The sequence below is a fragment of the Ruegeria sp. F11 genome, assembly GCF_056533855.1.
The window spans coordinates 1-107035 of the sequence record NZ_JBQFOW010000012.1; the positions used below are offsets into that span (position 1 = coordinate 1).

Below are 107035 nucleotides of genomic sequence, written 5' to 3' on the forward strand. Positions count from 1 at the left end.
CTGCGGTCAGCGTCGTTTTACCATGGTCAACGTGGCCAATCGTGCCGATGTTGACGTGCGGTTTTGTACGCTCAAACTTTTCCTTTGCCATTCCTCAGGCGCCCTTTTGCGATTTGGGGGACCCTTGGTCCCGTGGTTACATCTGCGCGCGCGAGATATTTGGTTCGCAGGGGAAAATCAAGCACATCCTGCGGGAAAAGCGGTTTGTCATGCTGGATTTTGCGTGACCTCGACGGAATCGAGCGGTTGGATCAGGTCAGGACGTCCGTCGAACCATCCATTGTCCTTATGTTCCTCGGCCAGCCACTCCTCGACCCGGTCGGCGACTTTCAAGGCCAGACCGCTCATCTGCTCTTCCTTGGTGCGGGTATTGCCCGATCCGGTCAGAGCGCTTTCACCGGTCGTGTCTTCCAGCACCTGAAACTGTTTGCCCTTGGCCAGAAACTCTTTCTTGTTCACGTCATAGACGTTGACCAACACGATCGCAGTGCTTTTCGGATTGTAAATCACTGGAATGCCCGGAGGGGCCAGCATATACCCTTCGAGGCTGATGCCAATGTCATATTCCTGCGCGCCCTCATAGCGGCCCAGACGAATATCGACCGCGTTCTGGATCGCGTCGGTCCATTCGTCCGGCGTGGCATCGCGTGACACCGGCCCCTGAACGGCCTTGTCGGCGAAGGCATAGTTCACGCGCAGTTTGAATTCGCCCAGACTTTCGGGTTCTTCATAAACTTGCGTCTGGGTGCAGGCACCCATCAGGGCCAGCCCGGTGATCAGTGTCAGAATGCGCAGCATGTCTCTCGTCTCGATAGGCCTGTTTTTCTTTGATCTAGCGCACCGATACGGGGTGTGCCAAGCCGTATCGACAGAAATTCACTTGGGCGCGGCGCTGGATCACGAGAATTTATAGCTGCGCGGGAATCCATAGGGGGCCTTTTTGCCAACGCCTGCACGCTTTGCCAGCCATTGGGACATATCGGCCTCGTGCCGGGTTTTGTCGCCGCCCATCGACCATTTCAGGCCCTCTTCCCAGTTGAAAGTGGTCACATCGGACAACCCGCCATCCAGTTCCAGCGTCCCCTGCCGCCCCCTGGCCATATTGTATTTCTGCAAACGCACACCCTTGCCCCGCGTCATCTCGGGCAATTCTTCGGCCGGGAAGACGAGGAACTTGCCGTTCTGCGAGACAACGGCCACGTGATCGCCCTCGACGGGCTTACAGATCATCGCGGTTTCGTCGCCCTTGACGTTCAGCACCTGCTTGCCGTTGCGGGTCTGGGCCAGCACCTCATCTTCGGGCACCATGAAGCCGTTGCCCGCGTCCGAGGCCACAAGCAGCTTGCGCCCCGGCTTGTGGATCAGGATGTCGATGATCTGAGCCTCGTTCGGCAGGTCGACCATCAGACGCAGCGGCTCACCCATCCCACGCCCACCGGGCAGGTTGGCTGCGCTGACGGTGTAGAATCGACCATTCGAGGCGAAGACCAGCAGGCGATCCGTGGTTTCTGCATGGAAGATGAACCGCGGGCCGTCGCCGTCCTTGAACTTCAGCTCGCGCTTCAGGTCGATGTGACCGGTCATTGCGCGGATCCAGCCCATCTGAGAGCAGACGACCGTGATCGGTTCGCGGTCGATCATCGCCTCAAGCGGCACTTCTTCGACCTGCCCCGCCTCGGCGAACTGAGTCCGGCGCGCGCCGCCTTCGTAGTCTTTGCCGAAGGTCTTCTTGGTCTCTTTCAACTGCTCGGCGATCTTGGCCCATTGCAGAGCGGGATCGGCCAGAAGGTCTTCGAGGTTGGCGCGCTCCAGCATCAACTCGTCACGTTCGCGGACCAGTTCCATCTCTTCCAGACGACGCAGACTGCGCAAGCGCATGTTGAGGATGGCGTCGACCTGAACTTCGGACAGTTCGCCCTCGCCCGGTTTGGGCGAGACGTAGTCGGATTCGTCGGTCGCGCGGACATGGTCGATGCCCCAATCCTCGCGCGTTAGTGCGGCTTTGGGGTCATCGTCGTAGCGGATGATGTCGATCACACGGTCGAGATTGAGGAAGGCGACAATAAAGCCCTCCAACACCTCCAACCGGTGATCGATCTTGGCCATCCGGTGACGCGAGCGGCGGATCAGCACCTCTTGCCGGTGATCGAGGAAGGCGCGCAGCACTTCCTTCATCGAGCAGACCTTGGGCGTCACACCGTCGATCAGCACGTTCATGTTCAGGCTGAACCGCACCTCGAGGTCCGAGTTGCGATAGAGCATGCCCATCAGCACCTCGGGGTCGACGTTTTTGGAACGCGGCTCAAGGATCAGACGAATGTCATCAGCGGATTCGTCCCTTACATCACCGAGGATCGGGATTTTCTTGGTCTGGATCAGTTCCGCGATCTTTTCGATCAGCTTGGATTTCTGAACCTGATAGGGGATCTCGGTGACGACGATCTGCCACTGGCCGCGACCAAGATCCTCGACCTCGAACTTGCAGCGCAGACGGAAGGACCCGCGCCCGGTGCGATAGGCCTGCGCGATATTCTCGGGCGGCTCAACGATCACGCCGCCGGTCGGGAAATCCGGGCCGGGGACATAGTTCAGCAAAGTATCGTCGCGCGCATCCGGCGTCTTGATCAGATGCAGACAGGCATCGCAAAGCTCCGAGATATTGTGCGGCGGAATATTCGTCGCCATCCCAACTGCGATACCGCTGGCGCCATTCGCCAGCAGATTCGGGAATTGCGCGGGCAACACGACCGGCTCGGTCAGCGTGCCGTCGTAGTTGTCGCGGAAATCGACGGCGTCTTCGTTCAGACCTTCAAGCAGCGCCTCGGCCACGATGGTCATCCGCGCTTCGGTGTAACGCGAGGCCGCCGGGTTATCACCGTCGATATTGCCGAAATTCCCCTGCCCGTCGACCAGCGGGTAGCGCACGTTGAAATCCTGCGCCAGACGCGCCATCGCATCATAGATAGCGGCGTCGCCATGCGGGTGATAGTTGCCCATCACGTCGCCGGAAATCTTGGCGGACTTCCTGAAACCTCCGGTTGCACTGAGTCGCAGCTCTCTCATCGCATAGAGGATTCGCCGGTGCACCGGCTTCAACCCGTCCCGCGCATCGGGCAGCGCCCGGTGCATGATGGTGGACAGCGCATAGGTCAGGTAACGCTCACCTATGGCGCGGCGAAGCGGTTCGGCTACCTCGCCCCCGCCTTCGGGGGCCTCCATGTTGGGGTCGTCGATCGTATCGTTCATATATGATGTGGTACAACGCACGCGCGCCTTGGTAAAGCAACCGCGGCATATTTTGCTGGGGACAAGTCGCGCTTTTTGCAACAGGGGGAGGCAACCCCCGGATTTCCCCCATCTTTCGACTCGGCCCACAAATTATGCTAGGATTTCTTCAATTAAGTTGCTGCCTGTTTTTTGATGTTACGATTGCCGGGGGATGCGCCATGACGCGCCTGATACTAGTTACCTTTGCCGCACTTGGCTGGACCTTCTATGTAATGAGCGGGGGTCCCGATTTCGAGCCGCGCGGCATACGCGCCGAACAACCTGAACGCGTGGCCGTGGCTCCCAAACCTGCCCCAAAACCTGTGGTCGAGGCCCCGGTCGAACAACTCGTGACCCGCGTGGCTTTGCAACCCTCGGATATTGTTCCGCCCCAGACCCAAGTCGAACCTGTCCTTGGGGAAAAAGAAACCAAAGCCCTGCTGTCTCAGGTCGCCGCAGGGCTTAGGGCGAACCCGTCCCTGTTTGATGATCAAAGCGTGACCCTGACGCTGGCGTCGCTGGAACAAGGCGTTGCCGGGCTGCAGCAGGTCGTAACGGATGTGGAACCTGAACCGGCCGCGATTCCAGCCCAGCCGGAACCCGAGAAGGATATCCGCGAAATCTCGGGCACTCGCGTGAACATGCGCGATGGGCCCGGCACGATCTATCCGATCATCGGCAAGGCGGTGATCGGCCAGAAGGTCGAAATCCTCAGCGAATCCGGCACCGGCTGGTTGCGCCTGCGCGTGGTACCCACGCAACAGGTCGGTTGGATTTCGGCCTCACTCGTCCGGAAAACCAACAACTAGAACCTGCATGTCATTGCTCTGCCGCATTCCTGACCATAGCTATGGGCGCAGGACAAGGTCGGGGATGACATGCAGAAATCAATTCTCATTACAGGTTGTTCCTCGGGCATAGGTCTGGACGCCGCACACGGTATGCGTGCGCGCGGCTGGCGGGTTTTTGCCTCCTGCCGCCAGCAGCGAGACTGTGACCGGCTGCGGGCGCAAGGGTTCGAAAGCCCCCGAATCGACTATACCGACGCGGCGACCATCACGTCCGGCCTGGCCGAGTTGATCGAAGCCACAGGCGGCACTTTGGACGCGGTGTTCAACAACGGCGCGCACGGGCTGCCCGGCGCGGTCGAGGACCTACCCACCGACGGCCTGCGCCAGATTTTCGAGGCGAATTTCTTTGGCTGGCACGAACTGACCCGGCAGATCATCCCAATCATGCGGGCGCAGGGGCACGGGCGAATCGTCCAGAACTCTTCGGTGCTGGGGCTGGTGGCGATTCCGTGGCGCGGGGCCTATGTGGCCACAAAATACGCGGTCGAGGGGCTGACGGATACGCTGCGGATGGAGTTGCGGGACACGGATATCAAGGTCATCCTGATCGAACCCGGCCCGGTTACATCGAAAATCCGCGTGAACTCGATCCCCATGTTCGAACGGTTCATCGACTGGAAGAACTCGGCCCTTCGCGAGAAATACGAGGCCGGTTTGCTGAAACGGCTCTACGAATCGTCGGGGCCCGACCGGTTCGAACTGCCAGCCTCGGCGGTGACGGCAAAGCTGGCCCATGCGGTCGAATCCCGCAGACCCCGGGCGCGGTACTACGTGACGACCCCCACGTATATCGCCGGATATCTGCGCCGCGTCCTGTCCACCCGCGCGATTGATCGCATCCTGTCGGCGGACTGAGGCAAAAAACCTGTTCGCTTTTGGCGCGACAAAGGCTAGATCAGGCCAATCGCAAATAACACACAGACGGTGAGTTCATGGACCTTTTGATGGTCGTTTTGCTTCTGGCCATGGCGGCAGTGGTCGTTGTGCTGACCCTGGGCATCGCCAATTTCGGCAAGGGCGGCATGGAAGCTGCCAAGAAAAGCAACAAGATGATGCGGCTGCGTATCCTGTTTCAGTTCGTCGCCGTCGTGCTGATCGTTCTTTTCGTCTGGCTGCGCGGGCAAGGAGTGCAATAGATGGTCGTTCTGAACAAGATTTACACCCGCACCGGCGATGACGGCAAAACCGCCCTGGGCAATGGCGAGCGTGTCGCGAAATATTCGGGCCGTGTGGCGGCCTATGGCACGGTGGACGAGTTGAACTCCTTCGTCGGCGTTGCCCGAACCGAGGCCGATGGCGAGACCGACGCCGCCCTCGCCCGCATCCAGAACGACTTGTTCGATCTGGGCGCAGACTTCTGCCGCCCCGACATGGAAAAAGATGCCGAGGCCGACTATCCGCCCCTGCGCATCGCGCCCGCCCAGATCGACCGGCTCGAGGCCGAGATTGACGCGATGAACGCCGATCTGGAACCGCTGCGCAGTTTCATCCTGCCCGGCGGCTCGCGTCTGGCGGCCCATCTGCATGTCTGCAGAACGGTCTCGCGCCGGGCCGAGCGGCTGGCAGTTGAGCTGACCAATATGGAGCCGGTGAACACTGTGGCGGTGAAATACCTCAACCGTCTGAGCGACTGGTTCTTTGTTGCGGCACGCTGCGCCAACAACGGCGGCAAGGATGACGTTTTGTGGATTCCGGGCGCCAACCGCTAAGCGCCCGTTCCCCGCATCCCGACGCAGCACTTCCGCACGCTGAAAAAAGCACAAAACGCGACGTCCCAAGTGCATGACGTGACGATTTTGCCCTGTTGTCGTGCGACCTGAGACGCTATTCAGTCCCACGAGAGCATTGGTGGGCTTCGCGGCTTACCGTTTTTTGTGAGGAGCAAGCGCAATATGAAGGTACTCGTGCCTGTCAAACGCGTGATCGACTATAACGTGAAGGTCCGCGTCAAGGCGGACGGCAGCGGTGTCGATCTCGCCAATGTCAAAATGTCGATGAACCCCTTCGACGAAATCGCCGTGGAAGAGGCGATCCGCCTGAAAGAAGCGGGCAAGGCGGACGAAGTTGTTGCCGTTTCGATTGGCGTAAAGCAGGCGCAGGAAACCCTGCGGACCGCGCTGGCCATGGGTGCAGACCGTGCGATTCTGGTGGTTGCGGCTGATGACGTCCACACTGATATCGAACCGCTGGCCGTTGCCAAAATCCTCGCCAAAGTCGTTGAAGAGGAACAGCCGGGCATCGTTCTGGCTGGCAAACAGGCGATCGACAACGACATGAACGCCACCGGTCAGATGCTGTCGGCCCTGCTGGGCTGGTCCCAGGGTACCTTCGCGTCCGAACTGGACATCGAAGGCGACAGCGCCAAGATCACCCGTGAGGTGGATGGTGGTCTGCAGACCATCGGCGTCAAGATGCCGACCATCGTGACTGTTGACCTGCGCCTGAATGAGCCGCGCTATGCCTCGCTGCCCAACATCATGAAGGCGAAGAAAAAGCCGCTGGATGAGAAAACCGCCGCCGATTACGGCGTTGACGTCACCCCGCGCCTGGAGATTGTAAAAACCGACGAGCCGCCCGCGCGCGCTGCCGGTATCGTGGTGGGCTCGGTTGACGAGCTGGTCGAGAAACTCAAAGAAGCGGGGGCTGTGTAATGGCTGTTCTTCTTCTCGCTGAAGTCAACAATGGTGAGCTGTCGCTGGACGCCACCGCCAAGGCCGTCAACGCCGCAAAAGCTCTGGGTGACGTGACTGTTCTGGCCGCAGGCGGTTCCGCCGCCGCTGCTGGTGAGGCCGCCGCCAAGATCGATGGCGTTGCCAAGGTGCTGGTCGCCGAGGATGCCTCGCTGGGTCACCGCCTGGCGGAATCGACCGCAGCGCTGATCGAGTCGCTGGCCGACGGCTATGAGCACATCGTGGCCCCGGCAACCACCGACGCCAAGAACGTGATGCCGCGCGTCGCCGCGCTGCTGGACGTGATGGTGATCTCGGATGCGTCCGGCGTGGTTGACGGCTCGACATTCGAGCGTCCGATCTATGCGGGCAACGCGATCCAGACTGTGAAATCGAACGACGCCAAGAAGGTTGTCACCCTGCGGACGGCCAGCTTTGACGCGGCGGGCGAAGGTGGTTCGGCCCCGGTTGAAACCATCTCGGTTCCGGGTTCCGAAGGTCTGTCGGAATGGGTCGAGGACAAGGTGGCCGAAAGCGACCGTCCCGAACTGACCTCGGCTGGCGTTGTTGTTTCGGGCGGCCGTGGTGTCGGCTCGGAAGAGGACTTCAAACTGATCGAAACGCTGGCCGACAAGCTAGGCGCGGCGGTTGGTGCCTCGCGCGCCGCCGTTGACTCGGGCTATGCCCCGAACGACTGGCAGGTGGGTCAGACCGGTAAGGTTGTTGCCCCCGATCTGTATGTCGCAGTCGGTATCTCGGGCGCGATCCAGCACCTTGCGGGTATGAAGGACTCGAAGGTCATCGTTGCGATCAACAAGGACGAAGAAGCGCCGATTTTCCAGGTTGCCGATTTCGGACTGGTCGCAGACCTTTTCCAGGCGGTGCCGGAACTGACCGAGAAACTCGGCTGATCACAGCCTGAGATTTTTCGTCGGAAAATCTAGGAACGGCCCGCCAACAGGCGGGCTTTTTCAATTCAGATCACTGATCGCAGAATATAGCGCATCCGCGATCCGGCGATGCGAGGCTGGTCCGATCATGTGCTCAGCCATGGGCTGCTGCAGGGTTCCGAACAGTAAATCCTCGATCTCATCCGAGTCGCCGGACAACCGAACGCTCAGGTCAACGATCCCAGCGCAAAGCGGCCTCAAACCCTCGACCATATCGGCCCCGACAAAAACCGGATCACAGCCGAGCGGGCCGCCATATTCAGTCGCAATCTCACCATCCACGCGCAGCCAGAGCAGAATGACCGGCGGTTCGATCTGTTGTAGAAACCGCACCATCGTCCGCGTCCATTGCTGGCGCAATTCCTGTGCCACGACCTCATACCGTGCATCGGAACATGCGTGCAGCCGCCCCAGCAGGTGGCGGACAAAGTGCACATCTGTGAAGTCCAGATCCGGGTATAGGGCGACAAGATCTCCATTCGGAGCGAGGAAGCGGTCGTTGCGACGCGGGTGCACTTTGTAGAACCGATTCGACTGCCCCAGCGCGCCCGGCACCTGCAACACGCACAGTTCGGCCGCATTGGCCATGTCCCGCAGATCAGCATCCTGCGACAGAGCCTCCAACCCGCAGAAGAGGCTTCCGAAATTGACGCATTTGCGGTCCAGACGTTGTTCCAGATAGGCCGGAAACGGTTGGTCAACGAAACGTCCAAACGTCTCATCCCCGCCCAAACACGCCAGATAGGACCCACCCAGAGACCGCTTCGGTCCGCGAAACTGCAGCTTTGATGCCCCGTAGCGGCACACGTGGTCTTCGGGCAATCCCGCGCCCGTTTGATGATAGCTCATATCACTCACCCAATTGTCACCCGCTGCCATCCTGCCGCCTCAGGTCTTGAGAAAATGCTAATGTGCGCATTTGAAGCAAATCCAACCCAACCGAGTCCCTTGCCGCCCGCCCCGAACTGCCGGTAATGTCGCGGCAACCCAAGAACAAAGGCACTGAACATGGATGTAAAATCGGTCGGAGTGATTGGCGCGGGCCAGATGGGCAATGGCATCGCCCATGTATTGGCGCTGGCGGATTATGACGTTCTGCTGAACGATGTCAGCCAGGACGCGCTGGACAGCGCCGTGACCACGATTGAAGGCAATCTGGCGCGTCAGGTGTCGCGGGGGAAGATCTCGGAAGAGGCCATGCAGGGGGCGTTGAAGCGGATCAGCACGACGCTGGAACTGCCGCAACTGGGGCAGACCGATCTGGTAATCGAAGCGGCGACCGAGCGCGAGGCGATCAAACAGGCGATCTTTGAGGACCTGCAACCACATCTTTTGCCGCATACGATTTTGACCTCGAACACATCCTCAATCTCAATCACCCGTCTGGCCAGCCGGACGGACCGGCCCGAACGGTTCATGGGGTTCCACTTCATGAACCCCGTGCCAGTGATGCAATTGGTGGAACTGATTCGCGGTATCGCGACCGATGAACAGACATTCAGCACCTGCAAAGCCGTGGTGGACCGGCTGGGTAAGACCGCCGCCAGCGCCGAGGATTTTCCGGCTTTCATCGTGAACCGCATTCTGATGCCGATGATCAATGAGGCTGTCTATACCCTGTACGAGGGCGTGGGCAGCGTGCAGTCCATTGACCAGTCTATGAAGCTGGGGGCCAATCACCCCATGGGGCCGCTGGAATTGGCGGATTTCATCGGGTTGGACACCTGTCTGGCGATCATGAACGTTCTGCATGATGGGCTGGCGGATACCAAGTATAGGCCCTGCCCGCTGTTGACCAAATATGTCGAAGCCGGATGGCTGGGCCGTAAGACCGAACGCGGGTTTTATGATTATCGCGGTGAGGTTCCGGTTCCGACACGGTAAAGGGGGCCAGCCCCCTCGCCCGGATTTTATCCGGGCTCACCCCCGGGATATTTTTGGCCAGATGAAGTTCCGGATCAGGCGTTGGGTGTCTGGCCCAGCGCCATCGTGCGCTTTCTGAGCCAGGCCATGAAGCCGCGCGGGTCGCGTTCCAGCAATTGCATGTCCTCGTCCGAGACCGGCTGGCCGATCACCGGAGATTGCGGCTTGTTGCAGGAGCGGACGATCTCGTGCAGCAGCAGGCCCTGTCGCAGGATCGCGGACAGTTTGTTGGCGATCTGATAGGCACGCGAGTTGCGGCCCGGGAAGAAGATCGGCACCACCTGCGCGCCCGAACGGCGGATCATTTTGGCGGTGAAGACATTCCACTCGCGCTCGATGGCCGGGCCGAACCAGTCATCCGACGACATCACCACGCCGGATGGGAAAAGGGCCACGACGCCGCCGTTTTTCAGATGCTCCATCGCCTTGCCCCGCATCTCCAGCATTTTGGCCTGCGCCTCGGGGTCATGCGGGAAGGGAACGGGGATCATGAACGAGGTCGCGGCCTCGTCCAGCCCGGTCAGGACCGAGCGGGTCAGGATGCGGTAGTCGCTGCGGACCCGTCCGATCAGTTCGGCCAGGATCATGCCGTCGACCATGCCGTGCGGGTGGTTTGCAACCACGACAACCGGGCCTTTCTTGGGAATGCGGTCGATCTGATCCTGCGGGGTTGTCAGGTCGATCCCCATGACATCCAGCGCGCCACGCCAGAACCTTTGGCCCCGATAGTATTCGTTCTTTTTTTCGAACTTGTTGACCATTCGCAGAATGGTCAGCTTGCCGGTGCACCATTCGATGGCGCGGATGGCCGTCGAGGTCCAGGCGTCGTCGAACGAGTTCGCATAGGTCAGGGTTCTACGGTCGTAGATCTCGCCCTGATCCGCGGTCCCATCCACCATCGGGCCTGTCTTGGTTTCGTGCGTCGTTTCCGCCAATTCCTGGTCTTCCCGTTCTTGCTGTCCCGGCGGGGCGGTTCAGAACCCCTCTCCGAACTTGTCGTTCACAAGAGCTTCCAGGGCTTCTGCCAATGCCTCAGCATCCGGCCCGGACGTCTCGACGTCAATAGTGGTTCCGCGCGAGGCTGCCAACATCAAAAGGCCCATGATACTGTCCCCTGAGGCAGAAAGTCCGTCTTTGGACACTTCGGCGCGGGCGTCAAAGCCTTCGACCAGTTCAACCAGCTTGGCCGAGGCGCGGGCGTGCAGACCCTTTTCGTTAATGATTTTCAGGCTTCGGCTGGTCATTTCAATCAATCCGGTCTTAATCCAATGTCACATTTTGCGCATTGATGTACTTCCGTCCAGCCTCCATCGCCCGGCGCACCGCATCGGCAACCGGAAGGTGGCGGCTTTTGGCCAATTTGATCAGCATCGGAAGATTTGCGCCATAAAGGATGCGCCGATCCTGCGGCGCGCAGGCCCGCAGGCTGAGATTCGACGGGCTGCCGCCAAACAGGTCGGTCACGATAACAACGCCGTCGCCCACGTCGACCTCATCGGCGGCGCGGCAGATTTCGGCCTGTTTTTCGTCGCGGTTGTGGTCGGCCTCGATCGCGATGGCCTTCAGGCCGGGCTGCGGTCCGACCACATGCTGCATCGCGGACAGGTATTCCTGAGCCAACCCCCCATGCGCTACGATCACTATCCCGATCAATCCGGCCTCACATTCAACGCGCGTCGTTCCATTTCGCGATGCCTAATTGCCACCTGCTGCCCCCCCTCTGCAAGGGCTTTCGCAACCGCTTCGGCCATGGCGACGGATCGGTGCTGCCCGCCCGTGCAGCCGAATGCCACGGACAGGTGTGCTTTGCCTTCGGCGCGAAAGGCCGGCAGCAGAAGTGACAGCAACTCCACCACACGGTCGAAAAACGGTGCGTAGTTCGTATCGGACTGTACATAGTGCGCCACATCCGGGTTTCGACCATCCGCTGCCCGCAATTCGGGCCGCCAGTAGGGGTTGGCCAGAAACCGGCAGTCAAACACCATGTCCAGACCGCGCGGCAGGCCGCGTTTGTACGAGAAGGACTCCACCGACACCGCCAAATGCCGACCGTCCTTGGGAGCGAACCAGCGTTCGACCTCTTCGCGCAGCTGGTGCACGTTCAGAGCGCTGGTGTCGATCAAGGTATCGGCAATCTCGCGGATCGGGGCCAGCAGTTCCTTTTCCTGCCGCACGCCGGTTTCGGGGCTGGAATCGCGCGCCACCGGGTGCCGCCTGCGCGTTTCCGAGAATCGCCGCAGCAGCACGTCATCGCTGCAATCCAGATAGAGCACCGTCAGATCGACCTGCACCATGCGGCCCAGCTTGGCCGCCAGTTCAATGAACCCGATGGTCGAGAAATCCCGGTTGCGGGCGTCGATGCCAAGGGCCATCGGGCGGTCGCTTTCGGCCCCGTCCAGCAGTCGGGACAACAGGCCCATGGGCAGGTTGTCGATGGCCTCGAACCCCAGATCTTCTAGGACATGGATCGCCGTGGACCGGCCTGCGCCCGAGGGGCCCGTCACCAGAACGATGCGCCGTTGCGAAGTCATGTGCCGGGCCAATCCGTGGTCACGCGTCCCATCCTGAGCAGTTGGATCAAAGCTTCCGCCAAATTGGGCAGGTCGGCCCCGCGAAGCAAGGGAACAGATTGCCTCAGTACTTGTATCGTTACCGGTTCCGGAAGGCGGGCTGTTTCGGCTTGGTCCAGATCGACGACATAGGCCAGCGGTGAGGGGCTGCAAGGCGTGGCCCGCAGCAGACCGATACCACGCGCCTCGATCAGGCCCGAGATCTGCGGAACAGGCTCGGCGATGACCTGATCGGAGTCCATGTGCAGATTGACCCTGTCATCCGCGACCAGACCTGCCCCCAGCGCCATCATACGCAGACCAAGACCGGATTTGCCGGACCCCGAGGCCCCAACGATCAGAAGCCCCTGGCCATCGACGGCAACGCAAGTTGCATGAACACAGGCACTGTCCTGATTCAACGCATCTGACAGGGCCGCTATGGTCATGATGTCAGACTGGCAGCCCCACGACAAAACGCGCACCCAGCGGGTCTGATGTGATGTCGGCCTCGGTCGGGCGGATATTCTCGGCCCAGATCACGCCGCCGTGGGCTTCGACGATCTGTTTCGAAATGGCAAGACCCAGGCCCGAGTTATTCCCGAAATGCTCGGCAGGCCGCTGCGAATAGAAGCGTTTGAACACTTTGGTCAGCGATTCTTCTGGGATACCGGGGCCGGTGTCTTCGACCACCACCAGCACGCGGTTGTCTCGCTTGCGGACCCAGACCCGGATCGCATCGCTTTCCTCGCAGAAGGAAATCGCGTTGGTGATCAGGTTGACAAAGACCTGCGCCAGACGGGCCTCCAGCCCATTGACCACAATGGGATCGCTTGGCAGGTCGGTGATGTAGTCGATGCCTTTGGACCGGGCATCCTCACCCAGGAACTGGCCGATATTGCCCAGCAGGTTCAGCAGGTCGAAGGGCTGTTCTTCCTCTTTCACCAGTTCCGCATCCAGACGCGAGGCGTTCGAGATATCGCTGACCAGACGGTCCAGACGCTTCACGTCATGCTCGATCACGCCCAGCAGCTTTTCACGCTGATCGTCGCGCTTGACCATGCGCAGCGTGCCGACCGCCGATTGCAGGCTGGCCAGCGGGTTCTTGATCTCATGCGCCACGTCGGCGGCGAATTGTTCGTTTGCGTCGATCCGGTTGTAAAGCGCGGTCACCATCCCGCGCAGGGCCTGGCTGAGGCGTCCGATCTCATCCGGGCGCGCGCTCAGATCGGGGATGCGGATGCGGCCGGGATTGACCCCGGTGCCCCGGTCCTTGCCCATTTCGGCAGCGGCGGCCAGATCGGCCAACGGGTTGGCGATGGTCGAGGCCAACACGAGGCTGAGGCCGATGGACACCAGCAGCGCCACCACAAACATCTGCAGCACCCGTTCCTGTTCGCGCCGCGCCAAAGCGTCAATTTCACCGGCGGGCCCGGTAATGGCGACCGCTCCGGCGGGAATACCCTCGTACAGGATCGGCGCGGCGGCGACGATTACGGTATCGCCCGCTTCGTCCGACACTGCCTGCACTTGATGCTGGCCCTGCAACGCGGTCGGAACAATGGTCTGAACACGCTGTGCGAGGGTCGGTGCCTCAACCTCGGGTGACCAATTGATGATGCGGGATAGGCCGGTCCAGACGGCGTTCAAGGTATCGCTGATCACCGTGCTGCCGGTCTGGATATCCGCGTCCGAGCGCAGCAACACAGGCAGTTCCGATGGCGGAGACGCCCCGCGCGTCCAGCCGATCAGGGTGCCGCTGGAATCGTAGACGAACACCTCACCGCCTTTGGGCAGGCTAAGGCCCGCCAGGGTGTCCTTGACGTCCAGATCCGAGGCATCGCGCGGGTTCTGTGCGCTTCCCTGCCGCAACTGAGTCTCGAACACGTTGCTGACCAGTTGCGCATCACCCATCAGGTTGCGCGCCGTCTGCTGAACCTGTTCCTTGCGGGTGTCGTTCAGATAGAGCAACCCGGTCACAAGAATGACCAGGGCGATCAGGTTGAAGGTGATGATCTTGCGCGCCAGCGGCGAGCCGCGCAGCGAAAACAGGTTCCGTCGGGATCGCTTATGCTGCAGTTCTTCCGAATCGAGGTCCTGCGGGATAACCCAGTCATCCCCCAGAACGACGTCACCGTCGCGCAATTCATCGGTTCGTTCAGTGTCGCGCACGGAACCCCATTACCTCTTGTAGACGGCCAGGCCTATTCTTCGTTGTATCTGTACCCGATCCCGTAAAGGGTTTCGATGGCCGAAAACTCAGAGTCCGCTGCACGCATCTTCTTGCGCAGGCGTTTGATGTGGCTGTCGATCGTGCGGTCGTCCACGTAGACCTGATCGTCATAGGCCACATCCATCAGCTGATCGCGGCTTTTGACAAAGCCCGGACGCTGGGCCAGCGCCTGCAGCAACAGGAACTCGGTCACGGTCAGAGACACATCCGTCCCTTTCCAGCTGACCGCGTGGCGCAGCGGATCCATCCGCAATTCCCCACGTTCCATTACCTTGGTATCGCCGGTATTGGCAGCGGTCGCATCGCCGCTTGTGGCCTCTTGTCGGCGCAGCAACGCACGGATGCGCTCCACCAGCAAACGTTGGGAAAACGGCTTTTTTACATAGTCATCCGCACCCATGCGCAGGCCCAGAACCTCGTCGATCTCATCATCTTTCGAGGTCAGGAAAATTACCGGCATCTGCGTTTTCTGGCGCAGCCGCTGCAGCAAATCCATGCCGTCCATACGCGGCATCTTGATATCCAGCACGGCCATATCCGGAAGCTTCTTGTTGAACGCGTCCAGAGCGGCCTGCCCGTCATTATATGTTTCGACCTCGAAACCTTCGGCTTCAAGCGTCATGGACACGGACGTCAGAATGTTTCTGTCGTCGTCCACCAGTGCAATCTTCGACATCGGGTTCACCCCTATTCCTGCTCACTCGCGCAATAATACGCTTTTTTGTAAGACATTGTTGGCGTTTTTGATCTACCGAATCAATCCGTAACCACGAATCGTGCCATTCTTGCGGCAGGTATGCGGCAAAATTGCCTTGCCCCGCCCGAATTGTTGCCCTGAATTACGGCAGGCAATTCGTGGTGGCGCTAAACCTGTGCTTGGTTGCGCTAACTCGCCAAACCCACCTGTTCATGCCCCAAAATACCATGATAAGAGGCGCTTGACCGCCGGGCTTATCCCGGCATCTGCCCATGGCGCATCCGGCCCAAGGCCCGCGCCACCACAGGAGAAGACACACATGACATCTGGACGGGTTAACCCGCAATTCCGCCTCGAAGATCAGGGCATCGAGGGTCTGGGACATGTCTATTACAACTTTATGGAACCGGCGCTGATCGAAGAGGCGCTGAAGCGTGGCGAAGGCACCCTTGGCAATGGCGGTGCGTTTCTGGTCACCACCGGCAAGTTCACGGGCCGGTCCCCAAAGGACAAGCACGTCGTCAAAACCGACAGCGTCGCCGACAGCATCTGGTGGGAAAACAACGCCGCCATGAGCCCCGAAGGGTTCGATGCGCTTTACCAAGATATGCTGGCCCATATGAAGGGCCGCGACTATTTCGTGCAGGACCTCGTCGGCGGGGCCGATCCCAGCTATTCGATCAACGTGCGCATGGTCACGGAACTGGCCTGGCACAACCTGTTCATCCGCCACCTGCTGCGCCGCCCGGATCGCGAAGATCTGGACGATTTCACCGCAGATTTCACGGTCATCAACTGCCCCAGCTTCAAGGCCGACCCGGCCAAGCACGGCTGCCGGTCCGAAACGGTGATCGCGCTGAACTTTGACCGCAAGCTGATCCTGATCGGCGGCACCGAATATGCGGGCGAGAATAAGAAATCCGTCTTTACCCTGCTGAACTACATGCTGCCCGAGAAAGGCGTGATGCCGATGCACTGCTCGGCCAACCACGCCGTGGGCAACCCGGTCGACACTGCCGTGTTCTTCGGCCTGTCCGGCACCGGCAAGACCACCCTGTCCGCTGACCCCGCGCGGGTTCTGATCGGCGATGATGAACACGGCTGGTCGGATCGCGGCACCTTCAATTTTGAGGGCGGCTGCTATGCCAAGACGATCAACCTGAACGCCGAGGCCGAGCCGGAAATCTACGCCACGACCAGCAAGTTCGGCACCGTGATCGAGAACATGGTCTTCGACCCCGAGACCAAGGAGTTGGATTTCAACGACGACTCGCTGACCGCGAACATGCGCTGCGCTTATCCGCTGGAATACATCTCGAACGCGTCGAAATCGGCCTTGGGCGGGCATCCCAAGAACATCATCATGCTCACTTGCGATGCGTTCGGCGTGCTGCCTCCGATCGCGCGGCTGACGCCAGCGCAGGCGATGTATCACTTCCTGTCGGGCTTTACCTCGAAGGTCGCAGGCACCGAGCATGGCGTGACTGAACCGCAGCCCACCTTTTCAACCTGTTTCGGCGCGCCGTTCATGCCGCGCCGTCCCGAGGCCTATGGCAACCTGCTGCGCGACAAGATCGCCCAGCATGGCGCCACCTGCTGGCTGGTCAACACCGGCTGGACCGGTGGAGCCTATGGCGTGGGCAGCCGGATGCCGATCAAGGCCACGCGCGCCCTGCTGACCGCCGCGCTGGAAGGCTCGCTGGCGGATGCCGAATTCCGCAAAGATGCGAATTTCGGCTTTGACGTCCCGGTCTCGGTTCCCGGCGTCCCCGAAGTTCTGCTGGACCCGCGCCGCACATGGGATGACCAAAGCGCCTTTGACAAACAGGCGGAAAAACTGGTGCAGATGTTTGCCGAGAATTTCGAGCAATACGTCCCGTTCATTGACGAGGACATCAAAGCCGTCGCGATCGGCTGAACTTAAGCTAAGGGGCGTTCGCGCCCCTTTTTCTTGCCGAGTAGATGTGTCCCTTCTGATCCTCTGAGAGTTGCGAAATTAACGGGACAGTTACAAATGCATTGCCCAATACCACAACATAAGGTAGGTCTGCTGCCTATTAGACTGAATAAGCCCGGCGCTGACGCACCGGGCCAAAATTGAAAATACCTATGGGCGGCTCACGCACACACACTCACGTTGGCGAAATGAGCAACCTAATCAGACGTGTAGTCTATAAGTATGGGGATATGTGTCAATATGGGACTTGCTGAAAAGTTACTCGCTCAGCCCGTTCCGACTCGCCCAAATTTCGCGGGAATTGGCGCAGACAAAAACAGGTAAATCAATGACAGAAATCTCGAAACTCACCGAGCTGCGCAAGCTGATGCAAAGCATGGAACAGACCCTTGGGCTGGAAAAGCTCTCTCCGGTTGAACGCGATATTTACTACGCGGCCGAAGAACTTTCGAAAGCCGATCAAGAGGTCCGCACCTTCGGTCTGATCGAACACACGCTGGTCAAAAGCGTATCGCGGCCGACCTTTTTCCGCGCGTTGAAGTCTCTGGTCGAAAAAGGCTACCTGTCGCAAAGCGGTACGGCCAACCGGGGGCGGTATATCGTTCATGCCCCCAGATGACGCCTCGAACCTGCGCAATGGTGACTGACCACCGTGCGCAACTGGGCTTCTGAAACCACCTACGCCTCTTTGGCTTACGTTCTGGCATGGTTCCTCTCGTTCGAGGTGCTGATGCCGTTGCAGAACGTGTTCTTTCCCGAATATCCCAGCCGGGCCAGCCTGCTGTTCCTGCCGCATGGCGTGCGGGTCCTATCGGCGTGGCTGCTGGGGTGGCGGGCGATCCCGGCGCTTCTGCCGGGTGTGTTTTTCGTCTTCTGGTATGTCGGCGGGTCGGATGTGTTTCTGCCCAGCCGCCTGCTGGCCATCACAATTGCCGTCACCACCGTCCCTGCCGTGTTCTACCTGCTGAAATGGGCAGGATGGGACCTGTTTCCGCGGGCCGACCGGAAACCGTGCTGGAGTTGCATCATGGGCGTCGGGGTGATCACGTCATTCCTGGTGTCCATGCTGACCAATCTGGCTTTCGGCAGCGCCACCGCGGAATATATCGCCTATCTGATCGGGGATATCTCGGGCCTGTTCTTCCTGATGCTGGGGCTCTATTTCGCCTTCCGCTTCGCCGAGAACCGCCGCTAACCCATAAACCCACGCCGCAGCAGGTTCAGACCGGCCAGAAGCAGCACCCACAGCGTCGCCTTTCGGAAACTCTCCTGATCGATCCGTTGCTGCAGGTGCAAACCAACCCACATGCCCGCCAGCGCGGGCGGTATCAGCGCCACAGACAATGGAACCGTGTCCGCGCGCAGAATTCCCGACCCCAGATGCGCCAACACCAAGGCCACCGCCCCTAACCCGTAGATCACGCCCTGAATGCGGATCTGTTCCAGTTTGGGCGTGTTCAACGCCGTCAGATAAGCCACCGTCGGTGGCCCCCATACGCCGGACATGCCGCCCACCAGCCCGGCAGTTGCCCCGACCAATGCCTCGATCCGGGCCGATGGGTGGCGGATCACCAGCCGCACTCCCAAAACCTGTATCAAGGCAAAGAACGTCACCGGGATACCGATCATCAGCAGGAACGTCGATGGCGGCAGAATGCTGACAAACTGCGCCCCGGCCAGCAAAAAGATCAGCCCGACGATCAGGAACACCCGGAACCTGCGGATCGACTGCATCGCCGCCCCTGTCCCCTCGCGCAAGGCCTGCACGCCGTTGGTCACAAGCGTCGGCAGGATCAGCCCCGCCAGGGCCAGATTGGGCGGCAGGAACAGGCTTAGGCCAGAAATCAGCACCATCGGCATTGCAAAGCCGACCATGCCTTTGACGCAACCCGCCACAAAGCCAATCAGGATGGCCAGCGCAAACTCCAGCGGCGTGAGTGCGGAAAACAGTGTCATGACCTCTCAATACCATCCCCCGGGCGCTCTGCACCTGCAAAATCATTGGCGCAACTTTTGAACTTTTTTGCACCCCCATAGGTATTTTTGTTGCGCTGCATGTGCAGCATGGTATGACCGTACGACTGATGAAAGGATGCGATTCATGGCCCATGACGGACAGGATATGACCGAGATGACGACAGCAGCAGTTTTGCCCGACCTTCTTGCCCTGACCCGGGCCGCAATACCTGCGGTCGAGACCGTGTTCGAGCGCGCCCGCGAGTCCGTGCGCGGCATGGTGACGGCGGATGGCCGCATTTCGGGCGCGCTGATCGAGGCCAACCAGACCGCCGCACACGGGCTGGCGTGGGTCGCGACCTATCACCAGTCGCTCACCCAGATGCAACGCTGGGCCGAGGCGCTGGAGGCTGACGGCAAGTTCGGGGAGGCCGAGCAACTTCTGCACCAGATCGCCTTTGGCGAATACCTGCATCAGGTCGCAGGCGGCATCCCGATGAACCAGGGTGAGGTCGTGCGCCTGCAGGACCTCGGGCTGGGTTGGGACGCACTGTCGGGCTTCCAGTGCAACGAAGTGCAGACCCTGATGGCGCAGGCCAATTCTCAGGCCGCACGGACGCGTCTGGTGGAATTGATGCAGGATCAGGCCGGTTCGACCATGTTCGGGGCCTCGGGGCTCGACGAGGAACTCGAAATGATCCGCGAGCAATTCCGCCGCTATGCTCAGGAAAAGGTCGAACCGAACGCCCATGACTGGCACCTGAAGGACGAGTTGATCCCGATGGAAATCATCGAGGAACTGGCCGAGATGGGTGTCTTCGGCCTGACCATCCCCGAAGAATTCGGCGGGTTTGGCTTGTCCAAAGCGTCGATGTGCGTGGTCTCCGAAGAACTGTCACGCGGCTATATCGGCGTCGGTTCGCTGGGCACCCGCTCCGAGATCGCGGCCGAGTTGATCATCGCCGGCGGCACCGACGAGCAAAAGGCACAGTGGCTCCCCAAGATCGCCAGTGCCGAGATTCTGCCCACCGCCGTTTTCACCGAGCCCAACACCGGGTCCGACCTCGGCAGCCTGCGCACCCGCGCGGTCAAAAATGCCGAGGGCGACTATGAGGTCACTGGAAACAAAACATGGATCACCCACGCAGCCCGTACCCATGTAATGACCTTGCTGGCCCGCACCAACCCGGACACCACCGACCATCGCGGCCTGTCTATGTTCCTGGCCGAGAAAACGCCGGGCACGGACGAGAATCCCTTCCCCACCCCCGGCATGACGGGCGGCGAGATCGAGGTTCTGGGCTATCGCGGCATGAAAGAATACGAGCTGGGTTTTGACGGCTTCAAGGTCAAGGGCGAGAACCTGCTGGGCGGTGAAGAAGGTAAAGGCTTTAAACAGCTAATGGAGACCTTCGAATCCGCCCGCATCCAGACCGCCGCCCGCGCCATCGGCGTGGCGCAAAGCGCGCTGGACATCGCGATGCAATATGCCATTGACCGCAAGCAATTCGGCAAGTCGCTGATCAAATTCCCCCGCGTGTCCGGCAAGCTAGCAATGATGGCGGTGGAAATCATGATCGCGCGGCAACTGACCTATTTCTCGGCGTGGGAGAAGGATCACGGCCAACGCTGTGACCTTGAGGCGGGGATGGCCAAGCTGTTGGGCGCGCGCGTGGCCTGGGCGGCGGCGGACAATGGTCTGCAGATCCATGGCGGCAACGGCTTTGCGCTGGAATACAAAATCAGCCGCGTCCTGTGTGACGCGCGCATTCTGAACATTTTCGAAGGGGCTGCCGAAATTCAGGCACAGGTCATCGCACGACGTCTGCTCGGGTGATCGAATTCGACAGCCCTGTTTCCCGACTGACCCGGCCTTTGCGCCGGGTCTTTTTCTGGCAGGCTGGGGTCGCCTTGATCCGCCGACCCGCAAACTCCCCCTATGATCCGGGCCGGAACAGGGGTAGAGCGTCCGGCGAGACAACACCTGACCGGACCGTTAGATGACGAGACGCATACTGGCACTTTGGGCAATCCTCGCCGCCCTCACCCTGGGCGCCTGCGCCACCACCCCGCCGACCGCCACGCAAGCCGATATCGACGGGCTGGCGCAAGCCATCCGCAACCTCGGCCCCAATGTCGATCCGGCCGAGGCGCAAGAGGCCGCCGTCATCGCCTACACCCATTCCCAGCAGCTCAAGCAGGAATGGAACGTCACCGACGCCGCCATCATCCACAACGCCAAGATCGCCAACGGGTTTCGCGAAAAGGGCCTGTGCAACGACTGGGCCGAGGCCATGACCGGGCGTCTTCGGCAAGAGCACTTCAAAACGCTGGACCTGCATTGGGTGACCTCTCCGCCGACCCAGTTCCGGATCATCCACCACTCGGCGCTGGTCAGCGCCAAGGGCGACCCGATGGACAAGGGCATCATCCTCGACCCCTGGCGCAACAGCGGCGCTCTGTTCTGGGCCCCGATGGTCGAGGACACTCGCTATAACTGGCGGCCCCGCCTGGAAGTCCGCGAGGAATTGCTGAGCGGAGCGAACCCGTATTGAAGGACACACCCGATGACACGCCTGACCCTTCTGCTGCCCCTGATGGCCCTGTTCCAGTGCGACAAGGACGAAACCGTCGCCGCTTATGGCGCGGCGGATCAGACATGGGTGCTGCAGGAAATCGACGGGCAGCCCTATGAGGCCAGCGCCCTGCTGCGCTTTCCCGAACCGGGGCGGATCGAGGGAAATGCCCCCTGCAACAGCTATAACGGCACCCTTAACGCGCCCTATCCGTGGTTCGAGGTCGCCGATCTGGCAGCAACCCGCGCCGCCTGCGCCGGTCTTGAAGCCGAAGGGTTTTATTTCGCTGCCCTGATGGCAATGACCCAGTCCGAGGTGTCCGGCGACGTGCTGATCCTGCGCAATGAGGACGGGCACGAGATGGTGTTCAAAGCCGCCGACTAAGCTGTTCCAGAAATCGCGACCGCGCCTCGGGCAGCGGATTGTGCCCCAAAGCCGGGGCCACGCGGTGTTGCAGGAAATAACCGGTGGTGTTCAGCCCTTCGGCAATTTCGGCATCAGGCGCCAGCCCTTCGCCGCGCAAACAGGGTGGCAATGGCAGCAGCTTGTCGGCCCACTCCCCTGCCCCTTTGGCACTAACGGCTCGGCCGGATTTGGGGGAGACATAGACCAGCCCCTCAACCGCCCCCGTCACCGCGCAGGTTTGCAGATCAAGGCCAAAGCCTAGTTCTTCGAGCAAAGCCAGTTCCCAGCGCAGATAGGCCAGCGGCCAAATCTCATCCTGCCCCAGCAGGTCCATCAACTGTTCGGTCTGCTTGTAGATCGCTGGGTGCGGTTCGCGTTCGGGCAGGCAAAAAGACAACAGCGCAACCACCGCGTTCAGCCCAGCCAGCGCCAGCCGTCCGGAAAACGCCGCCGCCGCGCGCGATCGCAGCGGTTCGACCTGAAAACTGCCGATATGTTCCTCTAGCCGTGCGCGCCACAGCACGTCCAGTTGCGCGCCGGGTTGCAGGATGGGCGCGATCTTGCGGCTGGTGCCACCGCGCACGACACCGGCATGGCGACCGTGGCCTTCGGTGAAAACCTCGATAATCGCCGCCGTTTCGCCGTGACGACGAGAGGTCAGAAGAATGCCGTGATCGCGCCAGTCCAAGATGTGATCCGGTTTTGTGTCAGCCTGCCCGCAGAAAATCCCAAGGGCGACAGATGCGCAAGTGCTGAAGAGTTTTGCCGTTTTTCCCAATCGCCAAATTCTTGTGACTTTCTGCCATCTGTTTTGACCGCGTTTTCACCATCCCCACCTGTGCCTTCAAACGGAAAGAGGGCAAATTATGATTGACGACGAACCCCTGCCAGCCACCTATTACGACGATCACGACATCTGGACGCTGGACCCCACGGCGGCCGACAAGCATGTATACGAGGCCTTTGCTGCCGATGTGGTCGATCTTGTTCAACTGCTGGACGACAACAAACCGATGCTGTCCCGGGATGTGTACGCGCGACTGTTTGCATCGCTGCGGGACCTGTCCAGAGTGTTGGGACATTACGAGGAGGGCTGGCATCTGGACTGAGGGATAACGGCCCCCTCACAGTCACCCAAAGTTTGCACCCTTGAACTGGCGGATCAGAACGTCACGCCAGCGTGGATCAGGATGCCAACGACCATCAAGATGTTCAGCACCATCGAGATGCCGTTGCCCACATAGATCGGCAGTTTGCCGACCACCAGCCCATAGGCGAACCACAGAAACGACAGAGCCGCATAAAGCGACCAGGACAGCAGCGACTGGCCGGTGGCGTGTTGCGAATGGGTGAAATACAGCTTGACCAACTGCGGCAGCGTCGCGAAAGGGCCGACGACGCCGATAAAGACCATGAACCCCTCGAACCGCTGCATCCAGTGGCCAAGATTTGACTTTTCCAGTTTCTCTGCAAGCGTTTCAGCCACGCCAACACCTCTTTGTCCTGCTATGTCCGCTGGGTTTTCCGGCTCTTGGCCGGGCGGGATTCAGCCATAAAATAGTCGCTTTGCGCCGCTGGTCCAAGACCCGTTGAGTGGCCTCAGTCCAGCCCTTCCTCGCCTAGCAGATGCCGTCCCTGCCGGTCCTCAACCTCGATCACCCAAAGGTCGGGGTCAAAGCTGCGTTGCCGGTTGACGGCGGCATCCACGTCAGATTCGGGGCCGCTGGACAGTTCGACCCATGTCCGCTCACCGCTCATCAGATCGAAACTGCGCTGAAACGCGACCGCGTGACCGTCGAGCGTGTTCAGCTTGACCAACACCGCGCCTGCGGTGTCATCCCCGTGGGCGACCACAAAGGCCGGAATTTCCTGAAACCGCAGCCGCGCCAGATAGGCATGGACCCAGAATTCGGCCGTCAGCCGGGTCATGCGTTGCCGTCTTTGAAATCCAGACCCATTTCCGAATAGCGCTCGGATTCCTCAAGCCAGTTGGGCCGGACTTTGACCTGTAGAAACAGGTGGATCTTGCGGTCGAGGAACTCTTCCAGTTCCGCCCGTGCGGCCTGGCTGACCGCCTTGATGGTCTCGCCCTTTTTGCCCAGCACGATGCCTTTGTGGCCGTCGCGCATGACATAGATGACCTGATCGATCTTGGCCGAGCCGTCCTTGCGCTCTTCCCAGTTTTCGGTCTCGACCGTCAGTTGATAGGGCAGTTCCTGATGCAGCCGCAGGGTCAGTTTCTCGCGCGTCATCTCAGCCGCGATCATGCGCATCGGCAGGTCGGCGATCTGGTCTTCGGGATAGAGCCACGGGCCTTCGGGCAGCTTTGACGCCAACCATGTGCGCAGGTCGTCCACGCCGTGGCCTTTTTCGGCCGAGATCATGAAGGTTTCGGCAAAGGGATAGTGGGCGTTCAGGTCACTGGTGAGCGACAGCAGTTTTTCCGAGGGCACCTTGTCGATCTTGTTGATCGCGAGCGCTATGGTTCGGCCCTGCCCGATTTCTTCGAGACCTTCGAGGATGCGCTCGACCCCTTCGGTGATGCCGCGATGGGCCTCGACCATCAGCACCACCACGTCGGCATCCGCCGCCCCGCCCCATGCGGCTGCAACCATGGCGCGATCCAGCCGGCGGCGGGGTTTGAAGAGGCCCGGCGTGTCGACAAAGACCAGCTGCGCGTCACCCTCCATCGCCACGCCCCGGATGCGGGCGCGGGTGGTTTGCACCTTGTGTGTAACGATCGAGACCTTGGCCCCGACCATGCGGTTCAGAAGGGTGGATTTGCCTGCGTTGGGCTCTCCGATCAGGGCGATGAATCCGGCGCGTGTGGTCATGTGTTTTGCGATCCTGTTTGCAGGTGCGCACCCCTATCGCAGAATGGGCGGGCGGGCCAGAGGATTTGTTGATCGGTTGGGGGTGCCCCCCAAACCGCTTAACCTAATTGGGGGGGCAGCCCCCAAGCCGCTTGTTCTGATTGGGGGCCAGCCCCCCAAACCCCCCGGGATATTTTTGGCCAGATGAAGCTGGGGATCGCCGCGGGGGCGCAGAGTGGGGTTATTTGGGGAGGGTGGAGAGCAGGGTTTTGGCGGCGGATTGTTCGGCCTGGCGTTTGGAGCCTGCGGTGGCCTGCGCCTCGGTGCCGTCCTGAAGGCGGGCGGCGATGGTGAAGATGGGGGCGTGGTCGGGGCCGGTGCGTTTGACTTCGACATAAGAGGGGGGTTTCTGACCGCGGGCCTGGGCCCATTCCTGCAACGCGGTTTTGGCGTCGCGCGCGTCGGCCTCGACCCTGTGGACGCGGTCGCCCCAGAGGGCGAGGATGACGTCGCGGGCGGCCTCGAACCCGGCGTCGCGGTAGATGGCGGCGATGACGGCCTCCATCGCGTCGCCCAGAAGGGCCTGTTTGCGGCGTCCCCCCGACAGCATTTCGGATCGGCCCAGTTTCAGAACCGCGCCAAGGTCGATCTGGCGAGCAACATCGGCGCAGGCCTCTTTGCGGACCAGCGCGTTGAAGCGCGGGGCAAGCTGGCCTTCGGAGGCGGCTTTGTCGGCTTCGAGCAGCGCCGTGGCCATGACAAGGCCCAGCACCCGGTCGCCCAGAAATTCCAGCCGCTGATTGTCGGGCCGTGTGGGCGACGAGACAGAGCCGTGCGTCAGCGCGCGCAGCAGCAGTTCGGGGTTGGAAAATTCGTACCCCAGCCGCTGCTGGAACGCCTTTATCTCGGCCGACAGTTTCAATTGACCGCCTTGAAGAACCGATCCCCGCGCCAGGTCCAGAAGAACAGCATCGACCGACCGGCGGACGAGAACATGATACGGTCGGCACGGCCAATCAGGTTTTCATAGGGCACATAGCCAACCCCGTTTGCCGATTGCGGCAGGCGGCTATCGGCAGAGTTGTCGCGGTTGTCACCCATGAAGAAATAGTGACCTTCGGGCACCGTGTAGATACCGGTGTTGTCCGAGCCCTGATTGCCGATGTTCAGCACGTCATAAGACACACCATTCGGCAGGGTCTCGATCAGGCGGTTCTTTTCGCACACACCGCCCAGCCCCACCGGGCCGTTCGAGCAGCGCGGACGCAGGCGTTGCGGGCCTTGCGGTTCGGCGGTTTCGGTGAAGACACCATCGGGTTGCTGCGGCACCGGGGTGCCGTTCAGGATGATCTGGCCTTCGCGGATTTGAATTCGGTCGCCCGGCAGGCCGATCAGCCGTTTGATATAGTCGCGCCCGGTGACGGGGTGGCGGAAAACGATGACATCGCCGCGTTCAGGCTCGCCGCCCCAGATGCGGTTTCCATCCTCGCCTTTCATCCAGCCGCAAACGTCTTCGGCATCGATATTCAGGCCGACGCTGGGGATGATCAGGCTGGGGCACGAGGCGTAAGAATAGCCATAGGCCATTTTGTTGACGAACAGAAAATCCCCGATCAGCAAGGTTTCTTTCATCGAGCCTGAGGGAATCCAGAAGGGCTGAAAGAACAGGGTCCGGAAGACGCCTGCAATCAGCAGGGCGTAAACGATGGTTTTGATCGTTTCCCAGATGCCACTTCCGGTTTTGGCTTCCTCGGCCATACTGCTCTCCAGTCCTTGCGTGTTTGGGGTGCTACATGCGGGGCGGGTGGGGGCGAGTCAAGGCCGGGTGGCGCTATCTTGAAGCGGGCGCGCCTCGATCACCACAAAGGCCTGCGCCCAGGGGTGATCGTCGGTCAGGGTGACGTGGATGATCGCCTCGTGGCCTTCGGGCGTCATCTCTTTCAGCCGCTCTGCGGCCCAGCCAGTGACATGCATCACGGGCTGGCCGGTGCGCAGGTTGGTGACGGCCATATCCTTCCACGCGATCCCCATTCGCAGGCCGGTGCCCAGTGCCTTGGAGCACGCCTCTTTCGCGGCCCAGCGCTTGGCATAGGTGCCTGCGGTGTCAGCGCGGCGTTCGGCCTTGGTCTGTTCGATGTCGGTGAAGACCCGGTTGCGGAACCGGTCGCCAAAGCGGTCGAGCGTGCCCTGAATGCGCTCGATGTTTGCAAGGTCTGTGCCGATGCCGAGGATCATGGTTGTTCAGCCTCTTTTATCGCCAAAGAGCGTTCGTTTTGCCTGTGCCGATTGCCATAATACGGTTCTGCAAATTCCGATGGAAACCGCTGCCCAAAACAGCAGTACACTGTTTCTTAGAAGAAGGTCCCAAAAATCAATCTGGTGCCAATACCTGATCCTGTAGACCAACCCCACAAATTGCACAGTCAGTAACACCGATACTGACAAGCCAACCATGTAGATGGCGTTGTACCATAACACCGCGCTTGGGATCGCTTCGGAATGGAGTTTTGACCATGGATGCGATTGGACCAATGTCGCAAAAAATACCGGGAACACAAGGATATCCAGAGGAAAAAAGAACAGGCTATCAAGACCCAGCTTTTCTTTGGCAAAGCCCGAATTGATCGAAACCATCAAGAGAAGGGCAAACCAAACGATGTATTTGACCCGATTGAATAATAGGGTTTTCTGCTCGGGCTGCCACAATTTCATCACGACAACCGCACCGTCAGAATCTTGTAACTCGCCAGCCCGAAGAACCCAGCGAAGGCGAAATCGAACCAACGGCGGGCGCGGCGGTAGGTGCGGACCATGTGCTCGGATGAAAACAAGAAGGCGTAGCCGATGAAGATCACCAGCGAGCCCGCATACAGCAGGCCGAAATAGCCCAGCAGCATGGACAGGCTGGCGTCATTCGGCGCGACGATAGCGTAGATTGACCCCCAACTCAGGATCGCTTTGGGGTTGGTCAGGTGGATGGCTGCGCCTTTGGCAAAGATAGCGCCTAGCGAGCCCGTAACCGGGTTGCCCAATGCGACCTCGTCCGAGGTCATCGCCCGGCGCAGCGCTTTCAGCGCCAGCCAGCCCAAATAGGCGACGCCGACGTAGCGGATCACCTCGAACACCCAGACATTGGCCAGCATGATCGCCGACAGGCCCAGTGCGGCGGCAATGCCCCAGGCGGCGGAGCCTGCGCAGATGCCCAGCGCAAAGGCCAGACCGGCGTTGCGTCCTTCGTTCATGGCGGTTCCGGCGATGCCCATGGTGGCAGGTCCGGGGGACCCTCCGGCCATGATCCAGGCGAACCAGATGGCGATGAAACCGGGTGTGATCATCGCGCAAAGGCCGATTTGATCAGGCCGAGACCGGCAGCCGCGAACAATCCGGCGACAACCCCATCGATCCAGCGCCGGAACTGGCGGTATCCGGCCATCATGCCACTGACCGAAAACAGCATGGAATAGAGGAAGTTGTTCAGGAACCCGGCCGCAATGCAGATCAGGGTCGCAGCAGCAACAGACAGCAAGCCGTCATCCGGGCCGAGGCCGACCGACAATGCCGCCATCCATGCAATCACCGATTTCGGGTTGGACAGGTTCAGGATCAGCCCGCGCCAGAACCATTTGCCATTGGCCGGAACGGACACTCTGGTTGCCTCAGGCTGCAGCGCGGAGCGTCCCGACTGCCACGCCAGCCAAAGCAGGTAGAGACCGCCCAGCACCTTGAGCACCATCAGGACGTAGAGCGAACTTTGCAGCACCGCGCCCATACCGCTTGCGGCAACAAGCCCCCAGAACACCAGACCGCAGGACAAACCCAAACCGTAGATGAGGCTGATCTTGCGCCCGTAACTCATCGCGATGGCGGCGTTGGAGATATTCGCGGGGCCCGGCGAGACCGCAACGATAAAGAAGGCCAAGGCCGTTACGGCGAGGGAGGTCAGGTCAATCATTCCCGCGCCTCATCCATCAGGCGGCGCATCTCGGTGATAGCCGGGGTGAGGCCCAGAAAGATCGCCTCGCCGATCAGGAAGTGGCCGATGTTCAACTCGCGCACTTCGGGAAAGGCTGCGACGGGCTTGACGGTGTCATAGGTCAGGCCGTGGCCTGCATGGACCTCAAGACCCAGCGAGTGGGCATAGGCGGACATTTCGCGCAAGGCTTCAAGTTCGCGGGCGGCCTCGTCCGGTTTGCCCTCGGCGTGGAAGTCGCAATAGGCACCGGTGTGCAACTCGATCACCTCGGCCCCGATGCGGTGGGCAGCCTCAATCTGGCGTTGGTCGGCAGCGATGAAGATCGAGACGCGGCAGCCGACATCGCGCAGGGGCGCTATGAAATGGGCCAGCTTGTTTTCCTCGCGCGCGACCTCAAGCCCGCCTTCGGTGGTGCGTTCCTCGCGTTTTTCCGGAACGATGCAGACCGCGTGTGGCTTGTGACGCAAAGCGATCTTCTGCATCTCATCCGTCGCGGCCATTTCGAAATTCAGCGGCACATTCAGCGTGTCCATCAATCCTTCGATATCAGCGTCAAGGATGTGGCGCCGGTCTTCCCGCAAGTGGGCGGTGATGCCGTCAGCCCCGGCCTCTTCGGCCAGCTTCGCGGCGCGGATCGGGTCAGGATACGCCCCGCCGCGCGCGTTGCGGATAGTGGCCACGTGGTCGATATTCACGCCCAGACGCAGGTGGTTGTCAGACATCGTTCGAATCCTTCATTGTCCCTTGGGCCGAGCCTAGTGGTTTTGTCACCGGAACGTCAGCCTCTGCCTGCGCAAGACGTTTGATTTCTTCAAATTTCGCTTTGATCTTGGCGCGGCGGCGCTGTTGATAGGTACGGATCAATGGCAGGCTGAGATAGGCGCAGGCCACGCCCGCCACGATGCCCGGAATGACGCCACCGACCATGTAGGGAAAGAACACATCGTCATAAAACCGGCTGAGGCCATGCCAGTCGGCCTCGCGCCCGGTGAACATGGCGATGCAATTGTCTTTCAGATCACCCATCGCATCGGCGAACTTGCCCATCAGCCCGTCAGTATCACCCTTCCGAAACCGCGTGCCCAGCAGGAAATGACCGGTTTGCAAGCTGACCACGCCGATGGGCACATAGGTCAGCGGGTTGCCAAAGAACGTACCCGACAGCGCGGCCAGAATGTTGCCGTTGAACAATCGCGCCAGCACGGCGGCGACCAGAAAGTGCAGCCCATAGAACGGGGTAAAGGCGGCAAACACCCCTGCCCCAATGCCGCGCGCGATGCGTTCAGGGCTGTCAGGCAGGCGGCGGACGCGATGTTTGACGTAGTGAAAAGCGCGGGTCCAGCCGCCGCGCGGATAGACGAACTCGGACGCGACTTGAACGGCTGAGCGGCGATCTCGGCGCTTGAAAACCACTCGTCCTCACCCTTTCTCAGCCAGCCGCAACAGCGGTTTTCGCGCTTTCCCGGAACCGTTCGACCGCTGCAACATCGCTGTCCGCCTCGAGCGTCAGCATCAGCGAATGCAACTGTTCCAAGTCGCGCAGTTCCACATTGATCAGCAGACGGTAAAAATCCGGTTTGCGGTCAACAAATTCGAGGTTCGAGATATTGGCCTTTTTCTCGCCGATCAATGTGCAAATACGCCCCAATACCCCGGCGTCATTGCCGATGGTCATATCCAGCGTCGCACCGTAAACGGCCGGGTGGGTGCCCGAGTGCCAGTGCAGATCGACCCAGCGTTCGGGTTCGTTTTCAAACTCGCTCAGTCGGTCGCAGTCGATGGCGTGCACCACCACACCTTTGCCGCGATAGGTGATGCCGACGATGCGTTCGCCCGGCAGCGGCTGGCAGCACGGCGCGCGGTCGAATTTCTGACCCGGCTCCAGGCCGATCACGGCGCGGCGCAGCGGGATGGCATCGCCTTCATCTTTGGCCAGATCGGGATAGACCGCCTTGACCACATCGTGAGCGGTCAGTTCGGCGCTGCCCAGACGGGCCAGCAATTCGTGCCTGTCCTTCAGGCGCAGGTGTTTCGCGGCCGTCTCCAACGCCTTGTCGGTGGATTTGCGGCCCACATGTTCGAAGCCCGCACGCGCCAGTTCCTTGCCCAGCTTGATGAAGCGCTCGCGGTCAACCTCGCGCAGCGCCCGGCGGATCGAGGTGCGGGCCTTGCCGGTCACGGCGATCTCAAGCCATGTCACCTGCGGCGTCTGGCCATCGGCGGTGATGATATCGACTGACTGCCCGTTTTTCAGCCGCGTCCACAGCGGTACGCGGATGCCATCCACCTTGGCCCCCACGCAGGAATAGCCAATTCTGGTGTGGATCGCATAGGCGAAATCAATCGGCGTTGCCCCGCGCGGCAGCTTCACCACATCGCCCTTGGGCGTGAAGCAGAACACCTGGTCCGAATACATCTCAAGCTTGACGGCTTCGAGGAAATCTTCGTGATCCTCTTCATTGTCAAACTGTTCCGTCAGATTGGCGATCCATTTGGCCGGATCAACCGCAAACGGGTTCTCCGAGCGCACACCGTCGCGATAGGACCAATGCGCCGCCACCCCGGTTTCGGCCACGTCGTGCATCTGGCGGGTTCTGATCTGAACCTCGACCCGCTTGCCGTCCCGCCCCGAAACCGTGGTGTGGATCGATCGATAGCCGTTCGATTTCGGTTGGCTGATGTAGTCCTTGAACCGCCCCGGCACCGCGCGCCAGCGTTGGTGGATCGCGCCGAGGGTGCGGTAGCAGTCTTCCTCGGCCTGAGTAATGATGCGGAAGCCGTAGATGTCCGAGAGGCGCGAGAAGCCCTGATCCTTTTCCTGCATCTTGCGCCAGATCGAATAGGGTTTCTTGGCGCGGCCAAACACCTCGGCATCGATCCCGGCCTTTTCCAGTTCAAACCGCATGTCGCCGGTGATCCGGTGGATGACGTCGCCGGTCTCTCGCTGCAGCGTGATAAAGCGACGGATGATCGACTGGCGGCCTTCGGGGTTCAGGACGCGAAAGGCGAGGTCTTCAAGCTCCTCGCGCATCCACTGCATCCCCATGCGGCCCGCAAGCGGCGCGTAGATATCCATCGTCTCGCGCGCCTTTTGCACCTGCTTTTCGGGGCGCATCGCCTTGATGGTGCGCATGTTGTGCAAACGGTCGGCCAGTTTGACCAAAATGACCCGCAGGTCCTTGGACATGGCCATGAACAGCTTGCGAAAGTTTTCGGCCTGCTTGGTTTCGCGGCTGGACAGCTGCAGATTGGTCAGCTTGGTGACACCATCGACCAGCTTGGCGACTTCCTCGCCGAACAGTTCAGACACCTTGCCGTAGTTGGCCTTGGTATCCTCGATCGTGTCGTGCAGCAGGGCGGTGATGATGGTCGCGTCATCCAGACGTTGTTCGGTCAGGATGGCGGCAACGGCAACGGGGTGAGAGAAATAGGGCTCGCCGGAATGGCGGAACTGCCCTTCATGCATCTGCCTGCCGAATTCATAGGCGCGGGTGATGCGGTCAGCATTTGTCTTGGGGTTGTAGTTGCGGACCAGCGCAATCAGGTCTTCAGCAGAAATCATCCGGTCCGCACCTTCGTGTTTGGGAATTACCCCTGGCCTTGAGCCTCCATCAGAGCGCGCAGCAGTTTTTCCTCGGACATGTCGTCATCGGCGGGCTTATCCGATTCCGCACCCATCAGCAGCGCCATCTGATCTTCTTCCGGCTCGTCGACCTCGATCTGGGTCTGGTTGGCCTCGATCAGGCGCTCGCGCAGTTCATCCGCGCTTTGGGTCTCATCGGCGATTTCACGCAGCGAGACGACAGGGTTCTTGTCGTTGTCGCGGTCCACGGTGATCGGGCCACCGGCGGAAATCTCGCGCGCACGATGGGCGGCAAGCATCACCAGTTCGAACCGGTTTGGAACCTTGTCTACGCAATCTTCAACCGTCACGCGGGCCATTGGGCGCTCTCCGTTAGTGAATCCATGTCAGGAAGAGGTTTATCTAAGGCTGTTTGAACGCCTTGACAAGCAGGAAATGCTGCAAATGCGCGGATCACAAGGGCGTGACCCCGGCGATATCTGCGGCTGGCAGTGCGGCAAGCAATTCTCGGGTCGTCTGTCCCAGCACCGGATGCTGCCAATCGGGGGCCACATCGACCATCGGCACCAGTACAAACGCACGGTCCTGCAGGCGCGGATGCGGCAGAACCAGTTGATCGGGTGCCTCCTGCCGCTGCGCCTGTGCGGGCAGGGTCAGCCAGTGGTCAAACACCGCAGGATCAGGCAGCACCAGGTCACCGTAGCAGACCAGATCCAGATCCAGTGTCCGCATCCCCCAACGCTGCTCGCGCTCGCGACCGAACTCATGTTCAACATCGTGCAGCACCTGCAACAGGTCGAAAGGGTCTTTGACCGTCTCAACCAACGCCGCAGCATTGACGTAATCCGGCCCCGCACCCGCCGGGAAACAGGGGGTCGCGAAGAACCGGCTGGTGGCACGAATCAGCACGCCCTGACGCGATAAAGCGTCAAGGGCCAGTTGAAGCGTCACCTTGGGACTGTTTCCTCTCAACCTGAGATTGGCGCCCAGGGCAATAACGACATTTTGCACGGATTCGCTCATTAAATCCTCTATATTCGGCGAATTGCATACTTGCGATGCATGATAAAAGCCCTAATTATAGGCACACCAGCGCGCGCCACATTTTACACTCACTCACTCATCACGTTGCGTTCTGGTTTATACCGGAAGGGACTATTATGTTTTATAAGGACGAACGGCTAGCGCTGTTCATCGACGGCTCGAATCTTTACGCCGCAGCAAAAGCACTCGGTTTTGATATAGACTACAAACTTCTGCGGCAGGAATTCATGCGCCGCGGCAAGTTGCTTCGCGCCTTCTACTACACAGCGCTATTGGAAAACGACGAGTATTCGCCGATCCGCCCACTGGTTGACTGGCTGCATTACAACGGCTTCACCATGGTCACCAAACCGGCCAAGGAATACACCGACAGCATGGGGCGTCGGAAAGTCAAAGGAAACATGGATATCGAACTGACTGTCGATGCCATGGAACTGGCACCGCGTGTCGATCATATTGTGCTGTTCTCGGGCGATGGGGATTTCCGCCCGCTGATTGCCAGCCTGCAACGTCAGGGCGTGCGCGTCTCGGTCGTGTCGACCATCCGAAGCCAGCCGCCGATGATCTCGGACGAGCTGCGCCGCCAGGCCGACAACTTCATCGAGCTTGAGGACCTGCGCGACGTGATCGGTCGTCCTCCGCGCGAGATGCCAGCAGAGCCCCGCAGCGTCGCCGCTGCAGGTGGACACTAAGACCCGGCCACTCACTTCCGGGGGAATGATGGCGCGGTCAGGGCTTATCACCTTGGCCGCGCCTCTTTAACTATGGTCAGGTGCTCAAACAGCTACTGGCTAGCAGCGATTCATGTCAGATGAATGACGCGGTCCTGTCTGGACCAAGGCAAGGAAAAGACTTACCTGTGCCTTAAGGAGACAGCGACATGACCAAGCCGCCACTGACACTTTATCTGGCCGCCCCGCGAGGGTTCTGCGCGGGCGTGGACCGCGCCATCAAGATCGTCGAGATGGCGCTGCAGAAATGGGGCGCGCCGGTCTATGTGCGCCATGAGATCGTGCATAACAAATTCGTCGTCGACGGGCTGCGCGCCAAGGGCGCGGTGTTTGTCGAGGAACTGGACGAATGCCCCAATGACCGCCCGGTGATCTTCTCGGCCCATGGCGTGCCGAAATCGGTACCCGCTACGGCAGAACGGCGCGAGATGATCTATGTGGACGCAACCTGCCCTCTGGTGTCCAAGGTCCATGTCGAGGCGCAGCGCCATGCCGAGGCCGGTCTGCAGATGATTATGATCGGCCACAAAGGCCACCCTGAAACCGTCGGCACCATGGGGCAATTGCCCGAGGGCGAAGTGCTGCTGGTCGAAACGGTCGAGGATGTGGCCGAGGTCGCGGTGCGCGATCCCGCGAAACTCGCCTTTGTGACCCAGACGACCCTGTCGGTTGATGACACCAAGGACATCATCGCAGCGTTGCAGGCGCGTTTCCCCGCCATCGTCGGTCCACACAAGGAAGACATCTGTTACGCCACCACTAACCGGCAGGAGGCCGTCAAGGCCGTGGCCCCCAAATCTGACGCCCTGCTGGTGGTCGGCGCGCCGAACTCGTCCAATTCACGCCGTCTGGTCGAGGTCGCCTCGCGCGCCGGTTGCGATTATGCGCAACTGGTCCAGCGCGCGACCGAGATCGACTGGCGTGCCCTACAGGGCATCTCGACCATCGCCATCACCGCCGGGGCCTCGGCCCCCGAAGTGCTGGTGAACGAGGTGATCGACGCCTTCCGCGACCATTACGACGTGACGGTCGAACTGGTCGAAACCGCGCAGGAAAACGTGGAATTCAAAGTGCCGCGGGTGTTGCGGCAACCGGCATGAACGGTGTGCCCAAGGCCCCCTTGTATCTAGGCCTCACGGGCCTGATCCCGTTCGTTTGGGGCGCGCTGACCTATCTGAACGGCGATCTGAACGACTGGGGCCGTCAGGCGCTGGGGCCCCGGTTCGTCGGGCCTTACATACAACTGTTCTACGGCTCGGTGATCCTGAGTTTCATGTCAGGCATCCTGTGGGGCTTTGCCACCAAGACCTCGGGCAGCAGAGCCACAATCTGTTACACACTGTCGGTTCTGCCCGCGCTTTGGGCGTTCTTCATGACCGGTGGCGGCCCGGTCAGCGCCGGGATCAACCTGATCGTGGGCTTTACTGGCCTGCTGATGCTGGACGCGATGTTCTGGTATTGGGGGCTGGCCCCGCGCTGGTGGATGAAACTGCGCATCCTGCTGACCGCCATCGTCATCCTGTGCCTGTCTGTCGGAGTGTACCTGTGACCGATCAGAAAACGATCAACGCCTATACCAATCGTGTGTCCGAATACCTGAGCATCCCCCTGCCCGCCGAACAACTAAAGGCACGGACAGAGTTTGCCGATGCCGTGTGCGCAGGCGGCTATGTGCTGGATTTGGGCTCCGGCCCCGGTTCAGACAGCGCTTTTTTCATGCGTGCAGGGCTAAAGGTGCGCGCGCTGGACGCGACCCCGGCCTTTGTCGAACATGCCCGCAACAGCGGCGTTGATGCGCAACTGGGGACGTTTGATGATGTGACCGAGCACGCGGAATTTGACGGCATCTATGCCAGTTTTTCCCTGCTTCACGCCCCGCGCGCAGATTTCCCACGCCATCTGGCCGCGATCCACCGGGCCCTGAAGCCCGCGGGCATATTCTTCCTTGGCCTGAAGCTGGGAACCGGAGAACATCGCGACGAGTTGGATCGATATTACACCTATTTCTCACAGACCGAGATTGAGGAGGCATTGGCCGAGGCCGGGTTCACCATCGACCAGATCACAACCGGCGTCGGTAAAGGTCTGGCCGGGTCTTACGATGGCTTCATTCTGTTGCTGGCCCATGGCTGAGCTGTTTGCCTATACCGACGGGGCCTGTTCCGGCAATCCCGGACCCGGTGGTTGGGGTGTACTGCTGCGCGCGATGGATGGTGAGACGGTTCTGAAGGAACGTGAACTGAACGGCGGTGAGGCCGAGACCACCAATAACCGCATGGAGCTATTGGCGGCGATCAGTGCGCTTGAGACGCTCGAGCGCCCCTCGACCATCACGGTCGTCACCGACAGCGCCTATGTGAAGAATGGCGTGACGGGCTGGATTTTCGGGTGGAAGCGGAACGGCTGGAAGACTTCGAACAAGAAGCCGGTCAAGAATGTCGATCTGTGGCAGCGTCTGGATGAGGCGCAGACCCGCCACGAGGTGACATGGGAGTGGGTCAAGGGCCACGCAGGCCATCCCGAAAACGAAAAGGCCGATGAACTGGCCCGTGCAGGCATGGCGCCGTTCAAACCGAAAAAGGCGCAGGCGTGAGCGGGCTTGCCCTGTTGGACTACGCCTCGGTTGTGGTCTTTGCGCTGACCGGGGCGCTTGTGGCCAGCCGGGCGCAGCTTGATCTGGTGGGCTTTGCCTTCATCGCCTGCCTGACGGCGGTGGGCGGCGGTACCGTGCGTGATCTGCTGCTGAACCGCCATCCGGTCTTCTGGGTCGGCCAACCCGATTACATCCTGATCGCGGTTGGGGCGGCCGTGCTGGTCTTCTTCACCGCACATCTGGTCGAGAGCCGGTACAACTGGCTGATCTGGCTGGACAGCTTTGCGCTATCCATCGCAGTCGCCGCCGGAACCGGTGCTGCGCTGTCACTGGACCAGTCTGGCACCATCGTGGTGCTGATGGGCGTTACCACAGGCTGTCTGGGCGGGCTGATGCGCGATGTGGTCTGCAACGAGGTACCGCTGGTGCTGAAACAGGGCGAACTTTATGTCTCCTGCGCCTTTGCCGGGGCCTTGATGGCAGTGTTGGCGACACGTCTGGGGCTTGAAGGCCTGCCAGCGCTGGGGCTATGCGCCTTGACCTGCTGGGCGCTGCGGGCGGGGTCGCTGCTGTTTGGCTGGCAGTTGCCGGTCTACAAGGCGCGGCCGCCACGGAACTAGGGTAAGGATGGAAAGATGCCGATGACCTTCCGATTTCTCTGTCCAGCCGTCTTGTCGCTGCTGGCGGCCTGCGCGGACCCTTACACTCCGATCAGTTTCACCGCCGAGGGAGATCGGATCGTCGCAACCGGCACGATCGATCACAGAACCCTTAGCGCCTTTGAAAAGGTGATCGACGAAAACCCAGAGATCAGAACCCTGGTGCTGCAGAACATCGAAGGTTCGGTCGATGATGACGCCAATGTGGTCTTCAGCCGCGTGGTGCGCGCGGAAGGGTTCGATACGGTCGTGCCCTCGGACGGGCTGGTCGCATCGGGCGGGACCGACCTGTTTCTGGCGGGCAACCGGCGGGTGCTGGAGCCCGGGGCCTGCGTCGGCGTCCACAGTTGGGGCGGCGGCGGGTATGTGGCCGCGGACCTGCCCGCGGGGCACCCGGAACATGACCGCTATCTGGATTATTTCGGAGATATCGGCGTCGATCCGGCCTTTTACTGGTTCACGCTGGATGTGGCATCCGAGGATGAGATGCACTGGATGACCGCAGCCGAGGCGAACCGGTTCGACATGACCACGCGCACGGCCCCTGCGTTGGGCTCGGCGGCTGCGTGTGAGGCGCGATAGCGGTCAGCGTCGTCCGTAAGTCTGCCACAGCCAGATCACCAGCAGCGCCCCCAGCACTGCGCCGACAAAACCCGACAGCCAGCCCATCATCGTGATCAGAGTGCGCAGGATCAGCCCGCCCACCAGCGCGCCGATGATGCCGATCAGCATGGTGGTGGGAATGTCGGCCTCGATCCGCATCAGGCGGGTGGCGAGGAAACCTGCGGCGGCACCGATGATGATCAGGGCGACGATGGGCATGTCATTTCCTCCAATGGGTGGGCACGATGATCAGGGCCCCGATCGAGGACAGCACCGCGTCCAGCCCCGGCGGGCCAAAGCTGATGCCGAACATGATGCGGACGAAATAGAACAGGAAGGCCCCGCCGACGCAGATGATGATGGATGGCAGGTAGCCGTTATGGGTAAAGCCGGTTTTCTCGGACAGGTAGCCGACAATCCCCGCAATCACGACGGTGCCCATCAGGATCATGAACATGGCTTTACTCCGACAACAGGTGGGTGCCGGCAGGGATCGGCCAGCCCCGCAGAAACGTTTCCCTGTCCTGCGCGCCCTTGCCCGCCCGTTGCAGGCGCAACAACTCGACCGCGCCGGTGCCGCAGGCCACGGTCAACTGATCGTCCAGCACCTCGCCCGGGGTGCCCTGCCCTTGGGCCAGACGAGAGGCCAGCAGCTTGATGCGGTCGCCCTGAACCTCGGTCCATGCGCCAGGGAAGGGCGACAGACCGCGGATGTGGCGGTCGACCTCGGTCGCGGGAGCGGACCAGTCGATGCGGGCCTCGGCTTTGTCGATCTTTTCGGCATAGGTCACGCCGTTTTCGGGCTGTGGATCGGGGCGCAGGTTGGGCAGATCGGACAGAGCCTTGACGATCAGCGCCGCCCCGATGGCCGAAAGGCGGTCATGCAGCCCGGCGGTGGTTTCTTCCGGCCCGATATCGGTGGCCTCGCGCAGCAGGACGGGGCCGGTGTCCAGCCCGGCCTCCATCTGCATGATGCAGATGCCCGTTTGCGCATCGCCCGCCATGATCGCGCGGTGGATCGGCGCGGCCCCGCGCCAGCGCGGCAGCAGGCTGGCGTGGATGTTCAGGCAACCATGGGCGGGCGCGTCCAGAATGGGTTGCGGCAACAGCAGCCCATAGGCCACGACCACGGCGATATCTGCGTTCAGCGCGGCAAAGCCGGCCTGTTCCTCGGGTGATTTCAGCGAGGTCGGGTGGCGCACCGTCAGGCCCAGCGCCTGCGCCCGCGCATGGACCGGCGTGGGGCGGTCCTTCTTGCCGCGCCCGGCAGGCCGGGGGGGCTGACAATAGACGGCGGCGATCTCGTGGCCCGCAGCGACCAGAGCGTCCAGCACCGGGACCGAGAAATCGGGGGTTCCCATGAAGATTATACGCATCCGTCCCTCCGTAGGATGGGGTTTCACCCCATCTTCTTTGCCTTGCGCAGCAGCATGTCGCGTTTGACCTTGCTGAGCCGGTCAAAATACATCCGCCCGTTCAGGTGGTCGATCTGATGTTGCACGCTGGTGGCCTCGATGCCGACAAAATCGCGGCGGTCGATCTGGCCCTGTTCGTTGAGGAATTTCACCGTCACCGCGCGGGGCCGTTTCACCTTGGCCGAGACGCCGGGCAGGTTCGGGCTGGCCTCGTCATGTTCGCGCAGCTCGACCGAGCTGTGCAGGATTTCCGGGTTGGCCAGACGCACCGCCCTGCCCCGCTGGGTCGAGCCATCCACCACGGCCAGCCGCAGCATCACCCCGATCTGCGGCGCGGCAAGGCCGACGCCGGGCATCGCCTCCATCGTGTCGATCATGTCATCCCAGATGGCGCAGATGTCGTCGGTGATCTCGGGCACGTCCTCGGCCTTGGTGCGCAGGCGCTTGTCGGGCCATGGCAGGCAAGTGCGCACCGTCATGTGCGGGCCTTCTCGCGCTTTAGCTTTTGCATCTTGCGGGTGATCATCTGGCGTTTCAGCGGCTTGAGATAGTCGATGAACAGCTTGCCGTTCAGATGGTCGATCTCGTGCTGCACGCAGGTGGCCCAGAGGTCGTCAAAGGTTTCCTGCTGCAGATTGCCGTCACGGTCCAGCCATGTGACGTCGACCACCTTGGGGCGGGTCACTTCGGCATATTGCTCGGGGATCGACAGGCAGCCTTCCTCGTAGACATTGGTCTCGTCCGAGGCCGCGATGACCTCGGGGTTGAACATCACCAGCGGGCGCGGGGCCTCGCCTTCTTCCTTGACGCAATCCACCACGATTACCCGATCCAGCACGCCGATCTGGGGCGCGGCCAGACCGATGCCGGGCGCGTCATACATCGTCTCCAGCATGTCGTCGGCCAGTTTGCGCAGGTCGTCGGTGATGTCGGCCACCGGCGCGCAGACCTTTTTAAGGCGGGGATCGGGATGGATCAGGATATTGCGTTTCATGGGGCTGATTTAGGCCATCGCGCCCGCCACCGCAACGGCCCCTCTTGCACATGGCGGAATTGAGGTTAGCTTTCGCCTCGACAGATGGAGATGACATGACTTTCAACGACCTGATCGACCGCCGGGGCACCAATTCTTCGAAATGGGACAAGATGGAGCGCCTGTATGGCATCTCGCCCGAGGATGGGCTGGCGATGTGGACGGCGGATTCCGATTATGCCACCGCCCCGTGCGTGATCGAGGCGGTGCGAAAGGCTGCCGATCATGGGGCGTTTGGCTATTCATGGATGCACCCGGAGTATCTGAACGCGATCCAGTGGTGGATGAAGACCCGCCACAACTGGGAGATCGACACTGATTGGGTTCTGACCTCGCAGGGGCTGGGCAACGCGATTGCCCTGTGTCTGGATGTGTGGAGCGACCCCGGAGATGGGGTCGTCATCTTCTCGCCGGTTTACCATGAGTTTGCCCATAAGGTGAACAAATCGGGCCGCCGCGTGGTGGAATGCCCGCTGGTGCGGGAGGGCGACAGCTATGCACTTGATCTGGACGATGCGCAGTCGCGGTTGGACGGGTCCGAAAAGCTGCTGCTGTGGTGTTCACCGCAGAACCCCTCGGGTCGGGTGTGGAAACCAGAGGAATTGCGCGCGGTGGCGGCGTTTGCCGAGCGGAACGGGCTGATCCTTGTGTCGGACGAGATTCATCATGATCTGGTCTATCCCGGCCACAGCTTCGTGCCGATGGATGTGGCCGCACCGGATGCGCAGGCGTGGACCGTGACGCTGACGGCGGCGTCCAAGACCTTCAACATCGCGGGCCAGCGCACCGGCAACATGATCATCCCCGACGCCAAGCTGCGGGCCAACATGAAGCACCGGTTGCAGACGCTAGATTATGACCCCGGCGCGCTGGGGGTGGCAATGATCACCGCTGCCTATTCGCCCGAGGGGGCGGCATGGGTCGATGCGCAGGTCGCGCATCTGGCCGAGAACTGCCAGATGTTCCATGCCGCCATCGCCGAGATTCCGGGCCTTTGGTCGATGCCGCTTCAGGCGACCTATCTGGCTTGGGTCGATTTCTCGGGCACCGGGATGAATCACGGTGAATTCGTCAAGCGCCTGCGAGAGGACGCGCGCATCGCCACCTCATCCGGCCCCGGCTTCGGCACCGGCGGAGAAACCTTCGAGCGGTTCAATCTGGCCACGCAACGCGCACGGGTGGAAGAGGCGTGTAGACGGTTAAAAACAGCCTTTGGCGATTTGCAGTAAGCGACGCGACAAACGGGCGGTCGAAACTAGCCCTTAATCCTCCTTCCCCAACAGCGCGATTGGCGCATCCGGGGCACGGTAGAAATCCAGCGGGGCTTTGTCATGCGCGGCAGTGCTGCGCTTGAATTCATAACGCATTTCGCCACCGTCTTCCTCATCCGCGATGATCAGGCATTGGTAGAGATGGTTGGCCCCGTCATAAATATCGACCAGCCCACGCAGGCGCGGTGTGGTTTCAGCTTCGACCGAAAAGCCATCTTTCCACAGTTTGAGGATTTTGAATGTATTGTCGCCCAACTCGACCCGCAGACGGCTGGTCTTTTTCAGGGCAGCGATTCGCGCGGCATCCAATTCCGCGCGTATTTCCTTTGAAACATAGGTACTCATAAATCTATTCCCCCGCTCACACCCTCTATTTTGACCGACTGAATGTAAAAATCCAGTAAACCGCGTCACATAGCGGCGCTTGCTTGCCTGCTGTGGCGCAGACATCTCAGGCCCGGGTTGTGCGTGGGCGCAGGCCCGGTGCGCGGGCCGGACCATAGGAACAGGCCCCACACCGCCCTATCTTTGCTGAAACACATGCGGAGGACTTGATATGGGCCTGTTGGTCGATGGGGTATGGCACGACACCTGGTATGACACCAAATCCACCGGCGGGGCGTTCAAACGCAGCGCCGCGCAGTTTCGCAACTGGATCACCGCCGATGGCAGCGCCGGGCCGTCGGGCAAGGGCGGCTTTCAGGCCGAATCCGGGCGCTATCACCTGTATGTCTCTCACGCCTGCCCCTGGGCGCATCGCACGCTGATCTTCCGCGAGTTGAAGGACCTGAGCGATCACATCTCGGTCTCGGTCGTGCATCCCGACATGCTGGACAAGGGTTGGACCTTTGAGATGGACGGAGATGGCGCAACCGGGGACAAGCTGTTTGGCTCAGACTTTGCGCATCAGATCTATACCCGCGCCGATCCCAACTATTCGGGCCGCGTCACCGTTCCAATCCTGTGGGATAAGGTCGAGAAAACGATCGTCTCGAACGAAAGCTCGGAAATCATCCGCATGTTCAATTCGGCATTCAATGGGATCACGGGCAACACCGATGATTACTGGCCCGAGGCTATGCGAGATGACATTGAAGAGGTCAACGCCCGCATCTATTCCGACGTCAATAACGGCGTCTACAAATCAGGTTTCGCCACAACCCAGGAAGCATATGACGCGGCCGTTGCCCCCCTGTTCGACACGCTGGACTGGCTGGACGCCCGGCTGGCGCAAAACCGCTACCTGATGGGCGACCGCGTGACCGAGGCCGACTGGCGGCTGTTCACCACGCTGATCCGGTTCGACCCAGTGTATCATCTGCATTTCAAATGCAACCGGCGGCGGTTGGTCGATTATCCGAACCTCTGGGCCTATACCCGCGAGCTATACCAGTGGCCGGGCGTCGCCGAGACCGTGAACATGAGCCACATCGTGCGCCACTATCACTACAGCCATGACAGCATCAATCCGCACCGGATCATCCCGACGAACCCGGTTCTGGAATATCACGAACCCCACGGGCGAGATCAGCGGCCCGCAGCGTAATGTTCCACCATCGCCGCCAGATCCTCTGGCGGCGTTCCGCTTTGCACATAGGCGCAGGCGTTTGGGCTGTGGGCAAAAATCGACCCGTCCGAAAAGAAGGTGGTGTTGGTGACAAAAATCACCCGCGCGTCCGGGCGGCGATAGCTGGCGAAATCGGCCACGGCCAGTGCGCTGCCGGTCTCCAGAACCAGGTCCAGCACAATGATATCAAAATCCGCGCCGTAGAGCGCAAGGATCGCTGCCTCTTGCTTTTCCACCAGCGTGACTTCGGCCCCCTGCCTTTGCAGATGCCGCTGCCAGACCCGACCGAGGTCGGGGTTACTCTCAACAATCAGTACTTTCATTTGCAACAACCTCGGCACGTGATAGGGTGATTGATGCCGATCCCTGCGATCCGTGATCACGCGATTTCCTTAACAAAGTGTTAACGACGCCTGCACAGGGCTGTGATCGGGCGGATTCGCTTGTGTGGACGGCAAAAATCCGCTTGAAGCAGCGCATTGTGGCGATTCCGGCAAGAGCAGATGGTGGGACAGGACGACAGATTGAACCCGCGCAGTGCCCGCGATCATGGCGGCGGGCTGGATGGGGCTATGGCGCGCTATGGCGGCGCGCGCGGCGACTGGATCGACCTGTCCACCGGGATCAACCCGCACCCCTATAAGGTGGCGGGGCTGCAACCTTCAGACTGGATGGAACTGCCCGATCATAGCGCGTTTGAGCGCCTGTCGGACGCGGCGCGCGACTTCTGGCGGGTGCCGGAGGGGGCCGCGATTCTGCCCGCGCCCGGAGCCTCGGCCCTCATCGCGCGCCTGCCCGCGTTGGGTGAACCGGGCCGCGTTCAGATCACCGCGCCGACCTATAACGAACACGCCGCCGCTTTCACGGCACAGGGGTGGCGTGTGGTCGCGAACGGCCCTGCCGACGCGCGCGTTATCGTGCATCCGAACAATCCCGATGGGCGGGTCTGGCAGGCCTCGGATGTCGACGCCCCTCTGACGGTGATTGACGAGAGCTTTTGTGACGTGGCCCCCGACGCCTCGCTGATCCATCTGGCGGGCCGACCGGGGGTGATCGTGCTCAAGAGTTTCGGCAAGTTCTGGGGGCTGGCGGGGCTGCGGCTGGGGTTTGCCATCGGCCATCCCGATCTGATCGCTCGCCTGAACGATCTGACCGGCCCGTGGGCGGTCTCCGGCCCGGCGCTGCGCATCGGCACCCAAGCGCTGCAGGACACCGATTGGGCCTCTGCCACCCGCGCGCGGCTGGCGGAGGAGACCGAGCGGCTGGACACCCTGATCACCGGCAAGGGCGCGGCACTGGTCGGAGGCACAACGCTGTTCCGTCTCTACGAGGTCGACAACGCCACCGCATGGCAGGACCGTCTGGCCCGCGCCCATATCTGGAGCCGCATCTTCCCCTATTCCCAAACCTATCTGCGCCTTGGCCTGCCACCCTCGGACGGATGGCACCGGCTGGAGGCCGCGTTGTGAGCACACCCCTGCTACTGGCCTGCGCCATGTGCCTGGACGCCGCCTTGGGCGAGCCCGATTGGCTGTGGTCCCGTGTCAGGCACCCGGCGGTTGTTATTGGCAACGGGATCGGCTGGCTGGACAATCGCCTCAACCACGGCGCACAGCGGCGGATCAAAGGCGTGGCGGTTCTGCTGGTCCTGATCCTGACAGCCGGGGCCGTCGGGTGGGCATTGGCTTGGTTAGGCCCCGTGGCCGAGGTGCTAGTCTGCGCCATCCTGCTGGCGCAGAAATCGCTGGTGACGCATGTTCGGGATGTGGGCGCGGCCTTGCAGTCTTCGCTGTCCGAAGGGCGGGAAATGGTCGGACGCATCGTCTCGCGCGACACGCGGGACATGACCGAAGGACAGGTCGCGCGGTCGGCCATCGAAAGCGCGGCGGAAAACCTTAGCGACGGGGTTATTGCGCCCGCGCTCTGGTTTCTGGTCGCTGGCTTGCCTGGGATCCTGATCTATAAGGCGGTGAACACGGCGGACAGCATGATCGGCTACCGCAACGACAAATACCGCGAGTTCGGCTGGGCTTCGGCGCGGTTCGATGATCTGCTGAACCTGATCCCAGCCCGCCTGACCTGCGCGATGATCGTCGCGCTCTCTGGCCAATGGGCACACTGGCGCGCCATACTGGCCGATGCAAACCACCACGTCTCGCCCAACGCCGGTTGGCCCGAGGCCGCCATGGCCCGCGCCCTGAACGTCGCGCTGGCCGGGCCGCGCAGCTATGACGGGCAGGTGCGCGATCTGGCCTGGGTCAATGGCGACGCCCCCCGCGAGATCGGCGCAGCGGAGATTTTCCGCGCATGTAACATGCTGTGGCGCGTCTGGGGGCTTGCGCTTGCCCTCGTGTCAGTGTCGGTTGGGGTCAGCTTTATTCTGTAACGGACCTGTCCATGCGCATTCTCTCTGGCATTGTCGTCGCCACCTTGCTCGCCTCACCTGCTGTTGCCCAGTGTGGCGGCGGATTCAATTCCTTCGTCAATGAGTTGAAGGCCGAGGCGGTCCAACAAGGTTATGACAAAGCCACGGTGGACGCCTTCTTCAAAGGCGTGCAGCAGGACAGCGCGGTTCTCAAGGCCGACCGGGCGCAGGGCGTGTTTCAGAAACCGTTCATCGAGTTCTCCCGCCGTCTGATCTCGCAAAACCGGATCGATCGGGGCAAGGCCATGTCTGGCAAATACGACGCCGTGTTTGACCGGATCGAGCAGGAATACGGCATTTCCCGCGGCGTGCTTCTGGCCTTCTGGGCCTTCGAGACCGATTACGGGTCCTTTCAGGGCGATTTCAATACCCGCAACGCGTTGGTGACACTGGCCCATGACTGCCGCCGCCCTGAACTGTTCCGACCGCAAATCTTCGCCGCGATCGAGCTCTACAGCCGGGGCAATTTCGACCCCGCCCGCACCACCGGTGCCTGGGCCGGAGAGATAGGCATGGTGCAGATGCTGCCCCGCGACATACTGGAAAACGGAGTCGATGGGGACGAAGACGGTACGGTCTCGCTAAAAACCTCAGCTCCGGATGCGCTGATGTCGGGCGCGAAAATGCTGTCGCATCTGGGCTGGCAACCGGGCCAGCCGTGGCTGCAAGAGGTGACGGTGCCCGCACAGATGGATTGGTCCCTTTCCGGCCCCGGCAAACCGCGCCCGGTGTCCGAGTGGCAGGCGATGGGCGTGCAGGCCCGCAGCGGATCACTGGCCAACCTGCCCGCCTCACTGATCCTGCCGCAGGGGCACAAAGGTCCCGCCTTTCTGGCCTACCCGAATTTCGATGTCTATTTCGAATGGAACCAGAGCTTCGTCTACGTCATGACCGCCGCCTATTTCGGCACCCGGCTTGAGGGCGCGCAGATTTACGACGCGGGCAACCCGGCGCAAGGTCTGTCAGGGGCGCAGATGAAGCAACTGCAGAGCAAACTGCAGGCGCGCGGGTACGACGTGGGCAAGATCGACGGTATTCTGGGTGCGGGCACGCGGGCTGCCGTGCAGGCCGAGCAGGTGAGGTTGGGGCTGCCTGCGGATGCGTGGCCGACGGTGGATTTGTTGGGGCAGTTGTGAGACACGCGGGTCGTTACGCACCAAATCGGAACTTCTTGACGCGACCCACGCTTTGCAAACACACCTGTCGTTACACGTTCGCCGCAATCAGCCCAAACGCCATCAACAAGCTCTATCAGTTTAGCCTATCGCGGTGCTTTCTTTTGCTCAGGCGCCCCATAACAGCTTTGGTCAACAGCGGCCATGGGTTTTCCTGCACCGCACGAAATGCCGCATTTGATGCGCGAAGCGCGTCTTCGGTTCTGTTTAGGCGATCTTGCAGCCGGAATTGCTGCAACCGCGCAGCCTCATCCAAATTATCCCAGATGCCCGGGTGTTCTTTGTTGCCACAGATGGCTTCCTGCAAGTCCAGAAACAAGGGCGCACTCCGATCGCTTTGGCCGAACTCAAGTGACTGATCCCGCGGCACTGCTGCCAAAAGCCGCGATATATTTCTGAGGACAGGATGCGTGCCTTCGGCGATGACAGGTGCGGAAGAGCTTTTGATCTGAGCCGCAGGGTCGCAGGAATATCCATAGGCCTCAAAGTCATGCCGATAAAGCTCAACAAGGTTTTCAACAACTCGGTCTTCCGAAAGGGCTTGTTGTAACCCACCGCGCGTATCGCTCGACCCTTTGTTGATTTCGCGGGATTCGACCACTGCATCTTCAACACCCGCTGTCCTCATTGCGAGGCCAAAATCTTCGTTCAGAGTCTCGACATAACCGATGAAATTTGGGCGCACCGCCGCATTCAAAATATTGATGTGCTGCGGACGCCAATGCGGATCGAGGCTCAAGGGGTCTGGATCATTTGAGATCAGTTCTACAAAATCGGCAAAAGAAAGCTTGGCGTCTTCGGCCAGCGAGTACTTTTTTGCAAATTTCCCCCAGACGTTTTCATCGCGTTTGATTGTGTTTGGATTTACTTTTTCATTGTAAGCGGACAAGCATCTTGCAAATGGGTTTCTTGCGAAACTGAACACAAACGCATTCTCAATATTGGGAAAAAACTCGATTCTATACTCGAACGGGCTTTGTTTGACGTTATGAATACGCTTCCCCGGAGGCATTCCCGAAATTTCCCAAAGATGGCTAAGAACAAAGGAGAAACCCGCCTTGGGGTTATGGAGGTAAAGCAGATTTTTTGGGCCCAAACCTCTGATCAGGCGACCTTGAAGAAAAGAAACTACGGTTGAAGTTGCATCATGCACTAGGAGCGTCTCCGACGAATTAAGACGAGATGCAAGCTAATTGTTTCAGTTCGTGTATGCCACCTAAGAACGCAAATTAAAAAATTATTGCGAGTTTCGGCGTGGGATGCACTTTCAAGTCTCACTCCGGCCGCACCGGATACCGATCCCCTTTCTCATCAATCAGAATCAGCCTTTCCCCACTCCGCACGTACAAATCGCACCGGCTGAAGCCATTGCGGTAGGCGATGCAGACGCTGCCGTCCTCGGCGATGGAATAGGTGCCAAAGGCAGCATCTCCGCTGGCGTAGGTATAGGAATAGGCCCCTCCGGCTGAGAACGCGGCCTGCCCGTCGTCATAGAAAGTCAGCGTGCGGCCTGCCAGCGCGTCCAGCTCGTCAGGCGACAGGGGAATGTCTCCAGATTTGGTGGCCCATTCGGTGGCCATCGCCGGGCTGGCAGCCAGCAGAGCAAGGATCAGATAGCGGGTCATTCGGACAGTCTAGCCCGAAGCGCCCTGCAACAGGCATAACGATGCAGTTATCAGTCAGGCGACCATCTGCTCGGCTTTCTTGAGGTCGACCGAGACCAGTTGGCTGACGCCCTGTTCCTGCATTGTCACACCAAACAGACGGTCCATCCGCGCCATGGTCACCGCGTGGTGGGTGATGATCAGGAACCGGGTGTCGGTCTGGCGGCACATCTCGTCCAGCAAGTCACAGAACCGGGTGACGTTGGCGTCATCCAGCGGCGCGTCAACCTCATCAAGCACGCAGATCGGGGCGGGGTTGGCGAGGAAGACGCCGAAGATCAGCGCGGTGGCGGTCAGGGTCTGTTCGCCGCCCGACAACAGGCTGAGGGTCGAGAGTTTCTTGCCCGGCGGTTGGCACATGATTTCCAGCCCCGCATCCAGCGGATCGTCGCTTTCGACCATGACCAGATTGGCCTCACCACCGCCAAAGAGGTGCTTGAACAGCATGGCGAAGTTGGAATTCACCTGTTCGAACGCGGTCAGCAGACGCTCACGGCCTTCGCGGTTGAGGCTGGCGATGCCGCTGCGCAGGGCTTTGATCGCCTCTTCCAGATCGGCCTTTTCGCCGTTCAGCGTGTCGAATTCTTCTTGAACTTCCTTACTGTCCTCCTCGGCGCGCAGGTTCACCGCGCCCATCGCGTCGCGTTGGCGTTTGTGGCGGTTGACCTCGGATTCCAGCGCGTCGGCGGCGGGCATCTGGTCGGGGTTCACGTCCAACTGGTTGAGCAACTGGTTGGGCGTCAGTTGCTGATCCTCGGCGATGCGTTCGGCTGCCGCCATCACGCTTTCCTTGGCCGCATCACAGCGCGCCTCAGCCGCCGCTCGGGTTTCGCGGGCTTCCGAGGCCAGACGTTCGGCTTCACGCTCGGCCAGCACAACCTCGCGCTGCTCGGTCTCGGCCTCGGCCAGCTTGTCGGCGGCCTCGGCGCGGCGGGCTTCGGCGGTTTCGATCAGCTCGTTGAGTTCCTCGCGGGCCTCGGCAATCTCGCCGGGGGCGGCCATAGCCTCTTGCAATTCCTCTTCAGAACTTTCCTTGCGTTCGGCCAGTTCCGCGATACGCTTTTCCGCTGTTTCAAGACGATGCTTCCAGCCGCTGAGGTCTTTCGTCACCTCTTGGCTTCGCCGGGTGCGAGCCTCGCCCTCACGTCGTAATTCATCATGGGTCGAGCGGTGGGTCAGCATGGTGACCCGCGCGGCCTCGACCGTCTGTTTGATGTCCTCGACCTGCGCGCGGGCGCTGTCCAGATCGCCCAGCCCGGTCAACGCGCCCTCGGCCTCGCGCAGTTGAGCGCGGGCGGACATGGCGTCGTCCTTGTGGCGGTCCACCGCAAGCGTCAGGGTTTCCAGCTTGCCCTGTGCCAAGTTGCGATCTGCTTCGGCGCGGGACAGTTGGCGCGCGGTGTCGGCCATGCGTTGATCGGCAGCGCGGCGGGCCTCGCGGGCGCGGCGGTCGGCCTCGGTCACGTCGGCAAGTTGCTGCGACAGCGCCTCATGCGCGGCGCGGGCACCATCGGCCTGCGCCTCGGTCCGGGCGAGTTCCTGTTTCAACGTTTCCAGTTTGTTGAGCTGTTCCAAACGCAGGGCGGCGGCGCTTGGGGCATCCTCGGCCCAGGCGCGAAACCCGTCCCAGCGCCACAGGTCGCCCGAGCGCGACACCAAGCGCTGACCGGGTTTCAGCGCGGCCTGCAGACGCGCGCCCTGATCGGAATCGACCAGCCCGATCTGCGCAATGCGGCGGCTGAGCCGGTCGGGGCCCGAGACATGCAGGGCCAGCGGCTCGGCCCCTTCGGGCAGCGGTTGATCGCTGTCGTAACCTGCCACCTGTACCCAGCCTGATGGGCCGTCGCCTTCAACCAGAGGCGCGCGCAGGTCGTCGGCCAAGGCCGCACCCAGCGCTTTTTCGTAGCCCGAGGCGACGCGCAGCAGGTCCAGCACCTGCCCGCCCTCGGCGGTGTCGCGTTCGACCAGCTTGGCCAGCGCAGTGGTTTCGGCCCGGATCGCGCCCAATTCGCCCTCGGCCTCGGAGCGTTTGGCGCGCGCCTCGGCCTCACGCGCCTGCGTGTCATTGCGCAACTCGTCTGCGGCGGCGAGCGCTTCTTCGGCGGCCTCGGCGGCTTCGCGGGCTTCTTCTTCGCCCTCTTGCGCGGTCTCGAAGGCCTCGGCTGCGCGGGTCAGGGCCGCGCGCGCTTCATCCACGGCGGCGCGGGCTTTTTCCTCTTCGCCCTCGGACCGGGCCAGCGTCTTGCGGCTGTCCTCGACCAGACGCTGCGCCGATTGGTGGCGGGCGACCAGACGGGCCATATCCTCGGTTTCCTGCGACAGGTGATCTTCGCGATCCTGCAGAACCGAGGCGGCCTCGCGGGCAACCTCCGCGGCCTCGGCCACCTTCTGGTCATAGCCTTCGGCGGCCTTGGCAAGCTCGCGGGCTTCCCATTCCAACCGTTCGATCATCTCGCCCGCGTCGCGGTTCAGGCCGGATTCGCGTTCGATATCATTGCCAAGCTGCTGGATGCGATTGGTCAGCGTTTCAATCGTCTGGCGGGCGCGGGTTTCCTGATCGCTCAGTTGATCGCGCTGCACCATCTGGCGCTGCAGGACGGCGGCGGCGATGGCTTCTTCCTCGCGTAATGGCGGCAGAGTCTCTTCGATCTGGGCGCGTTTGGCGGCGGCTTCACGCGCTTCGGCCTCGGCACGCGAGGCCTCGGTGAGGCGGTCGCGCAGCTTGTCTTCGGCTTGCTGGCGGGCCATGTCGGCCTCTTTCCAGCGACGATAGAGCAGCATCCCTTCGGCCTGCCGCAACTGCTCACCAATCTCGCGATAACGCGCGGCCTGACGGGCCTGACGGGCGAGTTGCGCCAGCTGCCCGCCCAACTGTTCCAGCACGTCGTCGACGCGGGTCAGGTTGGCCTCGGTGCCTTTCAGCTTTAGCTCGGCCTCGTGGCGGCGTTGGTAAAGCCCCGAGATGCCGGCCGCCTCTTCCAGAATACGGCGGCGGGCGCGGGGTTTGGCGTTGATCAACTCGGCGATGCGGTTCTGGCCCACCAGCGCGGGCGAATGCGCGCCGGTCGAAGCATCGGCGAACAGCATCTGCACATCGCGGGCGCGCACATCCTTGCCATTGGTCTTATAGGCGCTGCCCACGTCGCGGGTGATGCGGCGCACAATCTCAAGCTGGTCACTGTCGTTGAAACCCGACGGTGCCAGACGTTCCGAGTTGTCCATGGTCAGGACCACCTCGGCAAAGTTGCGCGCGGGCCGGGTGGCGGCCCCGGCAAAGATCACATCCTCCATCGCGCCGCCGCGCATGGATTTGGGGCGGTTTTCGCCCATCACCCAGCGCAGAGCCTCCAGCAGGTTGGATTTGCCGCAACCATTAGGCCCCACCACACCGGTCAGCCCGTCCGCGATGATCAGATCGGTCGGGTCAACAAAGCTTTTGAAGCCGGTCAGTTTGAGTTTGCTGAAACGCAAATGGCTGCTCTTGATATGATTCCTCTGGCTATTGAGTGTGAGCAAGCGAGGGGCGAGGTGTCAACGTGATTGCGCAGGATATGGGTCATTCTCCCGAGTTATCCACAACATCTTGGCGAAACTACGCGCAGACCCGCGTATCTCAGTACGGTGTGCATTCAAAGACCTGATAGCCGTATCCGCCGGAATAGCCGTAGTTCACGCATTCATAGGGGCGGCGGAGCAGCGCGCCGAAAATCAGCTTTTCCCCCAGCTCGCGGTCACAGCCCAGAACCCCCACCGTTACCGCCGCGTCGCCCAGCACATCCAGAATCGGACAACCCGAGACCTGCGCCATGGCCACTGCAGCCCGGTCCCGGATCGGGCCAAGACGCGGGGCGTATTGCGGGTTCACGCGCACGGCCTCGGCCAGTTCATCTCGGACACGAACGTCGAACACGCTACCGTTCACCGCGATACGTGTGGCCGGTTGATCGCGGAAGTAAGGCGTGCCAGCCGAACAGGCGGCCAGCAGCAGAAGGGGCAGATAGCGGATCATACCGCCAGCTATGGGCCAATATGGTTAACAGAACCTTTCCGTCATTCGCGCAGGAGGACACCCAACCTACGTATGCCCTCGCGGATCGTGTCCTCATTCGAGTTTGAGAAGCTCAGGCGGATCGTGTTGGCACCGCCGCCATCAGGGAAGAAGGCCTGACCCGGCACAAAGGCGACCTTGACCGTGTCCAGAGCCCGCGCCAGCAGATCACCCCCGTTGGTTCCCGCAGGCAGGGTCAGCCAGATGAACATTCCGCCCTCGGGGCGGGTCCACTGAACGCCGTCGGGCATATTTACCTCCAGCGCCGCCAGCATGGCATCGCGCCGCGCGCGATAGGTCTGGCGCACCTTCGGGATATGCGTGTCGAAACAGGCCTGCGCCACCTGATGCACCGCCATCTGGTTGATGGTGGCCGAGTGCAGGTCCGCCGCCTGTTTCATCAGAACCAATTGCGAGATGACCGGCTTGGCTGCAACCACCCAGCCCATCCGTAGCCCGGGAGACAGGGTTTTCGAGAAACTGCCGCAATAGATCGTCCGGCACGCCTCGATCGACCCTTTGCGTGCCAGTTCCAGCGCCAGAACGGGCGGGATTGGCGCGCCGTCGTAGCGCAGGGCCTGATAGGCCCCGTCTTCGATCACGGCGCAGTCCAGATCATCGGCCAGATCCAACAGCGCCTCTCTGCCCCGCAGGTCCACGGTTTCCCCGGTCGGGTTGGCGAAATCGGGCGACAGGTAGGCGAATTTGACCTTGCCGGTCCCGGCCGCATATTCCGCCGCGCCCCGATTTTCGTCGATGCCGAGGCGATCAAAACGGGGCTCATAGGCGTTGAAGGCTGCAATCGCCCCTAGATAGGTCGGCCACCCGACCAGCGCCGTATCGCCGGGAGACAGGTAGAGCTTCCCCAGATAATCCAGCGCCTGTTGCGAGCCCGATGTAATCAGGACGTTGTCCAGCGCGCACTCCACGCCGATCTGCCGCATATGATCCACCAGCCATTCACGCAGCGGGACATACCCCTCGCTAACGGAATATTGCAGCGCCTGTGCCCGTGTGCCCGGGCCCAACGCCTGTTGAAAGGCCTGCGCAAAGGCATCCGCCGGGAACAGGGTCGGGGCCGGGATACCGCCCGCAAAAGAAATGATGCCCGGCTGGTCCAGCAGTTTCAGCAACTCGCGAATTTCCGAGGCTTTCATGCGCGTCGTGCGGGTGGCGAATAGCGGCTGCGTGGACATCGGGCTCCTCCGAACTGGATTTTTAGCAGCCTATGCGCACCTCAATTAAAGTCAATAATTCTGACCTAATATTTCAGCCTTTGTGATTTCTCCCGCTTCTTGAACCCGGTTTGGATGCGTGGTCATATGATTTGACCAATTCCGGAACGCCCCATGCCCTTTCACAAAGTTCAAACCGAAAAGCTGTCACATGCCGTCGTGCGTCAGATTGAGTTGCTGATCCTGCGGGGCATCCTGCGCCCCGGCGAACGGCTGCCCCCGGAACGCGAACTGGCCGACCGGATGGGGGTTTCGCGCCCCTCGTTGCGCGAGGCAATTTCCGAGTTGCAGGCGCAGGGATTGCTGACCGCCAAGGCCGGGTCCGGGATTTACGTGGCCGAGGTTCTGGGTTCCGCCTTTGCCCCCGCCCTGATCCGCCTGTTCAGCAGCCATGACGAGGCGGTGTTCGACTATCTCTCATTTCGGCGCGACATGGAGGGGTTGGCGGCAGAGCGCGCCGCGCGGTTGGGGTCCGGCAGCGACCTGAAGGTGATCCAGACCATTTTCGACAAGATGGAAACCGCGCACGCCCGCAACGCCGCCGAGGATGAGGCCCGGCTGGATGCCGAGTTTCACATGGCCATCATCGAGGCCAGTCATAACGTCATCATGCTCCACATGATGCGTTCGATGTACGATCTGCTGCGGCAGGGCGTGTTCTACAACAGGCAAATCATGTTCCAGCAGCGCGCCACCCGCGAGGCCATCCTGAACCAGCACCGCGCCATTAACACCGCCCTTCAGGCACGCGACCCGTCAAAGGCGCGGGATGCGGTGGAACAGCATCTGAACTTTGTGGAACGCTGCATGGAGGATCAGCAAAAGGCCGAGAAGAACGAGGAAATTGCGCGGCAGCGGCTGGACCACGAAACCGGGCAGCCATGAGTTTTTTCCGCCCCAATCGAGAATGAAATCTAAACTTCGTCCACATCCACAACGGGTGAACTGTGCGAAAAAGGTAGACATCCGGGCAACAAGATGTTTACGCGACTGCACCATCAGCAAAAACCTGGCACCCGGTCGCAATTGAGCAAGCACAAGCTGAAAATGATCAATCTCTTACGTCGCCTTACCCCTGTAAACGACCCCTGTATTATCGTTGCCAGCAACGGACGGTCCGGCAGCACGCTGATGTATGACGCTCTGCGTCAGGCAAACAAGCGACGGCATCGGCCACGCAAGGCGAAATCGGTGTTCGAGGCGCGGCTGGAAACCGCAGCGCTACACCCCGGAACGCTGGTCAAAACGCATGATTTTCCGGACGCGCTAAAAACCCGGGCAAATGTGAAAACGCTTTTCTGCTTTGGCTCAACAAAGGATTCCGCACTGTCGGTCTATTCTGCGATTGAACGGTTCGGGCGGGATTGGGTGGATGAGCATTTCGACCACCTTCATGCCTCGGGCCCGGTCGAGGATCTGTTCCGGCGCGATGTTCTAAATCAGGCCAGCCAGATGGAACGCTGGGGCACATTTGAAGACTCTCCGGTTCTGTGCCTGCATTATGAGGCCATCTGGACCCGGCAGGCTGACGTTGCCGATTTTCTGGGCCTCAAGTTCCAGGTGCCCGAACGGGTTGAACGTGCCAAAAAAACCATTCCTGACGACATTCTGGCGCAGGCTGCGGCTTTGTACGATCCGATCGACGCAGTCCTGGATGAGTTGCCCCAAGTCTTTGTCGCCTCAAAAGACTACGCAGACATCTTGAACAAACTTTCAAGCCAGGGATAACGTGGCAAAGAAAAAACCCGGCGCTGAGGCCGGGTTTTCTGTCTGATTGTCTGTCAATCTCAGTGCAGCTTTTCGCCGACATCCGCGATGGACGCGTCGATCAGCTTGTTTGCCTGAGCTGCTGTCATCTGCTTGGCCAGAACGGCGCTTGCTGCCGAGACCGCGACGGACACCGCCTGATCGCGTACCTCTTTCACGGCCGAAGCTTCGGCTGATGCGATCTGGTCCTGTGCGGCCGCCAGACGACGGGCGATGGATTTCTCCAGATCGACCTTGGCTTGTTCCGCCGCCAGAGCCGCATCTGCTTTCGCCGCTTCGACGATGGCATCCGCCTGACCCTGAACTTCGCGCTGCTTGCGCTCGTACGAGGCCAGCAGGCTGCGCGCTTCTTCGTGCAGGGCGCGGGCTTCGTCCAGTTCGGACTTGATGCCAGCGGCCCGGTTGTCCAAGGCGCCGCCGATCATGCCGGGGACCTTGAAATAGAACAGGACCGCGATGAAGACGATGAAGCCCAGCAGGACCACAAAGTCGGTGTTGCCAAGCGAGAAGAACGGGCCGCTTGCTGCCAGCGCGGGGCTGGCTGCGCCGACAGTCAGGATAAGGGCAAGAGTGTTCCGCATGTCACTTATCCTTTCGTCTGCGCGTCTACGGCACTGTTGATGGCTTTGGCATCCGCCTCGCCGCCCAGTGCAGTGACCAGTTCAGCCGCCGTATCCTTGGCAACCACTTGAATGCTTTCCAGCGCACCGGCACGGATTTCGGCAATTGCCTTTTCCGATTCAGCCGCCTTTGCAGCGATTTCCGCGTCTGCCTTGGCAATCGCGTCATCCAGACCAGACTGGATTTCGGCGCGGGCTTCCGCTGCGATACGCTGTGCCTCAGTCCGGGCATCGGCCAGCGCCTTGTTATAGGCCTCTTCGGCCTCGACCGCCTTGGCCTTCAGATCTTCGGCCGCAGCCAGGTCATTTGTAATGGTCCCCTGACGTTCAGCCAGGATTGCCGCGATGCGGGGCAGAGCCACGCGGGACAGGACCAGAAAGATGACGACCAGCGTAATGACCAGCCAGAAAATCTGGTTGGGGAACCAATCGAAGCAGAGCTGCGGCATACCGATCGCCGACCCATGAGAGTCAACGCAGGTGCCAGCTACTTCTTTGGCAAGGGGTTCAGTCGCCATGATGTCCTCCGTCGGAACGTTGTCTTTACAACAGGTGGGCCGCTATGGCTTGGGCCCACCTGCGCGTAAGGATCAGGTTCCGCAGATTAGACGGCGAACATCAGCAGCAGCGAGACCAGGAATGCGAAGATGCCCAGCGCTTCTGCGAATGCGATACCGATGAAGAGGGTTGCGGTCTGCGAAGCAGCCGCCGAAGGGTTGCGCAGGGCGCCAGCCAGGAAGTTGCCTGCAACGTTGCCCACCCCGATTGCGGCTGCGCCGGAACCGATTGCTGCCAGGCCTGCGCCGATGTGTGCGAGATCGCCTTCCATGATGTGTCTCCTTACGAATTGGAAGTTTCGATGTTGGGTGTTCGGACCTTAGTGCGACGGATGCAGCGCATCCTTGAGGTAAACACAGGTCAAAATGGTGAATACGTAGGCCTGAATGAAGGACACGAGGACCTCGAGGCCATACATAGCGGTGATCGCCAGAACCGACACGGGCGAGATCACGGCAATCGCGGCAAAGCCTGCGAACACCTTGATCACGGCGTGGCCTGCCATGACGTTACCGGCAAGACGAATGGAGTGGCTGACGGGACGCACGAAGTACGAAATCAGCTCGATAATCGCCAGAACCGGGCGCAGCGCCAGCGGTGCGCTCGAGACCCAGAACAGGCCCAGAAACGCGGCACCGTTCTTGACGAAACCCAGAACGGTCACGGTCAGAAACACGGCCAGCGCCAGCGGGATGGTTACGGCGAAATGCGATGTGGTGGTGAAGGATGTGGGGATCATGCCCAGGAAGTTCGCGCAGACGATGAACATGAACAGGGTCATGACATAGGGGAAGTATTTGACGCCTTCCTTGCCGCAGATGTCTTCCAGCATCTTGTAGATGAAGCCATAGGCCAGTTCGGCCACCGACTGCATCCGGGTCGGAACAATCGCGCGCTTCGAGGTGCTGAGAACCAGCAGACCAAAGATCGCGGCAATCGCCAGGAACATCCACAGGGTCACGTTGGTGGGCGTGTACCAGGCAATCGCACCGTCGCCAAAGAGCGGCTTGACGATGAACTGGTCCATCGGGTGGAATACCAGGCTGCTGCCTTCTGCTGCGGTGGTCTCGGTCGCCACGTTCAGTCCCTCTCGTCCTTCTCGGCCGCGCTTGCAGCCGCTTGTTTATCTTGAACCTCTTTCGCGCTGCGGAGCATAACCTTCACGCCCGCGACAAGGCCCAGCAATGTGAAAAGCACCAGAAAGATCGGGATTGTCCCGAGCAGGCTGTCCAGCCCGTATCCGATGCCAAATCCGATCCCCAGACCGGATACCATTTCGATGACCATCCTCCAGGCAAGCTCGCCCCCGGACACGTCAGCATCTGCGCGGGGCTTGGGCGCTTTGGCCTTTTTCGCCGCTTCGATCTTGGCCTCAAGCTGCGCCATACGCTGCTTTTGGTCATCATCGGTCACGGGCGGGTCCCTCGTACAGTCTTGGGTAGGGTGCTAAGGGGCTGCGGGCACAGAGTCAACGGGGTTGCGCGCCTGGATTGTCGCACATTAAAATATTGATTTTAAATGAAATTCGTTACTCGTAGCCTAATCAGGATTCCGGCCAATCCGGATGCCACACGCCAAAAGACCTGAATCCGCATATTCAACCAAATGGTTGACCAAACTTCGGGGCTGTGGTTCAGCACGGGCATGCCCAACGACCTCGACACCGTTTTCGCGGCCCTTGCCGATCCCACCCGCCGCACCATCCTTGCGATGCTGCTTGAGGATGATATGGCCGTCACGGACGTGGCGGAACCGTTCGAGATGTCGCTGGCTGCGATCTCGAAACATCTGGTCATCCTGACCAAAGCCGGGCTGATTAGCCAGGAGAAACGCGGTCGAGTGAAGTGGTGCAAGCTGGAACCAGACGCCCTGCGCGCAGCCTCAGTCTGGATGCAGGGGTTCGGGCAGTTCGAACCGGTCAATCTGGATGCGTTCGAGCGGTTTCTCGAAGTCGAACTGCCCGCGGGCGACGACTAAAGCTATCTGACTACAAAAACCGAGACACTGGCATGCTTCGCCAGATACCCCGCGTGGCTTGAGAAAATATAGTCGGTTATCCGCGGCGCATGGGTGCCAACCACGATCAGGTCCGCGCCGATCTCGTCAGCCGCCTTGGCCAGATCCCCATCGACCTCAACGGCCACGTCGACCGAGTGGATATTGCGGAACGCGACCTCGGTCCCGCTGTTTCTGGACAGTTGATCCGCGAACGCGCGCAAATCTTGATGAACCGCCGAGTCTGTCTGAGCCGGATCAGTTCCGGTCACGCTGACAACGGTGATTTTCGCGCCCTGCCACTTGGCTACCTCGGCGGCAACGTCCGCCGCCTTGCGAACCTCGGGCGGCAGATGCAGGTCCACCGGGAACATGATATGTTTATACATGGCAAATTCCTCCTCGCCGCAAAGCATAGGGAAATTTGCATGTATCGGCCTTGATCTGCCTCAACGGACAGTTTCGAACGGGAAGCTTCGGGCTAGCCTTCCTGGCTGAACTCCACGCCTGTCACAACCCCGGTCGCGTCTGCGCGGCACAACCAGGGGGCGGTCGCGCCCTCTACTGCGACCGTTGTGACCGAACCGGTGGGCGCGATCTGGGTGCCCGTCGCGCGTACCCCGTCGGCCTGAACACCTGTTTCGGCCACCACCAGCGCCTCGCAGCTGGCCTGCAGGTCCGTCTCAGAGGTGCCGGTCTGGCTGCACGCAGAGATCGAAAGCCCTATCCCGGCGACAAAGATCCGATTCATTTTTCTGCGTCCTTTCGATTGCCCCGTTTAGGGGGGTGAGCTTTACATGGCTTGCGCGGAAAGCAAGCCTCAATCGGACAAGCGCCGGATTGGGGTCGGAGCTTCTTCTTTCAACAAAAGCAACAGCGCCACAACGGTCAGAACAACCCCGCCCAAAATCAAGCCGGTCGGCACACCGTTGCCCAAAGCGATTTCCCACAGAATGACCCAGCTTGGCACCAGATAGGTATAGGCCATGACCTTGGCCGAGGGCAGCCGTAGGGCCGAGAACTGGACCAGAACGAAACTCGCCGCTGTTGCGAAGAATGACAGGTATAGAATACCCAGCCAGACGATGAACGGCAGGTTCAGCCAATCGGTCGCGGCAATGTCGGACCACCCGAATACAAGCAGAACCAGGAAGCCCGAAACGAGCGTGCCGAAGGTGAACACCACAGCAGGCTCGCCCCGATTCAGCTTGCGCACCATCGGCGTGTAGACCGCATGCGCGACGCAGCCCCAGAAATAGATGATCTCTCCGGTTCCGATCTCGAACAGGCGGAACGCCTGCCAGTCCGCTCGGAAAATCACCCATAGCGCCCCGATTGCGCCCACGATCAGGGCCAGCGCCATGCGGGGCGTCGTGATCTGCCGCAACAGGACCCAGCCCGCAAGGGCCGAGATGACAGGCGTCAGGGTAAACACCGCCGCAGCGCTGACCGGCGGGGCGGTTTGCAGGCCGTAGAACATCAGGACGAAATAGGTGGCGAACAACCCGCCCAATATCAGATAGCGCCAAGGTGCCTGCGCCGCCCCGCGCGACAAGCCGGTGGTGACAAGGGCCGCAACCCCGATCACCAGCGCAGCAATGGCAAAACGCATCGCGTTCAGCGCCGCCGGAGCGATCTCATTGGCAATGATCGAGCCCAGCGAGAAACTGCCCGCCACAAGCGCCGAAAAGGTCAGCATGGCCAGATGGCCGCGCGCCTGTGGGCTCATGGCAGCCAGCCCTTGGCCTGTTCTTTGAGAAATTTCAGAAACGCCTGCACCTTGGTCGTCCGGTGCAGGTCCACATGGGTCACCAGCCACAGCTTGCCGGACCATTCCGGCAACGGCTCCATGACCTCTTCCAGATCGGGGTGGCGCGCAGCCTCCCACCGGGCCATGAAGCCGATGCCTGCCCCGGCCAGTACCGCCTCACCTCCGGTGAAATTGTTCGAACACCGGAAGGTGATCGCCTCGGCCGGAGCATTTTCGCGCAGCCATCGGGCAAATGGGGCGCGGCTGTTTTCATCGTCATTGCCCACAAACGCATGATCAGCGAAATCTGACACGCCCGAGGGTTTCCCCCGCCGCGCGATATAGTCCTTGCTGGCAAAAAGCCCGACCTCTTGCGAGATGAAGGGCTGCACAACGTTGTCCGGCTGATCCGGCGCAGCCCCGGCGCGAATGGCCACATGCGCCTCGCCATATTCCAGCCGGAACAGGCGGTCGCCGGTCAGATACCGCACGATCAGGCCGGGATGCGCGTTCTGAAACGTGCTGAGCGTCGGCACCACCAAAGGCGCAAGCGAGGCCAGAGACGTCACGACCAGCTCGCCCGAGACATCATCGCCCCGCCCCTTCATCCGCCCGACCAGTTGGTTGAACTGATCCTCAGTGGCCTGCGCCACACGCAACAGGTCTTCACCAGCCTCGGTTGGCGTGTAGCCCCGCGCATGACGCTGGAACAGTTTGACGCCCAGCCGCGCCTCGATGGCGTCGATATGGCGGATCACGGTGGCGTGGTGCACGCCCAAAACCTCGGCCGCGCCGCTGACGGTTCCCATGCGCGCCACCTGATAAGCGGTTCTCACTTCATCCCAATTGTCCATGACACATCTTCTTCTGTGCAATTTCCAACATTCAATGTTGATGTATCCGAGTTTTGTTCACCAATGCAACATTCATATTGGGGACAGCAAGATTTCCCTGACCAGAAGGACCCCAAAACCATGACCAAGACCATCCTGCATATCGACGCCTCGGCCCGCCGCACCGGATCAGCCACCCGCGACTTGTCCGACCGGATCGTTCGCCATTTGGATGCCGGGCGCATCATCCGCCGCGACCTAGCCACGCCCCTGCCCCTGCTGACCGAGGACTGGATCGCCGCCAACTTTACCCCCGCCGATCAGCGCGACGAAGTGCAGCGGGACCAACTGGCGCTTTCGGACGAGCTGGTATCGGAACTGCAACGCGCGGATACCATCGTTATCGGCCTGCCGATCTACAATTTCTCGGTCCCCGCCGCCTTCAAGGCCTGGATTGATCTGGTCGCCCGCGCGGGCCTGACCTTTTCCTATACCGAGGCTGGCCCCAAAGGCCTGCTGGATGGCAAACGCGCGATCCTCGCCATCGCCTCGGGCGGCACGGCAGTCGGGTCCGAAATCGACTTTGCCACCAACTACGCAAAACACGTGCTGGGCTTCATCGGCATCACCGATGTCGATGTCATCGCTGCCGATCAGATGGCATTGGACGCCGAAGCTGCACTAAACAGCGCCCATAAGGCGGTATCAGAACTGGCCGCCTGATCCCCTCTGGCCTTTGCGCCACGAAACGTCCAGTCTGCGCCTTAGCGGGTTTGCAAGACTGGGCGTTCATCATGAAGAAAATCGGAATTCTGGGCGGTGTCGGCTGGGCCTCGACCGTGGACTATTACCGGGCAATTGCCGAAGGTGCCGGGCGCTATTTCGCCGAACGCGGCCACGGCTCGCCTCTCCCAATCCCGCCGATGACCATCGAATCCGTCACGCAGGCCAAAACCCGAGCCCTGCGCGGTGTGGCGGGAGATGAGGCCAGTTGGGCCGCCTTCGACGCGGTCTTCCGCGATGCCCTGCTGACGCTGGAACGCGCCGGTTGCGATTTCGGCATCATCGCCTCGAACACACCGCATGCAAGGCTGCACGCGATCCGTCAGGGCGTGTGCATGCCGATCCTCAGCATCTTCGACGCCACCGCCGAGGTCACAGCCGCAAGCGGAGCCCCGGACGCTCTGGTTCTGGGCACAACAGTCACCATGCAGGCCACCAACTACGCCGACCGCCTCGCCACCGAGGGCATCCGCGCCAATGACCGCCTGCCCGAGGACGACATCGCCGAAATGCAGGCCATGATCGACACCGACTTTTACGGAGGCGCGTCAGCCACGGCCCACAAACGTCTATTGGACTTCTGCAACCGCCAAGCCAAACCGGGCACGGCAATCCTGCTGGCCTGCACCGAACTGCCGCTGGCCTTCCCCGATCACCTCGACGACCCGATGTTCGAAGCAGACGGCCACCTGTTCATCAACCCCTCCGCCGCTCATGTCGCGGCGGCCCTGAACAAAGCCCTGACCGAACCCTAAAGCCGCCGCGTCTTCTTCTGTTCAAAAATACCTCCGCCGGAGGGTGAGGGGCGTTACAGAAACTGTCCGGCGGACAGTTTCAGCCCGAACGGGCGGAGCCCCGGCCTGCGCCCCAAGGCCCGTCCCCTAGGGCAACCAGCCCACCTCGCACCCGATCCGATCAAAAAACGCCATCACGTCCGAGCGCGCCATTGCAACGGTCCGGTCATTGACCAGCGGGTGCATATAGATCACATCCGCCTGCCGGGCGGCAGCGTCCATAAAGAACCGCACCCCAGCCCCGACCCCTGTGATCATCGCCAGCGGGCTGACCGAGCCGGGACGAATGCCCAGGTTCTGCATCAGCCGATCCGCCGACCCGAAAGACAGGCTGCCGATCCCCAACTCGGCCCCAAGGGCTTTCAGGTCAATCTCGCGGCTCTGCTCCAACGTCACCAGATAGTTCCGCTTCTTCTTGTCCCGCAGATACAGGTTCTTGAGGCGCAGGGCGTTCTCACCCGGAACCATGAACTGATCCTCGACTCCTTTTGCATCCTCGACCGTGCGCAGCGGGATGTGACTGTGCAGCCGATAGGGCAGCCCCCACGCGTCAAGCTGCGCCAGCAGCGCGTCCGAACTGATGGGCAGGTTGTCGGCTGAGGTATCCGATGCGGTCATATAGCACCCCCGGGAAATGACTTCGACAGAAGCGTGATGCCGAAGCCTTCGCTGACTTGCAACCGGGGAAGGTACTTCGAGCTTAGCCCTTGACCATGCTCCGCGCCATCTTCAGTGCCTTTTCATACTTCGCGATACGCAGGTCCAGGTTCTGCAACGCATTCTTTTCGACCTCGCCCACTTTACTCAGTGCCGATTTCTCGATCCGCTTCAACGCGTTGGTCCATTTGACCGGGTCCCAGTTCCCCTTGGCAACCTCAATCGCCGCCCCGGCCCAGAACGAGGGCGTCATGAGACCCGCAATAACCGAGACAGCACGTTTTCCCCAAAGCCCGGCTTTGGTGGTCTCTTTGATATCATCCCGGAAGGCCTGCGCGATGAACTGGGAATCCTGAATGCCCTTGTCGATCACGAATTGCTTGAGGAATTTCTTGTTGTGCAGGATCAGCTTGCTGCCTGCCAGTTGCGTGCTTTTGTAGGCCGCGCCAACCTTGAACGCCAAACCCGTCCCAAGGGTCAGCAACAGCGCGTTCAGATCGTTCTTGTCGCTGGCCTTTTTCGCCTTGAGGTATTCCGATGTGACATCCTTTCGAAGCGCCTTGAAATCCTGTGCGGCCTCTTTCCGGTTTTTCTTCAAGCTGGCCAGAACGCTTTCAATTTCCTTAAGCGACTTTCTGTCCACCACCATCGCCGCAGAATTTGCCGGAGGTATCCTGACCTCATCCCCCGGCATTATTTTCGACGGGTTCGGCCGCAATTTTCGGAACTTTGCGTTTTCCTTGTGCTTATAAATGATGTCGAAATTCTTGTATCCGTATTTGGCAGCGATCTTGTTCAGATTTTCGCCTTTCTTCACCACATGCGTTAATACTTTCATAAAAATACCCCTCACCACGCAAACCAGTAAAAAATACCCTAGCAGCGTGCCACAAAACCGCGTTTCAGGCAAACCGCGCCCGATGACGGGATACAGGTCTACAGCCAGCCCGGTCTTGACACTGTGAACTGATTTACATAAGCCGCCCCAAACATCCGGAAGAGAGTACCCTTCCGGTCCCTTGAGTCGTTCAGGGATCGCCCCCCACCAGCGAGTTTCGCCCGTGGGGGCGTTTGTGCATTTAACCGGCGCATCCTATGTAGGGCACGCCATCAGATAACCGGCATAGGAGGCCGAAGGCATGTTTGAAAATCTATCCGAACGCCTTTCTGGCGTCTTTGACCGGCTGACCAAACAGGGTGCCCTGTCCGAAGAAGACGTCAAAACCGCCCTGCGCGAGGTTCGCGTTGCCCTGCTTGAGGCCGATGTCTCGCTTCCGGTGGCCCGCGAATTCGTCAAGAAGGTGCAGGAACAGGCGACCGGTCAGGCCGTCACCAAGTCGATCACCCCCGGCCAACAGGTCGTCAAGATCGTACATGACGCGCTGGTTGATACCCTGCGTGGCGAGGAAGACCCCGGCGCGTTGAAGATCGACAACCCGCCTGCGCCGATCCTGATGGTCGGTCTGCAGGGCTCGGGTAAGACCACGACCACCGGCAAACTGGCCAAACGCCTGAAAGAAAAAGAGGGCAAGAAGGTCCTGATGGCCTCGCTCGACGTCTATCGCCCGGCGGCGATGGATCAGTTGGCGGTGCTGGGCACGCAAGTTGGCGTCGACACGCTGCCGATCGTGCCGGGCCAGAAACCGGTTGATATCGCTATGCGCGCCAAGCAGCAGGCGACGCTGGGTGGCTATGACGTCTATATGCTCGACACTGCGGGCCGTCTGCATATCGACGAAGTCCTGATGGATGAGGTTGAGCAGGTCCGCAACGCGGTCGACCCGCGCGAGACGCTGCTGGTCGTCGACGGCCTGACCGGTCAGGTCGCCGTCGAGGTGGCCGAGGAGTTCGACGCCAAGGTCGGCATTTCCGGCGTGGTCCTGACCCGGATGGACGGCGATGGGCGCGGTGGTGCGGCGCTGTCGATGCGCGCTGTTACCGGCAAGCCGATCCGCTTTGTCGGTCTGGGCGAGAAGATGGACGCGCTAGAAACCTTCGAGCCAGACCGGATCGCCGGTCGTATTCTGGGCATGGGCGACATCGTGGCCCTGGTCGAAAAGGCCCAGGAAACGATGGAGATGGAACAGACCGAGCGCATGATGAAGCGCATGGTCAAAGGTCAGTTCAACATGAACGACCTGAAAATGCAGCTGGAGCAGATGATCCAGATGGGCGGTATGCAGGGCATGATGGGCATGATGCCGGGCATGAACAAGATGGCCAAGCAGATGGATCAGGCGGGTCTGGACGACAAGATCCTGCGCCAGCAGATCGCCCTGATCCAGTCGATGACCAAACGCGAACGCGCCAACCCGCAACTGCTGCAGGCAAGCCGCAAGAAACGGATTGCGGCGGGTTCGGGGATGGAGGTCAGCGACCTCAACAAGCTGCTCAAGATGCACCGGCAGATGTCGGACATGATGAAGAAGATGGGCAAGATGGGCAAAGGCAAGATGTTGAAACAGGCCATGAAGGGCATGTTCGGCAAAGGCGGCCCCTCGCCCGAGGAAATGGCCGCAGGCATGGACCCCAAGGCGCTGGAACAGGCGGCCAAGGCAATGGGCGGGCGCGGTGGTCTGCCCGGTCTGGGCGGCGGCATGGGCCTGCCCCCGGGCCTCAGCGGGTTTGGTAAGAAAAAGTGAACCTGATCGCTGATCATATCCCCCGGCTTGAGACCGAGCGCCTGATCATGCGCGCGCCGTCCGAGGCTGATCTGGACGCGGATACCGCGTTCTTTGCCAGTGAGGCGGCGAAATTCGTCGGCGGCCCGCTGCGCCGGGATGAGGTGTGGCGGGTCTTTGCCTCGCTTCTGGGGCATTGGGTTGTGCGCGGCTATGGCTATTGGAGCGTCGATGAAAAGGACACCGGCGCTTATGTCGGACGCATCGGCCTGTGGTTCCCCGAAGGCTGGCCCGAGCCCGAGGTCGGCTGGACCCTGATGACCCATGCCACCGGCAAGGGTTATGCGACCGAGGCGGCGCAGGCTGCACGTAGCCACGCCTATGATGTGCTGGGCTGGGAGACGGCGATCTCGCTGATTGATCTGGACAATCACGCCAGCAAGGCGGTGGCCAAACGTCTGGGTGCACAGTTCGAATATCTCTACGAACACCCCAAATACGGCAAATCCGAGATTTGGCGGCACCCGGCTCCGGGTGATCTGGTGAATGGCGGGATGGAGGCTTACGCATGACCTCGTCCACAATCCCCACCATCGAGACCGACCGCCTGATCCTGCGCGCGCCGCATCTGGACGATTTGCCTGCGATGATTGCCTTTTACGCCTCGGAACGCAGCCACATGGTCGGCGGGCCCAAGGATGAGCTGGGCAGTTGGTCCTCGCTGGCCGGTCGTTTGGGACACTGGGCGCTGCGCGGCTATGGCCTGTGGCACCTGACCGAGAAATCCAGCGGCGCGTTTGTCGGCTGGGCCGGTATCATCGACGTGCCGGGCTGGGCTGAACCTGAACTGGGCTGGACCGTGATGGCTGAAGCCGAGGGCAAAGGTCTGGCATATGAGGCCGCAGAGGCCGCCCGCGACTATGCCGCGCGCCATCAGGGGCTGAACGGCGTGATCTCGTACATTGCCCACGAAAATGACCGCTCGCGCGCTTTGGCCGAACGCCTTGGTGCAGTGCTGGAAGTTGAGAATGCTGAGCTGTTGGGCCTGACCGCCCAGATCTGGCGTCACCCGCAGATTGACTTGACCACCGAAAGGACCGGCCAATGACCAACCCCGTGACACAGGCTGCCACGCTGTTGAAAGAGCATCGCGAAAGCATCGACCGGCTGGACGCGATCCTTGTCTACACGCTGGGCGAGCGGTTCAAGCACACGCAGGCTGTTGGCAAGCTGAAAGCGACACACGACCTTCCCCCGTCCGATCCCACGCGCGAAGCCGCGCAGATCGCACGGTTAGAAGACCTGGCGAAGGAGGCCGATCTGGACCCCGATTTCGCCAAGGCTTTCCTGAATTTCATCATTCAGGAAGTCATCCGACACCATAAGAAGCATCAGAACTAAACCGGGCTTACCCCGGATACGCCATTCAAAGGAGATACCACCATGGCAATGAAAATTCGTCTCGCCCGCGGCGGCTCGAAAAAGCGTCCCTTCTATCGCATCGTTGCGGCTGACAGCCGTATGCCCCGCGATGGCCGTTTCATCGAGAAGCTGGGCACCTACAACCCGCTGCTGCCGAAAGACAGCGAGGAGCGCGTGAAAATGAACATGGAGCGCATCCAGTACTGGCTGGATCAGGGCGCACAGCCCACCGACCGGATCGCCCGCATGCTGGAAGCTGCCGGCGCCCGCGACAAGGCCGAGCGCAATAACCCCAACAAGGGGACCCCGGGCAAGAAAGCTCAGGAACGCGCGGAAGAGAAAGCAGCCAAGGCCGCTGAGGCAACGGAAGCTGCCGAAGCACCGGTTGAAGAAGCGGCTGCGGAAGAATAAGCAGGCGGGCACGTGCGGGATCAGGCTTTTTCAGACGATTTTCGCACGCAGTTCGATCTGTTGCTGCGGCTCCGGCGCGATGTGCGCCGGTTCCGCACCGATCCTGTGGACGAGGCAGTGCTGACGCGCTGCCTCGACGCGTTTCAATTGGCTCCTTCGGTGGGGCTCAGCGAACCCTGGCGCGTGACCCGCGTCGAAAGTGCGACCGCGCGCGCCGCAGCGCTTGAGAATTTCAAGACGGCCAATGCCGAAGCCCTGAAAGGGTATTCCGGCGACAAGGCGCAGCTTTACAGCCAGTTGAAGCTGTCGGGGATGCAAGAGGCCCCGGTGCAACTGGCCGTATTCTGCGACGACGCCACCGACAAGGGGCAGGGGCTGGGCGCGGGCACGATGCCCGAGATGCGGCGCTATTCGGTGGTTTCGGCCATCACCCTGTTCTGGCTGGCCCTGCGGGCCGCGGGGCTGGGGCTGGGCTGGGTGTCCATTCTGGACCCAGACCAGATGGTGCGCGATCTGGATGTACCCGATGACTGGCGGCTGATCGGTTATTTCTGTGTCGGCTGGCCCGAAGAGATTTCGGACACGCCCGAGCTGGAAAAGGTCGGCTGGGAAGACCGGGCTAGTACCCTGCCGATTGAGGTAAGATAGATATGTTCGGCCTGTTACGGCTTCCCATACTCCTGGCAATCGCCTTTATTGTCGGCGTGTTCTTTGAACGCAGCAACCAGCGCGAGGCCTGCGAGGCAATCGGGCAATGGCGGGACGGACTATGTGTGACGGAAGGCTCAAATGAGTGATCTGATCTGTGTCGGCAGCATTGCGGGATCCTACGGCGTGCGCGGCGAAGTACGGCTGAAAAGCTATTGCGCTGTGCCCGAAGATATCGAGGCCTACTCGCCCCTGACCGACGAATCCGGCACCGAACGCTATCCTCTGGTTCTGACCCGAGCGATCAAGAACGGCTTTGCCGCCCGGCTGGGCGGGGTGGAAACCAAGGAACAGGCCGACGCCCTGAAGGGCCTGCGCCTGTTTGCGCGGCGGGAACAACTCCCCTCATTGCCCGATGACGAATTCTATCACACCGACCTGATCGGGCTTGAGGTCTATGACACCGGCGGCACCCTTCTGGGGAAGGTCAAGGCGGTGCAGAACCACGGCGCGGCGGACCTGTTGGAACTGCAGGGACCGGGGCTGAAAGCCACCGTTCTGTTGCCGTTCACCTTGGACAGCGTGCCCACCGTCGATCTGGACAAAGGTCGCATCATCGCAGACCCGCCCGAAGGCCTGTTTTGATGCGGCGCGTTTTGCTGCATCTGGGTCTGCACAAAACCGGGACCACTGCAGCACAGTCGTTCCTTTATGAAAACCGGGAACTGATCTGGCCAAATTTCTCGCTGGTTCTGCCCTACAAGACCCGCAAGAGCGGAATGGCCGACGCCGCCACGCGCCACTCGGTCTATCGGCTGGACGGCACGCTGGCCGATTTCGGCGGTCAATTGAACGAATTTCTGACCACACTCGATTTCGGAACCCGCCGCGGCCTGATCCTGAGCGAAGAGAACTTCGCGGGCCTGCGCCCCAGCAGAAATAGCGCCGAGGGCTACGCGGCGGCCCCCGATCTGGCCGCCACTCTGGTCAGTGCGGTTAAGCGCCGCCTGATTGGCGAGGAGGTGGACATAACCGTCTACCTGTCCCTGCGCGAAAAGCCCGACTGGCTGCGCAGCCTGTGGGCCCACGACTTGCAGCGCACGCGCCTTGTGCAGGATTTCGACGATTTCCACGCCAATCTCGATCACCTGCCCGAGTTGCGCGAAACAGCCGACGCAATCCGCGATGCGCTTCCCGATGTCACCATACAGACAGAGCGGCTGGAAGACCTGCGCCAGCGCCGGTTCGGCCCCGGCGCACCTTTTGCCAAATTCCTGGACCTGCCGCGCTCAAAGGCCATGCAGCTAGTGCCGCCGCGCAAAGCCAACCCCAGCCTGCCCGATGCGGTCTTGTCGGAAATGCTGGCGCTGAACCGCTCGGCGCTGGACGACAGCGCGTTAATGGCGCAAAAGAAGGCGCTTATTCAATCCGCCCAAGATGAACTGACCCGCCACTGATGACCGACACGCCCTCAAAATCTCATGGACGCAAGGCGATCCGCCCAACCCTGAAACCGCGTGAGCTGCTGACGCCCGCGCCGGATCTGCACGGGGTGTGGAAGGCCAAGATCATCACCCTGTTCCCCTCGGCCTTTCCTGGCGTTCTGGGGGAAAGCCTGACCGGCAAAGCGCTCCAAGAGGGGTTGTGGCAGCTAGAGACTGTTGATCTGCGCCAGTTCGGCATCGGCAAGCACCGCAATGTTGATGACACGCCTGCGGGCGGCGGCGCGGGCATGGTGCTGCGCGCCGATGTGCTGGGCGCGGCAATCGAGCACACAATGGCCGGGGTGCAAGGCAACTGGCCGCTGATCTACCTCAGCCCGCGTGGACGCCGGATGGACCAGCGCATGATGCAAAACCTCGCGCGCTGTGATGGCATGACTTTGCTCTGTGGCCGGTTCGAAGGCGTCGATGAGCGGGTGCTGGAGCATTACGGCGTTCAGGAGGTCAGCTTGGGCGATTTCGTCATGACCGGTGGTGAGATCGCAGCACAAGCCATGATCGACGCCACCGTGCGCCTGATCCCCGGTGTATTGGGCAATCAGGCCTCGACCGAGGAGGAAAGCTTCTCCTCGGGCCTGTTGGAGCACCCCCAATACACCCGCCCCACCGAGTGGAATGGCCGCCCGATCCCCGATGTGCTGATGTCCGGCCACCACGGCCGTATCGCCGAATGGCGGCACCAAATGGCTGAAGAGATCACTCGGGAAAGACGGCCAGATATTTGGGACGCCTACGCGAAATCCAAGGGCGAAGCAGCCGACTGAACGGCGCGACTGTGGCTTCCGGGTCGCAGGTGGAAAACTTGCGCAGGCACCCTTTGAAGTTGATCAAAACGCGGGATACTCATCCTGAAAATCGACGACTTTTGAATAGCCAAACAAGAAGAATACCCAGACCAAACCATGAAAAAGATTATACTTTTGAGCCTTCTGCTTGCATCCGCTTGCAGTTCCAAACCTCTTGCGCCCTCGGTTCCCACAAAAGACGGTCACAACGCCTATTCGGCCAAGGTCGCCTTGGACGGTTGCGCCCAGCAAGCCGATGAGGGTGGCACCAGCGCCGTCATCGGTGCCTATGCGACAAACATCCTGCTTTGGGGCATCATTATCGGCCCTGTGGCGACCGCTCCGTTCGAGGACCAGCTGCGGGCGCAGGGTGAGATTGATCAGGTGGACCGCTGCATGCGCGAGCAGGGCTTTGAGCGCCGAGAACTGACCCAGGGCGAATCCTTCTGGCTTCGCAACTCATTCGGACAAGAGCGTGAGCGGCGGCTGAATCACCTGATTGGCGGCGGAACGATCGAAACCTACGGATCGCCCACCTAAGACCCGCCTGCCTTCCAGGCGGCCCAGTGTTCCGGCGTGCCGTTGAAAGTGTTGATATCGACACCTCCCTGCACGCCCGGGACCAGCCCGGTGCCTGTGTACTGCCAGAACCGCCAAATCGTCCGCGGATAGACCTCTCTCGGATGGCCCGCCACGGAGCGTAGCCAGAACTCGGTTTTCGGCAGGCGCGCGATGTCGGTGTCTTCGTAGAAATCCACCGTGGTGTAGACAATCGGTCTGCGACCGTAGTGACGTTCGAGGATATTCAGAAACCGCTGCGCCTCGGCCCGGACGGTTTTGCCGTCGGGGCGCAAGGTGCAGGTCTTGGAATGCGGGGTCCACTCCATGTCCAGCACATGCGGCAGATCGGCCCCTTTCGGAACGTTCTCGATGAACCAGCGGGCCTGTTCATGCGCCGGGCGGCAGAAGTAATAGTAGTGATAAGCCCCCCACGGCACACCCGCCGCCTGCGCGCCGCGCCTGTGGTCGTCGAACATAGGATCGGCCACATCGCCGCCCTCGGTCGCCTTGAGGAACGCAAAGCTGACGCCCGAGGCTTTGGCCCTGCGCCAGTCAATCGGCCCCTGCCAGCGCGAAACGTCCAGTCCGTGAACCGGATAATGGCCGGGATGCCGCCCGTCCCAGTCATGCGGATCGGCATCACCGAAATCGGGATAGATCACCGAAGGGGCCGTCCGGTCCACGACCTGTGACGGCTCGATCACCTGAGGCTGCGGGCCACTTCGCCCGCAGGACAGAAGTACGGTCCCAGCAACGGCCAACGTAAGTGCAAATCGCATCGTTTGGGTCCTGCCTGAAATTTCTGCTCTTGTAATTCCCCTCAGAATGCCCGATCCGGCGCACAAGGCAACGGCGCATTTTCAAGGTGGCGGAAACTCACCACTAACAATGCGATTTAGGCTTGATCCCGGTCCGCAAATTCCTTAAACGACCGCAATCCGGTGCCGCGCCAAGCGACTCCGGTGTTTTGGTTTGCTACATGGCGTGACGTCCCGCATTCTTCGGCAAGGACGCGCCTCGGGCAGACCGGACCAAAGGAACATTCGATCTGACCTCTGGCGGGCTGTACGCAGGACCCGGTGAAGACCAAGAGCTCTCAGGCCGTGCCCAAACTTCGTGGACCAACCACGAGCAGATAGGAGTACCTGCGATGGACTTGATCGCACAGCTTGAGGCGGAGCAAATTGCCGCCCTGGGGAAGGACATCCCCGATTTCAAAGCCGGTGACACCATCCGTGTCGGCTATAAGGTGACCGAAGGGTCGCGCACCCGTGTGCAGAACTACGAAGGCGTCTGCATCGCGCGCAAGAACGGCGAAGGCATCGCCGGATCGTTCACCGTCCGCAAAATCTCGTTTGGCGAAGGCGTGGAGCGCGTGTTCCCACTGTATTCGACCAACATCGACAGCATCACCGTTGTCCGCCGTGGCCGCGTCCGTCGCGCCAAACTGTACTATCTGCGCACCCGTCGCGGTAAATCCGCACGTATCGCAGAGGTCACCAACTACAAGCCCAAGGCTGGCGCCGAGGCGTAAGGAGCGGAAAGATGAAAAAAGACATCCATCCCGATTATCACGTCATCAACGTCAAAATGACCGATGGCACCGTGGTTCAGATGAAATCCACCTGGGGTGCCGAGGGCGACCAGCTGGCTCTGGAAATCGACCCCTCCTCGCACCCTGCATGGACCGGCGGCACGTCGCGTCTGCTGGATGCCGGTGGCCGCGTCTCGAAGTTCAAGAAGAAATACGAAGGTCTGGGCTTCTAAGCCTGAACCGGTTCGCATTCGAAAGGCCGTCCCGTTGGGGCGGCCTTTTTTGTTTTTGGATTTGAGTGGGCGGGCTTTAAGACCGTATTCCCGCCATTTGCGGATGGATTTCGCAGCTTGCTAAGTTCACATTAACCGTCTCGCCCCGGTTCGTTCGGATTGCTGGAGAACAGGGCAATCTTGTTGCCTTGAGGATCGCGGAGGTAGCCAACATAGAAATTGGCACCATAAGAGGCGCGAAAACCCGGTTGGCCGTCGTCGGAGCCGCCCGCCAAAAGCGCCGCCGCGTGAAGATCGCGAACCTGCTTTTGGTTACGCGCCTCAAACGCAACCATGGACCCGTTGCCTGCTGAGGCAGAGCGTCCGTCAAAGGGCGGCTTGACGTAGAACTCGGGTAAAACGGGTGGCTGGCCCGGGTGCACGGGCAGCGCATAGCTGAGCCCCTCGGGCCCCTCCTCCAACTCGTAGCCAAGAGCAGGCAAGACGGCCGAATAAAACCGTTTCGCGCGTGCCATGTCGTCGGCACCGACTGTAACGTAGGCAATCATGCTCTGCGTTTCCTTCCGGAGCTTCGGGATTTCAAGCAGGTTTAACGCAGTTTTTTAATCCACCGCAGATTGTAGCTCAACCGGTGCCCCCGCCGATCTGCACGCTCGGGGCACAGGCAGTCGCGACTAAACCCGACTGCATCCATAATAAAGGGATTACAGAGCCTTCACTGTTTGTCCCGTGTCAATTCCACCGCGCTGTGCAATGGCGGCACCGGCCCCCGCACCAGCAACAGCGCCAGCACCATGGCGATCAGTGCCGCGATGGCGGCTACAAACATCGCGCTGTCAAACGCGTTGTCCTGCAAATCACGCAGCGCCTTGGCCAAGGCCGTTCCGGTATCCGGGTCCAGCCCTGCGATCAGTTGCTGCACCTGACCCGGCGTGCCGTGGGTCAGGGCATGAGCCAGGTCTTCGCGTTGGGTAGACCCGGCGGGCAGCGCGTTGATGACCTCGGTCAGGCCAGAGCGGGTTGTGATGGCCTCGGCAAGGCCACCGACCACCGCGCCCATCGTTGCGCCAAAGTAGAGAAACGCGTTGATCACGCCTGACCCCTGCCCCATATGCTCTTCCGGCAGCAGACGCAGGCCCAGGCGGGGCAGCAGGGAAAAACAGATGCCGATCCCAACGCCGACGATCACCAGCTTCCACCATATCTCGGCATAGTCAGTGGTGTTCGTTGTCGTCACCAGCAGCCAGAACCCGCAGGCCATCGCCCCCATCCCCAGAATAATCGGCCATTGGAAACTGTAGGGTGCAAGAAAGCGTGGGGCCGTGACCGAGATGACGAACATGCTGACGCTGAGCGGCAGGATCGAGATGCCTGCACTGATGGACGAGTAGCCGAAGGTGTCTGGCGACTGTACAAACACGTTGAAATAGACGAAAAAGCAGAACAGCGTGAAGCCCGCAAAGAACATACCTGCCGCCGCCATGAAATACCGTGGATGCCGGAAATAGCGCAGCTCGATCAACGGGTCATCGCTGCGCCGCGAAGTGATGACCAGCGCGACAGCAGCCACTGCGGCGATGCCAAGCGGCACAAGGGTCAAGGCGGTGTCCCAGCCCCTGCTCTCGCCATTGCTGAGGGCGAAGGACAGCGGGCCCAGCAGCAGAACGATGGCAATTGCGCCGGGGTAGTCGAAGGTTGCACCCTCCAACCGCGTGTCTGGCACGTATTTTCGCTTGCTGACCCGCAGGCCGATGTAAAATGCCACCGCCAGCAGGATCAGATCAGCGGCAAAAACCGCGCGCCAGCTGATGTAATGGGCAAAACTGCCGCCCACGATTGGCCCCACCCCGACGGCCAACCCGACAATGGCACCCCATGCCCCGGTGACGCCTGCGCGCTGTGCCTCGGGAGTAGCGGCGGTCAGCACCGAAAGTGAGGTTCCGAACAGAGCCGCAGCGCCCGCCCCCTGTGCGCCGCGCCCGATCAGCAGCATGGTGCCGTCCTGCGCAACCAAAACGGTGGCCGAGCCGCAGGCAAAGACGATCATGCCAAAGAAGAACACGCCCATCTTGCCGGTTATGTCGCCAAGCCGGCTGACGATGGTGACAAGGGTCGCGCTGGCCACCGTGTAGATTGCCATCACCCATTGAAGGCCGGACGGCGTCAGATCGAACTCGGCCTTGAGGTTGGGCAGAATGGTGGCAACGGCGGTCGTGTTGAAGCCGACAACCATCATGCAGATCGCCGTCATCGCCAGAACCACGCGGGGGCCGGTCATGTCGGAGGATTGGGTAGACTCGGTGTTCGACATCAAAACGCCCCTGAAATCTGACCGGGCCACCGGGGCCCGGGAAATCTGTCTGCGGCTAACACAAAGACATTAAAACAAATTCCGATGTCTGCGCATAGGGGCCGCGTTAAATCCAGTAGGACAACGCCACCGGCAGGACGACTATCGTGGTCAGGGTCGAGACCAGGATGAACCCCGCAACATCCGGCCCGTATTCCGGCACATGCTGGTCGATGAACAAATAGGTCGCGACCGAGGACGGCATCAGGCAGCACAGGATCAGCGCGCCACGCTCGGCCCCGGTAAAGCCGAACAGCCAGATCAGGGCGCTTGCGATTGCGATGGCCATTGCCAGATGCAACACTGTCAGCAGGACCGCCCGGCCCAAGCTTTTGATCCTGAGCGTCGCCAGAGTATGCCCCAGCGTCAGCAGCATCAGCGGAATCGACAGCCCACCCAAAATGTCAAAGGATTTGGCAATCGGCCGTGGTAGGCTGGTGCCCGTCGCCATCAGGATCAGCGACAGGGCTACTGCGTAAATGATCGGAGAACTCGCCAGTTTCTTCGGCGAAAACTGCCCCGCCGGGATCCACATGCCGACGGTGAAGATGCTGATCAGCACGACGACGACAAATCCCATCGTATAGGCCATGCCCGCATCGCCCAGCGCCAGCAGCGTGATCGGCAGGCCGATATTGCCCACATTGCCATGCATCAGGGGCGTCAGAAATGCCCTTACCGGCAGGCGCAGCGCCTTGAGCGCCACGAACCCCAGAACGCCGAACCCAGCAATTGCCAAAGCGGCAGCGGCCATCATGTCGAGAAAGGTACCAACGGCCAGACTGGTGGTGGACAGGTGCGAGATGATTAGCGTCGGATACCCGACCTTCGAGACGATGCCGCCGATCACCTTGTTGTCGAACGGGGCCTTGATCAGCGCAAGGCAATAGCCGATTCCGGCGCAGATCAGCACGGGCAGAACCACGTTCAGAACGTTCAGAAACAGGTGCTCCAACCCGCGCTCTCCTTCCCGGACCCCGAGTTGGACAGTGAATCACGGGCCGCGATTTGGCAAGCGCGTCTCTCGTAACCTGCGACCTGCGTTTGGTTTTCCGGATTTGGGCCACAGAAAGCCCCAAACGGCCGCTTGAGGTTCTTTTCTTCCCCGCAAACACAACATATAGTGGCTGGCAACAACGTGTGGGCAAGCACGGCGGGACATGGGAATACAGGCATGGCACATATCATCGTAGTGGGGAACGAGAAGGGCGGCGCAGGCAAATCGACCGTCTCCATGCATGTGGCGACCGCGCTGGCGCGGTTGGGCCACAAGGTCAGCACGCTGGATCTGGACCTGCGCCAGCGCAGCCTCGGTCGCTATTTCGAGAACCGCGGCAACTTCCTGAACGGCTCAGAGATTGCCCTGCCCAGCCCCCGCCACCACGACCTGCCCGAGATCGACGCCAGCAAGCTGAAACCGGGTGAGAACATCTATGACCACCGCCTGTCCGCAGCCGTATCCGAGCTGGAAAGCGACAGCGATTTCATCCTCATCGACTGCCCCGGCTCGCACACAAGGCTCAGCCAGGTGGCGCATTCGCTGGCCGATACGCTGATCACTCCGCTGAATGACAGCTTCATCGACTTCGACCTGCTGGCGCGGATCGACACCAAGGGTGAGAAAATTCTGGGGCCCTCGGTTTATTCCGAGATGGTCTGGAACGCACGCCAATTGCGAGCGCAGGCTGGGTTGAAGCCCATCGACTGGGTCGTCGTGCGTAACCGGGTCGGCACCCAGCGCATGGTCAACAAGGAAAAGATGCAACGCGCGATCGAGATGCTGTCACAACGCATCGGCTTCCGCGTCGCCTCGGGCTTTTCCGAGCGGGTGATCTTCCGCGAACTGTTCCCACGCGGGCTGACCCTGCTGGACCTCAAGGATATCGGGGTCAAGCAGTTGAATATCTCCAACATCGCCGCGCGACAGGAATTGCGCGACATGATGAAAGAGCTGAACCTGCCGGGGGTTGAGATTGATTTCTGACAACCTGCGGGTTGCAGGAAAAGTTTAGGCTTCTGGCAAGCAGTCAAAGATGGGTATGTTTCAGCCAATTGTTTCTGCTAAAGAGATTACCCCTTGCCTCGACTGCTAAGAAAACGAGCCCTGCCCTCGCTAGTCCTCGTGACTGTCGCGTTTCCTTTACTGGCCGGAGAATGGTCCGGGCTGTCCAGCGACGGTCCGCTGACAGTTGATCTGGACCAAGCGCCCGGACTGTTTCAACAGTGCTCTCGATCCGCACCGAAACCCGTCGGGCCAATCTGGCTGCCATCCGAAAAAGAAATCACAGAGATGGAGCAAAGGCTTGTCGAGTACTTTGCTTCACTTGGCAGCGAACGGTTTACTGACCCCCGATGGTCGCTCCGACCATACCGGGGACAGCATGTCGGATTTGGCCTCGGGACCGATAGATTTATTTACGGCTCGTACTCCAATTTAAATAGAGCTGAGACCGGCAAGGTGATCATTTTGTGCGACGGAGGTCCATCATCATGGGGTATCCTCTACAATCTGGAAACCAGAGAGTTTTCCGACTTTGATGTAAACGGTCGCTGAAACAGTTGACGGTTGACACCCAATACGGACGCAACCTGTTTCGATCAAACGAAACTAACCGGCAGCATTATAAACCGTAAACAACTCCTTCGGTTCCGGCACACCGCGCAGCATATAGCGGCCCAAGGATATCAACTCGTGCCCGCAAGGCTGCGCCGCGCGTGCAACGTCGTCCGAGATCAGGATGCGCTGACCGAGTGACCGGTGCATGCCCGCAATACGGGCGGCCTGATTGACGGCTGGGCCGATCACGGTGAAGTCCAGACGGCTTTCGGCCCCGATATTGCCGTAGAGGATTTCTCCGGCATGCAGCGCCAGCGTGTAGTTGGAGACGCGCAGCCCGGCCTCGGTCCGGCGGGCGTTCAACCCGGCCATTTCATCCTGCAGCATCGCCACCGCCTCAAGCCCCGCGCGGGCGTCGGCGTCGATGTCGCCGACATCGAACATGGCCATCAGCCCGTCGCCCATGAATTTGAGAATACTGCCATCGCATTTGTGCACCACATCGACGGCCACAGCCAGATAGTCGTTTAGCATGTCGATGATCTCATTGCCCGGCAGTTCCTCGGACAGGCTGGTGAAACCTTCCAGATCAAAGTTCCAGATCACCGCGTCGATCTGCTGCAACGAGCCGCGCCGGATTTCTCCCGACAGAACCCGCTGCCCCGCATCGCGGCCCAGGTAGACCCGCATCAGGTCCTGCGAGACCCGCGCGCTCGAGGCCGATTTCAGCGCCAGACCAAGATGCGGCAGGGCGGTGTTGATCAGGTCCAGATCGCCCTCGCCAAACCCATCGGGCGCATTGCTTGTCCAGGACAACAGTACACCGCCCACAGCCTTTTTCGCGTCTGCCGGGCTGCTATGGGTGGGCGTGTCAAAAGTGACGCCGGTCGCGTAATATTCGGTCGCGCCGTTTTCGCGCAGGTCGTTCACCAATGGATAGCGGCTGGGCTGGTTCTGATCGACCATGCGTTCATGCACAACGTCGATATCTTCGTTGAGGATCGCGTATAGCGGGCTCTGCTGCCACATCTCGCTGGCCACTTCAGAATAGGCAAAGGTTTCAAACTCACCGCCCTTGTCCTGATACCAGCTATAGCCGGTTCCGCCATAGACCGGGTGCAAGGCGGACTGCGCGGCGTGAAACCGCATTAGCGGCACGCCGTAGTCCAGCAGTTTGTTGCAATAGCCGTCCAGCAGTTCTTCTTTGTCTGCGCCTTCCAGTCCGCGCGTTACAAGCCAGTCAATTAAATCAGTTGCATTCGCCGCGTTGGGGTCCGAGGCTGTCATATCACGTTCCTGTGTCCGTTCAGGTATCATCTGGGGGCCGGTGCGGTGGATTACCAGAGGTCATTGCATCCCGGCCAGCCGCCGCAACATGCGGCGCAGCAGATCGGCCTCTTCCGCGCTGAACAGACCGGCAAGTTTGCTGTCGTAGTCCTGCGCGACCCCACGCAGCTCACGATACACAGTTTGCCCCGAGGGCGTCAGGGTCAACCACTCGACCCGGCGGTCCTTTTCATCGCGCGACCGCTTAAGATACCGGCGCTGTTCCAGCTTGTGCACGGCGCGGCTGATCTTGGTTTTGTGTATTTTGGCCCGTTCCCCGATGTCTCTGGCGGTCAGTTCGCCAAAGATACCAAGGTGAAACAGCACCCGCCATTCCGTGCGCAGCATCCCGTAACGGCTTTTATAGACCTGCTGAAACTCCAACGAAGCTTCCTCGGCGGCCTGATTCAACAGGAACGGCAGGAAATTTTGCAGGTTAAACTCATCTTTTTTGTCGGATTCATCATTTGCCATGCTTGTTAGTTACAAAATCAACTATTATCCGACAAGCAGCAAACGGAGGAACACACAATGAATCGTCCGACCGATCCGCATAGTTTGACACAGGCCGCCACGCCTGTTGGAACCCATGCCGGCTATATGCCCGGCTTTGGCAATGACTTCGAGACCGAGGCCCTGCCCGACGCGCTGCCCCAAGGCATGAACAGCCCGCAGCGCTGCAATTATGGCCTGTACGGAGAGCAGCTTAGCGGCACCGCCTTTACCGCCAACCCGCCCGAGCGCACGTGGTGCTATCGCATCCGGCCATCCGTAAAGCACTCGCATCGCTACGAAAAGATCGACCTGCCCTACTGGAAATCGGCCCCCTGCATTGACCCGGATGTGATCAGCCTGGGCCAGTACCGCTGGGACCCGGTGCCGCATTCCGACAGCGGCCTGACCTGGCTGACCGGTATGCGCAGCATGACCACGGCGGGGGATGTGAACACTCAGGTCGGCATGGCCAGCCATATCTATCTGGTCACGGAATCAATGGTCGATGATTATTTCTTCTCAGCCGATTCCGAGCTGCTGGTGGTGCCGCAAGAAGGCCGCCTGCGCTTTGCCACCGAGCTGGGGATCATCGATCTTGAACCCAAGGAAATCGCCATCCTGCCGCGCGGCCTGCTGTACCGGGTCGAGGTTCTGGAAGGCCCCGCGCGCGGCTTTGTCTGCGAGAATTACGGGCAGAAGTTCGAACTGCCGGGTCGCGGTCCAATCGGCGCAAACTGCATGGCCAACCCGCGCGACTTCAAGGCACCCGTAGCGGCGTTCGAGGACCGCGAGGTGCCCTCGACCGTGACAATCAAGTGGTGCGGCCAGTTCCACACCACCAGAATCGGGCACAGCCCGCTCGACGTGGTAGCTTGGCACGGCAACTATGCACCTTACAAATACGACCTGCGCACTTATTGCCCGGTCGGCGCGATCCTGTTCGACCACCCCGACCCGTCGATCTTTACCGTCCTGACCGCGCCTTCGGGGCAACCGGGCACTGCCAATATCGACTTTGTCCTGTTCCGCGAACGCTGGATGGTGATGGAGGATACGTTCCGCCCGCCCTGGTATCACAAGAACATCATGTCCGAGTTGATGGGCAACATCTACGGCCAGTACGACGCCAAACCGCAGGGCTTTGTCCCCGGCGGCATGAGCCTGCACAACATGATGATCCCGCATGGTCCCGATAAGGACGCGTTCGACAAGGCGTCCTATTCCAACCTCGGGCCGGACAAGTTGGACAACACCATGTCCTTCATGTTCGAAACCCGCTTCCCGCAACACCTGACGGCCTTTGCTGCGACCGAGGCACCGCTGCAGGACGACTACATCGACTGCTGGACCTCGCTTGAGAAGAAATTCGACGGCACGCCGGGCAAGAAATGAGCACCGAGACCTGGATCACCTATGTCGTCACGGTCTTGCTGCTGATGAGCACGCCCGGCCCCAGCCAGTTGCTGATGCTGTCGAACTCGGCAACCAACGGACTGCGGCGCGGTTTGTTCACTGCTGCGGGCGATCTGACGGCGAACCTGCTGCAAATGCTGGCCGCCGGGTTGGGCCTTGCCGCGCTGATCGCGACTTCGGCCAACGCGCTGACCGTGATCAAATGGCTGGGCGTTGCCTATCTCGTGTTCCTGGGCCTGCGCCAGATCCTGCGCGCCAAGAGCAACGCAGCCGAGGACGCCCCCAAAGCCAGCCGCAAGGCGCTGTGGATGCAGGGGTTCATCACCTCTGCCGCGAACCCTAAGGCGGTGGTGTTCTTTGCGGCCCTGTTTCCGCTGTTCATCGACCCGGCGCTGCAGTTCTGGCCTCAGTTCGCGGTGCTTTCGGCCACCTACCTGATCATCGACGGGCTGTTTCTGACCGCCTATGGCGGCAGCGCAAGCTGGCTGGCGGCGCGGCTCAGGGGTCCGGCAAAACTGTGGCTGGACAGAATTGGCGGCAGCTTCATGATACTCGCGGCGATCCTGCTGGGGCTGAAATCGCTTCGCACGACCTCGTAGACACATGCGCAAGCGCAACTGACATAAGGACACACCATGCCTTTGATAAAATCCTGGGTGACATCGGCCAATGACGCGGCGCATCCCTTTCCGCTGAACAACCTGCCCTATGGGGTCTTCTCGACCGAGGGCAGCGACCCGCGCTGCGGCGTGGCCATCGGCGATATGATTCTGGACGTGACCACAGCCGAGACCGAAGGCCTGATCGAACTCAGCGACGAGCCCCTGTTCGACCTGCCCTTCTGGAACCCGTTGATGGAGGAAGGCCCGGCCGTCTGGGCCGCACTTCGCAACCGCCTGATCGCTCTTTTGGCCGAAGGCTCGGAAGACCAGACCCGCGTCGAGCCCCTGCTGGTCACCCAAAGCGACGCAGAGATGCACATGCCCTTTGCCGTCAGTGAATACACCGATTTCTACGCAGGCCGCCATCACGCCCAGAATGTCGGCACCATGTTCCGCGGCCCCGAAAACGCGCTGCCGCCCAATTGGCTTCACATCCCCATCGGTTATAACGGGCGCGCGTCGTCCGTGGTGGTGTCGGGCACCGATATCCACCGCCCATGGGGTCAGCTGAAATCCCCCGATCAGGACTTGCCCGCCTTCCTGCCCTGCCGTCGCTTTGATATCGAGCTTGAGATGGGCGCCATCGTCGGCACGCCCTCCGACGGCCCGATCTCGGTGCAAGAGGCCGATGACAACATCTTCGGCTACGTCCTGCTGAACGACTGGTCCGCCCGCGATATCCAGGCCTGGGAATACCAGCCGCTGGGCCCGTTTCAGGCCAAGGCCACCGCAACCTCGATCAGCCCGTGGATCGTGACCAAAGCCGCGCTGGAGCCGTTCCGCTGCGACACCCCCGCGCGCGAGTTCGAGCTGCTGGATCACCTCAAAGACTGCGGCCCGATGCTCTATGACATCGACCTCGCCATCACCATGGCCCCCGAGGGCCAGCCGGCAACGACCATTGCCGCGACGAACTATAGCCAGATGTATTACTCAGCCGCGCAGCAACTGGCCCATCACACGACCTCGGGCTGCCCGATGAACACAGGCGACCTGCTGGGCTCGGGCACCATCTCGGGGCCGACCAAGCCCGAGCGCGGCTCGCTGCTGGAACTCAGCTGGGGCGGGAAAGAGCCGCTGACGCTCGATACCGGCGAAACCCGCAGCTTTATCGAGGACGGCGACGCCCTGACCCTCACCGGCGCGGCCAAAGGCGATGGCTACACGATCGGGTTCGGCGATTGCACCGGCACTGTCCTGCCCGCCCTCGATGGCCCCTACAAAAGGTAAACCCAGCCCTTCTTCTCGTTGAAAATACGGCCGCCGGAGGCGGTGCAACACCGCAAACCGCACACGTTTCGAAAAAGGAACCCAACATGGCCAAAGCATTCGCGTCCCAAGGGGACATGTCGGAAAAAAAGATCAGCTTCACCGAGGTGGGCGAAGGGCTCTATGCCTTTACCGCCGAGGGCGACCCGAACTCGGGCGTGATCATCGGCGATGACAGCGTGATGATTGTCGAGGCGCAGGCGACCCCGCGCTTGGCCCAAAAGGTGATCGAATGCGTGCGCTCGGTGACGGACAAGCCGATCACCCATGTGGCCCTGACCCATTATCACGCGGTCCGAGTGTTGGGGGCCAGCGCCTTTGGCGCGCAACAGATCCTGATGTCGGACATGGCCCGCGCCATGGTCGTGGAACGCGGGCAAGAGGATTGGGACAGCGAATTTCAACGCTTCCCGCGCCTGTTTGAAGGCCATGAAAGCATCCCCGGCCTGACATGGCCGACCACCACCTTCAGCGATACGATGACGGTCTATCTGGGCAACCGCCGGGTCGATCTGATGCATCTGGGCCGCGCCCATACGGCAGGCGATATCGTCATCCATGTGCCCGATCAGAACGTCATGTTCACCGGTGACATCGTCGAATACCACTCGGCCTGCTATTGCGGCGACGGGCATTTCAGCGACTGGGGCGACACGCTGGACGAGATCAAGTGGTTCGACGTGGATGCGATTGCCCCGGGGCGGGGCGACGCCCTGATCGGCAAGGACATGGTCAATGCGGCCATCGAAAACACCCGCGATTTCGTGGAAAGCACCTATCGCCCCGCGGCCAAGGTCGCGGCGCGCGGCGGCAGCCTGAAAGAAGCCTGGGATGCGGTGCGCGCGGAATGCGATCCGAAATTCGCCGACTACGCGATCTACGAACATTGCCTGCCCTTCAACGTCGCCCGCGCCTATGACGAGGCGCGCGGCATCGACACCCCCCGCATCTGGACCGCCCAGCGCGATCTCGAGATGTGGGAGGCCCTGCAGGGCTGAGAATACTCAGCGTTTGATCCAGATCGTTTTCCCAACCGGGAATCGGTGAAACCATAGACCCAAGGCCACCGGCAGCCGCTGCCGGTGAACGATCAGTTCCGCCTCGGCGCATCAAGATTGAAGGGGAAGACCCATGAACAAGATCTTTGAAGTTCCGCTATACGCCTATGACCGCAGCCCCGATCAGGACGCCGCCACGCCGGTGCGGCACAAGGTCATCGTGATCGGCGCAGGGCCGGTCGGGTTGGCTGCGGCGATTGACCTTGCCCAGCAAGGGGTCGAGGTCGTGGTGCTGGACGAAAACGACAAGGTCAGCTTCGGCAGCCGCGCCATCTGTTTTTCCCAGCGCACGCTGGATATCGCCCACCGGCTGGGCCTCAGGCAGCCCCTTGTGGACAAGGGCGTCCAGTGGGATCGCGGCAAGGTCTTCTTCGACAACCGACAGGTCTACGATTTTGACCTGCAGCCAGAGGAAGGCTTTGCCAACCCGGCCTTTATCAACCTGCAGCAATACTACCTCGAACAGTTCCTGGTGGACCGCGTGCGCGCGTTGCAGGCCAGCGGTGCGCCGATTGACCTGCGCGGCTGCAACAAGGTCGAGGCTATCGGCCTGCACGACGATCACGTCCGGCTCGAAGTAGAAACCCCCGAAGGCGCCTATACAGTCGAAGCTGAGTGGCTGATTGCCTGCGACGGGGCCAACTCTCCGACCCGGCGGATGCTGGGGATCGACTTCGACGGGCGCGTGTTCGAAGACAACTTCCTGATTGCCGACGTGATCATGGAAGCCGATTTCCCCTCGGAACGCTGGTTCTGGTTCGATCCGCCCTTCAACAAGGGGCAATCGGCCCTGCTGCACAAGCAGCCCGACAATGTCTGGCGCATCGACCTGCAACTGGGATGGGACATCGACAAAGAACGCGAGAAACAGCCCGAAAACGTGATCCCGCGCCTCAAGGCCATGCTGGGCGAGGATGTTGAGTTTCAACTCGAATGGGTCTCGATCTACACATTCCAGTGCCGCCGGATGCAAAGCTTCCGAAAAGGCCGCGCCCTGTTTGCGGGGGACAGCGCGCATCAGGTCAGCCCGTTTGGGGCCCGCGGGGCCAATTCGGGTCTGCAGGACACCGATAACCTGTGCTGGAAGCTGAAACTGGTGCTGGACGGCCAGGCTCCGGAAAGCCTGCTGGACAGCTATGATGCCGAACGGATTCACGGCGCGGACGAGAATATCCAGAAATCCAGCCGCTCGACCGATTTCATCACTCCGAAATCCGACATGTCGCGTTTGCTCCGTGATGCGGTTCTGGACCTCAGCGAAGCCTATGAGTTCGCGCGCCCGCTGGTGAATTCCGGGCGGTTGAGCCAGCCCTGCACCTATGATGGATCGCCTTTGAATTCTGCGGATGCGCTGAGTGGGCCGCCCGGAACGCGTCCGGGCTCGGCCTGCCCGGATGTGCCGCTGGGGGATGGGTTCCTGCTGCCCAAACTCGAGGGCCGGTTTACCCTGCTGACGATTGACGCTGACGCGCCTGACCTGCTGGAAGAAGACGGGGTGCAGGTCACGCGGCTGGCGCTGTCGGTCAAGGACGACCAGACGCTGGCGCTGAAACGCCGTTATCTGGGTGATGCCTCCAGTGCCGTGTATCTGATCCGCCCGGATCAGCACGTGGCGGCCCGGCGCGACACATATGAAGAAAACGCCTTTCGCCACGCAATCCGCCGCGCCATTGGCAAGGAGTAAGCGATATGACCGATCTGATCCTCTCTCCCAACATCCAAAACGCCGATGATTTCTATGCGGATTTATTGGCGGCGCATGAGGGGCTGGACAAGGCGGACAGCGACGCGCTGAATGCGCGGCTTGTTCTTGTTCTGGCCAACCATATCGGCGATGCTTCGGTTCTGACGCAGGCCATTCAGGCCGCGACGCTGCAGAAACCCTGACGGAGACGGTGTTTGAGCGAGGTTATTCTTTATGATTACTGGCGCTCATCGGCCAGTTACCGGGTCAGGATTGCGCTGAATCTGGCCGAGATCGCCTATCAGGCGGTCTCGGTCGACCTGACGAGCGGAGAGCAAAGGAGCGACCCGCATCTGGCGCGCAATCCGCAAGGCCTTGTTCCCGTGCTGGAGATCGACAGGCTGCGGCTGACACAGTCACTGGCCATTCTCGAATACCTCGATCAGACACGGCAGATTGGGCTGCTCCCCGATGATCCGGAGGCCCGCGCCCGGGTTCAGGCGCTGGCGCATTCGGTCGCGGTGGATGTCCATCCGGTCTGCAACCTGTCGGTCGCGCGGCACGCAACGGCGCTTAGTGCTGATGCCTCGGGCATGCCCGGCGACTGGATGCGGCACTTTATCCGTCCGGGGCTGATGGCCTTCGAGGCATTGTTGGGCGGGTTCGACCAAGCGCCCTATTGTGTCGGGTCGCAGCCCGGTCTGGCCGATCTGTGCCTGATCCCTCAGCTATACAACGCTCGCCGGTGGCAGTTGGATCTGTCAGACATGCCGCGCCTGCTGAGCGTCGAGGCCGCCTGTGCCGACCACCCCGCTTTCGCGGCGGCGCATCCTGACAGGCACGCGCCGGCGTAAAACCCGCACAGACCCTGTGTGCTTGTGCGGGTGGGCAGAGCGGGCGGGTTCGCCTAGCTTGAACGTGTCAGACAAATGAGGTCCCGATGTCAGAAATCACCGGCTATCACGCCCATGTCTATTTCGACGCCGCCACGCAGGACACCGCGCAGCAGATTTGCGAAGAGGCCGCCCGCCTGTTCCCTGTTCAGATGGGTCGAATGCACGCCCGCAATGTCGGCCCGCATCCCCGGTGGAGCTGCCAGTTGGGCTTTGCGCCCGAGGCGTTCGATCAGGTCATTCCCTGGCTAATGCTGAACCGGCAGGGACTGACCGTGTTCACTCACCCGGAAACAGGCGATCACCTCGCTGATCACCGCGACCACGCGCTGTGGATGGGGGAATTGCTGGAGCTTGACCTTTCGATCTTTGACTGACGGGTTTGCTCGCGTCCCAGGCAGGCCGGTTGTGGGCTCTGCCCCCGCCCATCCCCACAGGGGGCTAGGCGCCCCCGAGGTATTTTTAAACAGAAGAAGCAGGGGGCTGTGGGTTTGGTCTGACCTCAGCTAGGGCAGGTCGCGCGCCTGATCCCGCAACACGAATTTCTGCACCTTGCCGGTTGAGGTCTTGGGCAGGGTTCCGAACACCACCGTCTTGGGGGCCTTGAAATGGGCCATGTTATCCCGGCAGAACGCGATCAGGTCCGCCTCGGTGACGGTTGTGTCCGGTTTCAGTTCGACAAAGGCGCAAGGGGTTTCACCCCATTTCTCGTCCGGGCGGGCCACCACTGCGGCCTCCATCACTGCAGGGTGTTTGTAGAGGATGCCTTCGATCTCGACCGATGAGATGTTTTCGCCCCCGGAAATGATGATGTCCTTTGAGCGGTCCTTTAGCGCGATATAGCCGTCGGGATGCATCACCCCCAAATCGCCCGAGGCAAACCAGCCTCCGTTGAAGGCGCTGTCCGTCGCGTCGGGGTTCTTCAAGTAACCTTTCATGACCACATTGCCCTGCATAAAAATCTCACCCATGGTTTCGCCATCTGCTGGAACCGGTTCCAGCGTCTCGGGGTCGGCCACCATCAGGCCGGACAGAGCGGAATAGCGCACGCCCTGCCGGACCTTCAACGGGGCCCGGTCATGGGCATCTTTGGTGTCCCATTCCTGCTTCCACGCGCAGACGACCGAGGGCCCGTATGTCTCGGTCAGGCCATAAACATGGGTGACTTCGATGCCCATCGCCTCCATCGCTTCGATCACGGCGGCAGGCGGCGGCGCACCTGCGGTCATCACCTTGATCTGGTGGTCAAAATCCCTGAGGTGCGCGGGCGCGTGCGCCAGCATGTTCAGCACAATCGGCGCACCGCAGAAATGCGTGACCTTTTCGTCCCGGAACGCGGCGTAGATCGGCTCGGCCCGCACCGCGCGCAGACAGACCGAGACCCCGGCATTGGCCGCCATCGCCCACGGAAAGCACCAGCCGTTGCAGTGAAACATCGGCAAGGTCCACAGATAGACCGAGTGCCGTGGCATGTTCCAGTCCAGCAAGTCCGACTGCGCATTCAGTGCCGCGCCACGGTGGTGATAGACGACCCCCTTTGGGTTTCCGGTCGTGCCCGAGGTGTAGTTCAGCGTGATCGCATCCCATTCATCCTCGGGCAGGGACCAGTCGTAGTCCGGATCGCCCTCATCCAACAGCGCGTCATAGGTCAGCGCGCCCAACCGTTCGCCGCCGTCAAAGCTGGGATCTTCGATGTCGATCACCAGAACATCATGATCCACCTGCGTCAGCGCCTGCTTCACCACGCCCGAGAATTCGGGATCGACCAGCAGCACCTTGGCCTCGGCGTGGTTCAGGATGAAGGCGATGATCGGGGCATCCAGACGGGTGTTGATCGCGTTCAGAACCGCACCGGTCATGGGCACGCCAAAATGCGCCTCGTAAAGCTCAGGGATATTGGCGGCAATGATCGACACCGTATCGCCCTTGCCGATCCCACGCACGGCCAAAGCCCCGGCCAGACGGCGACAACGCGCATAGGTTTCGCCCCATGTGTAACGGCGCTCGCCATACACGACCGAGGGGTAATCCGGGTAAATCGAAGCCGTCCGTTCGATAAAACTGAGCGGAGACAGCGGCGTGTAATTCGCGCGGTTTCTGTCCAGATGACGCTCATACATATTGGCGGGCTGCATCGGTCAATCCTCCCAAATCCTATTGTCTGCGACTTGATCACAAAGCCGTGCGTCTGACAAACCCGTAGAAATACGCCGATCCCCCCGTCTGGCGATACGGGATCATGGCATCTGGCCCTATATTCAGGCGGGCATTCGCGGTGATCTGAGCCATCGCATTTCCATGCTATTGTGGGGCAGGTCCCGCATCCTGCATATCGCATCTGACTGAAAGGACATGTCATGGACGGCACGTTCAACGAAAACGATCTTTCCCGCGTGGTCGAGGCCGACCGCGCCCATATCTGGCACCATCTGATCCAGCACAAACCCTTTGAAACCAATGATCCCCGCATCATTGTCGAAGGAAAAGGCATGCGCGTCTGGGACCAGAAAGGCAAAGAACATCTGGACGCGGTTTCAGGTGGGGTCTGGACGGTGAACGTGGGCTATGGCCGCGAATCCATCTGCAAGGCGGTCTATGACCAGTTGATGAAACTGTGCTACTTCGCGCAGTCCGCAGGTTCGATCCCGGGGTCGATCTTTGCTGAAAAGCTGATCAGCAAGATGCCAGGCATGAGCCGGGTCTACTACATGAACTCCGGGTCCGAGGCGAACGAGAAGGCGTTCAAGATGGTTCGCCAGATCGCGCATAAACGCTATGGCGGCAAGAAGACCAAGATTCTGTATCGCGACCGCGACTATCACGGCTCGACTTTGGCGGCGATGTCGGCGGGTGGGCAGGACGAGCGCAACGCGCAATACGGCCCCTTTGCGCCTGACTTCGTGCGCGTGCCCCATTGCATGGAATACCGCAAACATGAACTTAACGGCGCACCCGAAGAGAACTTTGGCGAATGGGCCGCTGATCAGATCGAAGAGGTGATCCTGCGCGAAGGCCCTGACACGGTGGGTGCCCTGTGCCTTGAACCGGTCACCGCCGGTGGCGGCGTCATCGAAGCGCCGGAAGGGTACTGGCAGCGGGTGCAGGAGATTTGCAAGAAATACGACATCCTGTTGCATATTGATGAGGTCGTCTGCGGTGTTGGCCGGACCGGCACCTGGTTCGGTTACCAGCAATACGGCGTGAAACCTGATTTCGTGACGATGGCCAAGGGCGTCGCCTCGGGCTATGCGGCAATTGCCTGCCTGGTCACGACCGAGGAAATCTTTGACATGTTCAAAGACAATGCCGACGACCCGATGAACTATTTCCGCGATATCTCGACCTTCGGCGGCTGCACCGCCGGTCCTGCAGCGGCCATTGAAAACATGCGCATCATCGAGGATGAGAACCTGCTGGAGAATTGCGCTGCCATGGGTGACCGCATGATGGGCAACCTGCAGGCGCTGATGGAGAAACATAAGGTGATCGGCGACGTGCGCGGCAAGGGCCTTTTCCTTGGGGCAGAACTGGTCGCGGATTGGTCGTCGCGCGAGCCGGTGAATGAGAAACTGGCGCAAGCCGTTGTGGCCGACTGCATGGCGCAAGGTGTGATCATCGGCGTCACCAACCGCTCGGTCCCCGGTAAGAACAACACGCTGTGCTTCTCGCCCGCGCTGATCGCGACGGCAGATGATATCGACCAGATCACCGACGCAGTCGATGGCGCGCTGGGGCGTGTATTTGCCTGATCCTTTGGGTCCGACCCCTTTGAAACCGGCGCATCCCGCGCCGGTTTTTCTTTTGCAGACGGTTATTTGCCAAAAATCAGAACTCGGTTAGCCTGCACATACCACACCCCTCGCAGGAGAACCCCCGATGCTACGCGCCCTTGCCACCACTTCCCTTCTCGCCCTCGCCGCCCCTGTCAGCGCTGATGACGGCAGCGGGTTCCCCCAGATCGTCGGCACCTGGCACGGCACCTATCTGGTGGCCTTTGCCAAATCCAACCCGAACCATGAAAAAGGTCTGTTACAGACCGAGATGGAGTTGGAGATCACCAAACTGGATGGTAACCTGATCACCGCCACCAACCGCTGGCGGCGGATCGGCGACAAAGACTGGATCGTTGAAGAAGCGATGGGCACTTTTTCCCTAGACGACCCCACCCGCTTTGTTCTAGCCGAGGCGGGGATATCGGGCGATGACGTCTCGTCCGGCATCTTCAACGGCGTCTATTTGGATGAGGTGCTGATGGTCACCTATGCCGGTCCGGGAACGGGCGTGGCCTTTGCGGCGCAACTGGTCAAGAAGGATGGCAGCAAGTAGCGCCTTGCTGCCGCGGCCTTGGTTTCAGACGCCAACCCTAACCCTATAGCTCGTGATCGTCGGTGAACGCGCTTTGGTTGTTGCGCACAACCCGCCGAATGCGCCGTTCCAGCCGCGGGCCCAAACCCAGGCGGTTGATTTCGCGCATGAAGGCAATCGCCCCGTCTGGCAGACGCTCATTCTGTTTTTGGACGGGGGCCAGCCCGTCGACCTCGTCATCCGTCAGTCCTGCGAGTTTCAGTAACTCTCGCCCCAGTGGCGGATGACGTGAATCCTCGCGCATATCTATAAACACAAGGTTTATCTCTGGGTCGAGTTCCGAGCGCAGGGCCGAAGGCCACTCTCGGTCAATAGGCAGCGCCGCCATCCATTCTGCTCGGGTTCTGGTTTCCGACAACTCCTTGACGTCTTGCCGATACGCGCTCTCGATCCAGCCTTCATAGTCGCGAAGATAGGCAACAAATGTGCAATTCGAAGGGCCGACAATCTGGGTCAGAAGCGGCAACAGGCGGGCGCATTTTTCGATGAAGTTGGTCTGGTCGGCGAACAGGCGTCGGCTGACCAACATTTCTTCTGAAATAATCAGCGTCTGGCACTCTGCGCTCGTTGCCTGAATCGCGTCTCTTACAGCCTGTTCGATGCGCTCGCGTGTGCCTTGGTTTGGGTTCGAAATCCACGCACCCACGGCCCGGAACAGATCCCGGGTTTGCTGCGGATGGATAAGGCTCTCTACCTTCGGCTTAAGCGCTTCCCGGTTGCGGTCCAGCAGGGTCTGTATGGATGTCGTGCCCGTCTTCTGCGGCCCCAGATGAAAAATGATATGAGGTGTCATCGCGCTTTGGTTCTTTGGCCAGTATGCTGGCAGGATTTCGTACCGAGGACGTTCTTGTCACACAAACGACGGGGTGTCTGCCTTTTTCAACGGGTATTGCAGCGCAATTGGTGCAGTGGAATAGTCAGTTGGGTCTGGAAATCTCGACCTCTTCAAAATGAAACGCACCGGTGCCAAACGCGGCGAGGCCGATACCGGTCCCGCCGTCCTGATTGCGCGAGTTGGTTCCGCGCTTGGAAAACGGAACCAGAATGACCTTCGTTCCGTTGACGTAGAACAGGATATGCGCGCCGCGCACCTTGAAGCTCAGTTCGTTCGAGCCATCGACCAGCACCGCGTCATGTTTTGCGCTGTGCACGGACCTAAGCTGACGGCCGTCTTTCTGCAGAACATGGAATCGGCCCTGCCCATCCACCGCGAAGGCCAGGTATTTGCCGGACTTGCCACTGCAAACAAGAATTCCCGCACCGCCACGCCCATCATTCCGGCTGTCGACCACCGCAGAAATCATCAGTTCTTCGGTGGACTCCACGGACTCTGTATCCGGAAACTTGACCCAAGCAATGTCGTTGTAATGCAGGCTTTGCGGGTTTTCGCGGTTTTCCATCACAAGATCACCGTCCGCGACATAGACCACCCAATTTGGTTTTGTCAGGTTGAAGAAGATTTGCCCGCCCAGCATCAGGGTTTTGTCCTCACCATCGAACGACTCGGTGATGACAACCGGCGCGTCCGACTCAGGTACCTGCTCCTGTGAAAGGGCCGCCGATGACAGGCCAAAGGATAGGACCGGGGCGATCATGGGCGCATGTGCAAACTCTTTGATAAAAGACATCTTCAAATATTCCTGCGTTCAACCAATTAGTGTTTTTGCCACAGCCTTACATCAAAAAAGTGTTCTGGCCAGAGGGGTTTCCCTTACCCCTGCTTTCCCCGCGGAGCGTCGCCAACTGTTTCCAAGCAAAGAACAAAAAGACCGCCCCCAACGGGAGCGGCCCTTCTTTCACTGTCTCTTTTCAGAGGATCAGGCGGTCAGAGCGGCCTGAGCTTTGGCGACGATCGCGCCGAACGCTTCCGGTTCGTGCACGGCCAGGTCGGCCAGAACTTTGCGGTCCACTTCGATACCGGCCAGGTTCAGGCCGTTGATGAAGCGGGAATAGGTCAGTGCCTCGTCATGGCTACGCACAGCCGCGTTGATGCGCTGAATCCACAGGGCGCGGAAGTTGCGCTTGCGGTTCTTGCGGTCGCGGGTTGCGTACTGGTTGGCCTTGTCGACGGCCTGGGTGGCAACTTTGAAGTTGCTCTTGCGACGACCATAATAGCCTTTTGCGGCCTTGATGATCTTCTTGTGACGGGCGTGAGTTACGGTTCCACCTTTAACGCGGGACATCTCTCAAATCTCCTCTTAGCGGTCGTAGGGCATGTAGCCCTTGACGATCTTTGCGTCGGGGGCGGACAGGGTGGTGTTGCCACGGGCGTCGCGAATGAACTTCTTGGTCCGCTTGATCATGCCGTGCCGTTTGCCGGCCTGGCCAGCAAGGACCTTACCGGTCGCAGTCACCTTAAAGCGCTTTTTGGCGCTCGACTTGGTCTTCATCTTAGGCATTTCCGTCTCCTGTTCTTGGGTTCGGTTTCAGACGCGACTCGGCATGCCATCTCGGCCGGTCACGCAACAGATGCGCCGTTTACGCAAGTTCGATCATACTGGCAAGGGGGTTTCGACCAGAATCTGCGGAATCCGCACAGGTCAGGCACCGGGGCAGCTGCGGGGCCGCCCCGGTGAATTGGCTTAGTGCTCGAATTTGCGGATTTCGCCGCTCTTCAGACGCTCGGCATAGGAGGCCAGCTCCTGCCGCACCACTTTCATCAGGAAGTAGAGCGCGAAGACGTTCACAACCGCCATGGCAAAGATCGCCGCGTCCGAGAAGTCGATGACCGGGCCAAGGTTGGCCGCCGCCCCGATGACGACGAAGACGCAGAAGATGACCTTGAACACCAGTTCCTTGGTGTGTCCCTCACCGAACAGATAGGTCCAGGCCTTGAGGCCATAGTAGGACCAGCTGATCATGGTCGAGAAGGCAAACAGGACCACGGCAATCGCCAGCACATAGGGGAACCAGCCAAAGGCGCTTGCAAAGGCCGCCGAGGTCAGGCTGACGCCAGAGTTGCCGTCAACGGTTGCAATCGCATTGCCCGCTTCGTTCAGCATGTACTTGCCGGTTTCCGGATCGATGATCAGCTGCTGGGTGATGATGATCACCAGCGCGGTCATGGTACAGATCACGACCGTATCGATGAACGGCTCAAGCAGCGAGACAAAGCCCTCGGTGATCGGTTCCTTGGTCCGCACCGCCGAGTGTGCAATCGCCGCAGAACCCACGCCCGCTTCGTTCGAGAACGCCGCACGGCGGAAGCCCTGAATAAGCGCACCGACCATGCCGCCAGCAACGCCCAGACCGGTGAAGGCGCCTGCGAAGATCTGACCAAAGGCCCAGCCGATCTGATCCGCGTGCATGATAATGATGACCAGAGCGGCCAGCACATACATCACACCCATGAACGGCACGACCTTCTCGGTCACGCTGGCGATGGATTTCAGGCCGCCCACGATCACCGCAAACACGATGCCCGCAAAGACCAGACCTGTGATCCAGCCCGGATAATCTCCGACGATGCCCGCGATCTGCTGGTGTGCCTGATTGGCCTGGAACATATTGCCCCCGCCCAACGCGCCGAGAATACAGAAGATCGAGAACAGAACCGCCAGAATCTTACCGCCCGGCAAGCCCAGTTCAGCAAAGCCCTTGGACATGTAATACATGGGGCCACCCGATACGGTGCCGTCTTCGTATTCGTTGCGGTATTTTACACCCAGCGTACATTCGGTGAATTTCGACGCCATGCCCAGAAGGCCCGCGACGATCATCCAGAACGTAGCACCCGGCCCGCCGATGCCGACGGCGACCGCCACACCCGCGATGTTCCCAAGACCAACCGTGCCTGACAGCGCCGTGGCCAGCGCCTGAAAGTGGCTGACCTCACCCGCGTCGTTGGGGTCGGAATAGTCGCCTTTGACCAGACTGATCGCATGGCTGAAGAACCGCAGCTGCACGAAAGCGAAGTACAGCGTGAACACGGTGGCCGCGATCACCAGCCAGCCCACGATCCACGGGAATCCGGTTCCCGGGAAGGGCGCAAAGATAAAGCTGACGAAAGGTCCGGTGAAATCGGCAAATGCCTGGTTGATCTTTTCGTCCAGACCCGGAGCCTCTTGCGCCGAGGCGGCGCTGGCCATCATTGCCGCCATAACGGCGAGAAGGCCCAGTTGTTTTAACCTATTCATGTCCATGCCTCCCCTCAATTTACGACCGTGACCGGAACGTCGGCGTGCATCACCAGATTCTGCGTTGAACTGCCGAACAGGCGTTTCTTGAACCCGTCCGCCGAGGCCCGCCCGACAACGATCTGCGAGCCGCCATGTTCGACGGTGATGGCGTTCAGCGTTTCGGCAACGTCGCCATGCTGCACGATGCCGTGCGCCTCGAACCCGGCTGCTTTCAAAGCGTCGACCGCAGGTGTGATGACCCGTGTTGTCGCCAGTTCAATCTCCTCTTCGCGCCGTTTATGGCGCAGCGCATTCTCTTCCGGTGTCTGGAAAGTGAAAGGGGACCATTCGATGACGTACACAACCAAAAGCTCGCAGGTACCGATGCGTTCCGCCATGTCCTTGGCAAATGCAATCGCGCGCTCTCCGGTTTCTGTTCCGTCCAGTCCTATGACAATCTTTGTTGTCATCTCGTTCCTCCGTTATTGTTAATTTATCCGGGGCCCGTGCCCCCGGCAGAGCAGCCGGAACTTGGAACATATGTAGTGTGACTGCCCTTAGGTCATTTATTAGGCATTTCCACCTAGAAATGAAACTTATTCTGGCAAATTCGTGCGTTGCGGTCAAATTTCGCTGAAAATTAAGGGGTTATCGGGCCTGTTAAGCGACAATAGTCCCCTCATCCGCTGCAATCCCCGGCACGGGGGCGGTTAGATTCACCTGCCATTGACCTGCGAAGGTTACTCAGGATCGGTGCTGTAAATCAGCCGTTCGTCACAGGGTGCAACGCGCAGAATGTTGGTCGTGCCCGGCACGTTGAACGGCACACCCGCAGTGACAACGATCTGATCGGTTTCGGACGCGAACCCTCCGGCGCGGGCGGCGCGGGCGGCGCTGACCACGGCACCTTTGAACCGCTCCAACTCGGGCGTCAGGACGCAATGGCAGCCCCAGCTCAGGCACAGGCGGCGCGCGGTTCCCGTCGCAGGGGTCATGGCGATAATCGGAACGCCCGGGCGTTCGCGGGCGGTCAGCAGGGCGGTTGTGCCGCTTTGGGTGAAACAGCAGATCGCCTTGATGTCGGTTTTTTCAGCGATCTCACGCGCGGCGGCAACGATACCGTCCGCGATGGTTGTCCCCTTTGCCGTTCGCGAGGCGGCGATGATCTGGTCGTAGGTCGGGTCAGCCTCGACCTCAATGGCGACCTTGTTCATGGTCTGAACCGCCTCAACCGGATAGGACCCGGCGGCTGATTCCGCACTGAGCATGATGGCATCCGTGCCCTCATAGATCGCTGTTGCCACGTCCGAAACCTCGGCCCGCGTGGGCATCGGGCTTTCGATCATGCTTTCCAGCATCTGTGTTGCCACGATCACCGGCTTGGCCGCGCCCCGGCATTTCCGCACCAGACGTTTCTGGATCGGCGGCACGGCGGACACCGGCAATTCAACGCCAAGATCACCCCGCGCAACCATGATGCCATCTGATGCATCAAGGATGTCGTCAAACGCCTCAACCGCAGCGGGCTTTTCGATCTTCGACAGGATCGAGGCACGGCCATCGGCCAGCGCCCGCGCCTCGAACACGTCCTTGGCACGCTGAACGAAGCTGAGCGCCAGCCAATCCACGCCCAATTGGCAGACAAATTCCAGATCGTCCCGATCCTTCGCCGACAGCGCCGCCAGCGGCAGCACCACATCAGGCACGTTGACGCCTTTGCGGTTCGAGATCGTGCCACCGATTTCAACGGTGCAATTGGCGTAGTCCTGACCGCAATCCTTGACGATCAGGCGGATCTTTCCGTCGTTGACCAACAGGCGGGCACCGGGCTCGAGCGCGGCAAAAATCTCGGGATGCGGCAGACAGACTCGCGACAGGTCTCCGGGTGCCGGGTCGAGGTCAAGACGGAACGCCGCCCCTTCTTCCAGTTCCTCGGCATCGTTGGCGAACACGCCCACGCGCAGCTTTGGGCCTTGCAGGTCGGCCAGGATGGCGATCGGGCTGTCCAGGTCTTTCTCGACCTGACGGATAACGCGGTGGCGTTCGCGGATCTCGTCGTGGCTGCCATGGCTCATGTTCAGGCGAAAAACATCTGCCCCGGCCTCGTGCAGCGCGCGGATGGTGTCATAGTCATTGGACGCCGGTCCCAGCGTCGCCACGATTTTTACATTTCTCAGGCGTCGCATCGATCTTGTCCCTCTCGTCCATGTTACCGCAAACAGTGCTTGGCATGCTTATTGCGCAATTCCCTTTTGGACGCAACTGTCCTACACGTGCGGCAAACTTGATGACAGGCTTATGACGTACACTCCGTTTTTTGTTCACGGCGAGGATCGCCCATCCCGCTGGCTGATTACATGCGACCATGCCACCAATACGGTACCGCCCGAAATCAATGGCGGCGACCTTGGCCTGCCGCGCGAAGATATGGAACGGCACATCGCATATGATGTTGGGGCTTATGAGGTGTCAAAGCATCTGGGCGAGATACTGAACGCGCCGGTGATCGCCGCCAATTTCTCGCGCCTCGTGATCGACCCGAACCGGGGTGAGGACGACCCGACCCTGCTGATGAAGCTGTACGACGGCTCGATCATTCCCGGCAACCGGCACGCAGATGCGACCGAGCGGGAGCGGCGGTTGAACATGTGCTACCGCCCCTATCATGACGCCTTGGCCCGCCTGGCCGCCCTGCCGCACGCGGTGGTTATCTCGATGCATTCCTTCACCCGCCAATTGCGCGGCCGCGACCCGCGCCCCTGGCATATCGGGGTGTTGCACACACCAGATGAGCGGTTTTCGCGCCCCCTAATCGACCGTTTGAACGCCGAAGGGGACCTGTGCGTTGGCGAAAACGAGCCCTATACCGGCGTGCTGCCCGGCGATGCCATCGATAAACACTGCACCACCCATGGCCGTCCGAACGCGTTGATTGAAGTACGCAACGACCTGATTGCCGATCACGCCGGACAGCGCAGATGGGCCGAAAGGCTGGCCATCATCCTAGAAGACGCTCTGGGCCAAAGCGGCCTTTGAGCACCATCGCGATCCTCTTGTGAGCGGCCTTGCCAGACCCCATGTTAAAGGGGAAAGGATGTGCTTATGTCACAGGAAACACTGACAACTTTCTTTGGCTGGATGTCCGTCATCAATATCGGGCTGTTACTATTTTCAACAGTCATGATTGTCACCCTGCAAGACCGAATCGCAGAGTTTCACAGCAGCCTGTTTCACATGGGCCGCCCCAATCTGAAACAGGCCTATTTCCGGTATCTGGCCAAGTACAAGCTACTGACCATCGTATTCTGCGTGGTGCCCTGGCTGGCGCTGAAACTGACCTGATCGCAGGCAGTCCTGCCCCTTTGTTGCAACGCGGGGACAAGACGCTTAACTCTGACGCGTAACATCGCCCTTCAGCCGGAGACCCTCATGGACACCCAAACCGAAATCGAACTACAGGCCGCCGCATTTCGCCGATTGCAACAGCACCTGATGCAGGATCGCACGGACGTTCAGAACATCGACATGATGAATCTGGCCGGGTTCTGCCGCAACTGCCTGTCCCGTTGGTATCAGGAAGCGGCCAACGAAAAGGGCATCGAGATGGGCAAGGACGAGGCCCGTCAGATTTTCTACGGCATGACCATGGACGAATGGAAAGCCAACTATCAGACCGAGGCCAGCCCCGAAAAACAAGCCGCCTTCGAAGTCGCCTTCGAACAGAATGTGGGCAAAAAAGACTGACACAAAAAAGCCCGCCAAACCGGCGGGCTTTGTCTTCAGATCGCGGCCTTGCGGCTTTCGTCCAGATAAATCTCGCGCAGACGCATCGCGATACGACCGGGCGTGCCATCGCCCAGCTGCACCCCGTCGATCTCGACCACCGGCATCACGAATGCGCTGGCCGAGGTGGTGAACGCCTCATCCGCCTCTTTCGCCTCGTCGATGGTGAACAAGCGCTCCTCAACCTCCATCTGCGCTTCGGCGGCCATGCGTAGCACCGCCTTGCGGGTGATCCCATGCAGAATGTCGTTCGACAGCGGGCGGGTGACGATCTTGCCGTTCTTGACGAAATAAGCGTTGTTGCTGGTGCCCTCGGTGACATAGCCGTCCTCGACCATCCAGGCATCATCGCACCCGGCGGCCTTGGCCATCATCTTGCCCAGTGAGGGATACAGCAACTGCGTCGTCTTGATGTCACGGCGGCCCCACCGGATATCGTCGATCGAGATGATCTTGGCACCCTTTTTGGCCGCCGGGCTGTCAGCCAGGCCCGGCTTGTTCTGGGTGAACAGAACCAGCGTCGGCTTCGTGTCCGCCGCCGGGAACACAAAATCCCGATCGCCATCGCTGCCGCGCGTGACCTGCAGATAGATCAGCCCTTCGTCAATGCCGTTCAACTCCACCAGCTTTCGGTGAATTTCCAAAAGGTCGTCCTTGCTGCAGGGCTCGGCCATCTGCAACTCGTCCAACGAGCGTTTCAGACGCACCGCGTGGCCGTCAAAGTCGATCAGCTTGCCGCCTAGCACGCTGGTGACCTCATAGACGGCGTCCGCCATCAGGAAACCCCGGTCGAAAATCGAAACCTTGGCTTCGGTTTCGGGCAGGTATTCGCCATTCACATACACGGTGCGGGTCATATGGTTCTCCTCAGCCCCAGAGGTCCGAACTGGGCGGATGCACTCCGGCGTCATCAAAAACAAGCGGGTTGTCCCGGTCTTCGGCTAACAGAAGCGGGCCGTCAAGGTCCGTTACCATCGCACCCTGCGCCAGCAGTGTCGCGGGCGCCATAGCCAACGAACTGCCAACCATGCACCCGACCATGACTTTGTACCCATCGGTCAGCGCCGCCTTGCGCAATTCCAGTGCCTCGGTCAGCCCGCCGGTTTTGTCGAGCTTGATGTTGACCACGTCATACTTGCCCTTCAACGCAGGCAGGCTGGCGCGGTCGTGGCAGGATTCGTCGGCACAAACGGGCACCGGACGGTCCATTCCGATCAGGGCCTCGTCCTCACCCGCAGGCAAAGGCTGCTCGACCAGCGCCACGCCCAGCCGCACCAGATGCGGGGCCAGATCTGCGTAAACCTCGGCAGACCAGCCTTCGTTTGCATCCACTATGATCCGCGCCTCGGGCGCGCCCGCACGCACCGCTTCAAGCCGGGGCATATCGTCGGGCGTGCCCAGCTTGATCTTCAACAATGGGCGATGCGCGTTCGCGGCAGCCTGCGCCTGCATCGCCTCTGGCGTATCCAGCGACAGGGTATAGGCTGTCATCTCGGGGCCCGGCGCAGTCAAACCGGCGAGTTCCCAAACGCGCTTGCCCGCTCGTTTCGCCTCAAGATCCCACAGCGCACAATCCACCGCATTGCGCGCCGCTCCCGCGGGCAGCATGTCCAGCAGCCGGTCGCGTGTGACATCGCTGGGAAGGCCCAAAATCTCCGCCTCAACCGACTCCAACGTCTCGTTATAACGGGCGTAAGGGACGCATTCGCCCCACCCCTGATGGGCCCCATCAGACAGGCGAACGGTCAACACCTTCGCTTCGGTCCGCGACCCGCGCGAGATCGTAAAGACTTGCGCCAGCCGGAAGACATCCCGGGAAACATCAATCTGCAAGCGCCTACCCCTTCATCTTTTCAAAAATACTCCCGCCGGAGGCGGCCCTCCGGCAGGTTTCTTTGATCACAGGGCCGCCAGCGCGTCCACAAGTTTGCCCGCGCCAAAGCGATAGGGATCGGTGGCGGGCAGGTCCATCTCGGCCTCTACCTTGGCGATGTAAGCCCGCGCCTCATCCTCGCTCAGGTTTTGTGTGTTGATCGAAACCCCGACAACCTGACAGGCCGGGTTCGCAACCCGCGCCAATGGCAGAGCTGTGTCGCGCAGTTCGGGCAGAGTCGGCAGAGAATATTCGGGCAAGCCCCGCATATGCGTCCGGGTCGGCTCGTGGCACAGAATCAGCGCATCCGGCTGGCCGCCATGGATAAGCGCCATAGTCACCCCGGAATACGAGACATGAAACAGCGAACCCTGACCTTCGATATGATCCCAGTGATCCTCATCATTTTCAGGCGTCAGATACTCGACGGCACCGGCCATGAAATCCGCGACCACCGCATCCAGAGGCACCCCCTGCCCTGTGATCAGAATACCCGTCTGTCCGGTGGCGCGGAACGTGGAGTTCAGCCCGCGCTTGCGCATCTCGGCATCCATCGACATCGCGGTGTACATTTTGCCTGCCGAACAGTCGGTGCCAACGGCCAGGCACCGCTTGCCACGGCGCTTGCGGCCATTGGCAATCGGGTAACCAACGGTCGGCACGCGCACATCGTGCAGGGTGCAGCCATGGGTTTGCGCGGCGGCCACCAGATCACCCTCGTCGCGCAGCAGGTTATGCAGGCCCGAGGCCAGATCATATCCCATCTCCAGCGCTTCAATCAGAACCGCCTTCCACGCCGGGCTGATCACCCCGCCCCGGTTTGCAACCCCGATCACAAGGGTCTTTGCCCCGGCGGCCTTGGCCTCGGCCAGGGTCAGGTCGGTCAGGCCCAGATCGGCCTTGCAACCCTCCATGCGGAACTGGCCCACGGCGTTTTCCGGACGCCAGTCGCGGATGCCGATAGCGACCTTGGCCGCCAGATGGTCGGGCGCATCGCCCAAAAACAGCAGGTACGGTGTCTCGATCATTGCGGTGCCCTCCTTTGATTCCGATGCAGGCTATGGGACCAGGCAGACGAGTGTTTCCCGATTCCACCCGACGGTGAATGCTCGCACAGGAAAAATTTGCGGGGTTTTGCCAATTCTCGCAACAATATTGCGAGTTTTCAAAACGATTAAACTTTACTCGCCGGTATTGCGCCCTTTCGTAGATTATGCTGCGAATGCAATGCTGCGCCCGCACAAAGGCCCTTGCGCCGCTTCGCGCAATTTAATACCTCATTAGCCAAGAAAATCGTAATTTCCTTTCCTCCACGAGGTCCAGATGAGCTTTCGCATTCAACCCACCGCCCCTGCGCGCCCCAATCGCTGCCAGCTATTCGGGCCGGGATCGAACACGAAACTGTTCCCGAAAATGGCGGCCTCGGCGGCGGATGTGATCAATCTGGACCTAGAGGATTCGGTCGCCCCCTCGGACAAGGACATTGCCCGCGCCAATGTGATCGAGGCGCTGAACACCGTCGACTGGGGCAGCAAGTACATGTCGGTCCGTATCAACGGTCTGGACACGCCCTATTGGTATCGCGACGTGGTCGATCTGCTGGAACAGGCAGGCGACCGGTTGGACCAGATCATGGTCCCCAAGGTCGGCTGCGCGGCGGATGTTTATGCGGTGGACGCTTTGGTCACCGCGATTGAGCGCGCCAAGGGCCGCATCAAACCGATCAGCTTCGAGGTCATCATCGAATCCGCCGCCGGGATCGCGCATGTCGAGGAAATCGCCGCGTCGTCGCCTCGCATGCAGGCCATGAGCCTCGGGGCGGCCGATTTTGCTGCCTCGATGGGCATGCAGACAACGGGCATCGGCGGCACGCAGGAAAACTATTACATGCTGCACGAGGGCCAGAAACACTGGTCCGACCCCTGGCACTGGGCGCAGGCCGCCATCGTCGCCGCCTGCCGCACCCACGGCGTACTGCCGGTGGATGGCCCCTTCGGCGATTTCTCGGACGATGAAGGGTTCATCGCGCAGGCCAAACGCTCGGCCACCTTGGGCATGGTCGGCAAGTGGGCGATCCACCCCAAGCAGATCGCGCTGGCCAATCAGGTCTTCACCCCGTCCGACGAGGCAGTCGGCGAAGCGCGCGAGATTCTGGCGGCGATGGAGCAGGCCAAGGCCAGCGGCGAAGGCGCGACCGTTTACAAAGGACGTCTGGTCGACATCGCCTCGATCAAACAGGCCGAGGTGATTGTGGCGCAGGCCGAGCTGATTGCAAACGGGTAGACCTGAAAAGGCACCCTTCGGGGTGCCTATTTCTTACCGGCCAAAGACGTCGTTGGGCGTCCAGGTAAACCGTTCGCCCTGCTTGCCCCATTTCATCATCAGGCAGGACGTTCCGTATTTCTGGAAATAGCTGATCTTCAGCGGATACCAGCCCGCTTGCGGCACCTCAACCTCAGTCCGCTGATTGGCCTCGCAGACCTGACGCCCGTTGAAATAGCCAATCTGCTGCCCGCCGACCCATGCGTCGATGCCGTCATTGGACCATGTTTCAAGCTCATAGATGCCCGGCGAGTCAAAGCGGATGTAACCGCTGATCTCAGCCGCTACATTGAACGCCTTGTTGAAAGTCAGAACCGGATCGCCCTCTTCCGTGTCCCGATAGTCCAGACCCCGCAGCGGCTGTCCGGGCTTCATCTTCTTGCCCATCTGCTTGACCTTGGTCAGGTTCTGGATCTTGCGTGGCGGATTACCCTCCCACGCATATTGCACATCCAGCCCGGCCTTGGGGCTGGGCTGCGGGTTCGCGGGTTGCAGTTTCAGCGGCGCCGACAGGGCCGCCCCGGCGATCAACGCCATGGTTGCGGCAAGCGCTCCGGTCCGAAGGAATGTCATGGTCTTCTCCCTGAGTTTGGCCCTTTTGGGATTTTCCCCTTATGAGCAGGCCGTCAGGATGACACTAAGACGTGCAAAATTACCCTGCAAGACGGTTAAACATCACTTTTCCATGGTCACGCCCGCATATCCTTGGGCGAATCCATCACCACATAGGTCGTGATCGAGATCACATGCGGCAGGGTTCCCAGCACCTCGGTATGGAAGGTTTTATAGCTGGGCAGATCGGCGCATTCGACCCGCAGCAGGTATTCGATGGTGCCGGTGATGTTGTGGCATTCGACCACTTCCGGTGCACGGTGCACGGCGCGCTCAAACCCTTCCTGAGCGGCCTTTGTGTGCTCGCCTAGCCCGACACCGATATATGCGATAAACCCGATCCCCAGCGCCGCCGGATTCAGCACCGCGCGATAGCCCGCGATCACGCCCGCGCGCTCAAGCTCCTGCACCCGGCGCAGGCAGGCCGACGGCGACAGGCCGACCCGTTCCGCAAGGTCCAGATTGCTGATACGTCCGTCCGAGGAAATCTCGCGCAATATATGTTTGTTTATTGGGTCAATTTTCGTCATTTGTTGTGATCGTAGCGTTAAGGCGCATCAAAACGCAATTTCATTTCCTTTCTGTTCGGCAATTATTCGCGGCATGACCTACGACATCCTGCTGGCCCTGATCACCTTTGCCTTCGTGTCCTCGATCACGCCGGGTCCGAACAACCTGATGCTGATGGCCTCAGGGGCGAATTTCGGGTTCCGCCGTTCGATCCCGCATATGTTGGGCATCGGGCTGGGATTTACCTTCATGGTGCTTTTGGTGGGCACGGGGTTGGTGCAGGTCTTTGATCGGTTTCCGATCAGCTACACCGTGCTCAAGGTCGTATCGGTTGCCTATCTTCTTTACCTCGCCTGGAAGATTGCCCACGCGGCCCCGGCCAATGCAGGCGAGGCCGCGGGCGTGCCGATGACCTTCCTGCAGGCCGCAGCCTTTCAGTGGGTCAATCCTAAGGCCTGGGCAATGGCGCTGACGGCAACCACCGCGTACACGCCAGATCACACGCTAAACGCGATCCTGATCGTCGCGCTGGTTTTCGGGGCAGTCAATCTGCCGTCTGTCAGCACCTGGACCGTTCTGGGGCAGCAAATGGCGCGAGTTCTCACGAACCCGCGCCGGTTGTTGGTGTTCAACTGGACCATGGCGGCGCTGCTGGTCGCCTCGCTTTACCCGGTTCTTTGGCCGACCTGAGTTATCTCAGCGGCAGGCAGATTTCAGTCAGCAACTCCTCGGGCGCGGTTTCGCGCGGGTCGTTGAGGTAGATTTCGTAGCAGGGCTGATCCGCGGGCTCCTCGCCTGAACTGGGCAGCCAGTTGCCGAACAGGCTGTGATAGGCGGACGCAATCCCGGAATACGGCCCCTTATAGGTCAGCACGGCGGTCTTGCCGCCGAGAATATCAAGCTGCTGCATGCCTTCGGGCGTTGTGTCGCCCATGAATTCCGCGCCCGCGTAGCTGCGCAACTGATCCTCGGGCACCTCGTCAGGACTATCGCAATACACTCCAATCACCGGACCCAGCTGAGGCCAAAGCTGGCGGGATTCGCACAGCGCGCTGACAGCCTCAAAGCTTTTACCGATCTCGGCATAAGCTCCTTTGTGCGGCAAGGCGACAACGCGGCGGGCGGGTTCGGTTCGGGTCGTGACGGGATGCATCGGGTATCCTCCGGTTTTGAAGTTGGGATGGGCTGGCAGAAACTGCCCGGCCTTGCGAAAGGGGGCGGGGCTACTGCCATAGGCCTCGGAAAAGGCCCGCGCAAAGGAGTTCAGGTTGGGATAGCCTACCGACGCCGCGATCTCGGCTACGGGCTTGTCGCTGCGCAACAGCCACGTGGCCGCCCGATGCAACCTGATCCGGCGCACGGCCTGTGCGCAGGTCTCACCGGTCAGCGCCCGGAACACACGATGCCAGTGAAACCACGACATGGCGGCGACATCGGCCAGCGCGTCCAGCGACAGGTCGCCTGCGGGATGGTCGTGGATATAGTCCAGAACGCGCAGAATGCGGTCTTCGTAGCTGGCGGCCATCGGCATCCTTCCTTTCCCTTGCCCAACCGGGATCGCATATTCAGCATCCGCAAATCTTGCTGAGTTGCATTCCGGTGGCGTCAAGTTCATATAGCGGGGAACTTCCGCGTTGAGAGGCGTCATGACCCAGTATCTGGATTTCGAAAAACCGCTGGCCGAGATCGAAGGCAAAGCCGAAGAGCTGCGCGCGCTGGCCCGCGCCAATGAAGAGATGGACGTGGCCGAAGAGGCCGCCGCGCTGGACACCAAGGCCGCCAAGCTGCTGGACGAGCTTTATGCCGATCTGACCCCCTGGCGGAAATGTCAGGTGGCGCGCCACCCCGAACGCCCCCATTGCAACGATTATGTCGATGCGCTTTTCACCGAATTCACGCCTCTGGCCGGGGACCGGAACTTTGCCGACGATCTCGCGGTGATCGGCGGTCTGGCGCGGTTCAACGACCAGCCGGTGATGGTGATCGGTCATGAAAAGGGTTCGGATACCAAATCGCGGATCGAACGGAATTTCGGCATGGCCCGCCCCGAGGGCTATCGCAAGGCCGTGCGCCTGATGGAGATGGCCGGCCGCTTTGGCCTACCGGTGATCACCCTGATCGACACCGCCGGGGCCTATCCCGGCAAGGGTGCCGAGGAACGCGGCCAGTCCGAGGCGATCGCGCGGTCGACCGAGATGTGCCTGAAAATCGGCGTACCGCTGGTGTCGGTGATCATCGGCGAAGGCGGCTCGGGCGGTGCGGTGGCATTCGCGACGGCGAACCGCGTGGCGATGTTGGAACATTCAGTCTATTCGGTGATCTCGCCCGAGGGCTGCGCCTCGATCCTGTGGAAGGATGCCGAGAAGATGCGCGAAGCGGCCGAAGCGCTGCGTCTGACCGCGCAGG

Annotated in this window: 130 protein-coding genes (1 of these 130 cut by a window edge); 60 read left to right on the plus strand and 70 right to left on the minus strand. The window is 60.7% G+C overall.

The annotated features are described in order from the left end of the window. From ACR0NJ_RS16230 to parC, 3 genes are all read right to left on the minus strand, one after another. A partial coding sequence (locus ACR0NJ_RS16230; protein ID WP_215675807.1) for a GTP-binding protein occupies nucleotides 1–91 on the minus strand: 91 nt, incomplete at its 3' end. Nucleotides 92–207: 116 nt separating this feature from the next. After that, nucleotides 208–798, minus strand: a complete 591-nt coding sequence (locus ACR0NJ_RS16235) for a hypothetical protein (RefSeq protein WP_480612386.1) — start codon at nucleotides 796–798, stop codon at nucleotides 208–210. 99 nt (nucleotides 799–897) lie between these two features. Then, complete coding sequence (parC, locus tag ACR0NJ_RS16240; protein WP_480818174.1) at nucleotides 898–3246, minus strand: DNA topoisomerase IV subunit A; 2349 nt, start codon at nucleotides 3244–3246, stop codon at nucleotides 898–900. 200 nt (nucleotides 3247–3446) lie between these two features. Between parC and ACR0NJ_RS16245 the strand changes: the two genes are divergently transcribed. The 6 genes from ACR0NJ_RS16245 (at nucleotide 3447) to ACR0NJ_RS16270 (ending at nucleotide 7698) form a co-directional block, all read left to right on the plus strand. Then, entirely contained in the window at nucleotides 3447–4076 is a 630-nt protein-coding gene (locus ACR0NJ_RS16245) for an SH3 domain-containing protein (RefSeq protein ID WP_480818175.1), read from the plus strand. Between the two features lie 69 nt (nucleotides 4077–4145). Then, complete coding sequence (locus ACR0NJ_RS16250) at nucleotides 4146–4973, plus strand: SDR family NAD(P)-dependent oxidoreductase (RefSeq protein ID WP_480818176.1); 828 nt, start codon at nucleotides 4146–4148, stop codon at nucleotides 4971–4973. A gap of 77 nt (nucleotides 4974–5050) precedes the next feature. Beyond that, nucleotides 5051–5254, plus strand: a complete 204-nt coding sequence (locus tag ACR0NJ_RS16255) for a twin transmembrane helix small protein (RefSeq protein ID WP_480818177.1) — start codon at nucleotides 5051–5053, stop codon at nucleotides 5252–5254. Beyond that, a complete protein-coding gene (locus ACR0NJ_RS16260) occupies nucleotides 5255–5827 on the plus strand; it encodes a cob(I)yrinic acid a,c-diamide adenosyltransferase (protein WP_480818178.1) in 573 nt (190 codons plus the stop codon). Between the two features lie 183 nt (nucleotides 5828–6010). Continuing rightward, entirely contained in the window at nucleotides 6011–6769 is a 759-nt protein-coding gene (locus ACR0NJ_RS16265; protein ID WP_480818179.1) for an electron transfer flavoprotein subunit beta/FixA family protein, read from the plus strand. Then, entirely contained in the window at nucleotides 6769–7698 is a 930-nt protein-coding gene (locus ACR0NJ_RS16270; RefSeq protein ID WP_480818180.1) for an electron transfer flavoprotein subunit alpha/FixB family protein, read from the plus strand. The genes ACR0NJ_RS16265 and ACR0NJ_RS16270 overlap by 1 nt, the downstream gene beginning before the upstream one ends. A 60-nt stretch (nucleotides 7699–7758) precedes the next feature. Here the strand turns inward: ACR0NJ_RS16270 and ACR0NJ_RS16275 are convergent, their stop codons facing one another. Beyond that, a complete protein-coding gene (locus tag ACR0NJ_RS16275) occupies nucleotides 7759–8586 on the minus strand; it encodes a DUF6473 family protein (protein ID WP_480818181.1) in 828 nt (275 codons plus the stop codon). Between the two features lie 159 nt (nucleotides 8587–8745). On the opposite strand from ACR0NJ_RS16275, the gene ACR0NJ_RS16280 reads away from it, so the two are divergent. Further along, nucleotides 8746–9621, plus strand: a complete 876-nt coding sequence (locus ACR0NJ_RS16280; RefSeq protein WP_480818182.1) for a 3-hydroxybutyryl-CoA dehydrogenase — start codon at nucleotides 8746–8748, stop codon at nucleotides 9619–9621. Nucleotides 9622–9695: 74 nt separating this feature from the next. On the opposite strand, the gene ACR0NJ_RS16285 is transcribed toward ACR0NJ_RS16280, so the two are convergent. The 7 genes from ACR0NJ_RS16285 to ACR0NJ_RS16315 all read right to left on the minus strand — a co-directional run bounded on the left by ACR0NJ_RS16285 (nucleotide 9696) and on the right by ACR0NJ_RS16315 (nucleotide 15118). Then, the gene (locus tag ACR0NJ_RS16285) at nucleotides 9696–10559 is read right to left on the minus strand and encodes a lysophospholipid acyltransferase family protein (protein ID WP_480818183.1); all 864 of its coding nucleotides are present in this window, start codon (nucleotides 10557–10559) and stop codon (nucleotides 9696–9698) included. A gap of 75 nt (nucleotides 10560–10634) precedes the next feature. Further along, a complete protein-coding gene (locus ACR0NJ_RS16290; RefSeq protein ID WP_480818184.1) occupies nucleotides 10635–10904 on the minus strand; it encodes an HPr family phosphocarrier protein in 270 nt (89 codons plus the stop codon). Nucleotides 10905–10920: 16 nt separating this feature from the next. Continuing rightward, the gene (locus ACR0NJ_RS16295; RefSeq protein ID WP_480818185.1) at nucleotides 10921–11313 is read right to left on the minus strand and encodes a PTS sugar transporter subunit IIA; all 393 of its coding nucleotides are present in this window, start codon (nucleotides 11311–11313) and stop codon (nucleotides 10921–10923) included. Next, nucleotides 11310–12191, minus strand: coding sequence for an RNase adapter RapZ (rapZ, locus tag ACR0NJ_RS16300; RefSeq protein WP_480818186.1), 882 nt, complete (start codon nucleotides 12189–12191; stop codon nucleotides 11310–11312). The genes ACR0NJ_RS16295 and rapZ overlap by 4 nt, the downstream gene beginning before the upstream one ends. Then, nucleotides 12188–12658: an HPr kinase/phosphorylase gene (locus tag ACR0NJ_RS16305; RefSeq protein ID WP_480818187.1), complete on the minus strand. Its 471-nt coding sequence runs from the start codon at nucleotides 12656–12658 to the stop codon at nucleotides 12188–12190. Before ACR0NJ_RS16305 ends, rapZ begins: the two co-directional genes overlap by 4 nt. A 4-nt stretch (nucleotides 12659–12662) precedes the next feature. Then, complete coding sequence (locus tag ACR0NJ_RS16310) at nucleotides 12663–14381, minus strand: ATP-binding protein (RefSeq protein WP_480818188.1); 1719 nt, start codon at nucleotides 14379–14381, stop codon at nucleotides 12663–12665. 32 nt (nucleotides 14382–14413) lie between these two features. Further along, nucleotides 14414–15118, minus strand: coding sequence for a response regulator transcription factor (locus ACR0NJ_RS16315; RefSeq protein WP_480818189.1), 705 nt, complete (start codon nucleotides 15116–15118; stop codon nucleotides 14414–14416). 340 nt (nucleotides 15119–15458) lie between these two features. Between ACR0NJ_RS16315 and ACR0NJ_RS16320 the strand changes: the two genes are divergently transcribed. The 3 genes from ACR0NJ_RS16320 (at nucleotide 15459) to ACR0NJ_RS16330 (ending at nucleotide 18291) form a co-directional block, all read left to right on the plus strand. After that, nucleotides 15459–17057 carry a phosphoenolpyruvate carboxykinase gene (locus ACR0NJ_RS16320; RefSeq protein ID WP_480818190.1) on the plus strand — a complete coding sequence of 533 codons (1599 nt, stop codon included), beginning with the start codon at nucleotides 15459–15461 and terminating at the stop codon, nucleotides 17055–17057. Between the two features lie 367 nt (nucleotides 17058–17424). Then, the gene (locus ACR0NJ_RS16325; protein WP_480612361.1) at nucleotides 17425–17715 is read left to right on the plus strand and encodes a hypothetical protein; all 291 of its coding nucleotides are present in this window, start codon (nucleotides 17425–17427) and stop codon (nucleotides 17713–17715) included. Between the two features lie 33 nt (nucleotides 17716–17748). Then, entirely contained in the window at nucleotides 17749–18291 is a 543-nt protein-coding gene (locus tag ACR0NJ_RS16330; protein ID WP_480818191.1) for a hypothetical protein, read from the plus strand. Here the strand turns inward: ACR0NJ_RS16330 and ACR0NJ_RS16335 are convergent. Next, a complete protein-coding gene (locus tag ACR0NJ_RS16335; RefSeq protein ID WP_480818192.1) occupies nucleotides 18288–19052 on the minus strand; it encodes a sulfite exporter TauE/SafE family protein in 765 nt (254 codons plus the stop codon). The two genes, ACR0NJ_RS16330 and ACR0NJ_RS16335, sit on opposite strands and share 4 nt — an antisense overlap. A 145-nt stretch (nucleotides 19053–19197) precedes the next feature. On the opposite strand from ACR0NJ_RS16335, the gene ACR0NJ_RS16340 reads away from it, so the two are divergent. The 3 genes from ACR0NJ_RS16340 to ACR0NJ_RS16350 all read left to right on the plus strand — a co-directional run bounded on the left by ACR0NJ_RS16340 (nucleotide 19198) and on the right by ACR0NJ_RS16350 (nucleotide 22012). Next, the gene (locus tag ACR0NJ_RS16340; RefSeq protein ID WP_480818193.1) at nucleotides 19198–20889 is read left to right on the plus strand and encodes an acyl-CoA dehydrogenase family protein; all 1692 of its coding nucleotides are present in this window, start codon (nucleotides 19198–19200) and stop codon (nucleotides 20887–20889) included. Nucleotides 20890–21052: 163 nt separating this feature from the next. Then, nucleotides 21053–21607 (plus strand): hypothetical protein, encoded by a 555-nt coding sequence (locus ACR0NJ_RS16345; protein WP_480818194.1) that lies wholly within the window; start codon nucleotides 21053–21055, stop codon nucleotides 21605–21607. A 12-nt stretch (nucleotides 21608–21619) separates the two neighbouring features. Then, nucleotides 21620–22012 (plus strand): META domain-containing protein, encoded by a 393-nt coding sequence (locus tag ACR0NJ_RS16350; RefSeq protein WP_480818195.1) that lies wholly within the window; start codon nucleotides 21620–21622, stop codon nucleotides 22010–22012. Here ACR0NJ_RS16350 and recO read toward each other — a convergent pair. After that, nucleotides 21996–22721: a DNA repair protein RecO gene (gene recO, locus ACR0NJ_RS16355; protein ID WP_480818196.1), complete on the minus strand. Its 726-nt coding sequence runs from the start codon at nucleotides 22719–22721 to the stop codon at nucleotides 21996–21998. The genes ACR0NJ_RS16350 and recO overlap by 17 nt on opposite strands. Nucleotides 22722–22899: 178 nt before the next feature. Between recO and ACR0NJ_RS16360 the strand changes: the two genes are divergently transcribed. Further along, entirely contained in the window at nucleotides 22900–23142 is a 243-nt protein-coding gene (locus ACR0NJ_RS16360) for a hypothetical protein (protein WP_480818197.1), read from the plus strand. Between the two features lie 53 nt (nucleotides 23143–23195). On the opposite strand, the gene ACR0NJ_RS16365 is transcribed toward ACR0NJ_RS16360, so the two are convergent. The 14 genes from ACR0NJ_RS16365 to folK form a co-directional block, all read right to left on the minus strand. Then, a complete protein-coding gene (locus ACR0NJ_RS16365; RefSeq protein WP_480818198.1) occupies nucleotides 23196–23519 on the minus strand; it encodes a SemiSWEET transporter in 324 nt (107 codons plus the stop codon). Nucleotides 23520–23632: 113 nt separating this feature from the next. Then, a complete protein-coding gene (locus ACR0NJ_RS16370; RefSeq protein WP_480818199.1) occupies nucleotides 23633–23962 on the minus strand; it encodes a DUF1491 family protein in 330 nt (109 codons plus the stop codon). Continuing rightward, nucleotides 23959–24867 (minus strand): GTPase Era, encoded by a 909-nt coding sequence (gene era, locus ACR0NJ_RS16375; protein ID WP_480818200.1) that lies wholly within the window; start codon nucleotides 24865–24867, stop codon nucleotides 23959–23961. Before era ends, ACR0NJ_RS16370 begins: the two co-directional genes overlap by 4 nt. A 220-nt stretch (nucleotides 24868–25087) precedes the next feature. Then, nucleotides 25088–25768 carry a ribonuclease III gene (gene rnc / locus ACR0NJ_RS16380; protein ID WP_480818201.1) on the minus strand — a complete coding sequence of 227 codons (681 nt, stop codon included), beginning with the start codon at nucleotides 25766–25768 and terminating at the stop codon, nucleotides 25088–25090. Continuing rightward, nucleotides 25765–26604, minus strand: a complete 840-nt coding sequence (gene lepB, locus ACR0NJ_RS16385) for a signal peptidase I (RefSeq protein WP_480818202.1) — start codon at nucleotides 26602–26604, stop codon at nucleotides 25765–25767. Before lepB ends, rnc begins: the two co-directional genes overlap by 4 nt. A 57-nt stretch (nucleotides 26605–26661) precedes the next feature. After that, nucleotides 26662–27081, minus strand: coding sequence for a holo-ACP synthase (gene acpS, locus ACR0NJ_RS16390; protein WP_480818203.1), 420 nt, complete (start codon nucleotides 27079–27081; stop codon nucleotides 26662–26664). Between the two features lie 6 nt (nucleotides 27082–27087). Continuing rightward, nucleotides 27088–27558 carry a hypothetical protein gene (locus tag ACR0NJ_RS16395; RefSeq protein WP_480818204.1) on the minus strand — a complete coding sequence of 157 codons (471 nt, stop codon included), beginning with the start codon at nucleotides 27556–27558 and terminating at the stop codon, nucleotides 27088–27090. Next, nucleotides 27558–28181, minus strand: coding sequence for a LysE family translocator (locus ACR0NJ_RS16400; RefSeq protein ID WP_480818205.1), 624 nt, complete (start codon nucleotides 28179–28181; stop codon nucleotides 27558–27560). Before ACR0NJ_RS16400 ends, ACR0NJ_RS16395 begins: the two co-directional genes overlap by 1 nt. Next, nucleotides 28178–28798, minus strand: coding sequence for a LysE family translocator (locus ACR0NJ_RS16405; protein ID WP_480818206.1), 621 nt, complete (start codon nucleotides 28796–28798; stop codon nucleotides 28178–28180). Before ACR0NJ_RS16405 ends, ACR0NJ_RS16400 begins: the two co-directional genes overlap by 4 nt. Then, nucleotides 28795–29541 (minus strand): pyridoxine 5'-phosphate synthase, encoded by a 747-nt coding sequence (locus ACR0NJ_RS16410; RefSeq protein ID WP_480818207.1) that lies wholly within the window; start codon nucleotides 29539–29541, stop codon nucleotides 28795–28797. The genes ACR0NJ_RS16405 and ACR0NJ_RS16410 overlap by 4 nt, the downstream gene beginning before the upstream one ends. Further along, on the minus strand, nucleotides 29534–30232 hold the full coding sequence (locus ACR0NJ_RS16415) for a DUF2062 domain-containing protein (RefSeq protein ID WP_480818208.1): 699 nt from the start codon (nucleotides 30230–30232) through the stop codon (nucleotides 29534–29536). The genes ACR0NJ_RS16410 and ACR0NJ_RS16415 overlap by 8 nt, the downstream gene beginning before the upstream one ends. A 16-nt stretch (nucleotides 30233–30248) precedes the next feature. Further along, complete coding sequence (locus tag ACR0NJ_RS16420) at nucleotides 30249–32381, minus strand: RelA/SpoT family protein (protein WP_480818209.1); 2133 nt, start codon at nucleotides 32379–32381, stop codon at nucleotides 30249–30251. Nucleotides 32382–32407: 26 nt separating this feature from the next. After that, the gene (gene rpoZ / locus ACR0NJ_RS16425; protein WP_010437681.1) at nucleotides 32408–32761 is read right to left on the minus strand and encodes a DNA-directed RNA polymerase subunit omega; all 354 of its coding nucleotides are present in this window, start codon (nucleotides 32759–32761) and stop codon (nucleotides 32408–32410) included. Between the two features lie 94 nt (nucleotides 32762–32855). Next, nucleotides 32856–33425: a 2-amino-4-hydroxy-6-hydroxymethyldihydropteridine diphosphokinase gene (gene folK / locus ACR0NJ_RS16430; protein ID WP_480818210.1), complete on the minus strand. Its 570-nt coding sequence runs from the start codon at nucleotides 33423–33425 to the stop codon at nucleotides 32856–32858. 137 nt (nucleotides 33426–33562) lie between these two features. On the opposite strand from folK, the gene ACR0NJ_RS16435 reads away from it, so the two are divergent. The 7 genes from ACR0NJ_RS16435 to ACR0NJ_RS16465 all read left to right on the plus strand — a co-directional run bounded on the left by ACR0NJ_RS16435 (nucleotide 33563) and on the right by ACR0NJ_RS16465 (nucleotide 38011). Further along, nucleotides 33563–34138: a LabA-like NYN domain-containing protein gene (locus tag ACR0NJ_RS16435; protein WP_170686665.1), complete on the plus strand. Its 576-nt coding sequence runs from the start codon at nucleotides 33563–33565 to the stop codon at nucleotides 34136–34138. Between the two features lie 188 nt (nucleotides 34139–34326). Then, the gene (gene ispH, locus ACR0NJ_RS16440; protein ID WP_480818211.1) at nucleotides 34327–35277 is read left to right on the plus strand and encodes a 4-hydroxy-3-methylbut-2-enyl diphosphate reductase; all 951 of its coding nucleotides are present in this window, start codon (nucleotides 34327–34329) and stop codon (nucleotides 35275–35277) included. Next, nucleotides 35274–35726, plus strand: coding sequence for a DUF3429 domain-containing protein (locus ACR0NJ_RS16445; RefSeq protein ID WP_480818212.1), 453 nt, complete (start codon nucleotides 35274–35276; stop codon nucleotides 35724–35726). The genes ispH and ACR0NJ_RS16445 overlap by 4 nt, the downstream gene beginning before the upstream one ends. Beyond that, nucleotides 35723–36310, plus strand: a complete 588-nt coding sequence (locus tag ACR0NJ_RS16450) for a class I SAM-dependent methyltransferase (protein WP_480818213.1) — start codon at nucleotides 35723–35725, stop codon at nucleotides 36308–36310. The genes ACR0NJ_RS16445 and ACR0NJ_RS16450 overlap by 4 nt, the downstream gene beginning before the upstream one ends. After that, the gene (gene rnhA, locus ACR0NJ_RS16455; protein ID WP_480818214.1) at nucleotides 36303–36770 is read left to right on the plus strand and encodes a ribonuclease HI; all 468 of its coding nucleotides are present in this window, start codon (nucleotides 36303–36305) and stop codon (nucleotides 36768–36770) included. The genes ACR0NJ_RS16450 and rnhA overlap by 8 nt, the downstream gene beginning before the upstream one ends. Continuing rightward, entirely contained in the window at nucleotides 36767–37390 is a 624-nt protein-coding gene (locus ACR0NJ_RS16460) for a trimeric intracellular cation channel family protein (RefSeq protein ID WP_480818215.1), read from the plus strand. The genes rnhA and ACR0NJ_RS16460 overlap by 4 nt, the downstream gene beginning before the upstream one ends. Nucleotides 37391–37405: 15 nt before the next feature. Beyond that, nucleotides 37406–38011, plus strand: coding sequence for a COG3904 family protein (locus tag ACR0NJ_RS16465; protein WP_480818216.1), 606 nt, complete (start codon nucleotides 37406–37408; stop codon nucleotides 38009–38011). A gap of 3 nt (nucleotides 38012–38014) precedes the next feature. On the opposite strand, the gene ACR0NJ_RS16470 is transcribed toward ACR0NJ_RS16465, so the two are convergent. Genes ACR0NJ_RS16470 through def (ACR0NJ_RS16490) form a run of 5 tightly spaced genes read right to left on the minus strand, consistent with a single transcriptional unit; the run spans nucleotide 38015 to nucleotide 40441 of the window. Next, nucleotides 38015–38251: a GlsB/YeaQ/YmgE family stress response membrane protein gene (locus ACR0NJ_RS16470; protein WP_480818217.1), complete on the minus strand. Its 237-nt coding sequence runs from the start codon at nucleotides 38249–38251 to the stop codon at nucleotides 38015–38017. Nucleotide 38252: 1 nt separating this feature from the next. Then, nucleotides 38253–38489, minus strand: coding sequence for a hypothetical protein (locus ACR0NJ_RS16475; protein ID WP_480534255.1), 237 nt, complete (start codon nucleotides 38487–38489; stop codon nucleotides 38253–38255). 4 nt (nucleotides 38490–38493) lie between these two features. After that, a complete protein-coding gene (fmt, locus tag ACR0NJ_RS16480; protein ID WP_480818218.1) occupies nucleotides 38494–39408 on the minus strand; it encodes a methionyl-tRNA formyltransferase in 915 nt (304 codons plus the stop codon). Between the two features lie 23 nt (nucleotides 39409–39431). Beyond that, nucleotides 39432–39926 (minus strand): peptide deformylase, encoded by a 495-nt coding sequence (def, locus tag ACR0NJ_RS16485; protein ID WP_480818219.1) that lies wholly within the window; start codon nucleotides 39924–39926, stop codon nucleotides 39432–39434. Next, entirely contained in the window at nucleotides 39923–40441 is a 519-nt protein-coding gene (def, locus tag ACR0NJ_RS16490; protein WP_480818220.1) for a peptide deformylase, read from the minus strand. Before def (ACR0NJ_RS16490) ends, def (ACR0NJ_RS16485) begins: the two co-directional genes overlap by 4 nt. Before the next feature lie 95 nt (nucleotides 40442–40536). Here def (ACR0NJ_RS16490) and ACR0NJ_RS16495 point away from each other — a divergent pair, with 95 nt between their 5' ends. After that, complete coding sequence (locus ACR0NJ_RS16495; protein ID WP_480818221.1) at nucleotides 40537–41709, plus strand: MalY/PatB family protein; 1173 nt, start codon at nucleotides 40537–40539, stop codon at nucleotides 41707–41709. Nucleotides 41710–41742: 33 nt separating this feature from the next. On the opposite strand, the gene ACR0NJ_RS16500 is transcribed toward ACR0NJ_RS16495, so the two are convergent. Further along, a complete protein-coding gene (locus tag ACR0NJ_RS16500; protein WP_480818222.1) occupies nucleotides 41743–42096 on the minus strand; it encodes a hypothetical protein in 354 nt (117 codons plus the stop codon). 211 nt (nucleotides 42097–42307) lie between these two features. Between ACR0NJ_RS16500 and ACR0NJ_RS16505 the strand changes: the two genes are divergently transcribed. After that, the gene (locus tag ACR0NJ_RS16505; RefSeq protein ID WP_480818223.1) at nucleotides 42308–43297 is read left to right on the plus strand and encodes a glutathione S-transferase family protein; all 990 of its coding nucleotides are present in this window, start codon (nucleotides 42308–42310) and stop codon (nucleotides 43295–43297) included. Here ACR0NJ_RS16505 and ACR0NJ_RS16510 read toward each other — a convergent pair. Then, complete coding sequence (locus ACR0NJ_RS16510) at nucleotides 43279–43641, minus strand: response regulator transcription factor (RefSeq protein WP_480818224.1); 363 nt, start codon at nucleotides 43639–43641, stop codon at nucleotides 43279–43281. The two genes, ACR0NJ_RS16505 and ACR0NJ_RS16510, sit on opposite strands and share 19 nt — an antisense overlap. A gap of 180 nt (nucleotides 43642–43821) precedes the next feature. Here ACR0NJ_RS16510 and cobD point away from each other — a divergent pair, with 180 nt between their 5' ends. From cobD to ACR0NJ_RS16525, 3 genes are read left to right on the plus strand one after another with little or no spacing between them, the layout of a single operon-like run. Continuing rightward, nucleotides 43822–44787, plus strand: coding sequence for a threonine-phosphate decarboxylase CobD (gene cobD / locus ACR0NJ_RS16515; RefSeq protein ID WP_480818225.1), 966 nt, complete (start codon nucleotides 43822–43824; stop codon nucleotides 44785–44787). Next, entirely contained in the window at nucleotides 44784–45704 is a 921-nt protein-coding gene (cbiB, locus tag ACR0NJ_RS16520; RefSeq protein ID WP_480818226.1) for an adenosylcobinamide-phosphate synthase CbiB, read from the plus strand. Before cobD ends, cbiB begins: the two co-directional genes overlap by 4 nt. An 11-nt stretch (nucleotides 45705–45715) precedes the next feature. After that, nucleotides 45716–46879, plus strand: coding sequence for a lytic murein transglycosylase (locus ACR0NJ_RS16525; protein WP_480818227.1), 1164 nt, complete (start codon nucleotides 45716–45718; stop codon nucleotides 46877–46879). A gap of 115 nt (nucleotides 46880–46994) precedes the next feature. On the opposite strand, the gene ACR0NJ_RS16530 is transcribed toward ACR0NJ_RS16525, so the two are convergent. From ACR0NJ_RS16530 to ACR0NJ_RS16550, 5 genes are all read right to left on the minus strand, one after another. Further along, the gene (locus ACR0NJ_RS16530; RefSeq protein WP_480818228.1) at nucleotides 46995–48071 is read right to left on the minus strand and encodes a sulfotransferase family 2 domain-containing protein; all 1077 of its coding nucleotides are present in this window, start codon (nucleotides 48069–48071) and stop codon (nucleotides 46995–46997) included. A 121-nt stretch (nucleotides 48072–48192) separates the two neighbouring features. Then, on the minus strand, nucleotides 48193–48543 hold the full coding sequence (locus tag ACR0NJ_RS16535; protein WP_480818229.1) for a hypothetical protein: 351 nt from the start codon (nucleotides 48541–48543) through the stop codon (nucleotides 48193–48195). 54 nt (nucleotides 48544–48597) lie between these two features. Next, nucleotides 48598–52053, minus strand: coding sequence for a chromosome segregation SMC family protein (locus ACR0NJ_RS16540; protein ID WP_480818230.1), 3456 nt, complete (start codon nucleotides 52051–52053; stop codon nucleotides 48598–48600). Between the two features lie 142 nt (nucleotides 52054–52195). Then, entirely contained in the window at nucleotides 52196–52591 is a 396-nt protein-coding gene (locus tag ACR0NJ_RS16545) for a hypothetical protein (protein ID WP_480818231.1), read from the minus strand. A 41-nt stretch (nucleotides 52592–52632) separates the two neighbouring features. Continuing rightward, nucleotides 52633–53826, minus strand: a complete 1194-nt coding sequence (locus tag ACR0NJ_RS16550; protein ID WP_480818232.1) for an aminotransferase-like domain-containing protein — start codon at nucleotides 53824–53826, stop codon at nucleotides 52633–52635. A gap of 153 nt (nucleotides 53827–53979) precedes the next feature. Here ACR0NJ_RS16550 and ACR0NJ_RS16555 point away from each other — a divergent pair, with 153 nt between their 5' ends. After that, entirely contained in the window at nucleotides 53980–54750 is a 771-nt protein-coding gene (locus ACR0NJ_RS16555; protein WP_480818233.1) for an FCD domain-containing protein, read from the plus strand. A gap of 246 nt (nucleotides 54751–54996) precedes the next feature. Next, nucleotides 54997–55593, plus strand: a complete 597-nt coding sequence (locus tag ACR0NJ_RS16560) for a hypothetical protein (RefSeq protein WP_480818234.1) — start codon at nucleotides 54997–54999, stop codon at nucleotides 55591–55593. Nucleotides 55594–55652: 59 nt separating this feature from the next. Here ACR0NJ_RS16560 and ACR0NJ_RS16565 read toward each other — a convergent pair whose 3' ends face one another. From ACR0NJ_RS16565 to ACR0NJ_RS16585, 5 genes are all read right to left on the minus strand, one after another. After that, nucleotides 55653–56213, minus strand: a complete 561-nt coding sequence (locus ACR0NJ_RS16565; protein ID WP_480818235.1) for a F0F1 ATP synthase subunit B — start codon at nucleotides 56211–56213, stop codon at nucleotides 55653–55655. 5 nt (nucleotides 56214–56218) lie between these two features. After that, on the minus strand, nucleotides 56219–56770 hold the full coding sequence (locus ACR0NJ_RS16570) for a F0F1 ATP synthase subunit B' (protein ID WP_480818236.1): 552 nt from the start codon (nucleotides 56768–56770) through the stop codon (nucleotides 56219–56221). An 86-nt stretch (nucleotides 56771–56856) separates the two neighbouring features. Further along, nucleotides 56857–57081, minus strand: coding sequence for a F0F1 ATP synthase subunit C (locus ACR0NJ_RS16575; protein ID WP_005981269.1), 225 nt, complete (start codon nucleotides 57079–57081; stop codon nucleotides 56857–56859). Nucleotides 57082–57129: 48 nt separating this feature from the next. Beyond that, nucleotides 57130–57888 (minus strand): F0F1 ATP synthase subunit A, encoded by a 759-nt coding sequence (locus ACR0NJ_RS16580; protein ID WP_170587982.1) that lies wholly within the window; start codon nucleotides 57886–57888, stop codon nucleotides 57130–57132. A gap of 2 nt (nucleotides 57889–57890) precedes the next feature. Continuing rightward, nucleotides 57891–58223, minus strand: a complete 333-nt coding sequence (locus ACR0NJ_RS16585; RefSeq protein WP_480518490.1) for an AtpZ/AtpI family protein — start codon at nucleotides 58221–58223, stop codon at nucleotides 57891–57893. A gap of 231 nt (nucleotides 58224–58454) precedes the next feature. Between ACR0NJ_RS16585 and ACR0NJ_RS16590 the strand changes: the two genes are divergently transcribed. Further along, nucleotides 58455–58787 (plus strand): ArsR/SmtB family transcription factor, encoded by a 333-nt coding sequence (locus ACR0NJ_RS16590; protein WP_480818293.1) that lies wholly within the window; start codon nucleotides 58455–58457, stop codon nucleotides 58785–58787. Between the two features lie 2 nt (nucleotides 58788–58789). On the opposite strand, the gene ACR0NJ_RS16595 is transcribed toward ACR0NJ_RS16590, so the two are convergent. The 4 genes from ACR0NJ_RS16595 to ACR0NJ_RS16610 all read right to left on the minus strand — a co-directional run bounded on the left by ACR0NJ_RS16595 (nucleotide 58790) and on the right by ACR0NJ_RS16610 (nucleotide 61409). Beyond that, nucleotides 58790–59194 carry a universal stress protein gene (locus ACR0NJ_RS16595; protein ID WP_480818237.1) on the minus strand — a complete coding sequence of 135 codons (405 nt, stop codon included), beginning with the start codon at nucleotides 59192–59194 and terminating at the stop codon, nucleotides 58790–58792. Nucleotides 59195–59286: 92 nt separating this feature from the next. Beyond that, entirely contained in the window at nucleotides 59287–59556 is a 270-nt protein-coding gene (locus ACR0NJ_RS16600; RefSeq protein ID WP_480818238.1) for a hypothetical protein, read from the minus strand. Between the two features lie 69 nt (nucleotides 59557–59625). Continuing rightward, nucleotides 59626–60534, minus strand: a complete 909-nt coding sequence (locus ACR0NJ_RS16605; RefSeq protein WP_480818239.1) for a DMT family transporter — start codon at nucleotides 60532–60534, stop codon at nucleotides 59626–59628. After that, complete coding sequence (locus ACR0NJ_RS16610; protein WP_480818240.1) at nucleotides 60531–61409, minus strand: LysR family transcriptional regulator; 879 nt, start codon at nucleotides 61407–61409, stop codon at nucleotides 60531–60533. Before ACR0NJ_RS16610 ends, ACR0NJ_RS16605 begins: the two co-directional genes overlap by 4 nt. A 120-nt stretch (nucleotides 61410–61529) precedes the next feature. Between ACR0NJ_RS16610 and ACR0NJ_RS16615 the strand changes: the two genes are divergently transcribed. Further along, the gene (locus ACR0NJ_RS16615; protein WP_480818241.1) at nucleotides 61530–62111 is read left to right on the plus strand and encodes an FMN-dependent NADH-azoreductase; all 582 of its coding nucleotides are present in this window, start codon (nucleotides 61530–61532) and stop codon (nucleotides 62109–62111) included. 71 nt (nucleotides 62112–62182) lie between these two features. After that, nucleotides 62183–62926, plus strand: coding sequence for an aspartate/glutamate racemase family protein (locus ACR0NJ_RS16620; RefSeq protein WP_480818242.1), 744 nt, complete (start codon nucleotides 62183–62185; stop codon nucleotides 62924–62926). Between the two features lie 126 nt (nucleotides 62927–63052). Here the strand turns inward: ACR0NJ_RS16620 and ACR0NJ_RS16625 are convergent, their stop codons facing one another. Both ACR0NJ_RS16625 and ACR0NJ_RS16630 read right to left on the minus strand, forming a co-directional pair. Next, nucleotides 63053–63583: a prolyl-tRNA synthetase associated domain-containing protein gene (locus ACR0NJ_RS16625; RefSeq protein ID WP_480818243.1), complete on the minus strand. Its 531-nt coding sequence runs from the start codon at nucleotides 63581–63583 to the stop codon at nucleotides 63053–63055. Between the two features lie 82 nt (nucleotides 63584–63665). After that, on the minus strand, nucleotides 63666–64460 hold the full coding sequence (locus ACR0NJ_RS16630) for a LysM peptidoglycan-binding domain-containing protein (RefSeq protein WP_480818244.1): 795 nt from the start codon (nucleotides 64458–64460) through the stop codon (nucleotides 63666–63668). 301 nt (nucleotides 64461–64761) lie between these two features. Between ACR0NJ_RS16630 and ffh the strand changes: the two genes are divergently transcribed. The 10 genes from ffh to ACR0NJ_RS16680 all read left to right on the plus strand — a co-directional run bounded on the left by ffh (nucleotide 64762) and on the right by ACR0NJ_RS16680 (nucleotide 71551). Then, a complete protein-coding gene (ffh, locus tag ACR0NJ_RS16635; RefSeq protein ID WP_480818245.1) occupies nucleotides 64762–66264 on the plus strand; it encodes a signal recognition particle protein in 1503 nt (500 codons plus the stop codon). Further along, nucleotides 66261–66815, plus strand: coding sequence for a GNAT family N-acetyltransferase (locus ACR0NJ_RS16640; RefSeq protein WP_480818246.1), 555 nt, complete (start codon nucleotides 66261–66263; stop codon nucleotides 66813–66815). The genes ffh and ACR0NJ_RS16640 overlap by 4 nt, the downstream gene beginning before the upstream one ends. Continuing rightward, on the plus strand, nucleotides 66812–67351 hold the full coding sequence (locus tag ACR0NJ_RS16645) for a GNAT family N-acetyltransferase (RefSeq protein WP_480818247.1): 540 nt from the start codon (nucleotides 66812–66814) through the stop codon (nucleotides 67349–67351). The genes ACR0NJ_RS16640 and ACR0NJ_RS16645 overlap by 4 nt, the downstream gene beginning before the upstream one ends. Beyond that, nucleotides 67348–67644, plus strand: coding sequence for a chorismate mutase (locus ACR0NJ_RS16650; RefSeq protein ID WP_480612253.1), 297 nt, complete (start codon nucleotides 67348–67350; stop codon nucleotides 67642–67644). Before ACR0NJ_RS16645 ends, ACR0NJ_RS16650 begins: the two co-directional genes overlap by 4 nt. Nucleotides 67645–67686: 42 nt before the next feature. Further along, complete coding sequence (rpsP, locus tag ACR0NJ_RS16655; protein ID WP_480818248.1) at nucleotides 67687–68076, plus strand: 30S ribosomal protein S16; 390 nt, start codon at nucleotides 67687–67689, stop codon at nucleotides 68074–68076. Between the two features lie 12 nt (nucleotides 68077–68088). Then, entirely contained in the window at nucleotides 68089–68724 is a 636-nt protein-coding gene (gene bluB / locus ACR0NJ_RS16660) for a 5,6-dimethylbenzimidazole synthase (RefSeq protein ID WP_480818249.1), read from the plus strand. A 141-nt stretch (nucleotides 68725–68865) separates the two neighbouring features. After that, nucleotides 68866–69369, plus strand: a complete 504-nt coding sequence (gene rimM, locus ACR0NJ_RS16665) for a ribosome maturation factor RimM (protein WP_480818250.1) — start codon at nucleotides 68866–68868, stop codon at nucleotides 69367–69369. After that, nucleotides 69369–70181 (plus strand): hypothetical protein, encoded by an 813-nt coding sequence (locus ACR0NJ_RS16670; RefSeq protein WP_480818251.1) that lies wholly within the window; start codon nucleotides 69369–69371, stop codon nucleotides 70179–70181. Before rimM ends, ACR0NJ_RS16670 begins: the two co-directional genes overlap by 1 nt. Continuing rightward, complete coding sequence (trmD, locus tag ACR0NJ_RS16675) at nucleotides 70181–70990, plus strand: tRNA (guanosine(37)-N1)-methyltransferase TrmD (RefSeq protein ID WP_480818252.1); 810 nt, start codon at nucleotides 70181–70183, stop codon at nucleotides 70988–70990. The genes ACR0NJ_RS16670 and trmD overlap by 1 nt, the downstream gene beginning before the upstream one ends. A 138-nt stretch (nucleotides 70991–71128) precedes the next feature. After that, nucleotides 71129–71551 carry a hypothetical protein gene (locus tag ACR0NJ_RS16680; protein ID WP_480818253.1) on the plus strand — a complete coding sequence of 141 codons (423 nt, stop codon included), beginning with the start codon at nucleotides 71129–71131 and terminating at the stop codon, nucleotides 71549–71551. Here ACR0NJ_RS16680 and ACR0NJ_RS16685 read toward each other — a convergent pair. After that, nucleotides 71548–72351: a glycoside hydrolase family 25 protein gene (locus tag ACR0NJ_RS16685; protein ID WP_480818254.1), complete on the minus strand. Its 804-nt coding sequence runs from the start codon at nucleotides 72349–72351 to the stop codon at nucleotides 71548–71550. The genes ACR0NJ_RS16680 and ACR0NJ_RS16685 overlap by 4 nt on opposite strands. Nucleotides 72352–72722: 371 nt before the next feature. On the opposite strand from ACR0NJ_RS16685, the gene rplS reads away from it, so the two are divergent. After that, the gene (rplS, locus tag ACR0NJ_RS16690; protein WP_170575547.1) at nucleotides 72723–73106 is read left to right on the plus strand and encodes a 50S ribosomal protein L19; all 384 of its coding nucleotides are present in this window, start codon (nucleotides 72723–72725) and stop codon (nucleotides 73104–73106) included. Nucleotides 73107–73117: 11 nt separating this feature from the next. Continuing rightward, nucleotides 73118–73339 carry a 50S ribosomal protein L31 gene (rpmE, locus tag ACR0NJ_RS16695; protein ID WP_170531455.1) on the plus strand — a complete coding sequence of 74 codons (222 nt, stop codon included), beginning with the start codon at nucleotides 73118–73120 and terminating at the stop codon, nucleotides 73337–73339. A 131-nt stretch (nucleotides 73340–73470) separates the two neighbouring features. Here the strand turns inward: rpmE and ACR0NJ_RS16700 are convergent, their stop codons facing one another. From ACR0NJ_RS16700 to ACR0NJ_RS16710, 3 genes are all read right to left on the minus strand, one after another. After that, a complete protein-coding gene (locus tag ACR0NJ_RS16700) occupies nucleotides 73471–73887 on the minus strand; it encodes a VOC family protein (protein WP_480818255.1) in 417 nt (138 codons plus the stop codon). 167 nt (nucleotides 73888–74054) lie between these two features. Next, entirely contained in the window at nucleotides 74055–75650 is a 1596-nt protein-coding gene (locus ACR0NJ_RS16705) for an MFS transporter (RefSeq protein ID WP_480818256.1), read from the minus strand. A gap of 106 nt (nucleotides 75651–75756) precedes the next feature. Then, complete coding sequence (locus ACR0NJ_RS16710) at nucleotides 75757–76644, minus strand: AEC family transporter (RefSeq protein ID WP_480818257.1); 888 nt, start codon at nucleotides 76642–76644, stop codon at nucleotides 75757–75759. 219 nt (nucleotides 76645–76863) lie between these two features. On the opposite strand from ACR0NJ_RS16710, the gene ACR0NJ_RS16715 reads away from it, so the two are divergent. Next, on the plus strand, nucleotides 76864–77673 hold the full coding sequence (locus ACR0NJ_RS16715; protein ID WP_480818258.1) for a division plane positioning ATPase MipZ: 810 nt from the start codon (nucleotides 76864–76866) through the stop codon (nucleotides 77671–77673). A gap of 624 nt (nucleotides 77674–78297) precedes the next feature. Here ACR0NJ_RS16715 and ACR0NJ_RS16720 read toward each other — a convergent pair. Both ACR0NJ_RS16720 and ACR0NJ_RS16725 read right to left on the minus strand, forming a co-directional pair. Then, on the minus strand, nucleotides 78298–79533 hold the full coding sequence (locus ACR0NJ_RS16720; RefSeq protein WP_480818259.1) for an adenylate/guanylate cyclase domain-containing protein: 1236 nt from the start codon (nucleotides 79531–79533) through the stop codon (nucleotides 78298–78300). 60 nt (nucleotides 79534–79593) lie between these two features. Next, nucleotides 79594–80046 (minus strand): MarR family winged helix-turn-helix transcriptional regulator, encoded by a 453-nt coding sequence (locus ACR0NJ_RS16725; protein WP_480818260.1) that lies wholly within the window; start codon nucleotides 80044–80046, stop codon nucleotides 79594–79596. Nucleotides 80047–80103: 57 nt separating this feature from the next. Here ACR0NJ_RS16725 and hmgA point away from each other — a divergent pair, with 57 nt between their 5' ends. The 8 genes from hmgA to ACR0NJ_RS16765 all read left to right on the plus strand — a co-directional run bounded on the left by hmgA (nucleotide 80104) and on the right by ACR0NJ_RS16765 (nucleotide 87423). After that, nucleotides 80104–81459: a homogentisate 1,2-dioxygenase gene (hmgA, locus tag ACR0NJ_RS16730; RefSeq protein WP_480818261.1), complete on the plus strand. Its 1356-nt coding sequence runs from the start codon at nucleotides 80104–80106 to the stop codon at nucleotides 81457–81459. Continuing rightward, nucleotides 81456–82079 carry a LysE family translocator gene (locus ACR0NJ_RS16735; RefSeq protein WP_480818262.1) on the plus strand — a complete coding sequence of 208 codons (624 nt, stop codon included), beginning with the start codon at nucleotides 81456–81458 and terminating at the stop codon, nucleotides 82077–82079. The genes hmgA and ACR0NJ_RS16735 overlap by 4 nt, the downstream gene beginning before the upstream one ends. Nucleotides 82080–82115: 36 nt before the next feature. Continuing rightward, nucleotides 82116–83372, plus strand: coding sequence for a fumarylacetoacetase (gene fahA / locus ACR0NJ_RS16740; protein ID WP_480818263.1), 1257 nt, complete (start codon nucleotides 82116–82118; stop codon nucleotides 83370–83372). Between the two features lie 86 nt (nucleotides 83373–83458). Continuing rightward, nucleotides 83459–84409: an MBL fold metallo-hydrolase gene (locus ACR0NJ_RS16745; RefSeq protein WP_480818264.1), complete on the plus strand. Its 951-nt coding sequence runs from the start codon at nucleotides 83459–83461 to the stop codon at nucleotides 84407–84409. 133 nt (nucleotides 84410–84542) lie between these two features. After that, entirely contained in the window at nucleotides 84543–86153 is a 1611-nt protein-coding gene (locus ACR0NJ_RS16750; protein WP_480818265.1) for an FAD-dependent oxidoreductase, read from the plus strand. Between the two features lie 5 nt (nucleotides 86154–86158). Next, nucleotides 86159–86356 carry a DUF2783 domain-containing protein gene (locus ACR0NJ_RS16755; RefSeq protein WP_480818266.1) on the plus strand — a complete coding sequence of 66 codons (198 nt, stop codon included), beginning with the start codon at nucleotides 86159–86161 and terminating at the stop codon, nucleotides 86354–86356. Nucleotides 86357–86368: 12 nt separating this feature from the next. Then, nucleotides 86369–87007 carry a maleylacetoacetate isomerase gene (gene maiA / locus ACR0NJ_RS16760; protein WP_480818267.1) on the plus strand — a complete coding sequence of 213 codons (639 nt, stop codon included), beginning with the start codon at nucleotides 86369–86371 and terminating at the stop codon, nucleotides 87005–87007. 86 nt (nucleotides 87008–87093) lie between these two features. Further along, a complete protein-coding gene (locus ACR0NJ_RS16765) occupies nucleotides 87094–87423 on the plus strand; it encodes a DOPA 4,5-dioxygenase family protein (protein WP_480818268.1) in 330 nt (109 codons plus the stop codon). A 129-nt stretch (nucleotides 87424–87552) separates the two neighbouring features. Here ACR0NJ_RS16765 and ACR0NJ_RS16770 read toward each other — a convergent pair whose 3' ends face one another. Further along, nucleotides 87553–89181, minus strand: a complete 1629-nt coding sequence (locus ACR0NJ_RS16770; RefSeq protein WP_480818269.1) for an acyl-CoA synthetase — start codon at nucleotides 89179–89181, stop codon at nucleotides 87553–87555. Between the two features lie 222 nt (nucleotides 89182–89403). On the opposite strand from ACR0NJ_RS16770, the gene ACR0NJ_RS16775 reads away from it, so the two are divergent. Continuing rightward, nucleotides 89404–90795: an aminotransferase family protein gene (locus ACR0NJ_RS16775; RefSeq protein ID WP_480818270.1), complete on the plus strand. Its 1392-nt coding sequence runs from the start codon at nucleotides 89404–89406 to the stop codon at nucleotides 90793–90795. Nucleotides 90796–90922: 127 nt separating this feature from the next. Further along, entirely contained in the window at nucleotides 90923–91372 is a 450-nt protein-coding gene (locus ACR0NJ_RS16780; RefSeq protein ID WP_480818271.1) for a hypothetical protein, read from the plus strand. Between the two features lie 43 nt (nucleotides 91373–91415). Here ACR0NJ_RS16780 and ACR0NJ_RS16785 read toward each other — a convergent pair whose 3' ends face one another. The 7 genes from ACR0NJ_RS16785 to pyk all read right to left on the minus strand — a co-directional run bounded on the left by ACR0NJ_RS16785 (nucleotide 91416) and on the right by pyk (nucleotide 97715). Further along, nucleotides 91416–92204 carry a hypothetical protein gene (locus tag ACR0NJ_RS16785; RefSeq protein WP_480818272.1) on the minus strand — a complete coding sequence of 263 codons (789 nt, stop codon included), beginning with the start codon at nucleotides 92202–92204 and terminating at the stop codon, nucleotides 91416–91418. Nucleotides 92205–92328: 124 nt separating this feature from the next. Beyond that, a complete protein-coding gene (locus ACR0NJ_RS16790; RefSeq protein ID WP_480818273.1) occupies nucleotides 92329–93039 on the minus strand; it encodes a hypothetical protein in 711 nt (236 codons plus the stop codon). Nucleotides 93040–93228: 189 nt separating this feature from the next. Next, the gene (gene rplT, locus ACR0NJ_RS16795; RefSeq protein ID WP_170658380.1) at nucleotides 93229–93594 is read right to left on the minus strand and encodes a 50S ribosomal protein L20; all 366 of its coding nucleotides are present in this window, start codon (nucleotides 93592–93594) and stop codon (nucleotides 93229–93231) included. 15 nt (nucleotides 93595–93609) lie between these two features. After that, on the minus strand, nucleotides 93610–93810 hold the full coding sequence (gene rpmI / locus ACR0NJ_RS16800; RefSeq protein ID WP_010443552.1) for a 50S ribosomal protein L35: 201 nt from the start codon (nucleotides 93808–93810) through the stop codon (nucleotides 93610–93612). Nucleotides 93811–93993: 183 nt separating this feature from the next. After that, nucleotides 93994–95547 carry an alanine/glycine:cation symporter family protein gene (locus tag ACR0NJ_RS16805; protein ID WP_480818274.1) on the minus strand — a complete coding sequence of 518 codons (1554 nt, stop codon included), beginning with the start codon at nucleotides 95545–95547 and terminating at the stop codon, nucleotides 93994–93996. A 14-nt stretch (nucleotides 95548–95561) separates the two neighbouring features. Then, nucleotides 95562–95999, minus strand: a complete 438-nt coding sequence (locus ACR0NJ_RS16810; protein WP_480818275.1) for a universal stress protein — start codon at nucleotides 95997–95999, stop codon at nucleotides 95562–95564. 270 nt (nucleotides 96000–96269) lie between these two features. After that, nucleotides 96270–97715 carry a pyruvate kinase gene (pyk, locus tag ACR0NJ_RS16815; protein ID WP_480818276.1) on the minus strand — a complete coding sequence of 482 codons (1446 nt, stop codon included), beginning with the start codon at nucleotides 97713–97715 and terminating at the stop codon, nucleotides 96270–96272. A 112-nt stretch (nucleotides 97716–97827) separates the two neighbouring features. Between pyk and ACR0NJ_RS16820 the strand changes: the two genes are divergently transcribed. The 3 genes from ACR0NJ_RS16820 (at nucleotide 97828) to ACR0NJ_RS16830 (ending at nucleotide 99273) form a co-directional block, all read left to right on the plus strand. Then, nucleotides 97828–98565: an N-formylglutamate amidohydrolase gene (locus ACR0NJ_RS16820; RefSeq protein WP_480818277.1), complete on the plus strand. Its 738-nt coding sequence runs from the start codon at nucleotides 97828–97830 to the stop codon at nucleotides 98563–98565. A 66-nt stretch (nucleotides 98566–98631) separates the two neighbouring features. Then, nucleotides 98632–98871 carry a DUF6868 family protein gene (locus ACR0NJ_RS16825; RefSeq protein ID WP_480818278.1) on the plus strand — a complete coding sequence of 80 codons (240 nt, stop codon included), beginning with the start codon at nucleotides 98632–98634 and terminating at the stop codon, nucleotides 98869–98871. An 87-nt stretch (nucleotides 98872–98958) separates the two neighbouring features. After that, nucleotides 98959–99273 carry a DUF1244 domain-containing protein gene (locus ACR0NJ_RS16830; protein ID WP_480818279.1) on the plus strand — a complete coding sequence of 105 codons (315 nt, stop codon included), beginning with the start codon at nucleotides 98959–98961 and terminating at the stop codon, nucleotides 99271–99273. Between the two features lie 35 nt (nucleotides 99274–99308). Here ACR0NJ_RS16830 and ACR0NJ_RS16835 read toward each other — a convergent pair whose 3' ends face one another. The 3 genes from ACR0NJ_RS16835 to dgcN form a co-directional block, all read right to left on the minus strand. Beyond that, a complete protein-coding gene (locus ACR0NJ_RS16835; protein WP_480818280.1) occupies nucleotides 99309–100169 on the minus strand; it encodes a D-amino-acid transaminase in 861 nt (286 codons plus the stop codon). A 10-nt stretch (nucleotides 100170–100179) separates the two neighbouring features. Beyond that, nucleotides 100180–101145, minus strand: a complete 966-nt coding sequence (gene dgcA / locus ACR0NJ_RS16840; RefSeq protein ID WP_480818281.1) for an N-acetyl-D-Glu racemase DgcA — start codon at nucleotides 101143–101145, stop codon at nucleotides 100180–100182. Nucleotides 101146–101211: 66 nt separating this feature from the next. Continuing rightward, nucleotides 101212–102213, minus strand: a complete 1002-nt coding sequence (gene dgcN, locus ACR0NJ_RS16845) for an N-acetyltransferase DgcN (RefSeq protein WP_480818282.1) — start codon at nucleotides 102211–102213, stop codon at nucleotides 101212–101214. Nucleotides 102214–102508: 295 nt separating this feature from the next. On the opposite strand from dgcN, the gene ACR0NJ_RS16850 reads away from it, so the two are divergent. After that, on the plus strand, nucleotides 102509–103468 hold the full coding sequence (locus ACR0NJ_RS16850; protein WP_480818283.1) for an L-malyl-CoA/beta-methylmalyl-CoA lyase: 960 nt from the start codon (nucleotides 102509–102511) through the stop codon (nucleotides 103466–103468). A 33-nt stretch (nucleotides 103469–103501) separates the two neighbouring features. Here ACR0NJ_RS16850 and ACR0NJ_RS16855 read toward each other — a convergent pair whose 3' ends face one another. Further along, on the minus strand, nucleotides 103502–104080 hold the full coding sequence (locus tag ACR0NJ_RS16855; protein ID WP_480818284.1) for a PA14 domain-containing protein: 579 nt from the start codon (nucleotides 104078–104080) through the stop codon (nucleotides 103502–103504). 116 nt (nucleotides 104081–104196) lie between these two features. After that, entirely contained in the window at nucleotides 104197–104649 is a 453-nt protein-coding gene (locus ACR0NJ_RS16860) for an Lrp/AsnC family transcriptional regulator (RefSeq protein ID WP_480818285.1), read from the minus strand. Nucleotides 104650–104722: 73 nt separating this feature from the next. Here ACR0NJ_RS16860 and ACR0NJ_RS16865 point away from each other — a divergent pair, with 73 nt between their 5' ends. Further along, nucleotides 104723–105319, plus strand: a complete 597-nt coding sequence (locus ACR0NJ_RS16865) for a LysE family translocator (RefSeq protein WP_480818286.1) — start codon at nucleotides 104723–104725, stop codon at nucleotides 105317–105319. A 1-nt stretch (nucleotide 105320) separates the two neighbouring features. On the opposite strand, the gene ACR0NJ_RS16870 is transcribed toward ACR0NJ_RS16865, so the two are convergent. Further along, nucleotides 105321–106154 (minus strand): AraC family transcriptional regulator, encoded by an 834-nt coding sequence (locus ACR0NJ_RS16870; protein WP_480818287.1) that lies wholly within the window; start codon nucleotides 106152–106154, stop codon nucleotides 105321–105323. Nucleotides 106155–106275: 121 nt separating this feature from the next. Between ACR0NJ_RS16870 and ACR0NJ_RS16875 the strand changes: the two genes are divergently transcribed. After that, a protein-coding gene (locus ACR0NJ_RS16875) for an acetyl-CoA carboxylase carboxyltransferase subunit alpha (protein ID WP_480818288.1) crosses the window boundary here: on the plus strand, nucleotides 106276–107035 show its 5' portion. 203 nt of this gene lie beyond the right edge of the window; 760 of the gene's 963 nt are visible here — the first part of the coding sequence; the start codon lies at nucleotides 106276–106278; its stop codon lies beyond the right edge, outside the window.

Coding starts and splice junctions, on each gene's coding strand:
- ACR0NJ_RS16235 (WP_480612386.1), bottom strand. CDS start 798: ATGCTGCGCATTCTGACACTGATCACCGGGCTGGCCCTGATGGGTGCC.
- parC (WP_480818174.1), bottom strand. CDS start 3,246: ATGAACGATACGATCGACGACCCCAACATGGAGGCCCCCGAAGGCGGG.
- ACR0NJ_RS16245 (WP_480818175.1), top strand. CDS start 3,447: ATGACGCGCCTGATACTAGTTACCTTTGCCGCACTTGGCTGGACCTTC.
- ACR0NJ_RS16250 (WP_480818176.1), top strand. CDS start 4,146: ATGCAGAAATCAATTCTCATTACAGGTTGTTCCTCGGGCATAGGTCTG.
- ACR0NJ_RS16255 (WP_480818177.1), top strand. CDS start 5,051: ATGGACCTTTTGATGGTCGTTTTGCTTCTGGCCATGGCGGCAGTGGTC.
- ACR0NJ_RS16260 (WP_480818178.1), top strand. CDS start 5,255: ATGGTCGTTCTGAACAAGATTTACACCCGCACCGGCGATGACGGCAAA.
- ACR0NJ_RS16265 (WP_480818179.1), top strand. CDS start 6,011: ATGAAGGTACTCGTGCCTGTCAAACGCGTGATCGACTATAACGTGAAG.
- ACR0NJ_RS16270 (WP_480818180.1), top strand. CDS start 6,769: ATGGCTGTTCTTCTTCTCGCTGAAGTCAACAATGGTGAGCTGTCGCTG.
- ACR0NJ_RS16275 (WP_480818181.1), bottom strand. CDS start 8,586: ATGAGCTATCATCAAACGGGCGCGGGATTGCCCGAAGACCACGTGTGC.
- ACR0NJ_RS16280 (WP_480818182.1), top strand. CDS start 8,746: ATGGATGTAAAATCGGTCGGAGTGATTGGCGCGGGCCAGATGGGCAAT.
- ACR0NJ_RS16285 (WP_480818183.1), bottom strand. CDS start 10,559: ATGGTGGATGGGACCGCGGATCAGGGCGAGATCTACGACCGTAGAACC.
- ACR0NJ_RS16290 (WP_480818184.1), bottom strand. CDS start 10,904: ATGACCAGCCGAAGCCTGAAAATCATTAACGAAAAGGGTCTGCACGCC.
- rapZ (WP_480818186.1), bottom strand. CDS start 12,191: ATGACTTCGCAACGGCGCATCGTTCTGGTGACGGGCCCCTCGGGCGCA.
- ACR0NJ_RS16305 (WP_480818187.1), bottom strand. CDS start 12,658: ATGACCATAGCGGCCCTGTCAGATGCGTTGAATCAGGACAGTGCCTGT.
- ACR0NJ_RS16315 (WP_480818189.1), bottom strand. CDS start 15,118: ATGTCGAAGATTGCACTGGTGGACGACGACAGAAACATTCTGACGTCC.
- ACR0NJ_RS16320 (WP_480818190.1), top strand. CDS start 15,459: ATGACATCTGGACGGGTTAACCCGCAATTCCGCCTCGAAGATCAGGGC.
- ACR0NJ_RS16325 (WP_480612361.1), top strand. CDS start 17,425: ATGACAGAAATCTCGAAACTCACCGAGCTGCGCAAGCTGATGCAAAGC.
- ACR0NJ_RS16335 (WP_480818192.1), bottom strand. CDS start 19,052: ATGACACTGTTTTCCGCACTCACGCCGCTGGAGTTTGCGCTGGCCATC.
- ACR0NJ_RS16340 (WP_480818193.1), top strand. CDS start 19,198: ATGGCCCATGACGGACAGGATATGACCGAGATGACGACAGCAGCAGTT.
- ACR0NJ_RS16345 (WP_480818194.1), top strand. CDS start 21,053: ATGACGAGACGCATACTGGCACTTTGGGCAATCCTCGCCGCCCTCACC.
- ACR0NJ_RS16350 (WP_480818195.1), top strand. CDS start 21,620: ATGACACGCCTGACCCTTCTGCTGCCCCTGATGGCCCTGTTCCAGTGC.
- ACR0NJ_RS16360 (WP_480818197.1), top strand. CDS start 22,900: ATGATTGACGACGAACCCCTGCCAGCCACCTATTACGACGATCACGAC.
- ACR0NJ_RS16370 (WP_480818199.1), bottom strand. CDS start 23,962: ATGACCCGGCTGACGGCCGAATTCTGGGTCCATGCCTATCTGGCGCGG.
- era (WP_480818200.1), bottom strand. CDS start 24,867: ATGACCACACGCGCCGGATTCATCGCCCTGATCGGAGAGCCCAACGCA.
- lepB (WP_480818202.1), bottom strand. CDS start 26,604: ATGGCCGAGGAAGCCAAAACCGGAAGTGGCATCTGGGAAACGATCAAA.
- acpS (WP_480818203.1), bottom strand. CDS start 27,081: ATGATCCTCGGCATCGGCACAGACCTTGCAAACATCGAGCGCATTCAG.
- ACR0NJ_RS16395 (WP_480818204.1), bottom strand. CDS start 27,558: ATGAAATTGTGGCAGCCCGAGCAGAAAACCCTATTATTCAATCGGGTC.
- ACR0NJ_RS16400 (WP_480818205.1), bottom strand. CDS start 28,181: ATGATCACACCCGGTTTCATCGCCATCTGGTTCGCCTGGATCATGGCC.
- ACR0NJ_RS16405 (WP_480818206.1), bottom strand. CDS start 28,798: ATGATTGACCTGACCTCCCTCGCCGTAACGGCCTTGGCCTTCTTTATC.
- ACR0NJ_RS16410 (WP_480818207.1), bottom strand. CDS start 29,541: ATGTCTGACAACCACCTGCGTCTGGGCGTGAATATCGACCACGTGGCC.
- ACR0NJ_RS16420 (WP_480818209.1), bottom strand. CDS start 32,381: ATGATTTCTGCTGAAGACCTGATTGCGCTGGTCCGCAACTACAACCCC.
- rpoZ (WP_010437681.1), bottom strand. CDS start 32,761: ATGGCCCGCGTGACGGTTGAAGATTGCGTAGACAAGGTTCCAAACCGG.
- folK (WP_480818210.1), bottom strand. CDS start 33,425: ATGAGCGAATCCGTGCAAAATGTCGTTATTGCCCTGGGCGCCAATCTC.
- ACR0NJ_RS16435 (WP_170686665.1), top strand. CDS start 33,563: ATGTTTTATAAGGACGAACGGCTAGCGCTGTTCATCGACGGCTCGAAT.
- ispH (WP_480818211.1), top strand. CDS start 34,327: ATGACCAAGCCGCCACTGACACTTTATCTGGCCGCCCCGCGAGGGTTC.
- ACR0NJ_RS16445 (WP_480818212.1), top strand. CDS start 35,274: ATGAACGGTGTGCCCAAGGCCCCCTTGTATCTAGGCCTCACGGGCCTG.
- rnhA (WP_480818214.1), top strand. CDS start 36,303: ATGGCTGAGCTGTTTGCCTATACCGACGGGGCCTGTTCCGGCAATCCC.
- ACR0NJ_RS16465 (WP_480818216.1), top strand. CDS start 37,406: ATGCCGATGACCTTCCGATTTCTCTGTCCAGCCGTCTTGTCGCTGCTG.
- ACR0NJ_RS16470 (WP_480818217.1), bottom strand. CDS start 38,251: ATGCCCATCGTCGCCCTGATCATCATCGGTGCCGCCGCAGGTTTCCTC.
- ACR0NJ_RS16475 (WP_480534255.1), bottom strand. CDS start 38,489: ATGTTCATGATCCTGATGGGCACCGTCGTGATTGCGGGGATTGTCGGC.
- fmt (WP_480818218.1), bottom strand. CDS start 39,408: ATGCGTATAATCTTCATGGGAACCCCCGATTTCTCGGTCCCGGTGCTG.
- def (WP_480818219.1), bottom strand. CDS start 39,926: ATGACGGTGCGCACTTGCCTGCCATGGCCCGACAAGCGCCTGCGCACC.
- def (WP_480818220.1), bottom strand. CDS start 40,441: ATGAAACGCAATATCCTGATCCATCCCGATCCCCGCCTTAAAAAGGTC.
- ACR0NJ_RS16495 (WP_480818221.1), top strand. CDS start 40,537: ATGACTTTCAACGACCTGATCGACCGCCGGGGCACCAATTCTTCGAAA.
- ACR0NJ_RS16500 (WP_480818222.1), bottom strand. CDS start 42,096: ATGAGTACCTATGTTTCAAAGGAAATACGCGCGGAATTGGATGCCGCG.
- ACR0NJ_RS16505 (WP_480818223.1), top strand. CDS start 42,308: ATGGGCCTGTTGGTCGATGGGGTATGGCACGACACCTGGTATGACACC.
- ACR0NJ_RS16510 (WP_480818224.1), bottom strand. CDS start 43,641: ATGAAAGTACTGATTGTTGAGAGTAACCCCGACCTCGGTCGGGTCTGG.
- cobD (WP_480818225.1), top strand. CDS start 43,822: ATGGTGGGACAGGACGACAGATTGAACCCGCGCAGTGCCCGCGATCAT.
- ACR0NJ_RS16525 (WP_480818227.1), top strand. CDS start 45,716: ATGCGCATTCTCTCTGGCATTGTCGTCGCCACCTTGCTCGCCTCACCT.
- ACR0NJ_RS16535 (WP_480818229.1), bottom strand. CDS start 48,543: ATGACCCGCTATCTGATCCTTGCTCTGCTGGCTGCCAGCCCGGCGATG.
- ACR0NJ_RS16545 (WP_480818231.1), bottom strand. CDS start 52,591: ATGATCCGCTATCTGCCCCTTCTGCTGCTGGCCGCCTGTTCGGCTGGC.
- ACR0NJ_RS16550 (WP_480818232.1), bottom strand. CDS start 53,826: ATGTCCACGCAGCCGCTATTCGCCACCCGCACGACGCGCATGAAAGCC.
- ACR0NJ_RS16555 (WP_480818233.1), top strand. CDS start 53,980: ATGCCCTTTCACAAAGTTCAAACCGAAAAGCTGTCACATGCCGTCGTG.
- ACR0NJ_RS16560 (WP_480818234.1), top strand. CDS start 54,997: ATGTATGACGCTCTGCGTCAGGCAAACAAGCGACGGCATCGGCCACGC.
- ACR0NJ_RS16565 (WP_480818235.1), bottom strand. CDS start 56,213: ATGCGGAACACTCTTGCCCTTATCCTGACTGTCGGCGCAGCCAGCCCC.
- ACR0NJ_RS16570 (WP_480818236.1), bottom strand. CDS start 56,770: ATGGCGACTGAACCCCTTGCCAAAGAAGTAGCTGGCACCTGCGTTGAC.
- ACR0NJ_RS16575 (WP_005981269.1), bottom strand. CDS start 57,081: ATGGAAGGCGATCTCGCACACATCGGCGCAGGCCTGGCAGCAATCGGT.
- ACR0NJ_RS16590 (WP_480818293.1), top strand. CDS start 58,455: ATGCCCAACGACCTCGACACCGTTTTCGCGGCCCTTGCCGATCCCACC.
- ACR0NJ_RS16595 (WP_480818237.1), bottom strand. CDS start 59,194: ATGTATAAACATATCATGTTCCCGGTGGACCTGCATCTGCCGCCCGAG.
- ACR0NJ_RS16600 (WP_480818238.1), bottom strand. CDS start 59,556: ATGAATCGGATCTTTGTCGCCGGGATAGGGCTTTCGATCTCTGCGTGC.
- ACR0NJ_RS16605 (WP_480818239.1), bottom strand. CDS start 60,534: ATGAGCCCACAGGCGCGCGGCCATCTGGCCATGCTGACCTTTTCGGCG.
- ACR0NJ_RS16610 (WP_480818240.1), bottom strand. CDS start 61,409: ATGGACAATTGGGATGAAGTGAGAACCGCTTATCAGGTGGCGCGCATG.
- ACR0NJ_RS16615 (WP_480818241.1), top strand. CDS start 61,530: ATGACCAAGACCATCCTGCATATCGACGCCTCGGCCCGCCGCACCGGA.
- ACR0NJ_RS16620 (WP_480818242.1), top strand. CDS start 62,183: ATGAAGAAAATCGGAATTCTGGGCGGTGTCGGCTGGGCCTCGACCGTG.
- ACR0NJ_RS16625 (WP_480818243.1), bottom strand. CDS start 63,583: ATGACCGCATCGGATACCTCAGCCGACAACCTGCCCATCAGTTCGGAC.
- ACR0NJ_RS16630 (WP_480818244.1), bottom strand. CDS start 64,460: ATGAAAGTATTAACGCATGTGGTGAAGAAAGGCGAAAATCTGAACAAG.
- ffh (WP_480818245.1), top strand. CDS start 64,762: ATGTTTGAAAATCTATCCGAACGCCTTTCTGGCGTCTTTGACCGGCTG.
- ACR0NJ_RS16645 (WP_480818247.1), top strand. CDS start 66,812: ATGACCTCGTCCACAATCCCCACCATCGAGACCGACCGCCTGATCCTG.
- ACR0NJ_RS16650 (WP_480612253.1), top strand. CDS start 67,348: ATGACCAACCCCGTGACACAGGCTGCCACGCTGTTGAAAGAGCATCGC.
- rpsP (WP_480818248.1), top strand. CDS start 67,687: ATGGCAATGAAAATTCGTCTCGCCCGCGGCGGCTCGAAAAAGCGTCCC.
- rimM (WP_480818250.1), top strand. CDS start 68,866: ATGAGTGATCTGATCTGTGTCGGCAGCATTGCGGGATCCTACGGCGTG.
- ACR0NJ_RS16670 (WP_480818251.1), top strand. CDS start 69,369: ATGCGGCGCGTTTTGCTGCATCTGGGTCTGCACAAAACCGGGACCACT.
- trmD (WP_480818252.1), top strand. CDS start 70,181: ATGACCGACACGCCCTCAAAATCTCATGGACGCAAGGCGATCCGCCCA.
- ACR0NJ_RS16680 (WP_480818253.1), top strand. CDS start 71,129: ATGAAAAAGATTATACTTTTGAGCCTTCTGCTTGCATCCGCTTGCAGT.
- ACR0NJ_RS16685 (WP_480818254.1), bottom strand. CDS start 72,351: ATGCGATTTGCACTTACGTTGGCCGTTGCTGGGACCGTACTTCTGTCC.
- rplS (WP_170575547.1), top strand. CDS start 72,723: ATGGACTTGATCGCACAGCTTGAGGCGGAGCAAATTGCCGCCCTGGGG.
- rpmE (WP_170531455.1), top strand. CDS start 73,118: ATGAAAAAAGACATCCATCCCGATTATCACGTCATCAACGTCAAAATG.
- ACR0NJ_RS16700 (WP_480818255.1), bottom strand. CDS start 73,887: ATGATTGCCTACGTTACAGTCGGTGCCGACGACATGGCACGCGCGAAA.
- ACR0NJ_RS16705 (WP_480818256.1), bottom strand. CDS start 75,650: ATGTCGAACACCGAGTCTACCCAATCCTCCGACATGACCGGCCCCCGC.
- ACR0NJ_RS16715 (WP_480818258.1), top strand. CDS start 76,864: ATGGCACATATCATCGTAGTGGGGAACGAGAAGGGCGGCGCAGGCAAA.
- ACR0NJ_RS16720 (WP_480818259.1), bottom strand. CDS start 79,533: ATGACAGCCTCGGACCCCAACGCGGCGAATGCAACTGATTTAATTGAC.
- ACR0NJ_RS16725 (WP_480818260.1), bottom strand. CDS start 80,046: ATGGCAAATGATGAATCCGACAAAAAAGATGAGTTTAACCTGCAAAAT.
- hmgA (WP_480818261.1), top strand. CDS start 80,104: ATGAATCGTCCGACCGATCCGCATAGTTTGACACAGGCCGCCACGCCT.
- ACR0NJ_RS16735 (WP_480818262.1), top strand. CDS start 81,456: ATGAGCACCGAGACCTGGATCACCTATGTCGTCACGGTCTTGCTGCTG.
- fahA (WP_480818263.1), top strand. CDS start 82,116: ATGCCTTTGATAAAATCCTGGGTGACATCGGCCAATGACGCGGCGCAT.
- ACR0NJ_RS16745 (WP_480818264.1), top strand. CDS start 83,459: ATGGCCAAAGCATTCGCGTCCCAAGGGGACATGTCGGAAAAAAAGATC.
- ACR0NJ_RS16750 (WP_480818265.1), top strand. CDS start 84,543: ATGAACAAGATCTTTGAAGTTCCGCTATACGCCTATGACCGCAGCCCC.
- ACR0NJ_RS16755 (WP_480818266.1), top strand. CDS start 86,159: ATGACCGATCTGATCCTCTCTCCCAACATCCAAAACGCCGATGATTTC.
- ACR0NJ_RS16765 (WP_480818268.1), top strand. CDS start 87,094: ATGTCAGAAATCACCGGCTATCACGCCCATGTCTATTTCGACGCCGCC.
- ACR0NJ_RS16770 (WP_480818269.1), bottom strand. CDS start 89,181: ATGCAGCCCGCCAATATGTATGAGCGTCATCTGGACAGAAACCGCGCG.
- ACR0NJ_RS16775 (WP_480818270.1), top strand. CDS start 89,404: ATGGACGGCACGTTCAACGAAAACGATCTTTCCCGCGTGGTCGAGGCC.
- ACR0NJ_RS16780 (WP_480818271.1), top strand. CDS start 90,923: ATGCTACGCGCCCTTGCCACCACTTCCCTTCTCGCCCTCGCCGCCCCT.
- ACR0NJ_RS16785 (WP_480818272.1), bottom strand. CDS start 92,204: ATGACACCTCATATCATTTTTCATCTGGGGCCGCAGAAGACGGGCACG.
- ACR0NJ_RS16790 (WP_480818273.1), bottom strand. CDS start 93,039: ATGTCTTTTATCAAAGAGTTTGCACATGCGCCCATGATCGCCCCGGTC.
- rplT (WP_170658380.1), bottom strand. CDS start 93,594: ATGTCCCGCGTTAAAGGTGGAACCGTAACTCACGCCCGTCACAAGAAG.
- rpmI (WP_010443552.1), bottom strand. CDS start 93,810: ATGCCTAAGATGAAGACCAAGTCGAGCGCCAAAAAGCGCTTTAAGGTG.
- ACR0NJ_RS16805 (WP_480818274.1), bottom strand. CDS start 95,547: ATGAATAGGTTAAAACAACTGGGCCTTCTCGCCGTTATGGCGGCAATG.
- ACR0NJ_RS16810 (WP_480818275.1), bottom strand. CDS start 95,999: ATGACAACAAAGATTGTCATAGGACTGGACGGAACAGAAACCGGAGAG.
- pyk (WP_480818276.1), bottom strand. CDS start 97,715: ATGCGACGCCTGAGAAATGTAAAAATCGTGGCGACGCTGGGACCGGCG.
- ACR0NJ_RS16820 (WP_480818277.1), top strand. CDS start 97,828: ATGACGTACACTCCGTTTTTTGTTCACGGCGAGGATCGCCCATCCCGC.
- ACR0NJ_RS16825 (WP_480818278.1), top strand. CDS start 98,632: ATGTCACAGGAAACACTGACAACTTTCTTTGGCTGGATGTCCGTCATC.
- ACR0NJ_RS16830 (WP_480818279.1), top strand. CDS start 98,959: ATGGACACCCAAACCGAAATCGAACTACAGGCCGCCGCATTTCGCCGA.
- ACR0NJ_RS16835 (WP_480818280.1), bottom strand. CDS start 100,169: ATGACCCGCACCGTGTATGTGAATGGCGAATACCTGCCCGAAACCGAA.
- dgcN (WP_480818282.1), bottom strand. CDS start 102,213: ATGATCGAGACACCGTACCTGCTGTTTTTGGGCGATGCGCCCGACCAT.
- ACR0NJ_RS16850 (WP_480818283.1), top strand. CDS start 102,509: ATGAGCTTTCGCATTCAACCCACCGCCCCTGCGCGCCCCAATCGCTGC.
- ACR0NJ_RS16855 (WP_480818284.1), bottom strand. CDS start 104,080: ATGACATTCCTTCGGACCGGAGCGCTTGCCGCAACCATGGCGTTGATC.
- ACR0NJ_RS16860 (WP_480818285.1), bottom strand. CDS start 104,649: ATGACGAAAATTGACCCAATAAACAAACATATATTGCGCGAGATTTCC.
- ACR0NJ_RS16865 (WP_480818286.1), top strand. CDS start 104,723: ATGACCTACGACATCCTGCTGGCCCTGATCACCTTTGCCTTCGTGTCC.
- ACR0NJ_RS16870 (WP_480818287.1), bottom strand. CDS start 106,154: ATGGCCGCCAGCTACGAAGACCGCATTCTGCGCGTTCTGGACTATATC.